A 112,521-nucleotide genomic window follows, 5' to 3' on the forward strand; every position below is an offset into this window, starting at 1 on the left:
AGTCGCACAAGCGTTCGCGCGAGGTGCTGTCGCAGGTGTCCGGCCTGAAGTCCGGCTGGACCATCGCGACGCAGGCGTTCCGGTCGAACGGTGAGCCGGGCTCCGACGAGATGCTGCGCGAGTACGGCTACCCGCGTGACGACTGGTACCTCGAGCAGTCCGCCGGCGACGACTTCCTCGGCGTCCAGGCGTACACGCGCACGTTCATCGGGCCGAAGGGGCCGCTGCCCGTCGAGGACGGCGTCGAGACGACGCTCACCGGTTGGGAGTTCTACCCGCCGGCCGCCGCCGAAGGTGTGCGGAGCGCCTGGGAGCTGTCGGGTGGGGTGCCGATCATGATCACCGAGAACGGCATCGCGACCTCAGACGACACCCGTCGGATCGACTACACGGACGGCGCCCTGCGCGAGCTCCACGCCTGCATCCAGGACGGGATCCAGCTCGAGGGGTACCTCCACTGGAGCGCGCTCGACAACTACGAGTGGGCGAGCGGCTTCCGGCCGACCTTCGGCCTCATCGCCGTCGATCGCGAGACCTTCGTGCGCACGCCGAAGCCGAGCCTCGCGTGGCTCGGGAACGTCGCGAAGGCGAACGGCCTCACGGAGTAACTGAAGCCCCCGGTGTCGTCCCCAACTCAGGAGATGTCCGGTGTGGCGGGCTCGTGTGGGTGGTGACACGCGTCGGAGTCCTGAGATAGGGGTGCCGGGGTCGGGTGTGGTCCGTTCGTCCCCAACTCAGGAGATATCCGGTGTGTCGGGCTCGCGTGGGTGGCGACACGCGACGGAGTCCTGAGAACGGGACGGTGGGTCGAACGGAGAGAGCCCCGGGCAGCGGTTGCTGCCCGGGGCTCTGTGCATGGTGTTCGGCTGGGGTCCGCATGGGCGGAAGACGCCGGCGGCCGGTCAGCGCTCGCTGCGAGGGCCGCGACCGAAGCGACCACGCGGGCCGTGTTCGTGCGCCGTGTGCTCGTCCCGGCCGAAGGCTCGGGCGATGCTCTCGAGGCTGGCGAGCGTCGTCGCGAGGTCCTCGGGTGAGACGGCGTCGGCGACGGTCTGGCGGACCGCGTCGACCTTGGTGCGGAGCGCGTCGTGCGCCTCGCGACCGGTGTCCGTCAGGGTGATGCCGTCGGCGTCGACGATGACCCAGCCGCGTGCGGCGAAGTCCATGACGATGTCCGCGGTCGAGCGACGAGGACCGCGGTGGTGGCCGTGGCCAGGACCGAACGGTGCGCCGCCGGGTCGGTGATCACGACCGAAGCCGCGACCGGACTCGCGCCCGCGCCCGAAGGCCCGATCGTGAGCGGGGTGGCCGTGCTCGTGGTCGCCCGGACGCTCGGCGGATGCGGTGTCCGCCGCCGTCTCGGCGGTGCGCTCGGGGCGACCGAAGCCGCGACCGTGGCCGAACCCGCCGCGGCGGCCGAACCGCTCGGGGCCGCGCGGTCCGCGGCGGTGTGGCGGGAGCGCGGCGTCGATTTCCTCGACGCTCGAGGCGCCGGAGGCGATGAGCTCGAGCGTGCGCCAGCTGCGGCGGCCGAGGCCGTCCTCGGCGAGCACCTCGTGCATCGAGTGCTTGAGCGCGTGATCGACGGTGCGGAGCCAGAAGCCGAGCGGGCGCTCGGCGGACTGGGTGGTGGACTGCTCTGGGTGAGTCGTTGGGGTGTTCATGGGTGGTCTCCTTATTTGCATGCTCTGTTACATGTAAATGTATAATGACATGTATGTCCGATGATCGTCAAGCGCAGCCCAGCGAACCCACAGCAACCGACCCGGTGGAAATGATCGAGCGGGCCCTCGTCCAGATCCGACGGGACCAGTCAGGTCGTCGCTTCGGCGGACGCGGTGGGCGCGGTGGGCCCGGTCATCACCACCACGATGAGCACGGGGGCGGTCATCGGCACGACGCCGACGGCGGCGCTGAGGACGAACGCGGGCGTGGGCGCGGTCCGGGCTTCGGACCCGGCTTCGGTGGGCCTTGGGGTCCTGGCGGTGGCGCCCGTCACCCGCGCGAGCAGGCGATCGCCCAGGCGGCTCGATTCCGGATGCTGGACGCGCTCGCTCGTGACGAGGCGGCCGGTGGCATGGGGATCAGTGCGCTCGCGGAGTTGATCGGCGTCGACCAGCCCCGCGCGAGCCGGCTCGTGGCCGAAGCGACGAAACGCGGCGAGGTCGCTCGCGCGGTCGACCCGAACGACGGTCGACGCAGCGTGGTGCAGCTGAGCGCCGCCGGCCGCGCGGTCCTGCAGGAGGCGCACCGGGGTCGACGCGACGCGGTCACGACCGCGCTCTCGGGGTTCACGCCCGAGGAGGCGGCGCAGTTCGCCGCGTACCTCGAGCGCTTCGTCGCCGCGTGGCCGCGCCCCGACACCGACCGGTAGGTCGCCCGCCTGATCCTCGGCCCCGGGTTCGCAATTCAGGAGCGTCCCGGTGAGTCGAGCCGGATCATCCCCTCGGTGGCGGGACGCGCCGGCGTGCGCCTGAGTTCTGCACAGTCGGACCCGTCCGGTCCATGCCGTTCGCAATTCAGGAGGAGTCAGGCGTGTCGGCCTGGGGATGGCCGTCTGGCGGGAGAACCGCCGGGGCGCTCCTGCGTTGTGAACGGTGAGGCGGCATCGGGACTCGGCCCTCGCTACTCGGGGCGGAGGCGGAGCTCCTGCATCCCGCCGTCGACGGCGATCGAGGTGCCGGTCGTCGAGCCTGATCTCGGGCTCGCCAGGTAGGCGACGGCACCGGCGACCTCGGTCGCGGCGACGAGTCGGCCATGCGGCTGGCGTGCCTCGAGTGCGGCGCGTTCTGCGGCCGGGTCGGCGGCGCTGTCGAGCAGCCGGCCAACCCAGGGGGTGTCGGCCGTGCCCGGGTTGACGCAGTTCACCCGGATGCCCTCGCGCAGGTGGTCGGCGGCCATCGCTCGCGTCAAGGACAGCACGGCTCCCTTCGTCGCCGTGTAGAGCGCGCGCTGGGGGAGTCCCGCCGTCGCGGCGATCGACGCGGTGTTCACGATCGCGGCCGACGGCGACTCGCGCAGGTGTGGGAGGGCCGCGCGCGTCACGCGAGCCATGCCGACCACGTTGATGTCGAAGACGCGGTGCCACTCGTCGTCGTCGTTGGACTCGATGGTGCCCTGCGCGCCGATACCGGCGTTGTTCACGATGATGTCGAGGCGGCCGAACCGTGCGACGACGGCGTCGATCGCCGCGCGGACCGACGCGTCGTCGGCGACGTTCGCCCGCACCGACAGGCGGGTGGCGGAGTCCTCGTCGGGCCACGGGTTCAGGTCGAGGATCGCGACGCTCGCACCATCGGCGGCGAGACGTTCGACGATCGCGGCACCGATCCCCGAAGCGCCGCCGGTGACGATCGCGACGAGTCCGTCGAACTCGCCGGTGTCTTCGGTGCTCATGCGCGGGCTCCGAGTGCCTCGGCTGGCTTCGCCGCCGGCGCGATTCCGGGGACCGGGTCGACGAACCGCTGTCGCTGGCGACCGAGGCCCTCGATCTCGACCTCGCAGACGTCGCCCGGTGCGAGGTAGGGGAAGCGGCCGGAGAGCGCGACGCCCTCGGGTGTGCCGGTCAGGACGAGGTCGCCGGGTTCGAGCTGCAGGTACTGGCTCAGGTGCCAGATGACCGTGGCGACGTCGAAGATGAGGTCGGCCGTGCTCGAGTCCTGACGCGGTTCGCCGTTGACCCAGCTGCGGAGTCGCAGGGCGCCGGCGTCGACCTCGTCCGGCGTCACGAGCCAGGGGCCGGTCGGGTTGAAGCCCGGCGCGCACTTGCCCTTCGACCACTGCCCGCCACTCGCCGCCATCTGGAAGTCGCGCTCCGACACGTCGTTCGCGGTGACGAATCCGGCGATGCGGCCGAGGGCGTCCTCAGGGCTGTCGAGGTAGGAGGTGCGCTCGCCGATGACGACGCCCAGCTCGACCTCCCAGTCGGTCTTCGTGCTGCCGCGCGGGATGCGGACGTCGTCGTTCGGGCCGACGACCGTGTTCGGCGTCTTCAGGAACATGATCGGGATCTCGGGCGGAGCGGATCCGGACTCCGCCGCGTGCGCCGCGTAGTTCATCCCGATGCAGACGACCGCACTCGGCCGGGCGATCGGAGCGCCGATCCGGAGCTCGTCGGCGCCGTCGAGGACGGGGAGCGCACCCGACTCGAGGGCGGCGCGAACCTGATCGACGCCGCCGCCGGCGAGGAACGCTCCGTCGATGTCGGGGGTGATCGATCGGAGGTCGTACGCGGTGTCGCCCGCGAACATGACGGGGGTCTCCCCGTCCGCGGGGCCGAGTCTGGCGAAGCGCATGCTGGTCCTTCCGGTTCCGCCGGTGCCCGCGTGCGGACCCGGCTCCGTAGCCGATAACGTCTGAACTCTACCGCCCGACCCGGCCGTTGCAACAGATGATTTCGTCCAAGCTGGGCGCATTGACAGCCCAGACGTCGGATGTCTAAGCTCGGTGGCATCAGCCCGAAGGAGCATGCCGACGTGAGTACCATCATCGGATTCGAGACGCACGACGTCCGGTTCCCGACCTCGACCACCCTCGACGGCTCGGACGCCATGAACCCCGACCCCGATTACTCGGCCGCCTACCTGCGGCTCGTGACGGACGCGGACGACGGCCACGAGGGCCACGGCTTCGTCTTCACCATCGGACGCGGCAACGACGTCGAGGTCGCAGCCATCCACGCCCTCCGGGAGCACCTCCTCGGTCGCGAGGTCGAGCCCGTGCTCGACGCCCTCGGAGCCTTCTGGCGCGAACTCGTCTACGACTCCCAGCTCCGGTGGCTCGGGCCCGAGAAGGGCGTCATGCACATGGCGATCGGCGCCGTCGTCAACGCCCTCTGGGACCTCAAGGCCAAACGCGCCGGCCTGCCGCTCTGGCGGCTGCTCGCCACGATGACGCCGGAGGAGCTCGTCGAGCTCGTCGACTTCCGCTACCTGAGCGACGTCCTCACCACGGACGACGCCCTCACGATCCTCCGACGCGCCGAACCGGGACGGGAGGCCAGGACCGAGGCCCTCCTCGCAGCCGGGTACCCCGCCTACACGACGACGCCCGGGTGGCTCGGCTACTCCGACGAGAAGCTCGACCGCCTGTGTCGCGAAGCGGTCGCGGACGGATTCGCGCAGGTCAAACTCAAGGTCGGCGGGAATGTGGAGGACGACGTCCGTCGCCTCGCCATCGCCCGGAACGCCGTGGGACCCGACATCCGGATCGCCGTCGACGCCAATCAGCGGTGGGACGTCGCGGAGGCGATCGACTGGATGTCCCGACTCGCCCCCTACGACATCGCCTGGATCGAGGAGCCGACGAGCCCCGACGACATCCTCGGCCACGCGGCGATCGCGCGCGGCGTCGCCCCGATCCCGGTCGCGACCGGTGAGCACATGGCCAACCGCATCATGTTCAAGCAGTTCCTGCAGGCCGACGCCCTCCAGGTGCTCCAGATCGACTCCACGCGGGTCGCCGGCGTGAACGAGAACATCACGATCCTCCTCCTGGCCGCGAAGTTCGGTGTCCCGGTCTGCCCGCACGCCGGTGGCGTCGGGCTGTGCGAAGCGGTGCAGCACCTCTCGATGTTCGACTTCATCGCCGTGTCCGGGAGCGAGGATGGACGCATGATCGAATTCGTCGACCACCTGCACGAGCACTTCGTCGAGCCCGTCGAGATCGTCGCCGGCCGGTACCGCGCGCCGGTCGCCCCCGGCGGCGGTTCGGAGATGCTCGCGACGTCGATCGCCGAGTTCACCTTCCGGGGTGCCGGTGCCTGAGCTGCTCGTCCCGCGGCTCGCGTACGGCGCCGCCAACCTCGGCAACCTCTACCGCGAGCTCGGCGATGAGGAGGCCTGGGCGATCCTCGATGCGGCCTGGGAACACGGCGTCCGCTTCTATGACACGGCTCCGCACTACGGCCTCGGTCTCTCCGAGCGTCGGCTCGGCGCCTTCCTGCGGACGAAGCCCCGCGACGAGTACGTCCTGTCCACCAAGGTCGGCCGCCTCCTCGTGCCGAACCCCGCGGGGGAAGGTGCGCTCGACACGGACAACGACTTCGTCGTCCCGGCGACCGTGCGACGCGAGTGGGACGCGAGCGAGGCCGGCGTGCGTCGCTCGCTCGACGAGTCCCTCGAACGACTCGGACTCGACCACGTCGACGTGCTCTACCTCCACGACCCGGAACGCAACGATCCGGAATCCGGGATATCCGAGGGGATACCGGCGCTCGCCGCCCTCCGCGACGAAGGACTCGTCGGGGCGGTCGGGATCGGGTCGATGGACGTCGCCGCACTCCTCGCCGCGGTGCGCACGGGCCTGACCGATCTCATCATGATCGCCGGTCGGTACACGCTCGCCGAGCAGCCAGCGGGCGAGGAGGTGCTGCCCGCCTGTCTGGAACACGGCGTCGGCGTGGTCGCCGCCTCGGTGTTCAACTCCGGTCTGCTGGCTCGCGCCGTCCCCGACCGTGACGGACGATACGAGTACGGTGCCGTCCCACCTGAGGTCTTCGACCGCGCCGTCGACATCGCCGAGATCTGCCGTCGGTTCGAGGTCGAACTGCCCGCGGCCGCCCTCCAGTTCCCGCTCCGCCACCCCGCCGTGCGGACGGTCGCTGTCGGCGCCTCGCGGCCGGAGCAGATGATCCAGAACGTGGAGCGCTTCGAGGCGCCGATCCCCGAGACCTTCTGGACGGAGCTGCGCACCAGAGGGCTGCTCGGCTGATGCGGACGATCGACGCGCACCTCCATCTGTGGAATCGCGCCGACGGGTACCACTGGCTCGCTTCGGCCGACGAGGCACTTCGCGAGGACTTCACGCCGGAGCGTGCAGCCGCGGAACTGCAGGCTGCCGGCGTCGAAGCGGCGATCCTCGTCCAGGCCGACGACACGGAGCTCGACACGATCTCCATGCTCCACGCATCGGACACCTGCAGCTGGGTGGTCGGCGTCGTCGGCTGGGTACCGATCGACGATGCGAAGCGGGCCGAGGAACTGCTCGACCGTTGGGGAGTGCATCCACGATTCCGCGGCGTTCGTCAGCTGTTGCACGACGATCCCCGGGACGGCCTGCTCCTGGCAGCACCCGCGCGCCGGTTGGCGGCGGTCCTCGCGGACCGGGGGCTTCCGCTCGACCTCCCGAACGCCTTCCCTCGGCTGCTCCGTGACGCCACCGGACTCGCACGGCTGGAGGAGGGGCTGACGATCGTCGTCGACCACCTCGCGAAGCCGCCGCGCGACGATGAGGCCTTCGAACGATGGGCGACCGAGCTGGCCGCGGCGGCGGCGTCACCGAACGTGGTCGCCAAGGTGTCGGGCCTCAATCGAGCCGGTCGGCCGTTCGTGGCGGCCGACGTGCGTCGGGCCTGGGACACCGCACTCGCCTGCTTCGGGCCCGAGCGGTTGATGCTCGGCGGCGACTGGCCGATGACCGTCACGAGCGGCGGGTACGGTGCGGTCTGGCACGAGCTGTCCGGTCTCGTCGACGAGTTGTCGCCGGCGGAACGCGATGCACTGCGTGGCGGGACGGCGACGCGCGTCTACCGGCTCGACCCCCGCGGGCCGGTCGGCGTCGACGGACTGACATGATCGGGCAGACGGATGGACACGGAACCATGACGAGGAGGTCACCATGCTGACAGGGATCGACCCGGTGCTGAGCGGCGAACTGCTGCTGCACCTGGACGCGATGGGACATTCGGACGCGGTGGTGATCGCCGACGCGCACTTCCCGGCCACCCGGCTCGGCGAACGCGTCGTCGTGCTGCCGACGCTGTCGACGCCGGAGGTCCTCCGAGCGGTGCGCACGGTGATCCCGCTCGACGACGAGCCCGTGCTCGACCTCATGACGAGTGCCGACGGTACGGTGCTCGACGTCCAGCGGGAACTCATCGCCGCCGCCGGCACGACCGAGGACGCCGTGCGCTTCGTCGACCGGTTCGCCTACTACGACGAGGCCGCCACGGCGTTCCTCATCATCCGCACGGGCGAGACCAGGAAGTACGGGAACGTCACCCTGCGGAAGGGGCTCGTGCTCCCGGGCGCCTGACTCGACCGCGGGCTGCGGTCGCTCACCAGCAGAGCGCGACGATCGCGGCACCGACGACGGCGTAGATCCCCGACAGGACCTGCCGACCGCGGGTGCGGGGTTCGACGGCTGTCTCGACCGTCGCCCCGTGCTCGTCGACGGTCCGCTTCGGCCTGGGTGCGTGCCAGGGGAGTGTGTTCCAGCGGAGTCCTGCGCCCGCGAGTCCGAAGCCGACGATCGCGACGGCGAGGACCCACGCCCAGGACCAGACGCCGACCGGCGCGGCGAGGGCGCGGACGAGGGCGAGGATCACGATGCTGTCCACCGCGTCGACGACCAGTCGGTAGCGCTCGGTCGCCGCCCAGCGTCCCGTACTCCACGCGTGGACGACCTGGAGGGCGAGCACCCACGCGACGACGAGGGCGACGACGGCGGGGATCAGGATCTCGATCATCGTGCTGCTCCGATCTGCTCGAGGAGGGCGACGCCGGCCGCATCGACCGACTCCTGGGTCGCTGAGACGAGGACCACCGTGGTGCCGGTCGCCGGAACGACGCCGACGAAGGACGCGAAGCCGCCCGTGGCGCCGTTGTGCCACACGAGGTCCTCACCGTCGATCGCCTTCCGGTCGGTGATCCAGGCCCAGCCGATCTCGCGATCGCCGAACGCCGCTTGTGGGTCGAGCGCCTCGATGCCCGGCGCGCTGCCGTCGGCCAGTCGCTCCGCGAAGCGCGCGAGATCCTCCGTGTCCGAGCGGATGCCACCGGCGGGCCCGATCGCCGTGCCGGTCCATGCGGCGGCCGTGCGTCCGCCGGCGGTCTCACCGAGGAGGTCGCGGTCGCCGAGCTCGGCCGCATCGCTCACGGGGCTGGTCGAGTCGAGCCCCATCGGACCGGTGATCCGTTCCTCGAGGAGGTCGGCGTAGCTGGTGCCGGCGGCCGAGCCGAGGGCTGCACCGAGCAGTTCGAAACCGAGGTTGGAGTAGGTGCCCTTCGGGGTGTCGAGGGACGCGGACCGCGCCTGCTCGAGCAGCTGGTCGAGGTCCTCGCCGTAGGGGTTCGCCGTCGTGAGCGCGAACCACGTCGAGGAGAGGATCGTCGAGAGGTCGATCGGCAGCCGGGGCAGGCCGGAGGTGTGGGTGGCGAGCTGCTCGAGGGTGACGTCCGCCGCGGGCGCGTCGCCCAGCTCGAGGAGCTCACCGAGCCTGGTGTCCGGGGTGACCTCGCCGCGCTCGATCGCGTCGGCGAGCAACAGTCCGGTGAAGGCCTTGCTCACCGATCCGATCTCGAACCGGGTGTCCGGCTGGGCGCCGATCGTCGCGGTGCGGGTGCCGTCCGGGGTGACGACGACGGCCAGCAGGGCCTTGCGGTCGGGGCCGACGAGCTCGCGGACGGTGGCCGCGAGTTCGGCGTCGCCGGTGGCCTCGGGGGGAAGCGTCGAGGGCCCTGGCCGGAAGGCGAGTCCGATCGCGAGGGCGACAGCGGTGCTGACGGCGGCGATGACCCAGACCCGTCTGGGTCGGGACGTGCTGCGTGGTGTGGTGGTCATGCGGGGTCCTTCCTGGGGTCGGTGGTCATTCCATGGCGGCGACGGCGACGAGCAGCGGGACGAGTCGCCTGGGTGGGACCGCGACCCGTCCGCGGCCGGCGGGTTGCAGCCAGCCGGCGGCAGTCAGGACGCGGACGTGGTGGTAGACCTGGCCGGTCGTCCCGATGCCGTCGAGTTCACCGAGTTCTGCGAGTGCGGAGGTGCCGTTGGCGACGGCCAGGAGCAGCTGCAGCCGGACGGGGGACCCGATGGCCGCGAGCCGCGACGCCGCCGTCGCGAGTGGACCGGAGGCTGCTGACTCCACGGCGTCGGGGTCGTCGCCGAGCGCGAGGAGGTCGTCGGTCGCCCTGGCGTACTGCCACTGCACGGGTCCGCCGCCGGTGACGACCGATCCGGTGAAGAGGACCGCCCCGTGCTCGAGCGCCGCCGTGCGCTGTTCGAGCCCGCGGAGCGCCCAGAAGGTGTCGTCGGCATCGCCCGTCGCGGCTGCGGACGCGACGTCGTCCGGTCGCTCGGTGGTCGTGTCGTCGTCGGCCGGTCGGGCGAACACGGCGGCTTCGAGACGCGCGAGACGTGTCTCGAGATCGCCGGGATCGATGGTCGTCATGACCCAAGTGTATAAATATCGTAATTACGAAATCAAGCTAGAAGGTCCTCTGACCCGAGCGGTGGCGGCGCGTGTCACACCCGCGAGCTGAGCCGCCCCTGCTTCGCGTGCACCGGGATCAGCAGTCCGAGGCCGATGAGCAGCACGAGCACGATCCCGAGAATCCCCCAGAACTGCGCCCCACCGAGCGTGACGAACAGAGCGAAGGCGGTCGGCGCGAGGAAGGACACGGCGCGGCCGGTCGTGGCGTAGAGGCCGAAGACCTCACCCTCGCGGCCCTCGGGGATGATGCGCGCCAGGAACGAGCGGCTCGCCGACTGGGCAGGGCCGACGAACAGGCACAGCATGAGGCCGAAGATCCAGAAGATCGTCGCGCCGCCCTCGTGGAGGAAGAACACGGCGCTCCCGGCGATGACGAGGCCGATGAGCGACGCGACGATGACGGGTTTCGGGCCCACTTTGTCGTCGAGCAGGCCGATCGTGATCGTCGCGATCCCGGCGACGACGTTGGCGGCGATCGCGAAGATGATCACCTCGCCGGGTGAGAAGCCGAAGGTCCCCGCGGCCAGGACGCCACCGAAGGTGAAGACACCGGCGAGCCCGTCGCGGAACACGGCGCTCGCGAGCAGGAAGTAGAGCGTCTGTCGGCTGTCGCGCCAGAGTTCCGCGATGCTCTTGGCGAGGACGCCGTAGGAGGCGAAGAACCCGACGTGCGGCCGGGCGACGGCCTGTGGCGCGTGGTACTCGGGCACCGCGAACAGCACGGGCAGGGCGAAGATCCCGAACCACGCCGCGGAGACGAGCATCGCGACGCGGACGTCCATGCCGTCGTCGCCGGTGACGCCGAAGAGTCCGACCTCGGGGGAGATGAAGCCGAAGTACACGATGAGCAGCAGCACGATGCCGCCGATGTACCCCATACCCCAGCCGAGACCGGAGACCTTGCCGATGGAGGTGGGCGTCGACACCTGGGCGAGCATCGCGTTGTAGTTGACGCCGGCGAACTCGAACACGATGTTGCCGACCGCGAGGAGGACGAGGCCCAGCCAGAGGAAGTTCGGATCGGGGGCGACGAAGAAGAGGAGCGCGGTGATCGCGACGACGACGTAGGTGTTGAAGCCGAGCCAGAACTTCCGTCGACCGGCGGAGTCCGACCGCTGGCCGACGACCGGCGCGAGGATCGCGATCAGCAGCCCGGCGGCGGCGAGCGCCCACCCGAGCGACGCCGACACCGCGGCCTCCTCGCCGAAGGAGTCGCTCGTCAGATAGACGGTGAACACGAAGGTGGTGACGACGGCGTTGAACGACGCCGAGCCCCAGTCCCACAGGCTCCACGCGAAGATGCGACCCTTACGACCCGCCTGCGCTTTCACAGCGGCGACCTGCGAGGTGTCGAGGTCGACGGTGGCTGCTGCGGCGTCGGGGGTGACGAGCGGTGGTGGCGGGAAGTTGCGGGGCCGGGATCCGAGACGCGGGGCCTCGTCGCCGGGCCCACCTGTCCGGCCGGTGTCGTCGGTGCCACCTGGGGGAGTCGTGCTCATGCACTGAGGCTAGTGCCGCGTGGTGAACGGGCGGTAGCGCGGAGGCCCGGCGTTGCAGTCGACGACACCGAACTCTACATTTGATATTTCAAGGACATCGAGCGCAGCAGCCCCGATGCTCACGACCGACCTGAGGTGGCGGAGACACCGTGCCTGAACGACGAAAGACACTGCAACGATGAGCCTGGAAGCACGCGATCTCTCCTTCGGCTATTCACTGCATCGCCGCGACCCGGTCCACGTGTTGCGGGGGGTGAGTCTTTCTGTAGCCGCCGGTGAGTCGTTGGCGGTCGTCGGGCCCTCGGGATCCGGGAAGTCGACACTCTTGCACTGCCTATCTGGTCTCCGAGCGCCGACACGTGGAAGCGTCGTAGCGTTGGGGACGGAGCTGTCATCCCTGACCGAGTGGGGTCGTTCCCGATTCCGGCGGCGGTCCGTCGGCTTCGTGTTCCAGGACTACAACCTGATCCCCTCCATTAACGTGCGGGACAATCTCGCGTTGCCAGCGCTCTTCGCCGGTCGCGCAGCCGGGCGTCAGGCGGTCGCAGATATCGCCGCAGACATCGGACTGTCGTCGCGCCTCCGTCATCGCCCGGACGAGCTGTCAGGCGGTGAACGGCAGCGCGTCGCGATCGGCCGGGTGTTGCTGTCGCAGGCTGAATTGGTCTTCGCCGACGAACCCACCGGTGCACTTGACACGTCGTCAGGACGGGTCGTGCTCGACCTCCTGTTCGGATCGCTCGGTCCCGAACGCACGATGGTGATGGTTACCCATGACCTCGATGCTGCTGCGCGGGCGGATCGTGTGCTGGTCCTCTGTGACGGTTCTGTCCACGCCGAGCTGACGTCCGCCACCCCGGCAGCGCTCTGGTCCGCCATCGAAACGGCCCGCGCGGACAGTGTCCATACGTCCGTGGGAGCATGACGATGGCCGGTCTCGTTCTCCGCACACTCCTGCAGCAGTGGCGGGTGTGGATCTCCCTGCTCCTGTTCCTGGCACTCGCGAACGCGCTCCTTGTCAGCGTGGGCGCGCTCGTGGAGGTCGCCGATCGGCTGCCCGTCCGGGAACAGCGCATCGTCCGGAATCTGAGCACGCCGATGTCCGGGATGGCCTCGGTCGCCGTCTTCGTCATCACCTCGAGCGCGGTCTCCTTGGCGGTGCAACTCCAGCGTCGACCGTTCGCGACCTGGAAGCTCGCGGGGATGTCGTCAGTGCGGATCGCCGGCGTCCTGGTATCGCAGCTGATCGTGCTCGGGGCCGTGGGTGGAGCGCTCGGGCTGCCGCTGGCCCTATTGGTCGCACCGCGGTTCACCAGCTGGGTCCTGCAGGCCAACGCGGTCACCGCGATCGTCGATGCCCCGGCGAGCACGCTGGTGCTCCTGTCGACCTGGGCGCTGCTCATCGGCATCCTGTTGCTCGCCGGTCTGCAAGGTGTCGGCTCGATCCTCCGGGTACCGGCGGTCGACGCGGTCCTGAGCGCGGAAGTCGTCCGCCGTCGCCCGACCGCGTTCAGGCTCACGCTCAGCCTGGTCATGTCGGCGGCGGTCCTCGCAGTGGCGGCCGGAATGATCGGTTCGGCTAGCGGCGACGTGTCCAGTCGGCTCGGTCTCCTAGTAGGCCTCGCGATGCTCCTGTCGTTGCTCATCATCCCGCTGATCGCGCTGCACGTCTCGCGGATCGCTGCACTGTTCCTCGCGGCGTGGACATGGATCGTCCCACGTCGGTGGTCGACGGCTTGGTACCTCGCGCGTCGTGGCTGCGCCTTCCGCTTGGATCGTGTAGGCGTCTCCCTCGTTCCGCTCTACGTCGCGGTCGCCCTCGCGAATTCGATCTACACCGTGTTCGAGACCGCCGATTCCGCCAGGAGGGCGGCCGGGCTTGTGCCCGCCGGCGAGCACGGCATCAACCACTCCGGCGTCTGGACCATTCTCGGTCCGACGGTTGTCCTGGCGATCGCCGGCACCGCGACGGTCGTGGTGATGGCTGCTCGTGAGCGGGCGCGCGAGCGCGCGCTGCTGGCTGTGGGCGGCGTCAGTCACCGCTCGATCGTCGGAGCCGTCGTCGTCGAAGCCTTCATGTATGCCGTGACCGCGACGTTCCTCGGGCTCCTGACGGCAGCGGCTGTCTCAGCGGTGGAGGCTGAGGCGTTCGGTCGCCTCGAAGCGGGGGCGCGCCCGGTGCTCGCCGTCGCGCCAGGCCTCGCGGTCGGCGCTGGAGGCTTCTGTGTGCTGGCTGCCGCCCTCGCTTTGCCCGCGGCGCTGGAGCATGGTCGGGCGGCGGTGGACAGGCTCGCTCGCTGAAGGTTGGCTGGGACGCGGATCGTTGCCGGGAATAGCTTCGGGCACCCCGCGTTGGACTTGAGCGTAAGACACTCAAGTTTGAATCCAGGAGGTTCACGTGCCCGAAGACTTCACCCAGGGCGGCGCAGCAGCAGACGGCGGATCGTCGTCGTTCGACGACTTCCTCGCCCGATACCTCGAGGGCGAGCGGGCGCGTTCGGCGCGGACCATCGACCTCAGCCGCTTCCTCACCGCACGGACGCAGGAGATCCTGCAGCGCGCCGGCCGGTTCGCGCTCGAGCGCGGCCAGAACGAGCTCGACGCGCTGCACATCCTGCGCGTCATCGTGAGCGAGGAGCCCGCGAAGGACGCCGTCGCGCGCCTCGGCGTCGACCCGAAGGCCATCGCCAAGGCCGCCGAGCAGCGCCTGCCGCAGGCGTCCTCGCCGAGCGTCAAGGACCCGGCCATCACACCGTCGGCCCAGCGCGCGCTGTTCCACGCCTACCAGGTGGCCCGCGCCGCCGGATCGACGTACGTCGACCCCGAGCACCTCTTCTTCGCGCTCGTCATCAACCAGGACTCGCCTGCCGGTGAGGTCCTCGCCCGCGCCGGCGTCACGGCGGAGGCGCTGACCCAGGGCATGCGCCAGACCGTCGGCGACCCCGGTGTCGCCACCGACGACCAGGACGACCGCGATGCAGACGACCTCGACTCGGACACCCCGATGCTCGACCGCTTCGGCACCGACCTCACGGCGCTCGCCGCAGGTGGGTCCCTCGACCCCGTCATCGGACGTTCCGAGGAGATCGAGCAGGCCATCGAGATCCTCTCCCGCCGCACGAAGAACAACCCCGTGCTCGTCGGCGAGGCCGGCGTCGGCAAGACCGCGGTCGTCGAGGGGCTCGCCCAGGCGATCGTCGACGGCGGCGTCCCGGAGCAGCTGCGCGGGAAGCGCGTCATCTCGCTCGACCTGCCGGCCATGGTCGCCGGAACCCGGTACCGCGGTGACTTCGAGGAGCGCCTCACCGGCCTGCTCGACGAGATCGCAGCCAACCGCTCCGAGCTGATCGTCTTCATCGACGAGGTCCACACCGTCGTCGGCGCCGGAGGTTCCGGCGAGGGCGGCATGGACGCCGGCAACATGCTCAAGCCGCGTCTCGCGCGCGGTGAGCTGCACCTCATCGGTGCGACCACGCTCCGTGAGTACCGCGGGATCGAGAAGGACCCGGCACTCGAACGCCGCTTCCAGCCCGTGCGCGTCGGCGAGCCGTCGATCGAGGACGCCGTCCTCATCCTCGACGGTCTCCGTCCGGCGTATGAGGAGCACCACGACGTCCGCTTCACCGACGACGCCCTCCGCGCCGCCGTCGAGTTGTCGGCGCGGTACCTGCCCGACCGTGTCCTGCCCGACAAGGCCATCGACCTCGTCGACCAGGCCGGAGCCCGGCTGCGGTTGCGGCTCGGGAAGGCGGTCGACGTGAGCGCCCTCGTCGAGGAGCTCGCGACACTCGAGGCGTCGAAGAACGCGGCCGTGTCGGCCGAGCACTACGAGGAGGCCTCGCGCATCCGCGATGAGATCACCGCCGTGCAGGCGAAGCTCGACGCGGCCTCCAACGGACCCGGTGCCCGCACCGACCGTGACGCGGTCGTCGACGAGGCCCAGATCGCCGGCGTCGTGTCCCGTGCGACCGGGATCCCGGTCAGCCGGCTCACGGAGGGCGAGCGGGAACGTCTCGCCGGCCTCGAGGACGAGCTGCACGCTCGCGTCGTCGGCCAGCACGACGCCGTGACCGCGGTGTCGAAGGCCGTCCGTCGCAACCGCACGGGCATGGGGGACGCGAACCGACCCGTCGGCAGCTTCCTGTTCCTCGGCCCCACCGGCGTCGGCAAGACGGAGCTCGCGAAGGCGCTCGCCGGATCCCTCTTCGCGGACGAGCACTCGGTGATCCGCTTCGACATGAGCGAGTTCGGCGAACGCCACACGGTGTCGCGACTCGTCGGTGCCCCTCCCGGGTACGTCGGGTTCGACGAGGCGGGCCAGCTCACCGAGCGCGTGCGGCGCAACCCGTACTCGATCGTGCTGTTCGACGAGATCGAGAAGGCGCACCCCGACGTCTTCAACCTGCTCCTGCAGGTGCTCGACGACGGTCGCCTGACCGACGGTCAGGGGCGGACGATCGACTTCCGCAACACGGTCGTCGTCATGACCTCGAACCTCGGTTCCGAGTTCCTCGCATCCCGTTCCGGTGCGATGGGCTTCGTCGCCGGCGGCGCGGACGACCCGACGGGCTTCGGTTCCGAGGAGGCGCTGCGGGCCCGGGTCATGGGCAAGCTGCGCGAGGCGATGCGTCCGGAGTTCCTCAACCGCATCGATGAGATCGTCCTCTTCCGCAAGCTCGACCAGCAGCAGCTGCAGGAGATCGTCGGACTGATGCTCGGCCGCACGACCGAACGGTTGGCCGCGCGCGGTGCATCACTCGAGACGACGCCTGAGGCGCTCGCGCTCCTCGCGGAGCTCGGCTACGAGCCGGAGTACGGCGCGCGCCCCCTGCGTCGCCTGATCCAGCGTGAGGTCGACGACCGCATCGCCGAGCTCGTCGTGGGCGGCGGGGTCGGCGACGGCTCGACCGTGCACGTCGACGCGGTCGGCGGGAAGATCGTCGTCACCGAGCATGCTGCAGTGCTGGTGGACGCCGCGTAGGCATTACCCCTTCGACAGGCTCAGGGACCGGGATTCGTTCCGGACTCTGGGCCTGTCGTCACTCGCGGACCGTTCCCCGTCCTGGTCCCCGAGCTTGTCGAAGGGCACCTGGGTCGCGGTCACCCTGGCCATCCGCTGGGAGTTGAGCCAGGCGGACTCAACTTTCTTGACGTCGAAACCGGGCCTCGGTAGCATTGAGTCATCGGGGCTCAAGTCTCGACGTCACACCAGCATCACCCCATCAACCAGCTCGGTGCCGAGCTCGTCGAGTCGGCCGGACGCCATCCGCATGCCGCCCGAGTCGACGAGTTCCGAACCGGCAGTCAACACAAGGAGAACCAACACATGGCACGTGCAGTAGGCATCGACCTCGGTACCACCAACTCGGTGGTCGCCGTCCTCGAAGGTGGAGAACCCACCGTCATCGCCAACGCCGAGGGCTTCCGCACCACCCCCTCCGTCGTCGCATTCACCAAGGACGGCGAGGTGCTCGTCGGCGAGACCGCGAAGCGCCAGGCCGTCACCAACGTCGACCGCACCATCGCGAGCGTCAAGCGCCACATGGGCACCGACTGGAAGTTCGACGTCGACGGCAAGAAGTACACGCCGCAGGAGCTGTCCGCCCGCATCCTCGCAAAGCTGAAGCGCGACGCCGAGCAGTACCTGGGCGACACCGTGACCGACGCGGTCATCACCGTCCCCGCCTACTTCAACGACGCCGAGCGTCAGGCCACGAAGGAGGCCGGTGAGGTCGCGGGCCTCAACGTGCTCCGCATCATCAACGAGCCGACCGCCGCAGCCCTCGCCTACGGTCTCGACCGCGGCAAGGAGGACGAGCTCATCCTCGTCTTCGACCTCGGTGGCGGTACCTTCGACGTCTCGCTGCTCGAGGTGGGCAAGGACGACGACTTCTCCACCATCCAGGTCCGCTCCACCTCCGGCGACAACCGCCTCGGTGGAGACGACTGGGACCAGCGCGTCGTCGACTACCTGATCAAGCGCTTCAAGGACTCGACCGGTGTCGACGTCTCGGGCGACAAGATCGCGAAGCAGCGCCTCAAGGAAGCCGCCGAGCAGGCGAAGAAGGAGCTCAGCTCCTCAATGTCGACCTCGATCCAGCTCCCGTACCTCTCCCTCACGGAGAACGGCCCGGCCAACCTCGACGAGACGCTCTCCCGCGCCAAGTTCGAGGAGCTCACGCAGGACCTGCTCGAGCGCACCCGCAAGCCGTTCAACGACGTCATCGCCGAGGCCGGCGTGAAGGTCTCCGACATCGCGCACGTCGTGCTCGTCGGTGGATCGACCCGTATGCCCGCCGTCGCCGAGCTCGTCAAGAAGCTCACCGGTGGTCAGGAGCCCAACAAGGGCGTCAACCCTGACGAGGTCGTCGCCGTCGGCGCCGCCCTCCAGGCCGGCGTGCTGAAGGGTGAGCGCAAGGACGTGCTGCTCATCGACGTCACCCCCCTGTCGCTCGGTATCGAGACCAAGGGTGGCATCATGACGAAGCTCATCGAGCGCAACACCGCGATCCCCACGAAGCGGAGCGAGACCTTCACCACGGCCGACGACAACCAGCCGTCCGTCGCGATCCAGGTCTTCCAGGGCGAGCGCGAGTTCACCCGCGACAACAAGAACCTCGGCACCTTCGAGCTGACCGGCATCGCGCCGGCTCCGCGCGGTGTGCCGCAGGTCGAGGTCACCTTCGACATCGACGCCAACGGCATCGTGCACGTGTCCGCCAAGGACAAGGGCACCGGCAAGGAGCAGTCGATGACCATCACCGGTGGCTCGTCCCTCGGCAAGGAGGACATCGAGCGCATGGTCCGCGAGGCCGAGGAGCACGCCGCGGACGACAAGGCCCGCCGCGAGCAGGCCGAGGTCCGCAACAGCGCCGAGCAGCTCGCCTACTCGATCGACAAGCTCATCAAGGAGAACGACGACAAGCTGCCCGAGGACGTCAAGACCGACGTCCAGGCCGATGTCGACGCCCTGAAGAGCGCGCTCGCCGGTGAGGACGAGGACGCGGTGAAGACCGCGTTCGACAAGCTCAACGAGAGCCAGGTCAAGCTCGGCGAGGCGATCTACGCCCAGGCGCAGGCCTCCGAGTCCACCGCAGGAACCGAGGCCCCGGCTGAGGAGACGACCTCTGATGAGGACGTCGTCGACGCCGAGGTCGTCGAGGACGAAGACGACAAGGACAAGAAGTAACCATGACTGACGAGAACCAGAACCAGAACCAGGACGATCCCATCATCCGCGACAAGCGGCGGATCGACCCGGAGACCGGCGAGGTTCGTCAGCCTGGCACCGAGGGGGCTGACGCCGACGCGTCGGCCCCCTCGGGCGCACCTGCCGAATCCGCCGACGCCGACGCACCGGCCGCCGACGACGAGCTGACCGTCGAGGACATCCTCAACGCGGCTCCCGAGGAGCCCGTGCAGGGCGGCGACCTCTCCCCGGCCGAGCAGCTCGCTGCAGAACGCCTCGGCGACCTGCAGCGCGTCACGGCCGAGTACGCGAACTACCGGAAGCGCACCGAAGCCGGCCGCGAGGTGGAGCGCGAGCGCACCACCGGCGAGGTCGCCAAGGTCCTGCTGCCGGTGCTCGACGACCTCGACCGCGCTGACAAGCACGGCGACCTCGAGGGCGACGCCCCCTTCACGCAGATCGCGGCCAAGCTCCGCGGCGCTGCCGAGAAGCTCGGGCTGAAGCCGTTCGGAGCGGTCGGCGAGACCTTCGACCCCAACGTGCACGAGGCCATCTTCCAGCAGCCCACGCCGGGCGCCGAGGGCGAGACCGTCCTCGACGTCGTGGAGACCGGGTACCACCTGGGCTCCACCCTGCTGCGCGCCGCGAAGGTGGTCGTCGCGGTCCCGGCGAGCTAGCCATGGCGAGTCAGGACTGGTTCGACAAGGACTTCTACAAGGTCCTCGGCGTCAAGAAGGACGTGACGCCGGCGGAACTGAAGAAGGTCTACCGGAAGCTCGCCCGGCAGTACCACCCGGACTCCAACCCGGGTGATGCGAAGGCCGAGGCGAAGTTCAAGGAGATCAGCGAGGCCCACTCGGTCCTCGGCGACCCCGAGCAGCGCAAGGAGTACGACGCCGTTCGTGCCATGGGCGGTGGAGCACGCTTCACCGCCCCGGGTGCCGGCGGCGGCCAGGGCGGCTTCGAGGACGTCTTCGGGACGATGTTCGGTGGGGGCGGTGGTGGTGGCGGTCGCCAGAGCTACAGCTACCAGCAGGCGCCTCCCGGGTACGAGGACATCCTCGGCGGCATGTTCGGCCAGGGTGGCTTCGGCCAGACCTCCGGTGGTTTCCGCGGCTACGGCGGACCCACGCCGGGCCGCGACATCACCGCGCACACGACGATCGACTTCATCACGGCCACGCAGGGAGACACCATCTCCCTGCAGACCTCCGAGGGACGCACCATCAAGGTGAAGATCCCGGCGGGTGTGTCGGATGGACAGAAGATCCGCCTGCGCGGCAAGGGGCAGCCGAGTCCGGACGGCGGCGAACCCGGCGATATCGTGGTCACCGTGAGTGTCCGCAAGCATCCCGTGTTCGAACGCGACGGCCTGAACCTCCGCGTCACCGTGCCGGTCACCTTCGTGGAGGCCGCGCTCGGCGCCACGATCGAGGTTCCGACGCTCGGCGGCGACCCCGTCAAGCTGCGCGTCGCCCCCGGCACGCCGAGCGGCCGCGTCCTGCGCGTCAAGGGCCGTGGTGTCGCGACGACGAAGGGCACCGGCGACCTCCTGGCCGTCGTGCAGATCGTCGTCCCGGCCCATCTCGGCGGCGAGGCCAAGGAAGCACTCGAACGGTTCCACGAGCTGGAGCCGAAGGACAACCCCCGCGACGAGCTCATCGCCAGGGCTCGGGGCTAGTAGCCAGCAGCACACGGAAGGGCAGGGAGCATGGACGAGCATTCGCCGGTCTTCGCGATCGCGATGGCTGCCGAGCTCGCCGGCATGCACCCGCAGACCCTTCGGCAGTACGACCGGCTCGGGCTCGTGTCGCCGACGCGGACCGCAGGGAAGTCGCGCAGGTACTCGATGCGCGACATCGCCCAGCTCCGCGAGGTGTCCAGGCTCAGTGCCGAAGGCGTCAGCCTCGAGGGCATCTCCCGCATCCTGACCCTGGAGAACGAGGTCAGCTCGCTCCAGGGTCGGGTGCGGGAGCTCGAGCACGCGCTCGCCAACGCCCTGCTGCGAACCCCGGGCAACCGGGTGTTCGCCGCCGGCATGGAGGGGAGCGTCGTCCCGATGCGGAGCGGTACCCGCACCCGTCGCCGGACCGAGGTCGTCGTCTGGCGGCCGTCGCTCTCCGAGTAGCCGACCACAGCGCACTCGTGGCCGTCATCCCCCGTGGATGACGACCACGGGTGCGCTGTCGTATGTCTGCGCGCCGCGTAGGGTTGGGGCATGAGCGCGCAGCCCGTGGTGACGAAGCCGGACCCGGCGCAGACCGCACCCGCGACGGCCCGGAGGCGGCGCGGCGCCCGGCTGACCGGATTGACCGCCTACCCGCTCATGTACTTCGGCGTCATCGCGGGCGTCCTTCCGCTGCTGACGCTCGTCGTGATCGGCGCCCCGATCCTCGTCGGCGTCCTGCTCGGTGCGGGCGAGGCCGAATGGGTCGACGGCTTCTCGCGCGTGTTCGGCTTCATCCTGCTCTTCCTGACACCTCCGTTCGGCGCCTGGGTATGGGGGTACGTCGCGCTCGGGGTCGTCGCCTTCCTCGGCGGCATCGCCCTCAGCCTGCGGATCCTGCGGCGTCACGGCGTGCGTCGCGCAGGAGCCGTCACGCACTGGGGCATGTGGGCCACCGTCCCGCTGCAGCTCATCTTCGCGGTCATCAGCCTCGTGATCGTGTTCGGTGCGATCGCGTCCGTCCGAGCCGAAGACGCCAGCGGCCTCGAGACCGTCCGCGCCTTCGGCCAGGGCGTCGCCATCGCCACGGTCGTCAACCTCCTCGTCTCCGCCGGGCTCGGCGTCCTCGTCTTCCCGGCAGTCCTCCGAGCAGTGAAGGCGGAGAAGCCGGCTCGGCGCGCGCGCCGTCGGTGACGCCGTTCCTCGTATCGCGTGGCCGGTTACGCTGAGGGGATGCCCGAGTTCTCCTTCGACGCGCTGCGCCGGTTCCCCGATCACGAGGCACCCAACCTCTTCGCCGTCGACGCGACCGACCGGCTCCTGCTCGACGAAGCGGCCGCTGCCCTCGCCGGGCGGGTGCCGACGCCCGGCGAGATCGTCGTGGTCGGCGACGCCTACGGGGCGCTGACCCTCGGCGCCATCGCGCTCCGGGGGGCGACCGACGTCCGGGTCCACCAGGACGCCGCCGTCGCTGAACGCGCCCTCGCGGCCAACGCCGAACGGCTCGGCGTCGACGGCGGCTTCCGCAACCTGCCGCTCGGCGAGGAGCTGTTCACGGGCGCATCACTTGTCCTCCTCCAACTCCCGAAGCACCTCGAAGCCCTGCATGAGATCGCCGCCGCCGTGGCCCGCTGGGGCGCCGTCGACGTCCGTCTCCTGGCCGGTGGCCGGGTGAAGCACCTCACGCCCGCGATGAACGAGGTCCTCGGTCGGAGCTTTGCGACCGTCACCGCGAGCCTCGCCCGGCAGAAGTCCCGAGTGCTCCGTGCGAGCGATCCGGTGACCGCCGCCGTCGAGGGAGCGCGTGACGAGGCCGACACCACGGCCTCGACCGCGCTGCGCACCGAGCACCATGCCGACATCGGCCTGACCATCGCCGCCGCCGGCGCAGCGTTCGCCGGCACGAAGCTCGACATCGGCACCCGCTTCCTGCTGGAGGCGCTGCCGGAGATCGCGCCCGACGCCCGGACGGCCATCGACCTCGGCTGCGGCACCGGCGTCCTCGCGGTGTCGCTCGCCATCGCCCGGCCCGAGCTCGCGGTCATCGCGACCGATCAGTCCGCTGCAGCCGTCGCCTCGACCACCGCGACCATCGCCGCCAACGACGACGCCGACCGCCGGCTGGCCGAGCGCATCACGGTGCTCCGCGACGACGGCCTGTCGATGCAGCCGGACGCGTCAGCCGACCTCATCGTCCTGAACCCGCCCTTCCACAGCGGGACCACCGTCCACACGGGCGTCGCCCACGACCTGTTCGCCGAGGCCGCGCGCGTCCTGCAGCCGGGCGGCACCCTCGCCGTCGTGTGGAACTCGCACCTCGGCTATCGGGCTGCCCTCGAGCGGTTCGTCGGTCCGACGACGCAGTTCGCGCGCAACCAGAAGTTCACGGTGACGGTCTCGCGCCCCCGGGCCGTCGGCGAACCGCGTCCGTAAGTCCTGCTGCTTGGACTGCTCGGCGAGCAGCGGCCGCTCGAGCACCGGCATCGCCGACGGTCCGGGCGGGCGTTGCAGGAGTCGTGACCGTCAGGCGGCGTTCCAGAGGCGCTCGATGCGCTCGCGGAGCGCGGTCTCCTCCGGGGACTCGTCGGCGTACTCGGAAGCGTCGATGGTGATGGTGTCCGCGGCGTCGAACCACCAGGTCCCCCGCTCACCCTCGACCTCGATGCTGGTCCACGTTCCCGGAGCGACGCTCGCCTTGACCAGGCCGATCGCCGCCCCGAGCGTCGTGTCGTCGCCCGCGTGGAATTCGACGTGCAGGCGACCGACACTGCTCTCGACGGACGCCAGCGAGCCCATGGCGGTCAACCGCTCGACCAGGCCGAACAGCGCGGTCGCGTCCCCGCGAGCGCCACGCACGGAGAACGTTCCAGGGGAACCGCTCACGACGGGGCCGTCGATGCCGAGCGACTCGACGACCGACGCCTCGGGCAGGGCGTCGAGGACGTCGAGGGCGGTGCGCCCGGCGCCCGGGCCTGCGACGGTGAGCCTGACGCTGTCACTCGACGCCGCGATCGCGGTCACGCCGGGCACCGCGCCGAGCGCCTGGACGACCGGCAGCATGTCCGCCGACTGGGCACCGTCATCCCAGGTGACGATGCCGCCCTGGACCTCCACTGCGACGTCCGCCGGTACCGCACCCGTCGCCACCGCGGTCGCGGCGGCCACGTCGTCGACGCTCGCGATGCGGAGGTCGATCGTGGCCGGGGTCAGCGTGGCGCCGATGACCTCGAACTGTCCGGCGACGGCCAGGTAGGCGGCACGGGTCGTACCGGGGTCGCCGCTGACCGTCGCGTCGTCGTCGACGCCTGAGGAGATGGAGAACCGCGCGTCCCCGTCCCAGTTGGGGAAGCCGGGGGCCGCATCGTCGGCGTCGTCCTCGTCGGGTCCGGCCGGGTCGACACCGTCGTCGCTGCGGCCGCTGACGACCGCGGCGGCGTAGGCAGGCGTCGCGTCGGCGGTCGCCCTGGCCAGGTCGTAGGCGTCGAGGAAGTCCTCTCCGGGACGCGCCACGAGGGAGAGCGAGGACGCACGCGCACCGTCGGTTCCAGCGGAGGCGAGCTGCAGCTCACCGCCCGGCACGCCCTCGTCCTCGAGTGACGCGAGCAGCTCCAGCTGGGTCGCGTTGTCGGCTCGTCGGTCGAGGACGGACAGGGTGAACCCACGGACGGTGAGGTCGACTCCCTCCCACGTCGCTCCGCCGCTCCGTTTCGCCTGCTCGTTCAGGAACCCGCCGATGCGGTCCACGATCGCGCTCAGCCGATCGTCGGTGACGTCGTCGTCCATGAGCACCGACGCCGATGCCGTGCCGCTCCACGGCAGGGTGTTGCTCCCGTTCGTGTCGACATCGGCCACCTCCGGGACGCCGTCCAGGAGGTGCTCGAAGTCCCGCCCGGCGGCGGAAGCCGCGTTCACGTCGCCACAGCCCGAGAGGCCGAGGACGGCTGCCATGGCGAGCAACGCCGTGGCGGCGGTCCGGAGCGTGCGGTTCTGCGGCATGGATCCACCCTAGGAGCTGCCCGTCGCAGCCCGCGTCGGGGCGGTCCCGACGTCTCAGGTCCGCCGCGGCGTGTGCCCGTATGCTGGCCCGATGTCCGAGCCGCCCACCCCCGCAGACGGAGCGGGTCGCGACGCACGTCGGGTGGACCAGCACGAACTGACCGTGGTCGAGCGCTGGATCGACGACCGGGCCAACCGGCTCTTGCGCGACGCCTCCGACGGCGGCGCACGGGCGAAGGCCGTCGAGTTCCTCGTCTTCGGGGCGAAACAGGCATGGGCGTGCATCTTCGGCGCAGCGATGCTCGCGGTCATCGTCGCCACCCGCCTCTGGTACCCGGACGACGTCTGGCTCGCCCGGAACGATGCGCTCGTCATCGCTGCGATCGTCATCCAGGTGGTCATGATCGTCACCAGGCTCGAGACGGGCCGCGAGCTCTGGGTGATCGTCCTGTTCCACGTCGTCGGGACGGGCATGGAGCTGTTCAAGACCGGGGTGGGGTCGTGGGAGTACGACGGCGGCGGGGTCCTGCACCTCGGCTCCGTGCCCTTGTACACCGGCTTCATGTACGCGGCCGTCGGGTCGTACATGGTCCGCGTGTACCGGCTCTTCGACCTCCGGTTCGACCGCTATCCACGGGTGTGGCTCACGACGATCATCGCGGCCGGCATCTACGTGAACTTCTTCAGCCAGCACTTCATCGTGGATCTGCGATGGGTGCTGCTCGCAGCCGTCCTCGTCGTGTTCGCCCGGACGATGATGCACTTCCGCGTGTTCCGTCGGACGCACCGCATGCCCGTGCTGGTGGCGTTCCTGCTCGTGGCCTGCTTCATCTGGATCGCCGAGAACATCGGGACGATCACGGGCGCCTGGCTGTACCCGAACCAGGAGGACGGCTGGCAACTCGTCCCGCTCACCAAGCTGGTGTCATGGTTCCTCCTCATGATGATCTCGGTGGTGATGGTCACCTGGGTGTACCCGCCCAAGCGGCCCGATCGACTCCCGACCTGAGCCGCCTACTGTCAACAGTTGCTGAAGGCGGTGCGCTCACCGGGTAGGGTTCGGGAGTGAGCGACCCGATCCCGGTGATCGCTCGTCCCCTTCCGGAGAGCAGCCATGGCCCAGCGTCAGCCCCAGGACCCACGCTTCCGTGATCGTGGCGGCGCTCGGCCAGCCTCCACGCAGCCGGGCCAGGCTCGGCCCGCCCCGGCTCGACCTGCCGCCGCTCCACGGCCCGCACCACCGACCGTCGGCATCGCAGTCCCGGCCGCGGCAGCCGCACCGCTGCCGCGGACCAACCACCTCTTCGCAGGTGCGCAGTTCGCGTTCATCGCCTCGATCCTGATGCTCGGGCTGTACATCGGCCTGACCTCGACGTGGACCCTGCTGGAGCCCGACTTCCTCATCGGGCTGTCCCTGACCGCTGCGGCCACGTCCCTGCTCTTCGCCGTGCCGCCGTCAGGCAAGCTCCGTGGCCTGCTCGTGCTCGTTCCGACCATCGACATCCTCGCCGTCGGGTTCTTCCGCGACACCCTGCCGAACCTGCCGACGTCGGGTCTCCTCATCGTGATCCCGGTGCTCTGGCTCGCGGGTGGGTTCGGGGTCTCGGCACTGCCCGTGCCGGTGTTCGGAGCGATCTTCGTCTCCCTGGTGCCGGTCGCGCGCGCCGGAGCGTGGCCGACGACGCCTGGCGGGTGGGGTGCGATCTGCATCCTGCCGGCCCTGGTCCTCATCATGACCGTCACCGTGCACCTGGCCGCGCGCCAGCTCCGCGCCCACGAGGGACGCGCGCGCATCGCGCTCGCCGCGGCGACGGAAGCGGCGGCCGTCGCGACGACGGTCTCGGAATCCGTCGACGCCGCCGTCGCCTTCTTCCGGCCCGACGGCACGGTGGCGCTCCGGAATGAGGCCACGTACGAGCAGGCCCGACTGGCGGGGTTCGACCCCAAGACCCGCGCCGGCGTCCACGTCTACGGACCGGACCGGAAGACCCGGCTGCGGCCCGACGAGCAGGTCATCAACCGGGCGCTGCGCGGAGAGAGCTTCCGCGGCGATCTGTACTGGGTGGGGGAGCCGGGCGACCAGCGCGCCATCATCGGGAACGCGCGACAGGTGCACACCGACGACGGCACGTTCGTCGGCACCATCACCGTCGGTCACGACGTGACCGACCTCGCGAACGCGGTGGCGCTGCGGGAAGCGTTCCTCATCGACGTGTCCCACGAACTCCGCACCCCGTTGACGTCGATCATCGGCTACCTCGACCTCCTCACCGAGGGACATGACCTGCGGCAGCTCGGGCTCGAGCGCGAGGTCTCGACGATCCAGCGCAACGCGGAGCAGTTGTACGCGATCATCGGCGACCTGCTCGCGGCGGGCGACGCCGAGATGCGGGTGCGGATCGCCCTCACCGACGTCGCCGACATCGCCCGGCAGAGCGTGGGAGCGATCCTGCCGCAGGCGTCGGAGGCCGGTGTCGTCGTCCGAGCCGAGGTCCCGCCGCACGTTGAACTGGAGGGCGACGGTGGCCGGCTCCGCCAGGTCCTCGACAACCTGCTGTCGAACGCGGTGAAGTACACCCCGCGAGGTGGGCGGGTCGTCGTGACCGTCGCAGTGGACGGTGAGACCTGCACCGTGAACGTCGCGGACACCGGCATCGGCATCTCACCGGACGACCAGCGGCAGCTCTTCGACCGCTTCTTCCGGGCCAGGGAGGTCCGCGACGACGCGCGGCCCGGCGTCGGCCTCGGGCTGTCGATCGTGAAGTCCATCACCGAGGCGCATCATGGCTGGATCACCGTGTCCAGCCGCCCGGGCCGCGGCTCCACCTTCACCGTGACCCTGCCGCTCCGCCAGCCGCGCGCCGGCGCACCGTCCGCTTCCTGAGTCGGACCCCGGCAGGGAGGCGCTGCGGCACGCATCGTGGGAGGCTTGGAGGATGGCGCAGATCCTCGACCAGCCGATCGTCGACGAGGCGACCCTCACCATGCAGCCGTGGGTCACCATCGTGTGGAACGACCCGGTGAACCTCATGTCCTACGTCTCGCTCGTGTTCCGCAGCTACTTCGGCTACACCCACGAGGAGGCGGAGCGACTCATGCTCGCCGTGCACCACGAGGGCCGTGCGGTCGTCGCGACCGGCAACCGCGAGAAGATGGAGCGCCACGTCGAGGCCATGCACGGGTACGGGCTCTGGGCCTCGCTCGCGAAGGCCGACGCATGAGCGCCTTCGTCCGTCCGCCCGTCGGACCCGTCGTGCTCCGTCTCGACGAGCAGGAGACCTCGATCCTCGAACAGTTGGCGAGCCAGCTCGTCGACATGCTCGAGGACGCGACGCGCGCCGGGCTGGCGACCGCCGTGGAGCTCGACCCCGCCATGGCGCGACTGGTGCCGGAGGGGTACCGCGACGACCCCGAGGCCGCCGCGGAGTTCCGACGCTTCACCGCCGACGACCTCGTCGGCGGCAAGGTGACCGCGGCGCGGACCGTCCTGGCGGCGCTCACCGCCGACGCGTCCGACGCGGCTCAGCCGACGGACGTCCCGGTCGGGCACGAGGACGGTGCAGCCGTGACCCTCGAGGGCGAGACAGCCTGGACCTGGCTGCGGTTCCTCAACGACACCCGGCTCACCATCGCGGCTCGACTCGGCATCGAGGAGGACGACGCGGAGCCGTTCGACCCGTCTCCGACGAGCTCGGACGACGAGCAGGATCCGCAGCTCATGATGGCGATCTACGCCTGGCTCGGGTACCTGCAGGAGTCGATCGTCGCCGTCCTCGACGAAGCCTGAGTCGCGGCGCCGAACACCTGCGACCCGGGTGCCACGGGTAGCCTTGGTGACCATGCACATCCTCGTCTTCAGCGACCAGCACCCCGAGTCGTCCGGCGGGGCCCAGGTCTCGATCCGGCTGCAGCGGCGCTTCCTGGAGGCCGCGGGGCACACCGTCACGGTGTGCTCGCCGCGGATGCACCAGGAGCACGACGACGACCCGCACTATCTCGACACTCCCTCGATCCCCATCACGCTCGACCGCGAGTACTCGATGACCGTGCCAGGCCGGCTCACCGACCGCTGGCTCGACGCACGCCTGGCCGAGCTACCCCCGGTCGACGTCGTCCACGTGCAGGCCGACTTCTGGCAGGCGCTCACGGCCTACCGCTACGCCGAACGGCACGGGATCCCGGCCCTCCACACCATGCACAACCGCATGGACGTCGGCATCGAGCAGACCATGCCGGCGCCGGGCCTCGTCGTCGGAGCCCTGTCGTGGTGGCAGCGCCGGGTCCTCCGGCCGCGGCTCTCGACCCTGCCGACCGGCGTCTGGTCCTACCTGCAGGAGTTCGCCAAGCGTGCGGCCGTCGTCATCGCGCCGTCGCACCACTTCGCGCGCGTGCTCCGCGAGCAGGGGGTGACCGCCCACGCCGAGGTCCTGTCGACGGGCGTCGACGACGCGGTGCTCGACGAGATCCTCGACGAACGCGCGACCACGCTCCACGTGCCGCACCGACTTCCGTCGTTCGTGTGGATCGGCCGCTTCAGCCAGGAGAAGCGGCTCATGGAGTTCCTCGAGGCGGTCCGGCTCGCGGACGTCGACGCGGTGTTCCGCCTGTACGGGGCCGGACTCCTGCTCGCGAAGGCCCAGGCGTTCGTCGCACAACACGACCTCGCCGACCACGTCGTCTTCGCCGGTCGTGTCTCGTACCCCGACTCGCTGCGCGCCATCGCCGACGCCGACGCCCTCGTGCAGACGTCGATCGGGTTCGAGACGCAGGGCATGACCGTGTTCGAGGCGGCCGCACTCGGCACGCCGTCGATCATCAGCGACCCGAACATCGCGGCGGAGCTCCCGGCCGACTCGATGTGGCAGCCGACGGACGGTGGGGTCGAGGCGCTCGCCGAAGCGATCCGCCGCGCCGTCGCCGACATCGAGGCGGGTACCGCACCGGTCGTCGCACCGGGCCTCGCCCGCACCCTGCGCCAGTCGACGCAGACCACCCGCCTCATCAGCCTGTACGAGGCAGCCCTGGCGCCGGAGGCCGCGCGCTAGCATCGGCTCATGCGCAGGACATCGAAGCAGCACCCCGGACCGGATGGCGGCGAACGCGTCCTGATCCTGTCGGCCGGGGTCGGGTCCGGACACAACAGCGCCGCCGCCGCCGTGGAACAGGCGTGTGCCGGGCGTCCCGACGTCACCGAGGTCGAGGTGCTGGACGTCCTGCAGGCGAGCACCTCCCTGTACCGCGACGTCCTCGGCAAGGGGTACTTCGTGCTCGTCGAGGAGACGCCCTGGCTCGTGGAGTGGGGCTACGACCTCAGCGACGCACCGTTTCGTCGTCGCGGCCCGCTCGACCCCTGGACGCGGGCGAACGCGATGCCGGTGGTCAGCGCGATCAAACGCTTCAGACCCACGGCGATCATCTGCACCCACTTCCTCCCGGCCCAGTTGCTGGCCTCCCTCATCCTCCGCGGCGCCGTCGACGCCAGGACCGCGATCGTCACCACGGACTACGACTTCCAGGGGCTGTGGTTGACGAGCGCCTTCCACGCGCTCTTCCTCGCCCGGGAGGAGGGGCGGGTCCAGCTGACGGCCCTCGGTCTCCCGCCCGACCGCGTCGTGGCTTCGGGGATCCCCATCGCCGCCCAGCCGAGCACCCCGGCCGAGCGCGACCCGGCAGCACCGCCCATGTTGCTCATCTCGGCCGGTGCGTCCGGCGGTGACTACGCGCTCGCGGTCGTCCGACAGACGCTGCACCTGCGGTCGCCGTTCACCGCGACGATCGTGTGCGGGCGGAACGAGGCACTGCGGCGGAGCGTCGAGGACCTCATCGCGCCCGGCGACGACCGCTACACCGTGCTCGGCTTCACCGACGAGATGCCGCGGCTCCTGCGCCGAGCCGACCTGTTCATCGGCAAGCCCGGAGGACTGTCGGCGTCGGAGTGCATGGCCGCCGGTCTGCCGATGGTCCTCGTGAACCCCATCCCCGGGCAGGAGGTCCGCAACGGCGACTACCTCATGGAGCAGGGTGCCGCCGTCCGGTGCAACACCGCGACGACGATCGGGTGGAAGATCGACGGGATCCTCGGCGAGCCGGGTCGTCTGGCGCGGATGCAGGCCGCGGCCCGACGGGTCGGTCGCCCCGACGCGGCCCGCGACGTCGTCGACCGGCTGCTCGACGGTCCGGCACGACCGTTCGTCGTGACCCGGGCGGCGCAGAAGACGATCTTCGACGCGAGCGCCCGGCGGGTGGTCGCGAGCGAGCTCGAGGGCGAGTCGGCCCTCGTGCGTCTCGTCGACCCGGCGGCGTCCAGCACGGTCGCGCTGCTCCGGGCCGGTGAGCTGGACGACCTGCAGCAGCGCTACACCGGGCCGGACGGCACCCTCGTGCTGCGACGCGACGACGCGGTGCTCTCCGTCCGGCGTGACTCGCAGCGCCTGCTCCGCGCCGTCCTCGGACGGGATGAGGAGCTCGCCGTGCGGGTCGAGGGTCTCGCCGACCTCGAGTCGGCCGGCCCGAGCTGATCGGGTCGGGTCAGCCGGCTGTGCCCGGCAGTCGGGCGGGGTCGTCGTCGAGGTCGCTGTCACCGTTCCGCAGCGGGGTCGCGTCCGCCCAGGTCGACGGGCTGTGCTGGGCGGCCTGCAGTGCCCAGTCGCCGGTGCGGGGTGACCAGCGGCGGGTGACCGGGTCGCGTTCGAGCGTCGGTGTCGGATCGAGGACGACCCGGACGACGCGTTCCTCGCCCGCCTGCAGGGTCACCTTCCGGAACCCGAGGAGCTGGGCGACCGGTCGCTCGAGTGCGGTGTCGGCGGCGTAGAGCTGGACGACGGTCGACCCCTCGCGGTGACCGGTGTTCGTCACAAAGACCTCGGCGGTCCCACCGGTGTCGTCGAACCGGTGCCCGAGCAGGCGGTGGTCGATCGTCGTGTACCCGAGGCCGAAGCCGAACGGGAAAGCCGGCGTGTGACCCTCCTCGTCCAACCGCCGCTGTCCCCAGCGGTCGTCGTACACGACGGCCTTCGCCTCGCGGTCGAAGGGCGGCAGGTGTGCGGGATCGGTCGGGATCACGAACGGCAGTCGCCCGCCGGGCTCGACCACACCGGTCAGGACGTCGGCGAGCGCTCGACCACCCTCCATCCCGCCGTACCAGGCGAGGACGAGCGCCGGGACCCGGTCGCGCCAGGCCTCGGTCAGGATCGCGCTCCCGCCGATGAGCACGACGACCGTTCGCGGGTTGGCTGCGGCGACGGCCAGGATGAGGCGTTCGTCCGACGGCCGGAGCCGGAGCGAAGTGCGATCGCCGCCGCGCACGAACCGCGACGCGAGGTGCGCGACGCCCGTGATGGCGCTACGGAGTCGACCCGAGTCCAGGGCCGCCCCGAGGACGCCGACGTCGACGCCGCCGGTGACGACCGACTCGCCCTCGTCGTGCTGATCGAAGCCGACGACGACGATGGCCGTGTCGGCTGCCACCGCCGCAGCGACCGCGGCCCGCACGTTCCCGGCCGGGGTGGTCGTGATCTGCGTGTCGGGGAGTGCCTCACGGAGCCCTTGCAGCGGCGAGACGGTGGTCGGCGGACGGACGCGCGACGAGCCGTGGTCGCCGAGGTTCGCCCGGTCCGCGAGACGGCCGACCACCGCGATCCGACGGGTCGTCGCCGACAGGGGGAGGAGCGGTACGCCGTCGTCGACCGGGCGGTTGGCGAGGAGCACGATCGACTCCTCGGCGACGTGTCGGGCGAGCGCGCGGTGGGCCGAGCCGGCGACGACGTCCGCCGAGGGTTGCGGTTCGGTGCGGGTCGCGGCGTGCAGGAGGGTCGTCCGCAGGATGCGCCGGGCCGAGCGCAGGACGGTGGCGTGGTGGAGGGTGCCGGCCCGCAGGGCGGCGGGCAACTCGTGTGCCCGTCGCAGGCGGAGCGGCATCTCCACGTCCATCCCGGCTTCCAGGCTGCCGACCGCGTCATGGGTCCCGAAGACCCAGTCGCTCGTCACGAAGCCCGTGAAGCCCCACTCCTCCCGCAGCACCTCGGTGAGCAGCGGACGGTTGACGTCCATGTACTCGCCCCGCACCCGGTTGTACGCGCTCATGACCGAGTCCGCGCCGGCGTCGATCACGGCCTTGAAGTGCGGCAGGTAGACCTCGTGCAGTGCGTGGTCGTCCACCGAGACGTCGACCTCGAACCGCTCGTCTTCCATGGAGTTGAGCGCGAAATGTTTCACGCACGCCATCGTGTGGACGCGGACGCCGCGGGTCATGGCCGACCCCATCCGGCCCGTCAGCACCGGATCCTCGCCGTAGCACTCCTGTGCGCGCCCCCACGCGGGATGGCGGAGCAGGTTGACGCAGACGGACGCCGAGTAGTTCGCCCCGCGGATCCGCGTCTCCGCACCGATCGCCTCACCCACCTGCTCCTCGAGCACCGGGTCCCAGGTGGCCGCCCGCGCCATCGTCACGGGGAATGCGGTGGACTCGCCGATGACGACACCGCGGGCGCCGTCACTGAACCGGACCCCCGGGATCCCGAGCCGGGGGACGGCTCCGGCCACGAACGGACGCCGGTGGAGCAGCACGGGGATCAGCGGGAGGAGTCGGCGCGGGGAGTCGCCGTCGAGCAGACCGAGGAGCTCCGCGTCGGTCAGCCGCTCGATCAGTCGTTCGGCGCCTGCGTCGGCGTCGAGACGTCCGGCTCGGATCTCCCGCACGACCTCGTCGTAGGCGTCGCCCTCGGGTGGTCCGCCAGCGCGGCGCTGCTTCGGCGGACGCGCGTTCCGGCGCCCGGTGACGATTCCCATGCTCTGCATTCTGCACCCTCGACCGACGTGCTGAGCCCCGACGCCCGACCGCGCGATCCGCCGTGCGGTGGAGGACACCTCGGCGGACGCCTGCGAGGATGGGACGATGTCGGGACACGAGGGGGAGTCGGTTGCCGCGATGCAGCCGCTGATCGAGGCGGACGGCGTCGGCGCGGTGATCGACGGGGAGACCCTGCTGGCGCCCACGGACATCCGGGTCGAGCGGGGGATGGCGCTCGCCGTCCGGGGGCGGAACGGATCGGGCAAGACGACCCTGCTGCGGATCCTCAGCGGACGGCTGCGTCCGTCGAGCGGGACGGCGAAGATCGGCGGCCGGACCATCGACGACCGCGACCGCACGGTGCGTCGCTCCGTCTCCGCCCTCATCGGCACCCCGGCCTACGCGCCGGACCTGACGCTGCGCGAACACCTGCGCTACATCTCGACGACCTGGGGTGTGACCGGCCAGGCGGCGGACGACGCCGCCGACGAGCTGCTCGCGGCCCTGCGCATCGACACGCTCGCGCGCCGCTTCGCCACCGAGCTGTCCTCGGGTCAGTCGCAGTTGTTCGCCCTGGCGACGGCGCTCGTCCGGCCCTTCGACGTCCTCGTGCTCGACGAACCGGAGCAGCGCCTCGACGCCGAGCGGCGTGGCCTCGTCGCCGACCGCATCCTGCTCGCGAAGGAGCGAGGGGCGGCGATCGTCTTCGCGAGCCACGACGCAGGGCTCGTCGAACGGGTCGCCGACGAGGCGATCACGGTCGAAGCCCCGTGAGCACCGGCTCCGGGCGCATCACGCGCGACGACCGTCGTATCCTCCGCGCCGGCCGGGCGGTGCTCGCCGCGCGCGACGGGCGTCCGCGGGTCGCCGACGTCGCGTTCGTCGTCTACGCCGCGCTGCTCGTCGCACTCATCGTGGGCGCTCCGCTCGTGCGGTTCGCGGTCCTCGGACTGATCGAGCCGGATGCCGCGGGCGTCGTGGCGGCCGTCCGGCCCGGGGCGATCGCGCTGCTCTCGGCGATCGCGACCATCGTCGTCGTGCTCGGCGGTCGGACCAGAGGGCCGGTCGTGCCGAGGCCTGCGGCGGTGCAGTTCCTTGCCGATTCGCCACTGCCGCGTCGGCTCACGCTGCGTCGTCCCTTCGTCGCTTCCACGCTCGCACTCGCGGGACTCTCGGTCGTCGTGGCCGGGGTGGTCGGCTTGTCGCGACTCCTGGTGCCGGGGGAGCGAGCCGCCGTCTCGATCGGCGTGCCCGCCGACACGGCCTCGGTGATCGGCATGACCGGACCGACCGTGCCCGCCGCCGTGGTGGCCTTCGTGATCGGTGCCGTGGGCTTCTCCCTGCTCCTCGCGGTGGCGTGGCTGCTCGGTCAGCACGGTTCGCGACGGACGGTCGCCGCTGTCGTCATCGTCGCCGGTGCAGGCGGGGTGCTGGGTCTCCTCGTCCCGGGCATGCTGCTCCTTTCGCCGTGGGGATGGCTGGGGCTCCTCTGGTCGCCGGTGGCCGGTGGCATCGAGGCCATGGTGCTCGGCGGTGCACTCGCGACGGGGGACTGGGCGCGGCTCTTCACCTGGGGTGGTGGAGGTGGCTGGTTCGCGTCGGTGGGGGTGCCGGTGTCGTGGTGGCCGGCTGTCGCGCTCGTCGTGCTCGGTGCTGTCTCCCTCCTGCTCGTCCCGAGGGCGCTGGACGGACTGCGGAGCGGACCCCTCCTCGACCAGGCGCTGCGCTGGCAGCGGGTCGGGATGATGCTGCAGAGCGGTGACGCCTCGGGTGCCGTCGGCGGGCTGCGAGCCTCCCCGACGAGCGGTCGCCGTGTCCCGCTGCGGATGACCGGGCCGTTCTGGCTCGTCGTCCTCCGGCGGTCGATCGTGGGAGCTCGGCGGACACCCGGGCGCGTCGCCATCGGTTCCCTCGTCCTGGCGGCGTCCGGTGCTGCGGTCGGTCTCTCCTTCGGGCTCCCGGACGGTGTGCGGTGGATGCTCGCCGTCCCCGCGGCGTTCCTCGCCTACCTCGCGGTGGGTGTCTGGTGCGACGCGGTGCGACACGGGGTCGAGAGCGCGGGGACGCCCACGCTCTACGGTCGGAGCCCCCGCTCGCTCGTGCTCGCCGGAGCCGTCGCCCCGCTGCTGGCCGCGGTCGTGATCGGAGGGATCGGTGCCCTGCTCGGGGTGCTCGCCTCCGCGGCACCGGGCGGGATGACCCTCCTCCAGCCGCTCGGGTGGTGGCTGCTGCTCGCGGTGTGGATCGTCGTGCTCCGGACGTTCGACGCCGCGAAGGGACCACTGCCGATCCTGCTGCTCATGCCCGTCCCGACACCGTTCGGCGACGCATCCTCGCTGAACGTCCTGCTCTGGCAGTCGGACGCCATCCTGCTGGCGCTCCTCGTCGGTGGTGGGTTGACCGCGCTGGCGCCGGTGGCGCCGGGTGCGGCCGTCGTCCTGCTCGTCGGGGTGCTCGTGATCGTCGCGGCGTTGGGGTTCGCGCGGTTGCGGAAGCTGTCCCGGCCGGCCTGAGCGTCGGGGCGCTCAGCGTGAGAGCCGGAGAACAGCGCGAGAGCCGGACGGAAGACGCGATTCCGTCCGGCTCTCGCGCGGATCTCCTGCTGTGGTGCTGGTGGGCTGGACCCTACTTCGCGACCTTGGCGGCGGCCTCGGCGAGCTTCGGGACGAGCTGCTCGAGGACGACGGGGATGCTCAGCACGGACGCCGCGCTGTAGGCCTGCGTGAGCTCGTCGGCGGGGTCGAGGACGATCGCGCGACCGTCCTGCACCACGCGGAGGCTCGCGAGCAGCGGGTCGGCGGTGGTGTCCGCTGCGCTGAACCCGATCGGGAGGAGGACGGCGACGTCGGCGTCGAACGCGGACACCTGCTCAGCGGAGACCGCCGCGTAGAAACCGGAGGCCTCGAGGTCGAGGACGGCCGGGTTCTGCTGGAAGCCGAGGTCGGCGAGGATGTCGAAGCGACCGTCGCCCTCGAGGTAAGCGCCGTAGGCGTCGCCGAACTTCGTCGCGGCGACGGTGGTGAGCCCGGCGAACTCCTGGTGGAGGTCGGCGGCCTCGTTGATCGACTGCTTCGTGGCGGAGACGAGTGCGTCGCCCTCCTGGGTCTTGCCGAGCGCGGCGGCGACCTGCTCGAGCTGGACGTCCCACGGGGTCGCGAACGCGGCGGTCCCCTTGGGTGCGAAGACGGTCGGGGCGATCTCCGAGAGCCGCTCGTACTGCTTCTCGTCGCCGGCGGACCGGGTGTTGAGGATGAGGTCGGGTTCGAGCGCCTGGATCTGCTCGTAGTTGACCGTGTCGCCGCTGTCCTCGATGATCTCGGGGGTGACATCGCCGAACAGGTCGGTGGCCCATGGGCCGACGGCCTTGTTGTCGGCGCCGAAGGACTGCCAGTCGTAGACACCGACGGGCACGACGCCGAGGGAGAGCGCCATCTCCGCGTCGGACCAGCCGAGGGCGACGACGGTGAGGTCGCCGGCGGGCTCCGGGACGGTCACCTCGCCGAACATCGTGTCGACGGTGCCGAGCGTGCCGGTGGAGGCGTCGTCGGTGGAGGACCCGGCGGTGCAGCCGGCGAGGGCGAGGCCTGCGACCGCGAGGGCGGCGACGGCGGTGAGGGTGCGGGTCATGCGGCGCATGTTCTGCTTTCCGTTGAAGACGTGGGGTATGAGGTAAGCCTAAGCTTCCCAAGTCACGTCCCGGTAACGCTTGTGCTTCGGCCAGCGCGGTGCGCTGACGTGAGCGCGGGTCTCTGACGTGAGCGCACCCCTCCGGAGGCCCGCGCTCACGTCCCCTGAGGTGCGCTCGCTTCAGCGCATCGCGCTGGCACACGGACCACTTGCGCGGCATATGTCGGTGTAGGCATATCTGCTCTGTGGATAACCCCGGGCGGGAGTCTGGGCGCGCTTAGCGTCGAGGGATGCCACGGACCTCGCGCTTTCGCTCTGTCTCTACGATCGTCTTCACGGCGGGACTGCTCGCCCTCACCGCGTGCACGGGACCTGAACCCGCGCCGCCTCCGAAGCGCTCGCCGCCGGTCTTCGAGAACGAGGAACAGGCGCTGGCGGCCGTGACCGATACGTATCAGCGTTTCCAGGAGCTCTCGTTCCAGATCCTTGCCGAAGGCGGAGCGAACCCGGAACGGATCTCGACGCTGGCATCAGACGACGTCGCTCAGGTGGAGATCGACGGGTATCGCCGATCGGCAGAGCTGGGGTACGCCGTCACCGGTACGCCGTCGATCCAATCGGTCGTCCTCGACCTCTGGCTGCCCCACCCGGACTCCCTCCAGATCGTCGCTCGTGCAGACGTCTGTGTCGATATCTCGAGTGTCCAGGTACTCGATAGCGCCGGGGCGTCTGTTGTTTCAGCCGATCGTGCGACCCAGTCGCTCTGGTCAGTCGACATCGCGTACCGAGAAGCAGATCGATCGCTCTTCGTGAATTCCAAGGAGAAGGAGAAGGACCAATGCGACTGAACGAATCTCACCGTCCGACGGTGCCTACCGCCTGGGCGCTGGTCCTTGGTCTCATCCTCGCACTCGGCCCTGGGACTGCGGCGGTAGCTGCGCAGTGCTCGGACTTGGATCACTCCATCGGCGCTTGCATCGGTAACGGTTCGGTCGACATCGGTGGCAGCGTCGAACGCCCGGGCACTGGCGGTGGTTCCGGCGGCGGAACGGGCGGAGGCGACGACGAAGGAGGCGGCTCAGCCGAGCTGCCACCCGGCGTGACCGACGGGCCCAACGGAGAGCGGACGGTCTGCAGCCTCATGCGGCCAGACGAGTGTTACACCTTCACCCCCGGCGACCTCGGCACCGACCTCGAAGCAGCACCGGCGGCCCCCGTCACGATCCGCGACGTCGCCAGCTTCGCCCCCGCCGCACCCACCGTCACCACCGAACCCGCCGCCTGGGGTGTCCGCGGGCTCCACACCAACGTCATCGCCGGCGCCTCCGGCCACACCCGCACCGGCACGCTCCTCGGCCAGGTCGCAGAGGTGAACTTCATCCCCGTCGGATTCACCTTCGACTACGGCGACGGCGAGAGTGCGACCGTCCGGACCGGTGGATCCAGCTGGGCCGCCCTCGGACTGGCCGAGTTCTCCAAGACCCCGACCAGCCACCGCTACACGACGGTCGGGACGAAGACCATCACCGTCGAGGTCGAGTACGCCGCCGAGTACCGCATCGGCGACAGCGGGTGGCTTCCCGTCGTCGGAACCCTGTCGATCCCGACCGAAGAACCCCACACGGTCCAGATCGTGCGGAACTCGACCGTCGGCGTCGACAAACCCTGCCGCCCCGGCAAACCAGCCATCGGCTGCTGACATCGCGACGCATCCACCTCGTGAGCGCGCCCCACCGGCGTGAGCGCACCCCTCCGTAGGCCCGCGCTCACGTCAGCGGGGCGCGCCCACGCCTGCAAACCCGTGCTCACGCCAGCGCACCGCGCTGACGCCGGCCAGAAACACGGGTCAGTGCGCGCCCATCAGCGGGATGACGAGCGGCGTGTGCGACTCGGGGTCGTCGATGATCCGGCAGCGGAGCCCGAAGACCTCCTCGACGAGCTCGGCCGTCACGATGTCCGCCGGCGCACCCTGCGCGACCACGTGACCGTCGCGCATCGCGATCAGGTGCGTCGCGTACCGCGCCGCCTGGTTGAGGTCGTGCAGGACCGCGACGAGGGTGCGGCCACCCTCCTGGTTGAGCCGGGTGAAGAGGTCGAGCAGCTCCACCTGATGCGTGATGTCGAGGAAGGTCGTCGGCTCGTCGAGCAGCAGCAACGGCGTCTCCTGAGCGAGGGCCATCGCCACCCACACCCGTTGGCGCTGGCCGCCGGACAGTTCGTCGACGAGGCGACCGGACAGCTCCGTGACGTTCGTCGCCTCCATCGCCGCGAGCACCGCCGCCTCATCGGCCGCCGACCAGCGTCGGAGGATCGACTGGTGCGGGTATCGGCCACGCGACACGAGGTCGATCACCGAGATGCCGTCGGGCGCGATCGACGTCTGCGGCAGCAGCCCGATGCGCTTCGCGACCTCCTTCGACGGGTAGCGCGTGATCTCCTGACCGTCGAGCACGACCTGTCCCTGCGTCGGCTTCAGCAGCCGGGCGAGGGCACGCAGGAGCGTCGACTTGCCGCAGGCGTTCGGGCCGACGATGACCGTGAACGAGTCGTCGGGGATCGCGATGTCCAGCTCGTGGATGATCGTCCGCTGGTCGTAGCCGACGCGGAGGCCGGTTCCGGCGAGTCTCGTGGTGGGGGTGTCGGTCTTCATGTCAGCGCTTTCCCGCCTGCGTGATGAGCAGGGCGATGAGGTAGATGCCGCCGAGGGTCACGGTCACCGCACCGACCGGCAGGGCGGCCGGGGCGATGATCCGCTGGGCCACGACGTCGCTCACGAGGAGCAACGCCGCACCCATGGCGGCCGAGGGGACGAGGGTGATGCCGGCGGACCTCGTCAGCCGCCGGGCGAGTTGGGGTGCGGCGAGGGCGACGAAGACGATCGGGCCGGCGACCGCGGTGACGGTCGCGGTGAGGGCGACGCCGATCACGAGCAGCAGCAGCCGCGTGCGTTCGACCGGGATGCCGAGGGCGCTCGCGATGTCGTCGCCGAACTCCAGCATGCCGAGTCGGCGGGACATGAGCGCGAGGAGGGGGACGAGGACCGCGACCGCGATCGTCACGGGCACGACGTCCTGCCACCCGAGGTCGGCGAGCGAACCCATGCCCCAGCTGGCAGCGGCTATGGCGGCATTGAGGTCCGCCCGCAGCTGCAGGTAGTCGTTGAACGCGTTGAGGACGGCGCTGACCGCGATGCCGATCACGATGAGCCGGAACCCCTGGACGCCCCGGGACCACGCGAGGAGGTAGACGACGAGGGCCGTCGCGAGCCCGCCGATCAACGCCCCGGAGACCATCGCCGCATAGTTCCCGCCGACGACGAGGGTGACGATGAGCGCGCCGGTGAACGCGCCGGAGTTGAACCCGATGATGTCGGGGCTGCCGAGTGGGTTCCGGGTGATCGATTGGAAGATCGCGCCGGAGAGCCCGAGAGCGATCCCGCCGACGACGGCGATCACGACCCGCGGCAGGCGCCACTCCAACACGATGCGGACGACGCTCTCCGAACCCGTGCCGGTGAACGCGGCGAGCAGTTTGTCGAGCGGGATGCGGTACTCGCCCTGGGTGAGCGCGAAGGCGCCGACCCCCACGACGACGGCGACGAGGGCGCCGACGACGATCAGCTCACGCCGGTGGACCACCCAGCTGACCCGACCGATCCGCACGGTGCGCCGGCCCGGCTCGGCGACCGCGGTCACAGCCCCTGCGCCTTCGAACGGCGGATGAGCACGATGAGGAGCGGGGCACCCACGAACGCCGTGACGATCCCGACCGGCATCTCGCCGGGGACGGCGACCCGCCCGACGAGGTCGGACAGCAGGAAGATGATCGGCGCGAACACCATCGTGAACGGCAGTACCCAGCGCTGGTCCGGTCCGACGACGGCCCGGGCGAGGTAGGGCGACATGAGTCCGAGGAAGGCGATCGGTCCGGCCGCCGCGGTGGCCGAGCCGCACAACAGGGTGATCGCGACGACCGAGAGCACCCGCGTCCGGAGCACCTTCGTGCCGAGTGAGGTCGCGAGGTCGTCTCCGAGGGCGACGGCGTTGAGTGACCGGGAGACGACGAGGGCGAGGACGACCCCGACGATGAGGAACGGCAGCACCCCGAGGAACACGTCCATCTGGCGGTTCTGCAGCGAGCCGGCCTGCCAGAAGCGGATCTTGTCGAAGATGTCGGGGTTGCGGATCGTGATGGCGAAGGTCACCCCCTGGAGCGCTGCGGAGAGCGCGACACCGGCGAGGACGAGACGCACCGGGGTCGCCCCGGCGCGGCCCCGGGAGCCGATCACGTACACGATGACGGAGGCCAGGCCCGCGCCGGCGAAGGACCACCACACGTAGGAGCTCAGGTCGGCGGTGCCGGCGATGGCGACGGCGAGCACGACCGCGATGTACGCCCCGGCGTTGACGCCGAGGATGCCGGGGTCGGCGAGCGGGTTCCGCGTGACGGCCTGCATCATCGCTCCGGCGAGGCCGAGCGCCGCACCGACGCCGATGGCCAGGAGCATGCGCGGCACCCGGAACCCGGTGACGAGGATCGCGTTGGTGTCGTCGCCGCCCTGTGACAGTGCCCGCCAGACCTCGGCGGCACTGATCGTCCCCGAGCCGATGAAGAGGCTGCCCGCGGCGATGGCGGCGAGCACGACGAGCGCGGCGACGAGCAGGAGCCAGCGCGACGCGGTCGATCGGGCGATACCGGTCGACGCCTCTCGTGCGCGGGCGGCCGCGGTCGGGAGCCGCAGGCTGTCGAGGTCGGCGCTCACCGGCTCATCGGTTGTCTTCGGCCTTGCCGTGTCGCCAGTAGCCCATGAACGCGACCGACTTGCGGTCGACGCCGCACCCGGAGACGAGGTGTCGGCGGAGCGTCTTGATGGCCGACGCCTCTCCGGCGAGCCACGCGTAGAGCGGTGCGCTCTCGAGGACGGGGCCTCCGGTCGCGTTGACCGGCGCTTCCCAGAGCAGCTCGGTGTCGACGTCGACGTCCTCGAGTGCCGGCTGCGTGGCGATCGTGGCGGTGTCGACGCTCGGCGCGAGGCGGCTCGCGATGCGCTCGACCTCGGGGATGAGCAGGGTGCCCACGGGCTGGTCGCCGCGGGGGAGGACGACGACCTCGACCCCGTCGGGCTTCGTGGACAGCGCGGCGATGTCGTCCTCGTGCGGCAGCTCGACGACCGCGATCCCGCGCGCGGTGCTCGGCAGGCGCTCGAGGATCCCGGCGATCCCGGGCAGGGCCGTCTCGTCGCCGGCGAGGAGCACCTGGTCGACGGTGGCCGGCGCGTGCCAGTCGATGCCGCCGGCCGGGACGGCCGACCGGGCGTTCGGGACGTTGACGACGAGCTCGTCGCCGACCTTCGCGTCCATCGCCCAGGTGGACGCGGGGCCGACGCGGCCGTGCAGCGCGATGTCGACGTCGAACTCGGCGAGCTCGGGCCGGACCTCGCGGATCGTGTACGTGCGCATCGGGTGGCGTTTGTCGTTGGGCAGCAGTCGCCAGGCCTGGTACCAGTCGTCGTGCATCGGCAGCTCGTCGAAACCGGTCTCGGGCAGCGGGAAGAGCAGCTTGATGCGCTGGTCGTGACGGTTGTCCGCGATGTGCTGGACCTCGGGGCCCGTGAACGTGAACCGCCGATAGCTCGGGCTCACCTGCTCGATGCGCCGGACGACGGCTGCGAGGAGGATGAAGATCGAGTCGGGGGTCTGTTCACTGAGGCGAGGCATCGATAGGTAAGCCTACCCTTCGATGTGCTGGAGATCACCTGCCGATCGCATCTTGTCGGCAGAGAGTGGCGGTGGTAAACTTGAGTCACATCAACTCAAGTTTTGAACAGGAGACCGTACCCATGCCAGCAGGCCAGACGCCTCAGCAAGAGGATCAGCGCAGCGCGCTCGAGCAGTACGGCGTCAACCTGACCGAGATCGCCGCCTCCGGCAAGCTCGATCCGGTCATCGGCCGCGACGCCGAGATCCGCCGCGTGAGCCAGGTGCTCACGCGGCGCACCAAGAACAACCCCGTCCTCATCGGCGAGCCCGGCGTCGGCAAGACCGCCGTCGTCGAAGGCCTCGCCCAGCGCATCGTCGCGGGCGACGTCGCCGAGAGCCTCAAGGGCAAGCAGCTCATCTCCCTCGACCTCTCCGCGCTCGTGGCGGGTGCCATGTACCGCGGGCAGTTCGAGGAGCGCCTCAAGGCGGTGCTCAAGGAGATCGACGAGTCCGACGGACAGATCATCACCTTCATCGACGAGCTCCACGTCCTCATGGGCGCCGGTGGCGGCGAGGGGTCCGTCGCCGCGGCCAACATGCTGAAGCCCATGCTCGCCCGCGGTGAGCTCCGGCTCATCGGCGCGACCACGCTCGACGAGTACCGCGAGTTCATCGAGAAGGACGCCGCCATGGAGCGTCGCTTCCAGCAGGTGTTCGTGGGTGAGCCGAGCGTCGAGGACACGGTCGCCATCCTCCGTGGCCTCAAGGAGCGGTACGAGGCGCACCACAAGGTGGCCATCGCCGACAACGCGCTCGTCGCCGCAGCAGCCCTGTCCAACCGCTACATCACGTCGCGGCAGCTGCCCGACAAGGCGATCGACCTCATCGACGAGGCTGCCAGCCGACTGCGCATGGAGATCGACTCGGCACCCGTCGAGATCGACGAACTGCGACGCAGCGTCGACCGCCTGAAGCTCGAGGAGCTCGCCCTGAAGAAGGAGAAGGACGACGCCTCCAAGGAGCGCCTCGCCCGCCTCCGGGAGGACCTCGCGACCCGCCAGGCCGCGCTCGGCGAGCTGCAGGCGCGCTGGGAGCGCGAGCGTGCGAGCCTCAACCGGGTCGGCGACCTCAAGAAGCAGCTCGACGCCGCCCGGAGCAAGGCCGAACGCGCCCAGCGCGAGGGCAAGCTCGAACAGGCGTCCAAGCTCCTCTACGCCGACATCCCGCAGCTCGAACGCGAACTCGCGCTCGCGGAGTCGGCCGAGCAGGACACCGACGGCGAGCCCCGGATGGTCAACGACCAGGTGACCGCCGAGGACATCGCCGCTGTCATCGCCGCGTGGACCGGCATCCCCGTCGGTCGCCTGTTGCAGGGCGAGACGGAGAAACTGCTGCACCTCGAGCAGGAGCTGTCCCGCCGACTCATCGGGCAGCACCGTGCGGTCGCCGCCGTGTCCGACGCCGTCCGGCGCACCCGGGCCGGCATCTCCGACCCCGACCGCCCGACCGGTTCGTTCATGTTCCTCGGCCCCACCGGCGTCGGCAAGACCGAGCTGGCGAAGGCGCTCGCCGAGTTCCTCTTCGACGATGAGAAGGCCATGGTCCGCATCGACATGTCCGAGTACGGCGAGAAGCACTCGGTCTCCCGGCTCGTCGGTGCACCTCCGGGGTACGTCGGCTACGAGCAGGGCGGGCAGCTCACCGAGGCCGTTCGTCGACGCCCGTACTCCGTCGTACTGCTCGACGAGGTCGAGAAGGCGCACCCCGAGGTGTTCGACATCCTCCTGCAGGTGCTCGACGACGGTCGGCTGACCGACGGCCAGGGGCGCACCGTCGACTTCCGGAACGTCATCCTCGTGCTGACCTCCAACCTCGGCTCGCAGTACCTGATGGATGCCTCGCTCTCCCTCGAGCAGAAGGAGGAGGCGGTGCAGCAGCTCGTGCGCCAGGCGTTCAAGCCGGAGTTCATCAACCGTCTCGACGACATCGTCGTGTTCCAGCCGCTCAGCGAGGCGGAGCTCGGCCAGATCGTCGAGCTGTACATCGACCGTCTGCAGCGTCGACTGGGTGAGCGTCGGCTCCACCTCGCCGTCACGCCCGACGCCCGCGCGTGGCTCGCGGAGCGCGGATACGACCCCATGTACGGCGCGCGTCCGCTGCGTCGACTCATGCAGCGGGAGATCGACGACCGCCTCGCGCGGGCGATCCTCGACGGGTCGATCCGCGACGGCGACACCGTCCACGTCGGGCTCGCGAGCGACGGCGACGGCCTCACGGTCGAGCGCGCGGTGGTTCCGGCCTAGCCGGCTGCGTGCGGCCAGCGCGGTGCGCTGACCCGAGCGCGACCCACCGATGTGAGCGCGCCCCTCCGGAGGGGCGCGCTCACGCGTATGCCCCGCGCTCGCGCGACAGCACCGCGCTGACAGTGGCCCCCGAGTGGGGGAGGAAACCCCTGGTGCGCGACGGATGCCGCGCACTAGCGTGATCCTCGCGGTGGGCCCGGTCGGCGCGCCCTGAGAGGACCCGATGTCACACGCAGCCCCGAGCACGACGCCTGAGACCAGCGACGCCACAGTGCCCCTCTGGCGTCACGCACACGCCCCTGCCTGGTTCTTCTTCGGCGGCCTGGCGCTCTGGCTGTTCCTACTACTGGTGCCGCACGTCCTCCTCGGCAACCCGGCGGTGATCCCCGCGTGGATCCTGCTCGGCTCGGGGCTGGCCGCGTCCACCCTGCTGCTCATCATGGCCCGACGTCTCCAGTCGGGCGACGGCGTCACGACGGCGACGCTCCTCTGGGCGGTCCTGGTCGGAGGCTTCATCGCCATCACGCTCGGCAGCACCTTCGACTCCCTCATCGGCGTCGCCGCGACCGATGCCGGTGAGAACCCGCACGACATCGGGCTGTTCTTCGCCGGGGTCGCCGAGGAGCTGGCGAAGATCATCGCCGTCGTGATCGTGGCGTGGCGGCTGCCGGTGAAGACCGCCCGGGGCGGGCTCTTCGTCGGCGGCGCTGTCGGGATCGGCTTCGCCGTCCTCGAGAACCTCTGGTACATCGGGAAAGGGTGGGCGGACGGGGTCGAAGCCTCCCAGAAGCTCACCGCCGGTTCGCCACCACTCGAGACGATCCTCTCGCACCCGGCGTTCCAAGCGGCCGGGGCCGCGTTCGCCCGGACGATCTTCGACCCGGTCGGACACCCGCTGTGGACGGCGCTGTTCGCTGCGGCGCTGTTCGCGGCCACGCGCAACGGCCGGTTCCGGATCACCGTGGGCGTGCTCCTGACCTACCTGCTCGTCGCGGTCATGCACGGCCTCTGGGACGGCAACACCGTGCTCTGGGGTCTGCTGTTCCCGAGCATGCCGGTGCTCAAGGCGCTCGTGGTGCCGGCCATGGTCGTGCTCGTCGTCGCGTTCGCACTCATCTGGCGGGCGCGGGTCCGTCGCATCAACCGCGACGCCTGCGTCGTGTCGCTCCACGTCCCGCGTCGCGAGCGGAAGCAGGCCTGACCAACGGACGCGCGAGGCCTGCTGTGATCCGGGCGTGCCGGGGAGTAGCGTGAAGCGCACCCGATCCGCGACGCCGAGGAGACACCCATGCTGGGACGCAAGACCTTCGAACAGCGAGAGGTCGACCAGGCGAAGACGATGATCGCCGCGCTCGTCGCCGGACGGGAGACGCTGGCCGAGGCCGGAGCGGACCCCGCAGCGCTGGCCGTGGTCGACCCCGAGTTCTTCACCGGCCTCACCCTGGTGCTCGATCGGCCGTTCGTCCACCGGGTGCGCTCGGTGCTCGGGAAGGGTCCCGGGGCGCTCAACGAGCTCGAACTCATCGTCGCGTCGATCCTCGACCACGACCGGGTGTTCACGGTGGGGACCGTGTTGCAGTACGCCGAGGGGACGTCGTTCACCGGCCTCGTCCCGGGCGAGACGATCCGGCTGAGCGCCGAGCAGTTCGAGCGCCTCGCCGTCGGCGTCTTCGCCGAGTTGGAGGAGTTGTTCGTCGAAGCGGTGTGAGGTGCGGCGTCGGCCGCGAGCCTGCGTCATGCGCTCCACGGACGGTGCCACGATCAGCTCGTGAGCTCATCGACGTCCGGAACGATCATGGTGCGGCACGGCGCGAAGCTCCGGTTGACCGTCTCCGCCCTCGTCGGTGTCGCCGTGGGCGTGATCGTCGGCCTGAACTGGTTCTGGGCCGGAGCGATCCTCGCCGGTTGGGGGACCACGTGTGTGGTCTTCGTCGGTTCCCTCTGGATCCGCATCTGGCGGATGGGCCCGGAGCGGACGCGCGAACACGCGACCTCGGAGGAGCCCGGGCGGACGACGAGTGAGGTGCTCATCGTGCTCGCGAGTGTCGGGAGCCTCGTGGCCCTGAGTGTCGTCATCCTGCAGGCGAGGGCGTCCTCCGGGGTCGAGCAGGGCGTGCTCGCCGGGTTCGCGGTCGTGAGCGTGGCGCTCTCCTGGGCGCTCATCCACACGATCTACACCTTGCGGTACGCGCGCATGTACTTCGCGGCGCCGGAGGGCGGTATCGACTTCAACCAGGAGGAGGCGCCGCAGTACAGCGACTTCGCCTACCTCTCGTTCGACCTCGGCATGACCTACCAGGTCTCCGACACGACGCTGCGGTCCAGCGAGCTGCGTCGCACCGTGCTCAAGCACACCCTGCTGTCCTACCTCTTCGGCTCCGTGATCCTCGCGACCGTCATCAACCTCGTCGCGGGGCTGTAGCGGCGCGACGGATACGCCTGTCGACACGCGGTTCCTGAGCCTGTCGAAGGGCAGGGACCGGGGATGGTGCTCAGGGACCGGTTACGACGACAATGAGCCCCGCGAACGACGACTGCGCAGCCCGGCGGACCGGACTGCGCAGCGTGGTGGTGCAGGAACCGAGCGGACTACTCCTGGACGATCACGAGGTCGGCGAGGGGACGACGCTCACGCGGAGCGGTCTCGCGGTCGCGGAGCATGCCCTCGGGCAGGAGCTCGGGTTCGCCGAGCTCGCCGAGCGCGGTGACGGTGAACGGCACGAGGCCGTCCGGCAGCGAGAACGCCTCGCGGATGCCGTCGGCGGAGAAGCCGGCCATCTGGTGCGCGAAGAGACCGTCGCTGTGGGCCTGGATGCTCAGGTGCGCCATCGCCTGGCCGAGGTCGTAGATGGCCCAGGGGCGCTCGTTGCCCTCGTCGTCGAGCGTCTCGGCGACGGCGACGATGAGCGCGCCGGCCTGAGCGGCCCAACCGCGGTTGAAGGCCACCAGCTGCTCAGCGATCGTGTCGAACGTGGCGGTGCCCTTGGTGCCGACGATGAACCGCCAGGGCTGCACGTTGTTGGCGCTCGGCGACCAACGCGCGGCTTCCAGGGCCGAAGCCATCTTCGCTGCGGCGACGGGCTCGCTCACGAAGGCGCGGGGGCTCCAGCGGTCGGCGAGGACGTCGAGGATGGGGGCGTCGGTCTGGGCGGTACGGGTGACGATGGACATGCGGTCTCCAAGCGAAACAAGGGAAGTGGACAGAGGTTGCGTCGCCGTTGACGATGGATGCAACTGCATCGATCGGGGCGCTATTCCCGGGCTTGAAGGGTCCGTGCAGCAGTGACGATCTCGGCGATCCGGTGCGGGGCCGCTTCGTCCTGCAGCGACGTCGTGTCGCCGAGGGGCCGCTGGTCGACGATGTCGCCGAGCAGACGCCGCATGATCTTCCCCGAGCGGGTCTTCGGGAGGTCCGGGACCACGAAGACGTCGCGGGGCTTCGCGATCGGGCCGATCTCGTTCGCCACGTGGGAGCGCAGTGCCTCGCGGAGTGCCGCGGAGCGCTCCAACCAGTACGCCTCGCCGTCGGCCTCCGGACCGTGGGATCGCGAGGACGGGATGACGAACGCGGCGATCGCGCTCCCCGTGATCGGGTCGTGCACGCCGACCACGCCGGCTTCGCCCACGTGGGGATGCGACACGAGGGCCGACTCGATCTCGATGGTCGACAGGCGGTGGCCCGAGACGTTGATGACGTCGTCGACGCGCCCGAGGACCCAGATGTCGCCGTCTTCGTCCCACTTGGCGCCGTCGCCGGAGAAGAAGTAGCCCTGCTTCCAGTACTTCGCCCAGTACGAGTCGCGGTAGCGCTCCGGGTTGCCCCAGACCGTGCGCGCGAGCGACGGCCCGAAGCGGCTGACGACCAGATACCCGCCGGATCCGTACGGCACCGTCTCGCCGTCCTCGTCGACGACCAGCGCCTCCAGGCCGGGGAGTGCGCGACTGCCGGAACCCGGCTTGATCGTGGTCGCACCGGGGAGCGGCGCGATGACGGCCGACCCCGTCTCCGACTGCCACCAGGTGTCGACGACCGGGGTCTCGCCGCGCCCGATGCGCTCGCGGAACCACATCCAGGCCTCGGGGTTGATCGCCTCGCCGACGGTACCGAGGAGCCGGAGGGTCGAGAGGTCGTACTCGGCGGGCGGCCCCTCGGGGAACCACGTCATGAGGGTCCGGATGAGCGTGGGCGCCGTGTAGTACGTCGTCACGCCGTAACGCTCGATGATCTCGAAGTGCCGTGCCTGGTGCGGGGTGTTCGGCGTGCCCTCATAGATCACCTGGGTGAGCCCGTTCGAGAGCGGACCGTAGATCTCATAGGTGTGCGCGGTGACCCAGGCGAGGTCGGCGGTGCACCAGTGGACGTCGTCGTCCTTGGCGTCGAAGATCGCCCAGTGGGTCCAGGACGCCTGCGTGAGGTATCCACCTGACGTGTGGACGAGTCCCTTGGGCTTCCCGGTGGTGCCGCTCGTGTAGATGATGAAGAGCGGGTTCTCCGCGTCGAACGCCTCGGCCTCGTGGGTGTCGGCGGCGACACCCATGGTGTCGTGCCACCAGACGTCGCGACCGGGGGTCCACGGCACGTTCGGCGTCTCGTCGCCCGTGCGTGCGACGACGAGCACGTGCTCGACGGACGGCACGCCGTCGACCGCGGCGTCGGCGTTCTGCTTGACCGGCACGGCCGTACCCCGGCGGTACTGGCCGTCGGTGGTGATGAGCAGCTTGGCCTCGGTGTCCTCCACGCGGAAGCGCAGCGCCTCAGCCGAGAACCCACCGAACACGAGGGAGTGGATGGCGCCGATGCGGGCGACGGCGAGGGTGGCGATGACCGTCTCGGGGATGACCGGCAGGTAGATGACGACGCGGTCTCCCTGGCCGATGCCGAGTGCTGTCAGCGCGTTGGCCGCCTTCGCGACCTCGCGCTGCAACTCGGCGTAGGTGATGGAGCGGCGGTCGCCCGGCTCTCCCTCGAAGTGGAGGGCCACTTTGTCGCCTCGTCCGGCGTCGACGTGCCGGTCGACGCAGTTGACCGCCACGTTGAGCGTTCCCCCGGCGAACCAGGTGGCGGCGGGGACGGTGAGTTCGGGCTCGGGGTCCGACGGGTCGGACCCCTCGACCGGCCGGGCCGGGTCCCAGGTGTGAGCCGTCTCCCACGGGGTGACCCAGTCGAGGCGTCGGGCCTGCTCCTCCCAGAACGCCACGGGGTCGGCGGCCGCGCGAGCCCATTCCTCCGGGCCGACGTTCGCCGTCTGGGCGAGGTCGGCCGGTGGGGCGTAGCTGCGGGTCTCGGCGAGGAGGTTCGCGATGGTGGCGGCGGGCGCTGCGGACGTCGATCCATCAGTGGGAGGCATGCTGCAACGCTACGCGGGAGGCCGGGGCCGGTGCCATCCGCGGGTCATGCGGCGTCATGGTCCGGAGGTTCCGAGGGGCTGTGGAGGAGCGTCGGGAGTAGCCTCGAAGGGCCGTCGCGATGCGCGGCGGACGTCGATCAGGAGCGCGCACGGCGCGTCTCGAGAAGGGAACGACATGGCGACCGTCATCCAGTACCAGGAGCTCGGCCCGGCCGACGTCCTCGAGCTCGTCGAGGTGCCGACGCCTCAGGCGGGCCACGGCGAACTCGTCGTCGAGGTGCGCGCCGCGGGCGTGAACCCGATCGACTGGAAGCTCCGCAGCGGTGTCCGCGGCGGCGAGCTGCACGGCACCCGACGCGTCGGGAGCGACGGCGCCGGCGTCGTCGTCGAGGTCGGCGACGGGGTCGAGGGCTGGTCGATCGGCGACGAGGTCGTCGTCGTCAACGCCTCCGGGACGTACGCGACCCATGTCGTCGTCACGCCCGACCAGATCATCCGCAAACCGGCGGCCATCTCCTTCGAGGAGGCGGCGGCGATCGGCATCCCCGTGAGCACGGCCTACCAGGCGCTCCGGTCGCTCGGCGTGACCGAGGGGACGACCCTCCTGATCCACGGCGGATCGGGCTCGGTGGGGCACGCGGCAGTGCAGTTCGCCGTGGCGTGGGGAGCGACCGTCGTCGCCACCGCGAGCGAGGGGAACCATGCGCGCCTGCGGGAGCTCGGGGCGATCCCCGTCACCTACGGTCCCGGGCTCGTCGAGCGCGTCCGCGAGGCCGCCCCGCAGGGCGTCGACCGGGTGCTTGACGCCGTCGGCACCGACGAGGCGCTCCAGGCCTCGTTCGAGCTGGTCGAGGACCGGCAGCACATCGGCACGATCGTCGTCGGTGCGAAGGCGGCCGACCTCGGGATCCAGGCGTGGTCCGGCGGCAACCCGCTCCCGCTCACGGCGCAGGAGCAGGCCTGGCGGGCGGAGGCGATCCCGGCGGTCGCGTCCCTCGTCGAGCAGGGTCGCTTCAGCTTCGAGCTCGGCACCGTCCGGCCTCTCGCCGAGGCCGCCGATGCGCACCGCGAGAGCGAGTCGGGTCACCCGAGCGGGAAGCTCATCCTCGTCCCCTGAGCGCCCTTCGACAGGCTCGGGGACCGGAGCGGCGCGCGCCCGGGTGTGATTCCTCGCTGCTCAGGGACCGGAGCGGCGTCCGCCCTGGCGCGACTCCGTTCTACTCCGGGCCTTCGCCGAAGCTGTCGCCGACCGGGGCGCGGTCCGCGAGGTCGTCGGCGTCGTCCAGGTCCTCGACGGAGTCCTCGGTGTCGTCGGCTCCGTCGAGGCCGGCGTCGCCGACCACGTCGTCGCCACCGACGCCGTCACCGGCGTTGCTCAGGCCGCCGTCGCCGGGGGCCGCGTCGTCTCCCGAACGGTCGAACGCGTCGCCGTCAGGGACGACCCCGCCGACGGAGCTGTCGGTCGAGTCCTCGCCGGGCACGTGCGCCTGGGCGCCGGGTCCACCGTGCGCGAGGGCGTCGCGCTGGGCATCTGCTGCTGCTGCATCCATGGGATCGGTCATGCAGGCAGCGTAGGCCGGTGCGCGCGCCGCCCGCGGGGGCTTGGCCACCGCCCGTCCGAGGCCTATCCTCTGCGCTGTTCGCCCAGCTCCGGCGCCGTGCCGTCGTCCTGCAGCTCGGAGCCGTCGTCGGCGTCGTCGATGTCGTCCGTCAGTTCCTCGTCGCCCGGGCCGACCCGCGTGTCGTCGAACGGATCGAACGCGTGATCGTCCGTCGGCCGGTCGATGGGGACCTCGTCGCCCGTGTCGTCGAGGTCCGATCCGTCGTGGCCGTCCGGTCGGGCGTCCTGGGCGTCGGTGACGAGCGGTCCGTCGGTGCCATCCGGGACGGTGGCGCCGCCGTCGTCGATCGGCTCACCGAGCAGTGGAGCGCCCGCACCCTGGCTGATCGGCTCCTGCCGGGCGGTGGTCTGGTCGTCTGGTCCTGAAGTGGTGTCGGTCATGCCCGTCAGCGTAGGTCGGCGTATGAGCCGGTGCTCAGGGCTGGTGTCGCCTGCGCGACGGATCTATCCTGTCGGCGCGGGAGCCTCGGGCCCTCCCGCCGGAGCCGAGCGGTGAGGGGGACGCGCATGACCTGGACCTGGTTCGACGCCACCGACGCCCTGCTCGCCCGGGAGGTTCTGCAACGCGGTGTCGCAGCCGTCTTCCTCGTCGCGTTCGTGTCGACGGTGAACCAGTTCCCGGCGCTGCTCGGTGAACGCGGGCTGCTCCCCGTCCCGGCGTTCCTCCGTCGAGTCCGTTTCCGGCAGTCGCCGAGCCTCTTCCACTGGCGCTACTCCGATCGGCTGCTGCTGATCGTCGCCTGGGGAGGCACCCTGGTCGCAGCCACCCTCGTCGTCGGCCTGCCGCAGCTCGGGCCGCCCTGGGTGCCGATGGTCGCCTTCCTCCTGCTGTGGGCGGGGTACCTCTCGATCGTCAACGTCGGCCAGACGTTCACCGCCTTCGGCTGGGAGACGCTGCTGCTGGAGGCGGGGTTCATCGTCGCCTTCCTCGGGTCCCGCGAGGTGCCGCCGCCCGTCCCGGTGCTGCTGTTCCTCTGCTGGCTCGTCTTCCGTCTCGAGTTCGGTGCCGGGATGATCAAGATCCGCGGCGGGCGCGAGTGGCGCGACCTGACCGCGATGGAGTTCCACCACGAGACGCAGCCCATGCCCGGCCCGTTCAGCTGGCATGCGCACCGGCTGCCCCGGTGGGCGCACCGCGTGGAGGTCGTCGGCAACCACGTGGTGCAGCTCGGGGTGCCGTGGTTCCTGTTCGCGCCACAACCGGTCGCCTCGATCGCTGCCGGTCTCATCATCCTGAGTCAGCTCTGGCTCATCGTGACGGGCAACTTCGCGTGGCTCAACTGGATCACGGTGGTCCTCGCATTCGCCGCGGTCTCCGACACCAGCCTCCGAGCCGCGCTGCCGTGGCTGCCGTCGTCGGGCGGTGCTGCGACGGACGGCTCAGGCTCGTCGCCGCTCTGGTGGACGCTGCTCGTCCTCGCCGTGACCGCGGGCCTCGTCCTCCTGAGCATCCGCCCGCTGGCCAACCTGTTCTCCCGTCGCCAGCTGATGAACGCCAGCTTCAACCGCTATCACCTGGTCAACGCCTACGGCGCGTTCGGCACGGTGACGAAGGTGCGCCGCGAGCTGATCGTCGAGGGGACCGACGCCGCCGACCCGGGCGACCAGACCGGCTGGCGCGAGTACGGGTTCCGTGGGAAACCCGGTGACCCGTTGCGTCGGCCGCCGCAGTTCGCGCCGTACCATCTGCGACTCGACTGGCTGCTCTGGTTCCTGGCCCTCGGTGTCCGCGACACGGCGTGGTTCGAGCGGTACCTCGAACGACTCCTGCAGGGTGACCGGGCGGCCCTCGCGCTGCTGCGCGAGAACCCGTTCCCCGACGGCCCACCGCGGTGGATCCGCGTGACCGTCTGGCGCTACCGGTTCACAACGGGCCGCGAACGCCGCGAGACGGGCGCGTGGTGGGTGCGGACGCGACTCGGCGTGCTGGTCGAACCGATGAGCCTCGGGGAGTGACGGCGCCCCTCGACAGGCTCGGGGAACGGAGTGGCTCGGGAGACGGGCGGCTCGAGCAGGCGGGCCTCTTAGCGGCCGGTGTGCTCCACGATGATCGCCTTGATGCGGTCGACGTCGGCCGGCACGATCTCGAAGCGCTGTTCGAGCCCCTCGATGCCCTCGAACGCCTCCGGTCGCTCCGGTTCCTCGCCGAGCGCCTCGCGGACGATCTCGGCGAACTTCGCCGGCAGCGCGGTCTCGAGGACGAGCATCGGGACGCCCTCGCGCAGGTGGCGGCGGGCGACCGTGACGCCGTCGGCGGTGTGCGGGTCGATCGTGACGCCGTAGCGCTCGTGCACGTCGCGGATGGTGGCGACGCGGTCGGCGTGCGTGCTGCGACCGGAGACGAAGCCGAACTCGCTGATCCGCTCGAACTCGGGCGTCCCGGAGAGGTCGAACCCGCCCTCCTCGTCGAGGGACCGGAACAGCTCACCGAGGCGGGTCGCGTCCTGACCGACGAGGTCGTAGAGGAAGCGCTCGAAGTTCGACGCCTTCGAGATGTCCATGCTCGGGCTGGAGGTGTGGTGCGTCTCGGCCGCCGAGCGCGGGCGGTACACGCCCGTGCGGAAGAACTCGTCGAGGACGTCGTTCTCGTTCGTCGCGACGACGAGCTGGTCGATCGGGAGCCCCATGGAGCGGGCGATGTGCCCGGCGCAGACGTTGCCGAAGTTGCCGGACGGCACCGAGAACGACACCTTCTGGCCCGGACCGTCGGTCGCGAGCAGCCAGCCGTGCACGTAGTACACGACCTGCGCGACGACGCGGGCCCAGTTGATCGAGTTGACCGTACCGACGGCGTGGAGTGCCTTGAACGGAGCGTCCTTCGAGACGGCCTTCACGATGTCCTGGCAGTCGTCGAAGTTCCCCTCGACGGCGAGGTTCACGATGTTGTCGTCCTGGAGGCTGAACATCTGCGCGCGCTGGAAGCTACTCATGCGGCCGTGCGGGCTCAGCATGATGACCCGGATGCCGGTCTTGCCGCGCATGGCGTGCTCGGCCGCGCTCCCGGTGTCGCCGGACGTCGCGCCGAGGATGTTGAGCTCGTCGCCACTCTTCGCGAGCGTGTACTCGAAGAGGTTGCCGAGCAACTGCATCGCCATGTCCTTGAAGGCGAGCGTCGGGCCGTTCGAGAGGCCGAGGAGCTGCAGCTCCGTGTCGCCCTCGTGACCCAGGGTGCGGAGTGGGGTGATGAGGGACGCGTCGTCGCCTGCGCGGCCGTTCGAGTAGACCTCGGCGGTGTAGGTGCGACGGGTGATGTCCTGGAGGTCGGCTGCGGGGATGTCGTCGGCGAACTTCGACAGCACGGCGAACGCGAGGTCGGCATAGGACAGCTCGCGCCACGACTCGAGCTCCTCAGCGGTCAGCTGCGGGTACTCCGCCGGGAGGTACAGGCCGCCGTCCGGGGCGAGCCCGCCGAGGAGGATGTCCGAGAAGTGCTGGGGCAGATCGTGGCCCCGCGTCGACTGATAGTGCATGACCGTCTCTCTCATCCGGTTGGAAGCCCGATCTCCAACCTTGCCATATCGGGGGTCGACGCGCAGAGGCCTGCCGTCATCGTGACCGGCCGCTACGCGCGGGCGAGTTCCTCGCGGATCGCGGCGACGAACGCGTCGATGTCGTCCTCCGTGGTGTCGAACGAGCACATCCAGCGGACCTCGCCCTTCGCGGCGTCCCAGTCGTAGAAGCGGAAGCGTTCGCGCAAGCGGTCGGGGACGCCCGCTGGCAGGGTCGCGAACACCGCGTTGGCCTGGGTCGGCTGGCTGAAGCCGAGTCCCGGTGCCTCGCCGGCGGCGATGAGGGCCTCGAGGGAGGTGCGGAGGCGCGCGGCCATCGCATTGGCGTGGGTCGCGGAGCGGAGCCAGAGCCCGTCGCCACCGTCGGCCGCCGGCTCGAGCAGGGCGATGAGCTGCGCCGCACCGAAGCGCATCTTCGACGCCAGCTGCATGTTGAGCTTCCGCAGGTAGACGAGGCCCTCCGACGCCGACGGTTCGAGCACGACGATGGCCTCGCCGAACATGAGTCCGTTCTTCGTCCCACCGAAGGACAGCACGTCGACGCCGGCATCGGCGGTGAACGCGCGCAGTGGGACGCCGAGGGCTGCTGCGGCGTTGGCGATGCGGGCGCCGTCGAGGTGCAGCTTCATGCCGTGACCGTGCGCGTGGTCGGCGATCGCGCGGATCTCCTCGGGCGTGTACAGGGTGCCGAGCTCGGTGGTCTGCGTGATCGAGACGACGAGCGGCTGTGCACGGTGCTCGTCGCCCCAGCCCCACGCTTCGCGGTCGATGAGGTCGGGCGTGAGCTTGCCGTCGGGGGCGTCGACCGTCAGGAGCTTGATGCCGCCGACCCGCTCCGGCGCGCCGCCCTCGTCGGAGTTGATGTGCGCGGTCGACGCCGAGATGACGGCACCCCAGCGCGGGAGCATGGACTGCAGACCGACGACGTTCGCGCCGGTGCCGTTGAAGACGGGGAACACGGCGACGTCGCGGCCGAAGTGATCGGCGAAGACCTCGTGCAGCCGACGGGTGTAGTCGTCCTCGCCGTAGGCGATCTGGTGGCCGCCGTTGGCCGCCGCGAGGGCGTCGAGGATCTCGGGGTGGACGCCGGAGTAGTTGTCGGAGGCGAAGCCACGGATGCTGGTGTCATGCAGAGAGTCGGTCACTGATCCATCCTCGCGCATGCCACACGCAGCTTCCGTGCATCGCGGGCCGACTTCCTGCGTGCTCGGGTCGCCGTCGGGCATGTTCACAATTCAGGAGCGCCCGGGCGTGGCGCCCCCGCACCGTGCATGTCGGCGGGGACGCGCCGAGGCGCTCCTGAATTGTGAACCGGGAAACGGGGTCAGTCGGCGGCGTGACGGGGGCCGTCGGAGGAGGTGACGACCTCCTCGGGCACGGCGTCGATCGCGGCGTCGACGTCGGCGTGCGCACCGGGCTCCGGTTCCGCGTCCGGGGTCTCCTGCGCGAGCGCGTGCTCGTAGGCGAGCGCGTGCACGGCGATCGAGGAGGCGACTGCGGCCTGCTGCTCGTCCTCGGCGGAGGGCTGAGCCGGTTGTTCGGCCGCCAGCGCGGCGGCCTGCTCGGGCGTCAGCCGGGCGTCCTGGTCCTCTTCGTCCTCGTCCACGAGGTCGAGCACGATGGGCTCGTCGCCGTAGATGTCGCCCGCCGGATCGCCCGCGAGCGGGGCCGGCGCGGGGAGGCGCTGCTCGGCGTCGAGGAACTGTTTGGCCTCGAAGGCACCCGGGTTGAAGACCTCGTCGATCCCGCCGAGCCCGCTCATGCCTTGAGCGCTTCCGAGAGTTTGACCCGGCCACCCATTTTCAGCAGCGAGTTCTCGTAGATCCGCGAGCCGACGAGGATGACGAGTGCCGCGGTGATCGCGAGGATCAGCAGGGACAGGATCGGCTCCCACCACTGCGCCGAGCCGACGAAGAGACGGACGGGCATGCCCACGGCTGCCGAGAACGGCACGTAGGACATGATCGTCATCACCAACGGGTTGTCGTTGAAGAAGATGACGGCGAAGTACGGGATCATGATCAGCATCGTAATCGGGGTCGTCGTCGAACCGATGTCCTCTTGACGCGAGACCAGCGATCCGGCAGCGGCGAACAGCGCGGCCAGCAGGATGAAGCCGAGCACGAAGAACACCACGAACCAGACGACCGGGGTCCCGAGTCCGGCGAGCAGCTCCGTCTGGCCCGTCACCGTCAGCCCGATCACCGACAGCGCCGCGATCGCCAGGATCTGCCCGAACGCCAGGATGCTGTTGCCGAGCACCTTGCCCGCGAGGAGCGCCTTCACGGGGATGGCGGACATGAGGATCTCGACGACGCGGGTCTGCTTCTCCTCGACGACGCTCTGCGCGATCGACGCCCCGAAGGTGGTGGCGGAGACGAAGAACACGAGACCGAACCCGAGCGACACGATGTAGAGCAGGAAGCCCGCGGAGGCGTCGGCGTCGGGATCGAGGATGGTGACCTGCGGCTGCGCGCTCAGTTGCATGATGAGCGTGTTGGAGGCCTCGGAGTCGAAGATGACCTGGACGCCGGTGGGGTTGTCGTCGGTGGCCGGTGCGATCGCCGCTTCGACGTCACCCGACTTCACCAGGGCTTCAGCGGCGGCGACGTCGGCCGCCTCGGTCACGTCGAAGGTCTTGCCGTCGACGAGTCCCGCACCCGCGTTCCCGACGACCGCGACCTTCGTGGTCTCCGAGGCGGTGTTCTTCGCGAGGAACCCACCGACGACGATGCCGGCGAGGATCACGAGGAGCAGGATGCCCGTCGAGATGAGGAACGTCTTGCTCCGCAGACGCATCTTGACTTCGCGCTCGGCGACGAGACCGATGCTCTGCACGAGGCTTGGGGAGGCCGGGCCGGAGCGACGACGACCGGCGGGCTGGATCGGGGACTCGGTTGCCGTGGTCACTGGATGACCTCCTTGAAGATCTGGGCGAGGGTGGGGCGGAGGGGGGCGAAGCTCGTGACGTCACCGTGGGTCAGTGCCTCACGGAGCACGGCCTGCGCCGCCTGGGCGTCGTCGGCGTCGAAGAGGGCGTAGCCACCGTCGAAGTCGACGACGGAGATCCCCGCACGCTCGCGCAGCCAGCCGGTGTCGGCCGCGGTGAGCAGCTCGTAGCGGTTGCCGGCGTGGGCTTCGCGGAGGGAATCGCGCGAGCCGGAGGCGCGGATCCTGCCACCGGCGATGATCACGAGGTCGTCGCAGAGGCGTTCCACGATGTCGAGCTGGTGACTGGAGAACAGGACGGGCGAGCCGCCTGCGGCGAACTCGCTGAGCACGCCGACGACCACGTCGACGGCCATGGGGTCGAGGCCCGAGAACGGCTCGTCGAGGACGAGGACGTCGGGGTCGTGCACGAGCGCCGCGGCGATCTGCGCCCGCTGCTGGTTGCCGAGCGACAGGCTCTCGAGGGCGTCGTTCCGGCGCTCGCCGAGGCCGAGACGCTCGAGCAGTTCGCCGGCGTTGCGCTTGGCGGCGTGGGTCGTGAACCCGTGGAGGCGGGCCAGGTAGACGAGCTGTTCCTCGACCCGCATCTTCGGGTAGAGGCCGCGCTCCTCCGGCATGTAGCCGAACCGGCGGCGGTCCTCCGGGGTGAGCGGGGTGCCGTCGAGGGTGACGGTTCCGGCGTTCGCGGCGAGGACACCGAGCAGGATGCGCATCGTCGTCGTCTTGCCGGCACCGTTCCCGCCGACGAACCCCGTCATGCGACCGGGGGCGACCTGGAAGCTGACGTCGTCGAGCACCTTCCGCTCGCCGTACGACTTGTCGATGTGGCTGAGTTCGAGCATCGGCCGCCTCCTGTGATCTGCGTGCTGGACCGAGTGTCCTGCGTCGGGTTCTCCCGGTATGGCGATCACGCTACGCGGCGCGGTGTGCCACCGGCATCCGCCGTAGGACGGGTTGACGCGACGACGCCCGGTCTCCTTCTCCGTCGAGTGGGGGATACCGGGCGTCGTGGACCAGCCGAGCGCTGGATCAGGCGGGGCGGGACTCCGGGGAGACCGTCTTCGAGGGGTCGGTCTCGGCGACGGAGCCGATGGCCTCGTCGATGCGGGCGATGACCGCGTCGTCGAGCTTCACACCGGCCGCGGCGGCGTTCGCGGTGACCTGCTCAGGACGCGAGGCGCCGACGATCGCACCGGCGATGTTGTCGTTGTGCAGCACCCAGGCGAGCGCCAGCTGCGCCATGGTGAGGTCGAGCTCGTCGGCGATGGGCTTCAGCTTCTGGACGGCCGTCAGCACCTCGTCGTCGAGGAAGCGCTTGATGGTGTCGGCGCCGCCCTTCTCGTCGGTGGCCCGGCTGCCCTGCGGGAGCTCTGCGCCCGGCAGGTACTTGCCGCTGAGGACGCCCTGCGCCACCGGCGACCAGACGATCTGTGAGATGCCGAGTTCGCGCGAGGTCGGGACGACCTCCTCTTCGATGACCCGCCACAGCATCGAATACTGCGGCTGGTTCGAGATGAGCTGGAAGCCCAGCTCCTTGGACAGGGCGTGGCCGGCGCGCAGCTGCTCGGCGTTCCACTCGCTCACGCCGATGTAGAGCGCCTTGCCCGCCCGGACGACGTCGGCGAAGGCCTGCATCGTCTCCTCGAGGGGCGTCTCGCTGTCGTAGCGGTGGGCCTGGTACAGGTCGACGTAGTCGGTGCCGAGACGCGTGAGTGAACCGTCGATCGACTCCATGATGTGCTTGCGCGACAGCCCGACGTCGTTGTGCCCCTTCGGGCCGGTGGGCCAGTAGACCTTCGTGAAGATCTCCAGGCTCGCGCGTCGTTCGTCCTTGAGGGCGTCGCCGAGCACCTGCTCAGCCGCCGTGTTCGCGTAGGCGTCGGCCGTGTCGAAGGTGGTGATGCCGGCGTCGAGGGCGGCGCGAACGCTCGCCGTGGCGACGTCGTTCTCCACCTGCGAGGCGTGGGTCAGCCAGTTGCCGAAGATGATCTCTGAGATCTTGAGTCCGCTGTTGCCGAGGTATCGAAATTCCATGGTCGTCACGCTACTCCTCGCATCCGACCGACCGACGGGGTTGCGCGGAGACGGAGCGAACCCTCAGCTGCGCGGCGACGCCAGCCCGTGCTCGTAGGTGTAGATGACCGCCTGGATGCGATCACGGAGGGCGAGCTTCTGCAGCACCTTCGAGACGTGCGACTTCACGGTCGCCTCGCCGACGAAGAGCGTGGTCGCGATCTCCTGGTTGGACAGGCCCTGGGCGACCAGCTGCAGGACCTCGCGCTCGCGCTCCGTCAGCTGCTCATAGTCGGCGCCGGTCGCCGGCCCGGCCGGGACGGCGGGGTCCTGCGCGGCGTCCTCGACGACGGGGCTCTGACGGGTGAACCCCTCGATGACCCGGCGCGTGACCGCCGGGGAGAGGAGCGCCTCCCCGCCCGCGATCACCGAGACCGCCGCGACGAGTTCCTCCGGCGAGGAGTTCTTCAGGAGGAACCCGCTCGCGCCGGCACGGAGCGCCTCGGCCAGGTAGTCGTCGCGGTCGAAGGTGGTGAGGATGAGGACGGCGGCGTTGGTGTCCGGATCCGCGACGATCCGACGGGTGGCCTCGAGGCCGTCCATGCCCGGCATCTGGACGTCCATGCAGATCACGTCCGGCGCGAGCGTCGTCGCGAGCGCGACGGCCTCGGCACCGTCCGACGCCTCACCGACGATCTCGATCCCGGGCTGTGAGCCCAGGATGATGCGGAAGCCCGCACGCAGCAGCTCCTGGTCGTCGACGAGGAGGATGCGGGTGGGGTGCTCGGTCATGCCTGGTCCTTCGTGGTGGTGGTCTGGGGTCGTCCTGCGGCGGCGGAGGCGAGGCGGGCGTCGGCGATGGACGCGGCGACGGGCTCCATCGCCTGGTCGCCCGGCCGGCCGAGCGGGATGGCGGCCCGCACGAGGAAGCCGCCGCGGGCGCGTGCCCCGACCTCGAGGACGCCACCGGACGACGCCACGCGCTCCCGCATCCCGATGAGCCCGAGCCCGCCGCGTCGGGCCACCGTCGGGACGGTCCCCGTGTTCGTGACCTCGAGTTCGACCGCGTCGTCCAGATAGCGGAGCCTGAGTTCGGCCGTCGCCGTGGTACCGCCGTACTTGCGGGCGTTCGTGAGCGCCTCCTGCGCGATCCGGTACAGGTTGAACGAGACGACGGCCGGGATCGCGACCGGTGTCCCCACGAGTTCGAACCTCGTCGGCAGCCCGTTCGCCGTCGACTCGTCGGCGAGCCGACCCAGCTGGCCGACGCCGACGGTCGACGGGCTGCTCTCCTCGTCGGTCGGTTCGCCGTGCGCGCGGAGGGTGCCGAGCATCTTGCGCAGCTCGTCGATCGCGCTCCGAGCGCCGAGCTCGACGTTCGTGAGTGCATCCCGCGCGGCGGCCGGGTCCGCATCGAGCACGGTGCGCGCGGCGCCGGCCTGGACCCCCATGACCGAGACGTGGTGGGCGACGACGTCGTGCAGCTCGCGCGCGATCCTCACCCGCTCGAGGGCGACCGCCTGCCGGGCGGACCGGGCGCGCTCCGCCTCGAGCTCGGCCGTGCGCTGCTCGAGCGCCGCCCGCTCACGGGAGGACTGGTACACGCGCTCGCCGAAGAAGTACGCGGCTCCGAAGTAGAGGATGTTCGTCAGGATCTGGATGAGGAGGAACGCGACGAGGGGCGAGAACACCCCCACCCGGGAGAGGCTGGGCAAGGCGTCGGGGTCGGTCGCCTGGATGAACATGGAGACGAGCAGCCAGACGAACATCGCGACGATGATGAGCACGCGGACGAGCGCAGCTCGGCGTCGGTTCGGGACCCACGCCCCGACCGTGTAGATCGCGAGGAACAGGGCGATGTTCGTGAAGAGGACCTCGGGTACGAGCACCGTGCCGCCCACGATGAACATGACGGCGACGATGACGGACACCGAGCACGGGAAGCGGCGACGGAACGCGAGCGGCGCGGTGATGCCGATCGCCCAGAGGACGGACGCCCACATCGGTGCGGGCTCGGGGTAGAACCCGGCGATCGTGTACAGCGTCAGGCTGAGGAGGGTGCCGACGCCGAGCGCGATGGCGAGGATGATGTCGGATCGCTGTTCCGACGGCGTCGCGGCCGGACGCCGCCACTCGGCGTCGTAGGGGTCGACCGGGCGGTCCTCCTGCTGGTCGACGGCGGGCTCGCTCATGCCGTCCACGCTAGCGCGACGCCCCGCCGGGGACATCCGTCGAGCGACGGAGCGCGGCGGTCCGGCACTCGGACAAGAGCCCGGAGCGGCACTCAGGAGCGTGCTGCTCCGGGCTCCTCCGCGGCACGGTCGGGTCAGGCCGCGGATCGCCCCGTGATCCCTGCGGTCGACGTGATGACGTCCGCCATCTTCTTGCCCAGCGCCTCGTAGAACATCGACAGGGGGAACTCGTCGTCGAGGACCGCGTCGGTGAGTCCGCGCGGCGGTCCGCTCAGGATCTCGTCGGACAGCCCACGCGCCCACTGCGACGCGGGGTGCGGCGTCAGCGTCGTCCGGACGAGCTCGTACGCGGCGAGCCAGTGCGCGGTCTTCGGACGGTCGATCGATCGCCAGTACAACTCGTCGATGCTCTCGCCGAGCCGCACGACCACGTCGGGGACCTCGTCCCAGTCGATCGTGAGCCTGGTGTCGGTCCAGTGCAGCACGCCGTGCTGGTGCATCCACGCGAACAGCAGCTGGCCGCCGACGCCGTCGTAGTTCCGGACGCGCGAGCCGGTGATGGCGAACCGGAAGATGCGGTCGAAGATGATCGCGTACTGGACGAGCTTCGCGTGCTCGAGGATCGCCCCGTCCGCTGCGTCGAGCGTCTCGGACTCCGCGCGGGTCGTCAGCGTGCGCTCCAGCCTGACCGACTCGCGGAACGCCGTGAGGTCGCAGCGCAGCTCCTCGAGGGAGTACAGGAAGAACGGCATCCGCTGCTTGATCATGAACGGGTCGAACGGGAGGTCACCGCGCATGTGCGTGCGGTCGTGGATGAGGTCCCACATCACGAAGGTCTCCTCGGCCAGCTGCTGGTCGTCCAGGAGGGACGCGGCGTCGGCCGGGAGCTCGAGCTTGGTGATCTCGGCAGCGGCTCGGACGACCCGACGGTACCGGGCAGCCTCGCGGTCCTGGAAGATCGCGCCCCAGGTGAACGCCGGGATCGCGCGCATCGCGACCGTCTCGGGGAAGAGGACCGCTGAGTTCGTGTCGTACCCCGGCGTGAAGTCGAGGAAACGGATCGGCACGAAGAGCGCGTTCGTGTAGTCGCCGGCCTCGAGCGCGGCGATGAACTCGGGCCAGATGACCTCGACGAGCACGGCCTCGATGTGGCGGTCGGTCGAACCGTTCTGCGTGACCATCGGGAACACGACGAGGTGTCCCAGGCCGTCCACGCGATGCCGCTCGGGGTGGAAGGCGACGAGCGAGTCGAGGAAGTCCGGGACGCCGAAGCCGTCGCGCTCCCAGCGGTCGAAGTCGGCGACGAGCGCGTCGAGGTACTCGGCGTCGTGCGGGAAGTTCGGAGCGAGGGTGCGGACGCTCGCGACGATCGTGGCGACGTGCCCTGCCGCCGACTCGTGGTCGTTTGACTCGGGGATCGAGCCGTCCTTCACCTGGACGGCCTGCAGCGCGGTCGCGGCGGCCTTGAGGTCCGTCCAGGCCGGGTGCCCGACGAGTGCGGCGGCGTCTTCGACGACCTCCGGCTCTCCGACGATGCTCTTCGTGTGGGTGGTGGCGACGTTCGACATGGTGAACCTCCTTCCGCGTGCGCAGGCGTCACCCGGGGTGGTTGACGATTCCTTCGAGCGTAGGGGCGGAGGGTGTGCGGATTTCTTGCGTCAGGAGCGACTTCGCTGCAACATTCGGCCGTTCGCGCTGGGGAACTGCACGGCCGGCGGCGGCAGGCCCCTACCCCCAGCGGCGCTTGATCCAGCGGTCGAGGACACCGACGAGCGCATCGGTGATCGCGCCGAGCAGGGCGAGCACGATGATGACGAAGAAGATGCGGTCGACCCGGCCGTTGTTCTGCGAGTCCACCAGGCGGAATCCGAGTCCCATGGACGAGGCGATGAGCTCCGCCGCCACGAGGAACAGCCACGACTGCGCCAGCGCGAGCCGGAGGCCGGAGACGACCGAGGGCGTCACGGCGGGCAGCTGCACCGTCCGGAACAACGCGACACCGTTCAGCCCGAACGCGCGGCCGGCCTCGACCAGGTGCTTGTCCACGTGGCGGAGCGCGGCTGAGACCGTCGTGTACACCGGGAAGAACGCGCCGATCGCGATGAGCGTGATCTTCGACTCCTCACCGATCTTCAGCCAGAGGATGAGCAGCGGGACCCACGCGAGCGACGGGACGGCACGGATCGCCGCGAAGGTCGTCGACAGCAGGATGTCGCCGAGGCGCGAGAGCCCCACGACCGCGCCGAGGACGAGGCCGAGGACAGCGCCGATGAGGAAGCCGATGAGGACCCGCTGCACCGAGATGGCGACGTCCTGCTGCAGCCAGCCGCGCTGCGCGAGATCCACGCCGGCCGCCCAGACCTCGGCGGGTGCCGGGAGTTGCGAGGCCGGCACGAGGCCGAACGCGGTGACGAGCTGCCAGGCCCCGAGGATGACGACGGGGACGAGGAAGCCGCCGAGGACCACGACGATCCTGCGGGACCCGAGAACGGCGCGCGCGTCGCGGCCGGACTGGGTCGCCTGGGCACCCGCGGCTGCGGTGGTGCCGAGACCGGCGAACTCGGTCATGGGTTCCTCTCGGGACGGTTCAGGGGCGGACTACTTCGCGCCGATGACGGACGGGTCCGCGTCGTCCACGAAGCTCGGGTTGAAGAGGTCGGCCAGGGCGTCGTCGACCTTGTCCTGCGACGACACGTCGCCGGACTCCACGAAGATCGGGCCGATGATCGACAGGACCTGCTCCTGCGCCTTGCCCGGGGCCGGGTCGACGTCGAGGTTCGAGCGCTCCGTGATCACCTTCGTCGCCACGGCGAGGTCGAGGCCCGCGGCGTCCGCGAGGATCTGCGCCGTCTCGTCGGGGTTCGACGCAGCCCATTCACGAGCGTGCTCATAGGCGTTCACGACGGTCTGCGCGACGTCCGGACGCTCGTCGATGAAGGACTCGGTCGCGGCCAGGATGCCGTAGCTGTTGAAGTCGACGTTGCGGTAGATGAGCTTCGCGCCCGCCTCCTCGGCGCCGGCCATGATCGGGTCGAGACCGGCCCACGCGTCGACGGAACCGTTCTGCAGGGCAGCCCAGCCGTCGGCGTGCTGGAGGTTCTCGATCGTGACGTCCGAGGCGGACAGGCCGGCCTCCTCCAGTGCCTGCAGGAGGAAGAAGTAGGGGTCGGTGCCCTTCGTCGCGGCGACCTTCTTGCCCTTGAGCTCGGCGACGTCCGTGATCGTCGAGCCCTGGCCGACGACGATCGCCGACCACTCGGGCTGCGAGAAGACGTCGATCGCCTGGATGGCCGATCCGTTCGCCCGGTTCAGGAGTGCGGCGGATCCGGCGGTGGACCCGACGTCGATCGCGTCGGCCCGCAGTGCCTCGTTCGCCTTGTTGGAGCCGGCCGACTGGACCCAGTTGACGGTGATGTCCTGGTCGTCGAGTGCGTCCTCGAGCCAGCCCTGGTCCTTGATGATGAGCGAGAGCGGGTTGTAGGTCGCGAAGTCGATGTCGAGCGTGCCGCCCTCGGTGGTGCCGGCGGTGCTGTCACCGCCGGCCGCAGGAGCGTTCTCGCCCGCGACGCAGCCGCTGAGGAGGAGCGCTGCGGCGGCGGTCGCGGCGACGATGGCCGCGCGCCCGGCGCGGGAGGTGGTGAAGCGGCGTCGTGAGGTCATGCGTTGGTCCTTGCTGTGGATCGGTGCGGGATGACGGCGGAGGTGGTGGGTGGCTCAGTACGGGAAGTGCGGGATGGACGGCAGTCGTTGGTCGCCGCGGGCGAGACCGTGGCGGTCGATGCCGAGTCCGTCGAGGAGGCGGCCGCGCAGCTCGGCGAGCTCTGCCGACCCGCGGTCGCGCGGGCGGTTGCCGGGGACGGTCACGGTCTGGGCGATGGTCGAACCGGGGTGTCCGTCCTCACGACCCAGGAGGATGACCCGGTCGGCGAGCTGGAGGGCCTCGTCGACGTCGTGCGTCACGAGCAGGATCGTGGTGGGCGCGGCGAGGTGGATGGCGAGCAGCAGATCCTGCATCTTCAGCCGGGTGAGGGCGTCGAGGGCACCGAACGGTTCGTCGAGGAGCAGGACGCCCGGCCGGCGGGCGAGGGCCCTGGCGAGCGAGGCGCGTTGCGCCATGCCGCCGGAGACCTCCCGTGGGCGGTGCTCGGCGAAGTCCGCGAGCCCGACGAGTTCGAGCAGCTCGGCGACGCGGGCACGTCCTTCGGTTGCGGGTGTCCGTTTGGGCAGACCGAGTGCGACGTTCGCCGCGATGGTGCGCCAGGGGAGGAGTCGAGGCTCCTGGAAGCCGAAGGCCGTGCGCGGGTCGATGCCGGCGACGGGTGTGCCGTCGATGAGCACGGAGCCAGCAGTCGGGTGGTCGAGACCGGCCGCGATGCGCAGCAGGGTGGACTTGCCGCAGCCGCTCGTGCCGAGGATCGCCACGACCTCGCCGGCCTCGGCGGTGATCGTGACGTCGCGCAGCACGGGCCGCGGGGCGTCGGCGCGTTTGCCGGCACCGCTCGCGAAGGTGCGGCCGACCCCGGTGAACGCGACCGTGGAGGCACGATCCGCCGAACCGACGGGAACGGCGTCGCGGGTGACCGGCGAGCTCGCGGCGAGCGGGCTTGGGGCAGCGTTCGTCATGGGTCTCGGGCTCCAGGGGTGGGGTGCCCGCCATGCTACGCGAGGGCGACGGACCCCTCTCGGTCGCCGAAACAGAGCGTCACATTGGCGTCCGCCGGTGACATCCGGAGGGTTCCGGTGTTATGCGTCCGCTACCAGCTGCCGACCTGCGCGACGGCGACGTCGAGGATGGCGACGGCCTCCTCCCGGTTGACCCGGGCGAGCAGTAGCGCGCTGACCGACAACGACGTGAGCTGCCGAGCGGCCGCGGCGAGTTCGTCCGCGTCCGCCTCGGGACGGGCGAGGGCGAGGGCGTCCGAGACCGCGGTGGTGAGCTCGGCCCGGTAGCCGTCGACGACCTCGCGCAGTGCATCGTCGTGGGCCGCGAGGCCGGCCGCGCTGTTGAGGAGGAGGCAACCGCGGCGGGGCGAGTCGTCGGGCAGGGTCGCGATGACCGTCTGCACGCCGGAGAAGTAGGTGGTGAGCCCGGCTCTGCCGTCCGTCGCCAGCGCGAGGACCGCGAGGCGCGGTCGGATGACGGTGTCGAGGTAGTCCTGCACGGCGGCGTCGAACAGCCCGCGCTTGCTGTCGAAGGCGTGGTAGAGGCTCGACCGCCGCAGGCCGGTGGCCGCTTCGAGGTCGGCGAGCGAGGTCGCCTCGTACCCGCGGTCCCAGAAGACGTCGCGCGCCGCCTGGACGACGGCGACGGTGTCGAACTCCTGCGTGCGTCCCATGGGCGCCTCCTCCTCGCTCGGCATCCGTGACGGGGTTGTGGACCGAGCGTTCTACTATTATAGTAGACCCATCGGTACAGAATGTCGCTCCGTCCGGACGACTCGACGCCGATCTCCCGGAAGGCCCGTCCCATGCTCGTCGTCAGTCTCGTCCTCGTCGGCATCGCCGCCCTCCTGCACGTCTACATCTTCGTGCTCGAGTCGCTGCGCTGGACCGAGCCGGCCACCCGCAAGACCTTCGGCACCTCCGAGCTCGAGGCCGAGACCACCCGCGGGATGGCGTACAACCAGGGGTTCTACAACCTGTTCCTCGCGATCGGCACGATCGTCGGCATCGTCTTCCTCATCACCGGCTCGACCGGTATCGGCGCGGCCCTCGTCTTCGCCTCGGCCGGCTCCATGCTCCTCGCCTCGCTCGTCCTCATCACCTCGGACCGCACGAAGGCCCGCGCCGCGATCGTCCAGGGGACCACCCCGTTGCTCGGACTCATCGCGCTCGTCATCGCACTGGCCGTCTGACACCTCCGCGACGCCCCAGGCGTCACCCCGTCCGCAACCCGACGACGCGCTGCGCCCGCCCACCGAATCATCGCACCAAGGAAAGGCACCACATGAACACCCCCGCGCTCAGCACCCAGATCCAGCTCGTCTCGCGACCGGTGGGCTGGCCGACCGAGTCCGACTTCCGGACCGTCTCCGTCGAACTCCCGGAGCTCGCGCCCGGCCAGCTCCGGGTCCAGAACCTCTTCCTCTCCGTCGACCCCTACATGCGCGGTCGCATGAACGACGCCCGCTCCTATGTCGCGCCGTACCAGCTCGGTGAGACGATGACCGGCGGCGCCATCGGCCGGGTCGTCGAGTCGGCCGCCGAGGGCTTCTCCGTCGGCGACGTCGTCCTGCACCAGTTCGGCTGGCGCGACCTCGTCCAGGAGGACGCCAGCGGGTTCCGCGTCGTGCCTGAGCTCCCCGGCGTCCCGCTGTCCGCCTACCTCGGCGTCCTCGGCATGACGGCCCTCACCGCGTACGTCGGTCTGCTCGAGGTCGCCAAGTTCCGGGAGGGCGACACGGTGTTCGTCTCCGGTGCTGCAGGTGCCGTCGGCACGATGGTCGGCCAGATCGCCCGTCTCAAGGGCGCGAAGCGCGTCATCGGTTCGGCCGGATCGGCTGAGAAGGTCGCCCTGCTGACGGAGAAGTACGGCTACGACGCCGCGTTCAACTACAAGGACGGCCCCGTCACCGAGCAGCTCGCGGCCGCGGCACCCGACGGCATCGACGTGTACTTCGACAACGTCGGCGGCGAGCACCTCGAAGCGGCGATCGACGCCTTCAACGACGGCGGACGCGCAGCGCTCTGCGGCGTCATCTCGCAGATCAACGACACCGAGCGTGCCGAGGGCCCGCGCAACCTGTCGAACATCGTGACCCGCGGGCTGACCCTCACGGGCTTCACCGTCGGCAACTACACGCAGCACTTCCCGGCGTTCTCCGGTGAGATGGGCGCCTGGTTGCAGAACGGCGACGTCGTCTTCGACGAGACCGTCTACGAGGGCCTCGACCACACGCTCGACGCGTTCCTCGCGCTCATGCGCGGCGCCAACACCGGGAAGATGGTCGTCAAGCTCTGACGCGATCCCTCGACCTCGCCTGACACCGGCGATCGACGGCCCGTCCACCCGCTCCGGGTGGACGGGCCGTTCGTCGTCGTCAGACCGCTGCGAGGACCCCGCCGGCCGCATCGATGCGGGCCATCGCGAGGCGTTCGGCGGCGACGAGCGTCGTGACGCCCTCCGCTGCGGCGTCCCGGTAGATCGACTGCACGGTCCGCCCGATCGCCGACACCCGCTGCTCGATGGCAGCGGCATCGGCGCCCGGTTCGGACGCCATGGCGAGGTAGATCACGCCGCCCGCGTTCGCGACGAAGTCCGGCGCCCACAGGATGCCGCGCTCCTCGAGGGCCACCGCGTCGGCGCGGGAGGCGAGCTGGTTGTTCGCCGCCCCGACCACGGCGCGACACCGCAGCTGCCCGATCACCCGGGCGTTCAGGGCGCCGCCGACGCCGCACGGCACGAAGAGGTCCGTCTCGACGAGGTGCTCGTCGCCCGGTTCGATCCAGCTGGCGCCGATCTCCTCGGCGAGGGCGCGCTTCCGTGGGTCGACGTCGGTGACGATGAGGCGAGCACCCTCGGCCGCGAGCCGTCGGGCCAGACGGCCGCCGACCTGGCCGAGCCCGGAGATCGTCGCCCGGTGGCCCGCGACGAGCGGGGTGCCGAAGACCGTCTCGAGCGTCGCGGTGATGGCCGCGTGCACACCGGCCGCCGTCGCCTCGCTCGGTTCGCCGACGCCACCGCGGTCGGCCGGCAGCCCGCTGACGTGGTCGGTCCGCTCGGCGACGACGGCCATGTCCTCGGCGGTCGTGCCCACGTCCTCCGCGGTGCGATAGGCGCCGCCGAGTGCTTCGACCGCGTCGCCGAGGTCGAGCATCGCGTCGCGGCGCTCCGCGGGGTCGAGGGTCGTGCCGACGGGCAGGTGGATGACGGACTTGCCGCCGCCGTGCGCGAGACCGGCGGCCGCGTTCTTCATCGTCATCCCCGCGGCCAGGCGGAGGGAGTCGTCGACGGCCTCGAGCCAGGACCCGTACCGCCAGAGCCGCGCGCCGCCGAGGGCCGGCCCCATGGCGGTGGAGTGCAGGGCGACGCTGATGGTCAGCCCGGAGCGCGGTCCGCGGCTGATGGAGAGGCGTTCGTGGGGGAGGGTGGTGCTGTGCATCGCGTCGCTGGACGCGACCGGGTCGAATGACGTCATCGTCGGATCTCCTCGTGGGTGATTGGTGCGGGCTCCTGGTGGGAGCGGATCGCAGGGCGATGGTGGTGCCCGGCTCTCCTCCCCAGATTCTCCACGCCGACCGCCCGCTCCACAACCGTCGGCTCGACCGGGCCGCCGGACGGGCTGCACCTAGGCTGGACGGCATGGGCGGAGTGCTGACGGGGTTCGCGATCATCGGCACCGTGATCCTCGTCGGCTACCTCGCCGGGCGTCTCGAGGTCGGGGGCCCGACGACCGGGCACGTGCTCAACCGGGTGGCGTTCTTCGTCACCAACCCGGCGCTGCTGTTCACGGTGCTCGCCACGGCCGACCTGCACGAGGTGTTCAGCAGTTTCATCTGGGTCGCCCTCGCGAGTGCCCTGTCGGCCGCCGCGCTCTTCGTGCTGCTGAACGCCGTGTGGCTCCGCAAGGACCTCTCGGTCGCGACGATCGGCGCGCTCGGCTCGGGCTACGTCAACGCCAACAACATCGGCATCCCGGTGGCGGTCTACGTCCTCGGCGAGGCCGGCTACGTCGCCCCGGTCATCCTGCTGCAGCTCCTCGTCTTCGCCCCGATCGCGCTCACCATCCTCGACGTCAGACAACGCGGCTCCGTCTCCTTCCTCGGCATCGTGACGCAGCCCTTCCGCAACCCGATGATCGTCGCGTCGATCGTCGGCGTCGTACTCAACCTCTTCGGCGTCCGGCTCCCCGAGCCCGCCATGGCCCCGTTCGAGCTCCTCGGCGGCGCGGCCGTACCGCTCATCCTCATGGCGTTCGGTATGTCGCTGCACGGCATGCGGCCGTTGCAGGCCGGCAGCGGACGTCGGGAGATCTTCGTGGCGACGGCGATCAAATCGGTCGTGATGCCCGGATTCGCCTACCTCATCGCGCACTTCGGGTTCGGGCTGAGCGGCACGCCGTTGTTCGCCTCCGTCGTCCTCGCCGCCCTCCCGGCGGCCCAGAACGTCTACAACTTCGCCAGCCGGTACGAGCAGGGCGTCACGCTCGCCCGCGACACGGTCCTGCTGACGACGATCCTCTCCGTGCCGGTCCTCGTCGTCGTCGCCGCCCTGCTCGCCTGACCCCCGGGAACCGGTCCGTCCGAAGCGCCGCTGTCCTCCGAAGCATGGACAGCGATGGCCGGAAATGCCGAACGTTCGCGACTACTCTTGGGCGGGCACGACTGAGATATACCACCGTCCAGTCCGGCGGAGCGCCGTCGGACCCGACCCGATGGGACGACATGACCGAAGGCACGACCCCACGACACGAACGTTCCGGAGACTGGGCCGAATCCCGCGAGACCGTCGGCGACGAGATGCTCGCCGTGCAGGACTTCTCCGGCGAGGAGGAGGGGTACCACAAGACCCTCAAGCCGCGGCAGATCCAGATGATCGCGATCGGCGGTGCGATCGGCACGGGGCTCTTCCTCGGTGCGGGTGGCCGCCTGAACAGCTCCGGCCCGGCGCTCATCCTCGTGTACGCGCTCTGCGGGTTCTTCGCCTTCCTCATCCTGCGCGCCCTCGGTGAACTCGTCCTCCACCGCCCGTCCTCGGGCTCGTTCATCTCCTACGCCCGGGAGTTCTACGGCGAGAAGATGGCGTTCGGCGCGGGGTGGTTGTACTTCCTCAACTGGGCGATGACCTCGATCGTCGACGTCACCGCGGCCGCGCTCTACATCAAGACCTTCGGCAAGCTGTTCGGCTGGAAGGAGCTCGAGGACTTCCCGCAGTGGGTCTTCGCGCTCGCCGCTCTGGTGGTGGTACTGGCGCTCAACCTCGTCTCCGTCAAGCTGTTCGGAGAGATGGAGTTCTGGTTCGCGCTCATCAAGGTGTCGGCGCTGGTGATCTTCCTCATCGTCGGCGTCTGCTTCATCGTCTTCGGCGGACGCACCGACATCGGCGCCGTCGGATTCTCGGTCATCGGCGACAACGGCGGGCTGTTCCCGGTCGGCGCCTTCGCCCCGATGATCGCGATCTCCGGTGTGGTCTTCGCCTACGCGGCCATCGAGCTCGTGGGCACGGCGGCCGGGGAGACCGCCGAGCCGAAGAAGATCATGCCGAAGGCCGTCAACACGGTCATCTTCCGCATCGCGATCTTCTACGTCGGCTCGGTGCTGCTCCTCTCGCTCCTGCTGCCCTACACGGCCTACCAGGCCGGTGAGAGCCCGTTCGTCACCTTCTTCTCGCACATCGGGTCGGAGCAGGCCGGGGCGATCTCGGCGTCCGTCATGAACTTCGTGGTCCTGACCGCGGCGCTGTCGAGCCTCAACGCGGGCCTCTACTCGACCGGTCGCATCCTCCGCTCGATGGCCGTCAACGGTTCGGCCCCCGCGTTCACGGGCAAGATGAGCAAGAACGGCGTCCCGTTCGGCGGGATCCTGCTCACCGCAGCGCTCACCCTGCTCGGCGTCCTGCTGAACGCGCTCTACCCGTCGAAGGCGTTCGAGATCGTGCTCGAGATCTCGGCCATCGGCATCATCGGCGGCTGGGCGACGATCATCCTCTGCCAGATCCAGCTGCAGCGCTGGGCGAAGCAGGGCAAGGTCGAGCGGCCGTCGTTCCGCTTGTTCGGGGCACCGTTCACGTCGTATCTGACCCTCGCGTTCCTCCTGTTCGTCCTCGTGACCATGGGCTTCTCGGAGACCGGGCGCTGGGTCCTCGCCTCCCTCATCGTCCTCATCCCGATGCTCATCGTCGGATGGTTCGCAGCCAAGCCGCGGATCATGGCCGCGGCGGCCGCACGCGAGGGGCACACGGGCACCTGGCCGGTGGTGGCCGAGCGCCCCGCCATCGATGCGAACAAGCGGAAGCGCGGGGGCGCGCCGCGGTCCTAGCGGGAGTGCGGGTACCGGCGGATCGGCGGTTCACGGGGAATCGCTAAGCGATAGTGATCACTTCGGGTCGGTTTCGAGCATTCCCTTGCACCTCGGGAGTCGGTTCAGCAGGATGTGGGCAACCTCTTCCGTGCACCACCGGACCCCGCTGGAGTTCCCGTGAACCGTCGTCTCCGTCTCGTCGCCGTGCTCGCCGCGTGCGGCATCGTCGTTGCCACACCGCTGAGCGCTGCGGCGCAAGCACCCGACCCGACCTCGGCCGACACGGTCGCCTACGAGCCGAGCGACGCGATCATCGCGAATCCCGAGCGCGGCTTCGACCACACGAACAACACGCACTACTACCCCGAGGGGACCGAGGGCGGGCCGGGCTACACGCCGCTCGACGTCGCCACCCTGGCGGCCTACCGCGAGGAGGGCATCACCGAACTCGTCCGCGTCTTCTACCTGGAACGGTTCGTGGCCGAGCCGACCCTCGACCCGGCCTGGCTCGCGCTCGTCCAGGCCGACTTCGACGCGGCTCGCACCGCCGGCATCTCGATCATCCCCCGCTTCGCGTACCTCGCCGGTGGCGACTTCCCGTACACGCCGCCGTACGGCGACGCACCGCTCGACATCGTGCTCACCCACATCGAGCAGCTCGCGCCGATCTTCCAGGACAACGCCGACGTCATCTCCGTCGTCCAGGCCGGCTTCGTCGGCCTCTGGGGTGAGGGCTACTACACGGACCACTTCGCCGCGGACCCGGCGAACCCCGGTGTCCTCACGGACGAGGACTGGGCGAAGCGTCGCGCGGTCGTCGAGGCGCTCCTCGAGGCGGTGCCCGACGACCGCTCCATCCAGGTGCGGACCATGAACATGAAGCAGAACATCCTCGGGGTGCCGTCCGGGACCGCTGGGGCCATCACCGAGGCGCAGGCGTTCGACGGCAGCGCCATCTCGCGCATCGGTCACCACAACGACTGCTTCCTCGCGGCACCCGACGACTGGGGCACGTACCTGTCGGACCCGATCTCGCTCGATCAGGACTACCTCGCGCAGGAGAGCGAGTGGGTGCCGGTCGGTGGTGAGACCTGCAACGTGAACCCGCCGCGGTCGGAGTGGGCCACCGCCTCGGCTGAGATGGAGCGGTACAACTTCAGCTACCTCAACTGGGACTACCTGCAGGACGTCCTGCAGTCCTGGGGCCAGGAGAACCTCGACACCACCGCGAAGCGACTCGGCTACCGCTTCGTGATGACGGAGAGCTCGGTCGCGGACGGCACGCTCTCGCTCACGGTCCGGAACGACGGTTGGGCGGCACCGTACAACAGCCGGCCCGCCTACCTCGTGCTGTCGAACGCCGAGCGCACAGTGCGCGTCCCGTTCGGTTCGGACGCCCGCACCTGGGGTGCGGGGGAGACCGTCACACTCCAGGCGTCACTCGCCGACGTCCCGGCCGGTCGCTACGACACGGCGCTGTCGCTGCCGGCCACGCACGAGTCGGTCGCGGCCAACCCGCTCTACGCCGTCCAGACGGCGAACGTCGGCACCTGGGACGCGGCGACCGGCGTGAACAGCCTGCAGCGTCAGGTGACCGTCGGCGCCGACGGGGTCGTCATGGCCGAACCGGTGGCCGGTGCTGCGGCCAGGCTGCCCGACACTGGGGTCTCCTCGCTCGCTCCCGCGTGGCTGGGTGGCAGCGTGATCGCCCTCGGTGCCCTCGCGCTGGTCCTCTCCCGCCGCCGGGTCTCCTCGCCCGCGTCCTGATCGGGGGATGGGCACAACTCCTGCTTGATTCGGGGCGACTACCGTCTCCGGCCTGGAACAGGGCAGCAGAGGCGTGACCTGCAGGAGTTGTGAACGTGCGGCAGACGGTCGGGTGAGGCGGGGTCGGTGGGCGCCCCGTCCGGTGCCGAGGCTGTCTGCCGTGTTCACAACTCCTGCTGAGTGCTCGTTCTCGGCGCCTGGGACCCCCGTCGAGCGCCGGTGTGCTCTGACAGCAGGAGTTGTGGACAGTGCGGGCGGGTGTCAGCCGAAGATCATGGGGGAGTCGTCCTCTTCTTCCTCGGAGAGGGTGAAGTCGAGGTCGACGACGACGGGAACGTGGTCGCTCGGACTGTCGCCCTTGCGCTCGTTGCGGTGGATCGACGCCTCGACGACGTGGTCCGCGAACGCCTGTGAGCCGTAGATGAAGTCGATCCGGAGGCCCTCGTTGCGGGGGAACCGGAGCTGCTTGTAGTCCCAGAAGGTGTAGCCGTCGGGGACGAACGGTCGGACGGTGTCCTGGAGTCCCGCGTCGACGAAGGCCGCGAGGGCGGCGCGCTCCGGTGCGGAGATGTGGGTCGAGCCCGGGCCGAAGCTCGGGTCGCCGACGTCGGAGTCGAGCGGCGCGACGTTCCAGTCGCCCATGAGTGCGAGCGGCAGCTCGGGGTTCTCGGCGAGCCAGGAGCGGGTGTCGGCTTCGAGTGCGGCGAGCCAGCGGAGCTTGTAGTCGTAGTGCGGGTCGCCGACGGCGCGTCCGTTCGGGACGTACAGGCTCCAGAGGCGGACGCCGTCGACCGTCGCGCCGATGGCTCGCGCTTCGAGCGGCAGGCCGTCGGCGTCGAAGCCGGGACCGTCGAGCGCGAGGCTCGCCGGTGGCTTGCCGAAGCCGGGCATGTCGGGGAAGCCGATCTGCACGTCCTCCATCGGGAGGCGGCTGGCGATGCCGACGCCGTTCCACTGGCTGAGCCCGTGGAGCTCCACCTGGTAGCCGGCCTTCGTGAAGGCCTCCATCGGGAACTGCTCGGGCTTGCACTTGAGCTCCTGCATGGCGAGGACGTCGACGTCCTCTCGGACGAGCCAGTCGACCACGCGGCCGACGCGGGTACGGATCGAGTTGACGTTCCAGGTGGCGATGCGCATGCCCCAACGCTATCGGTTTCCTTTCTCAGGAGACCTCCGGCGTGTCGCCCCGGGGGAGGGTCGCCACGCCGGAGAGGTCCTGAGAAAGGACCGGTTCGGTGGAGCCGACGGGTGGGGGATTGAGCGGAGGTTCCCAGGGATGGCGAGCGGGTGTCGCGTAGCGTCGACGGTATGACGACGTCCACCGCCGCCACGTTCAGCCTGTCCGCAGCCTCGACCGGAGGGGACAGTGCCCTCGGAGGGGTCGCCGACTGGGCGGTCGACCTCATGGAGACGTTGGGTGGTCCGGGAGCCGGGCTCGCCATCGCCCTCGAGAACCTCTTCCCGCCGTTGCCGAGCGAGATCATCCTGCCGCTCGCCGGATTCGCCGCCAGTCAGGGCAAGCTCGGTCTCGTCGAGGTCCTCATCTGGACGACGGCCGGTTCCGTGATCGGCGCGCTGGCCCTCTACGCGATCGGCGCCGTCCTCGGACGTGACCGCATGCGCCGCCTCGCTGAGCGGGTCCCGCTCGTCCACGTCGAGGACGTCGACCGCGTCGAGGCCTGGTTCCAGAAGCACGGCACGAAGGCGGTGTTCTTCGGGCGGATGCTCCCGATCTTCCGGAGCCTCATCTCGGTCCCCGCCGGCGTCGAACGCATGCCGGTCCTGCGGTTCACCCTGCTCACCTTCGCGGGCAGCGCCATCTGGAACACCATCTTCGTGCTCGCCGGGTTCTTCCTGGGTGAGCAGTGGCACATCGTCGAGGAGTACGCGGGCATCCTGCAGAAGGTGGTCATCGCAGGTGTCGTGATCGCCGTCGGCGTCGCGGTCTGGCGCGGCGTGCAGCGGTACCGCCGGGAGCGCAGCGGCGCCGGTCGGGCCGAGGGCTGACCGTCCCCGCGGGACCGTTCTCAGGACTCTTGCGGTGTGTCCGTCGTCGCCGCCTCCGGCGCACCGACGGACTCCTGAGAACGGTCCCGCTCACACCCAGCGGGGCGTGGTGAGTTCCTCGGGCTCCGGCGCGGTGTGCGAAGCGGCGACCGACTGCGCCTCCACGCGGATCGCGTCGAGGACGGTCCGCACCGCCAGCCGTTCGGCGCGGTCGGGACGCGACAGCGCGACGATCCGACGCGTCGCGTCGAGCCCCGCGAGCGGACGGAGGACGATGCCGCGCTCCGGACCGCTGGCCGTGTAGCGCGGGAGGAGGCCGATACCGAGGCCCGCCGCGACCATCGCCTCGGCGATGCGGTTGTCGCTCACCCGCTGCACCACTCGGAGCTCGCCGCCCGATTCGGCCTCGATGCTGCGGAGCAGGCGGTCGAGCGGATAGCCCACCGGCACGCCGATCCAGGACTCGTCCGCGAGGTCCGCCGGGGTCAGGACGGTCTGGCCACTGAGGCGATGCCCGACCGGCAGCACGACGTCGAGCGGCTCGGAGAGCAGCTGCGTGATGCGGAGACCGCGACGGACCCAGTTGCGCTCGCCGCTGATCGCCTGCGCGATGACGATGTCGAAGTCGGCCGCCAGGTCGGGGAAGTCCTCGAGGTCGGGGTCTCGGTCGCTCACGACGACCCGCAGGCCGGGTACCGCTTCGAGCGTGCGGAGCACGGCGGGTACGACCATCTGCCCGAAGGTGGGGAAGGTCGCGACCGTGACGGTGCCGATCGGACGGTTGCGGTACTCGTCCCACACGCTCGTCGCCCGCTCGATCGCGACGGCGACGTCCGTGGCGCTGGCCGCGAGTGCCCGGCCGGCGTCGGTGAGGACGAGGCCGCGACCACGTCGTTCGGTGAGCGGCAGGCCGGCCTCGCGCTCGAGGACCTTGAGCTGCTGGGAGACCGCGGACGGGGTGCGATGCGTGGCTTCGGCGACGGCGTGCACCGTGCCGCGCTCGGCGAGTTCGCGAAGCAGGTCGAGTCGGCGCACATCCATGTAGCGATGCTACCGAGTAGCCTCAGTATTGTTCGCTTGTCCTTCACGGCTGACAGGCGTCTCATAGAACCATGACCATCTATCTCGGCATCATCGCCCTCCTCGCTGCGAGTGCAGCCGTTGGATCGGTCGTCGTCGTCAAGCGCGACGGCTACCGCGCCATCCCGGCCCGCACCTACCCGAAGTCCTTCTAGGACCTCGCACCCGCCGGCCCGGCCGGCGCATCCGACCTCCTCGCGACTCGTCGCCGGGAGGTCGTTCCATGTCCGCGCCGCGACAGGCGCTCAGGCGAGGAAGCCGCGGAGGAGCGCCTCGGAGCCGGCGACGTGCTCGGCCATCGCCTGCGCCGCCTCCTCGGGGTGACCGCGCAGGATCGCCTTGACGATGCGCTCGTGCTGCTCGTCGGAGTGCGCGATGTTCACGGCCAGCAGCGGGATGCCGTTGAGGAGTTCGTTGACCCGCATGCGTGACTCGGCGACGAGTGGCAGGAGGCTGGGGGCGCCCACGAGCTCCGCGATGAGCAGGTGGAGGCGGGAGTCGTGGCGGCGGTAGTCGGCGGGCGCCGCGTCCCGGCAGTCTCCGAGCGCCTGCCACAGGCGTTCACGGTCTGCTCCGGAGAGCTTGCACTGCGCCGCCTCGCGGGCTGCACCGACCTCGAGGATGCTGCGGAGCGTGAGCGTGTCCTCGATCTCCGCCGCCGAGATCGTGACCCGGCCGACCTCGGGGGAGTCGGCCGCGTTGATCGCCTCGTCGTCGGGCAGCTCGTCCATGACGAACGTCCCGCCGTAGCGCCCGCGCCGCGAGGTCAGGTAACCGGCCTCGGTGAGTGCGGCGATCGCATCCCGCACGGTGTCTCGGCTGACCCCTTGCATCGTCGCGAGTTCCCGCTCGGCAGGTAGACGGCCGCCCGGCTCGATGAGCCCGAGGCGGATGGACTGCAGGAGCCGCTGGACGGTCTCCTCGAAGGCGTTCCCGGCGCGGCCCGGACGCAGGAGGAGCTCGGCGCTGAGCACCTCGGTCGCCTCGTCGCCCTTCCGCGTCTCGCTCATCGGATCAGTCTATTTCCCCGGGGTCGCGTCCCCCGTCCGGGCATGTCGTCAGCTCATTCCGGGGTCACGTAGGCGGAGGAGATGCCACCGTCGACGAGGAACGTCGACCCGGTGATGAAGGAGGAGTCGTCGCTCGCGAGGAAGGCGACGGAGGCGGCCAACTCCTCGGGCTCCGCGAACCGACCGAGGGGGATGTGCACGAGTCGCCGTTGCGCGCGCACCGGATCCTTCGCGAAGAGCTCCTGCAGCAGCGCGGTGTTGACGGGACCTGGGCAGAGGGCGTTGACGCGGATGCCCTGCCGCGCGAACTGCACGCCGAGCTCGCGGCTCATCGCGAGCACTCCGCCCTTGGACGCCGTGTACGAGATCTGCGAGGTGGCCGAACCGAGGACGGCGACGAACGACGCCGTGTTGATGATCGAGCCCTTCCCCTGCCGCACCATGTGGCGGATGGCGGCGCGCGAGCACAGGTAGACCGACTTGAGGTTCACGTCCTGCACCCGCTCCCAGGCGGGGAGCTCGGTCGTCTCGATCGAGTCGTCGTCGGGTGGGGAGATGCCGGCGTTGTTGAAGGCGATGTCGAGCGAGCCGTAGGTCTCGGCCGCGGTGTCGAACAGGTGGTCGACCTGCGCCTGGTCGGTCACGTCGACCTGGACGAAGAGCCCACCGACGAGCTCGGCCGCCGCCTGGCCGGTCGTCGGGTCGAGATCGCCGATGACGACGGTCGCGCCCTCAGCAGCGAAGCGCTTCGCGGTGGCGAGGCCGATGCCGCTCGCGCCGCCGGTGATCACGGCGACCTTCCCGGCGAGCCGCTGGGTGAGGTCGATGGGGGTGATGGTCATGTGGTGCTCTTTCTCTCTGCCCCGCCCTTCGACAAGCTCAGGGACCGGGGTGGTGCGGGTCGTTCAGTCGACGGCGAGGAAGACGTTCTTCGTCTCGGTGAAGGCGAGCGGGGCGTCGGGACCGAGCTCACGCCCGAGACCCGACTGCTTGAACCCGCCGAAGGGGGTGGAGTAGCGGACGGAGGAGTGGGAGTTGACCGACAGGTTGCCCGACTCCACCGCTCGAGCTGCCCGCATCGCGCGGCCGATGTCGCGGGTCCAGATCGAGCCGGAGAGGCCGTACTCCGTGTCGTTCGCGAGCGTCAGGGCGTCGGCCTCGTCCTCGAAGGGCAGGACGGCGACGACGGGACCGAAGATCTCCTCCCGGACGGTGCGGTCGTCGCGGCCGGGCGTCAGCACGGTCGGCGCGAACCAGTACCCCGGGCCGTCCGGGGCGCTCCCGGTGAAGGCGACCGGCGCGCCCTCGGGCACGTACGAGCGCACGGCGGCCAGGTGCGGAGCGGAGACGAGCGGCCCCATCTCGGTGGCCTCGTCGTTCGGATCGCCGACGATCACACCCTGCACGGCCGGCTCCAGCAGCTCCATGAACCGCTCGTAGACGCTCCGTTGGACGAGGATCCGGCTCCGGGCGCAGCAGTCCTGGCCCGCGTTCTCGAAGACGCCGTAGGGGGCGGCGGCGGCCGCGCGTTCGAGGTCGGCGTCCGCGAACACGATGTTGGCGCTCTTGCCGCCGAGTTCGAGGGTGACCCGCTTCACCTGCTCGGCCGCGCCGGCCATGATGCGCTTGCCGACGGCGGTCGACCCGGTGAAGACGACCTTCCGGACGGTCTCGTTCGTGACGAAGCGCTCGCCGACGACCGACCCGCGGCCCGGCAACACCTGGAACAGGCCCTCGGGCAGGCCGGACTCGAGGGCGAGTTCCCCGAGGCGGATGCTCGTCAGCGGCGTCCACTCCGCGGGCTTCAGGACCACGGCGTTCCCCGCCGCGAGCGCCGGCGCGAACCCCCAGGCGGCGATCGTCATCGGGAAGTTCCACGGGGTGATGATGCCGACGACGCCGAGCGGTTCGTGGAAGGTGAGGTCGATGCCCCCGGCGACGGGGATCTGCTGACCGAAGAGCCGTTCGGGTGACGCCGAGTAGTACTCGAGCACGTCGCGGACGTGACCGGCCTCCCACCGCGCCTGGGTGATGGGGTGGCCCGAATTGACGACCTCGAGGCTCGCGAGGTGCTCGCGGTCGGCGTCGACCGATGCGGCGAAACGGCGGAGCGCCTGGGCGCGGTCGGCGGGGCTGACGGCTGCCCAGGATCGCTGGGCGACGGCGGCGCGGGCGATGGCGGCGTCCGTCTCGGCGAGGTCGAGGTGCTCGACGGTCGTGACGACGTGTTCGTTCGCCGGATTGAGGATCGTGTAGCTCACGGTGCGGTGCTCCTGCTCTCGGTGCCGGGTGTGGTGCTGGTGCTGGTGCTGAGTCCTGCGGTGGTCCCGGCGTCGCGGTGTCGACGCGCGGCGTCCACGAGCCCGGCGAAGAGACGCCGGTCGGCCGTCTCCTCCTCGGGGTGCCACTGCACGGCGAGACCGAAGGGGACCGTCGGAAGCTCGACCGCCTCGATGACGCCCTCCTCGGTGCGAGCGGTGACGACGAGCCCGTCGGCGACGCGGTCGATCGACTGGTGGTGGTAGACGTGCACGTCGAGCTCGTCGTCGTCCTGCCGGAGCAGCGCGGCCAGTCGCGAGTCGGCGTCGATCGCCACGGTCTTCGGCCCGAAGACGCCCTCGCCGGGCTGGAAGGAGTCGTCGCCGACGAGGTCGGGGAGGTGCTGGACCAGCGTCCCGCCGAGCGCGACGTTCAGCAGTTGCGCGCCACGACAGATGCCGAGGAACGGCAGCTCGGCGTCGATCGCCGCCGTGAGCAGCGCCTCCTCCCAGGCGTCCCGGTCGGTCCGTGGCCGACCCGTGCGCGGGTGGGCGACCTGCCCGTACAGGCCGGGGTCGACGTCGGCGCCACCCGAGACGATGAGGCCGTCGAGCCGCGCCAGCACGGATGCGGCCACGGCACGGGTGACCGGCTGGGGTGGGAGGAGGACCGCGATCCCGCCCGCATCCGTCACGGCGTCGAGGTACACCTTCGGGAGGAAGGACGCCGGGACGTCCCACACCCCGGTCTGGGCCTGTTCGAGGTAGGTCGTGATGCCGATGAGCGGGGCGCTCGAGACGGGCGGGTCGGTCGCTGGGACGTTCGGGTCAGAGGCGTTCAAAGCCGCGCACCCGCTCCCAGTCCGTCACCGCGGCGTCGAAGGCGGCGAGTTCCACCTTCGCGAAGTTCAGGTAGTGGTCGACTACCTCGTCGCCGAACGCCTCGCGGGCGATCGTCGACTGCGAGAAGAGCTCGGCCGCCTCCCGGAGCGACGTCGGGACGCGGGGCGCACCGCCCGTGTAGGCGTTGCCGCTGGTCGGATCCTCGAGCTCCAGTTCGTTCTCGATGCCGTGCAGTCCGGCTGCGATGAGCGCGGCGACGGCGAGGTACTGGTTGACGTCGCCGCCCGGCACCCGGTTCTCGACGCGCATGCCGAGCCCCCGGCCGACGACCCGGAGTGAACAGGTGCGGTTGTCGTGCCCCCAGGCGACGGCCGTCGGGGCGAAGCTGCCGTCGACGTAGCGCTTGTAGGAGTTGATGTTCGGGGCGAAGAACATCGTCAGCTCGCGCATCGCGGCGAGCTGCCCGGCCAGGAAGTGCCGGAAGAGCTTCGACATGCCGTCGGGCGCGTCGGGGTCCGCGAACACGGCCGAACCGTCCTCGCCGCGGAGGCTGATGTGGATGTGGCAGCTGTTGCCCTCGCGTTCGTCGAACTTCGCCATGAACGTGAGGCTCTTGCCGTGGGCGTCGGCGATCTCCTTCGCCCCGTTCTTGTAGATCGAGTGGTTGTCGCAGGTGACGAGGGCGTGGTCGTAGCGGAACGCGATCTCCTGCTGCCCGAGGTTGCACTCGCCCTTGACGCCCTCGCAGTACATGCCGGCGCCGTCCATGGCGTTGCGGATGTCGCGCAGCAACGGCTCCATGCGGGTCGAGGCGAGGATCGCATAGTCGATGTTGTAGTCGGTGGCGGGGGTCAGCTTCGTGTAGTCCTTCGCCCAGGCCTCCCGGAAGGTGTCGTCGAAGACGAGGAACTCGAGCTCCGTGCCGACGAACGGGACGAGGCCGCGTTCGGCGAGCCGCTCGAGCTGGGCGATGAGGATCTGGCGGGGCGAAGCGACCACCGGGGCGTCGTCGAGCCACTGGAGGTCGGCGGTGACGAGGGCCGTGCCCGGCAGCCAGGGCACGCGGCGGAGGGTCGAGAAGTCGGGGATCATCGCCATGTCGCCGTAGCCGCGCTCCCAACTCGACATCGCGTAGCCGTCGACGGTGTTCATCTCGACGTCGACCGCGAGCAGGTAGTTGCAGCACTCCGCTCCGTGCTCGGCGACGTCCTCGACGAAGAGGCGGGCCGAGACGCGCTTGCCGACGAGTCGGCCCTGCATGTCGGTGAACGCGAGGATCACGGTGTCGATCTCGCGCGCGGCGACGGCCGTCGTGAGCTCCTCGAGCGTCAGGTTTCCTGAGCGTGGGTGCATGGCAGCTCCTCGTTGATCCGGGGGACCCGTCGTCGGCGTTCTGCCTCGATGGAGAACTGAAAGGTCGCGAACTCGACCATTACATCACAGCACCTCCACCGGATCGAAGCAATTGTGAGACGGGTTTCCTCACAAAGGTATGTACACGCGACCATTGCAGGTCCTAGAGTCGGGCCAACCGAATCTGAGGACGTTGTGCGAGCCCGACGAGCGCGCAACCCGAGCGACAGGACGCATCGATGGCTGACGACACGCGCAAGATCTCCGGGGTGACCTACACCGCGGCCGGCGAGGGGTACTTCGAGAAACGCAGCTTGAAGCGGTCCGCCGGGGTGTGGGGCCTCTGGGGCCTCGCCGTCGCGGCGGTCATCTCCGGCGACTTCTCCGGCTGGAACTTCGGCATCGACTTCGCCGGGTTCGGCGGCATGCTCATCGCCTTCGTCATCCTCGTCGCGATGTACTACGGCATGATCTTCTCGATCGGGGAGATGGCCGCGGCGATGCCGCACACCGGTGGGGCCTACTCCTTCGCGAGAGCGGCGATGGGACCGCTCGGCGGGTTCGTGACCGGCCTCGCGGAGACCATCGAGTACGTCGCGACCACGGCCGTGATCGTGTACTTCTCGGCCTCCTACGCCGACGCCATCACGAGCGAGCTGCTCGGGTTCTCCATGCCGTCGCCCGTGTGGTGGGCGATCCTGTACGTCGCGTTCATCGCGCTCAACTCCGCCGGCGCCAGCATCTCCTTCCGCTTCGCCATCGTCGTCTCGATCATCTCCATCGGCATCCTGCTCGTCTTCTCCGCGATGGCGATCTTCTCCGGCCAGTTCGCCTGGGCCAACCTGTTCGACATCGCCCCCGACGCGGGCCAGACGGAGTTCCTGCCGCACGGTGTCCTCCCGATCCTGTTCGCCCTGCCCTTCGCGATGTGGTTCTTCCTCGGCATCGAGGAGCTGCCCCTCGCGGCGGAGGAGTCCCACAACCCGGTGCGCGACATCCCGAAGGCCGGGTTCTGGGCTCGTGGCACGCTCATCGTGACCGGCCTCCTCGTCCTGTTCCTCAACACCGGTGTGATCGGCGCCGAGGCGACGGGGACAGCGGGCGAGCCCCTGCTCGACGGCTTCCGGGCCATCGTCGGTGACGGTGCGGCGGCGGTCCTCGCCCTCTTCGCCCTCATCGGGCTCCTCGCCTCGCTGCAAGGCATCATGTTCGCCTACGGTCGCAACATGTACTCGCTGTCCCGAGCCGGGTACTACCCGCGGTTCCTGTCGCTCACCGGCAAGCGGCAAACGCCGTGGGTGGCGCTCGTGGCCGGGGCGATCATCGGGTTCATCGCGTTGCTCATCGTCGACGCGGCCGGCGGATCGGGCGGCGTCGCCGGGGCGATCGTGCTGAACATCGCGGTCTGGGGTGCGGTGCTCGCGTACCTCATGCAGATGATCGCGTTCCTGTTGCTGCGGAAGAAGTTCCCGAACGCCAAGCGGCCCTACCGCAGCCCCTGGGGTGTGCCGGGGGCGGTCATCGCGGCCGTCATCGCCGCGCTCATCTTCGTCGGCTTCCTGCTCAACCCGACGTTCTTGCCGGCGATCATCGCGATCGTCGTCGTGTACGTCGTCATGCTGGTCGCCTTCGCCGTCTGGGGTCGCCACCGGCTCGTCATGTCGCCGGAGGAGGAGTACGCGGTCTCGGGCGGCCTGCACGGCGACCCGGAGACGGACGGCTACGGCGGCGCGACCGAGGCGGAGCTGCTCGCAGCCGATCGTCCCGAGGATCCGGGCTCCGGCACCGCGCGTTGACCCCCGGACGCAGCCGCCCCGATGCAGGACGTGGCGGTGTGGCGTCCCCGAGCCCCGGCGAGTCGTGCCCGACACGCCGGGGCTCTCCTGCGTCGGGGATGCGGAACGCCCCCATCCGGGCGACTGCGGCGAGGGGGGTCACAGCTTGTAGACTCGTCGACGTGACGGACGCACGAGCTCAGCTCATTGACCACATCTCGGCGGAAGCCGTGTTCCACGGTGACTTCACCCTGACGAGCGGCAAGAAAGCCACGTACTACGTCGACCTCCGCAAGGTGAGCCTCGACCACCGCGTCGCGCCCCTCATCGGGCAGGTCATGATCGACCTCATCGCCGAGGTCCCCGACGTCTTCGCGGTCGGTGGCCTCACCATGGGTGCCGACCCGGTGGCCGCCGCGATCCTGCACCAGGGTGCCGCGCGCGGACTCACCTACGACGCGTTCGTCGTCCGCAAGGAGCCGAAGGACCACGGCCGCGGCAAGCAGGTCGAGGGCCCCGACCTCCAGGGCAAGCGCGTGATCGTGCTGGAGGACACCTCGACCACCGGTGGGTCACCGCTCAAGGCGGCCGAAGCGCTCGAGAAGGTCGGAGCCGAGGTGGTCGCCGTCGCCGTCGTCGTCGACCGCGCGACCGGCGCCCGCGAGATCATCGAGGCCGCGGGCTACCAGTACCTGGCCGCGATCGGCCTGGAAGACCTGGGACTCGTCTGATGTCCGGCGACGGAACCGGACGCGGCGGGGCCGGGCTGCCGGACGAACCCGCGGACGGAACCGACTGGCTGCTCTCGCAGCTCGACTCCGACGACACGGAGGCGATCGAGACGCAGCCCGACACCGACGCGGTCGACGAGCAGCCGTCGGCAGCCGTCGCTCCGGTGCCCGTCGGCGACGACGACCGGACGCGTGTCCTCCCGGTCGTCGGCGACGCCGCTGCCCAGCCCGCTGCTTCGCCGGTGACCGCGCCGGTCCCGGCCGAGCCCCAGTGGTCCGCGCCCTCCGCGCCCTCCGCGCCGGATGCGCCCGCGACCCCGACGGCCGCTGAGCCGACGCCGGCTCCGGTCGAGCCGCTGCCCGCTCCCGTCGAGCAGACGCCTGTTGCCGCCGAGCAGACGCCCGTTGCCGCCGAGCAGGCCCCCGCCGCCCCGGCCGCCGCTCCCGGTGAGTTCGCGAGCGAGGCCGAACTCCTCGCCTGGTGGCAGAGCCAGGTACCGAACCCGGCCGACGACCCGACACCGGTCCCCGCACCGCAGACGCCGGATGCACCCAGCGCGGAGCCCGCCGCAACCGCCACGCCTGCAGCCCCGGCCGACCCGCTGCCCGAGGAAGCTCCTGCCCGGTCGGAGGGTCTGCGGCACCCGAACGCCCTCGAGCTCCCGGTCGTTCCACCGACCCCCGCCCCGGCATCGCCGGTGCCGCCCGCCCGCAACGAGCTGACGGTCGACACCGACTCCGTCCTCCAGCACGCGCCCGCCGGTACCTTCCGGCCCGCGCCAACGAACCCGGTCGTCCTGCCACCGGTCGACGACGAACCCTGGAGCCTCGGCGGCAGTGACGACGCCGAGGATGACGCCGCGCCAGCAGCCCCGGAAGACGTCTCGACGGCCGTCCTGCCCACGGCCCGAGCACTCGCAGCCGACGACCCGGCAGCCTGGGCCGCGGTCGAAGCGGAAGAGACCGCCGCGACGACCGCCGGCGGCACGCCCGCCACACCGCTGCCGCCCACCGCCCCGCCGGTGACGCCGACGCCGCCCGCCGCGGACCACGATGTGCCGTCAGGCTCCGCGACGACGCCCGACACCGAGCTGGACGACGACGATCTCCCGGAGGGCTCTTGGAGTCTCTCCGAGACGTTCGGCGACGACGTCCTCGGTGGCGAGACCGTCGAGGTCCGTGACACGACGATCGATGCTTCGGCGCCCGCCGACTCAGGACTCGACGAAGCCCCGGACGACGAAGCAGCTACCGGCGACGTCTGGACCGCCGAGCCGGCGACCGCCGAGGCCTCCGCGCCGCGCACGGATCCGCTGGCCTGGTTGACGGAACCGTTCGGTGCGACGTTCGGCGCCGCGCCGGCGGCACCGGAGGAGCAGCCGTCCGAGGAACCGCACGCTGAGCCGGTCGACGAGGCGCCCCAGCAGCTCGACACCGCGGACGAGTCCCTCGCCGTCGCCGCCACCGATGAGGCGACGTCCCCGTCCGCGAGCGAGCCGGTCGAGCCGACCACCGAGTCGGAACCCGAGCCCGCATCCGACGGCATCGTCGCCTCCGAACCGATCACTCCCGCGGCACCGTTCCGCTGGGACACGGTCGCAGCGGCGTCGCCCGCGAGCGCAGCGGAGCCGACCTCACCAGCCGACGTCCCGTGGCCCGAGACGGTCCCCGACGTCGATGCCGAGCCGCTCGATGAGACGCGGCCGTTCGACAGCCTCGGCGGTCCGGGCTTCTCGGCCCTGGCGGGTGCCGCAGCCGCAGCAGCAGCGGTTCCTCCGGCGCCGACACCCGACGCCGACACGGACGCCGAGCCCGGCCGTGACGATGCGTCGGTCGACGACGACGCGACGGACACCGCCGACGTCCCCCAGGCCTTCGGCCCGCCGACCCCGAAGGCCGAGCGTTCCATCACGGAGCTCATCTCCCTCGACGGCGTGCAACCCGAGCCCACGGTCAGCCCCTTCGGCACCGCGCCATTCGTGTGGGACCTCGCGCCGAACGACGCCCTCGACCCGCTCGTACACGCGGCTCCCACGACCCAGCCCATCCCGGTCCCGCCGGTGGAGTGGGAGGGCGCCGAGTCGTCAGCCGTGAGTGCGGAGTCCCCCTCGGAGCTCGCGCTCGAGGGCGAGGTGCCCGATGCCGCGTTCATCGCCGGCGACGTCCAGCCCTTCGCTCCGGGCCTCGCCGCCGTCACGCTCGGTCGCCCGCTCGTCGACGGACCCGGTGACGAGTTCGCCAGCTGGACCGACGACGCGACCGAGACCGACAGCTCCGCGCCGGACGCCGCACCGATCGTCCCCGCCGCGAACGACACGGTCGACCTCTTCCCGACGCTGTCGCTCGGCGGGTTCGACGCAGCCGTCGCGGCCGGTGGCCTCGCCGCCGCAGGGGCCGCAACCGCTGCGGGCGCCGCTTCCGGGCTCGGCTCGGGCGACGACACCGACGACACGGAGACCTCGGCCGACCTCGACGCCGACTCCGCTCCCGAGACGGCACCGACCCCCGTCACCGATACTCCTGCTCCAGAGACCCCGGTGTTCGCCGTCGACCCGGAAGAGCTCGACGACGAGTTCGACGAGGAGATCGTCGAGTTCGACGCCGTCCCACTCGCTGCAGCGGGCGTCACACCGCTTCCGTCGTTCGTGCCGGACGGCGCAGTCGCCGACAGTGCGACCGATCCCACCACGGATGCCGCCGCATCGGATGCCCCACTCGCCGACGAGGGCTCGATCGGCCCTGAGCCGGTCGGCGAGCCCGAGCCGGTCAGCGAGGAGCTGCGGCTCGAGTCGCTGTTCGACCTCGGACCCGACACGGATGCGGTCCAGATCGCCTCGGCCGACGGCGCCGCGACTGACGGCGGGCCGGCTGCCATACCGCCCGCCGACACCGAGCAGGTCGACGACACTGCCTCGGTCGCCCCGTCTGAGCCGTCCGATCAGCCGGACGCCACCGCCACGGCCGAGGCGACCTCGGCACGGTCGCTTGCCGACGCCTTCGCCGCCGAGGGTGGGTGGTCGCTCCAGGCCGACGCGATCGCCGACCCTGATCTCCCGCTCGCCCCCATCCCGGGCCTCGTCGCCGCCGACGGTACCGATGTCGACGGCACGGACGCCGACGACGACACCGGCGGGTCACGACGAACCGGGGCCCACGCTGCCGGAGACGACGACGACGCTGCGGACACCTCCCCGGTGGCCGAGCCCGATGTCGCCTCGAACACCGCGCCCACACCCGTGATCCCCGCCTCGGTCTCCGTCTTCGGCGCACACGCCGCAGCCGTCCCCTCGCAGGGGCCGGTCGCGAACGTGCCGCAGACGGCCCCGGCCGCGCTCCCCGGCGAGACGGTCGCGTTCCCGGAACTCGACGGCGCGAGCGCGCTCACGACCCCGGCCGCGGCTGCGGGTATCGTCGGCGCCACCTTGCCGCCTCAGGCCACGCAGTCCGCTCCCGACCGCGATCTCCCCGAATACCGCGGAGAGCACGCGGATCAGGGCATCCCGAAGGCGCTGCTCTGGGCGGTCGTCGGCCTGGGTGCAGCGGTCCTGCTCCTGCTCGCGTTCTACTTCGGAACGCTCGTCGGTGCCGCGAACGCGGCCGGTGCGGCTGCAGACGCCACGATGCCGAGCGTGTCCGCAGCAGTGTCGACGGCCGGAGCCCCGGACGCCGTCTGACGACGGACCTGACGACGTCGCGGGTCAGACGACGTCGCGGGTCAGGCGACGTCGCGGGTCAGGCGACGTCGATGACGGTCACGCCCGTCGAGCGGTCGCCGGACGCCAGGGCGGCGAGTGCTGCCGGTGCCTCGTCGAGGCCGATGCGGTGTTCGATGAGGTCCTGCGGGCGCAGCGCGCCGCTCACGACGAGGTCGAGCAGCTCCGAGTAGTCGGACGCCGGCATGCCGTGGCTGCCGTGGAGCGACAGCTCCTGCGAGATGATGCGCGGCAGTGGGAGGGTCGGTTCGCTCGAGAACAGCCCGATCTGCACCTGACGGCCCATCGGTGCCAGCGCGAGGAGGCTGAGGCGCATCGTGGACTCGCGCCCGAGGGCTTCGACCGACACCTGCACGCCCGCCGGCGCGGCTTCGGCGATGCGAGCGAGGACGGCGGCCTCGTCGAGCCCGCTCGAGTCGATCGTGTGCGTGACGCCGATCGACGCCGCACGCGCAAGGGCAGAGGCGTCGATGTCGACGGCGATGACCTCGGCACCGAGCGCGACGCCGATCATGGCCGCGCTCAGCCCCACGCCGCCGCAGCCGACGACGAGCAGGCGCTCCCCGCTGCGGAGCTCGGCGCGATGGACGAGCCCGCGGAAGGCCGTCGCGAAGCGGCACCCGAGGAGGGCGGCGGCGCCGGCGTCGAGGGACTCGGGCACCGGGATGAGGTTCACGTCGGCGTCGTGCAGGGCGACGAGCTCCGCGTAGGACCCCCAGTGGGTGAAGCCCGGCTGGGTCTGGTTCGGGCAGACCTGCCCGTTCCCGGCGAGGCACTGGGCGCAGCGTCCGCACGCGCACACGAAGGGCACCGTGACGCGGTCGCCCACGCGGAACCGCTCGACGGCGGGGCCGACGGCGTGGATGCGCCCGACGAGTTCGTGGCCGGGCACGTGGGGGAGGGCGATGCCGTCGTCGTGCCCGAGCCAGCCGTGCGCATCACTCCGGCAGAGCCCCGTGGTCTCCACCCGCACCACGACGCCGGCGTCGGACGGCACCGGATCCGGGACGTCGCGGACCTCGGGCTCGGCGGTGAACTGGTCGTAGACGACGGCGCGCATGGGAGTCCTCGGTGCGTGGCGGGGCGGAGTGGATCGGTGGGGCTGGTGGTGGCGGGAGGGCCTAGATCTCGACCTCGACGGGCTCCGTCTTCACGAGGTCGATGACGCCGCTCAGGATCTCGTTCGGACGGAACGGGTAGCGGTTGATCTCGGCCTCGTCGCTGATGCCCGTGAGCACGAGGATCGTGTGGAGACCGGCCTCGATGCCCGCGACGATGTCGGTGTCCATGCGGTCGCCGATCATGCCGGTGTTCTCCGAGTGGGCGCCGATCTTGTTGAGCGCCGATCGGAACATCATCGGGTTCGGCTTGCCGACGACGTACGGCTCCATGCCGGTGGCCTTCGTGATGAGGGCCGCGATGGCGCCGGTCGCCGGAAGCGGGCCGTCCTTGCTCGGTCCGGTCGCGTCCGGGTTCGTGACGATGAAGCGCGCGCCGCCGGCGATCAGGCGGATCGCCTTGGTGATGGCCTCGAACGAGTAGTTGCGGGTCTCGCCGACGACCACGTAGTCGGGGTTCGTCTCCGTCATGGTGAAGCCGGCCTCGTGGATGGCCGTGGTGATCCCGGCCTCCCCGATGACGAACGCCGAACCGCCCGGCTCCTGCTCGGCCAGGAAGGCGGCCGTCGCCAGCGCGGAGGTCCAGATGAACTCCTCGGGCACGTCGAGCCCGGAGGCGCGCAGTCGGGCGCTCAGGTCGCGGGGGGTGAAGATCGAGTTGTTGGTGAGCACCAGGAAGGGCGTCCGCTGATCCTGCCACTGCTGCAGGAGCGCTGCGGCACCAGGGAGGGCGTGGTTCTCATGGACGAGCACGCCGTCCATGTCGGTGAGCCAGCATTCGACCTCGTCGCGTCGTGACATGCGTTCCTCCAGGTGCTCCGTGCGGGCTGCGCGAGCGCTGCGCCGCGGGGGTGGCGCGGCGTCGGGCCCGGACCTCCAGTGTGGCACGGCGCGGGTAGGGTTGGCTGGTGCCAGAGACCCCGCTCCACCCGGTCGACCCGGTCGTCGGCCCTGATCAGGCCGAGAGCCCGATGGCCGGCGTCGGTCCATGGCAGGGGGAGTGGCCGGAGGACCCCTGGTACGACCCCGAGCTGCTCCGCGACGGCGACACCCGGAACGTCGTCGACCGCTACCGGTACTGGTCGATGGAGGCCATCGTCGCGGACATCGACGACCACCGCCACCCGTTCCACGTCGCCATCGAGAACTGGCAGCACGACATGAACATCGGGTCGATCGTGCGCACCGCCAACGCGTTCGCCGCCGACACCGTCCACATCGTCGGACGCCGTCGCTGGAACAAACGCGGAGCCATGGTGACCGACCGCTACCAGCACGTCGAGCACCACGTCGACGTCGCGGCGCTCGTCGCCTGGGCGTCGGCGGCCGAGCTGCCGGTCATCGCGATCGACAACGTGCCGGGATCGGTCCCGATCGAGACGTTCAGGCTTCCCGAGCGGTGCCTCCTCCTCTTCGGACAGGAGGGGCCGGGGCTCTCGCCGGAGGCGCTCGCCGCGGCCGATGCGGTGCTCGAGATCACCCAGTTCGGGTCGACGAGATCGATCAACGCGTCCGCAGCAGCGGCCGTCGCGATGCACGCCTGGGTCATGCAGCACGTCTCCTTCGACGCATCCTGATCGGGTTGGCCCCCGTCCGCGGGTGGTTTCCAACGGCAGCGCTGCGCCTACCTCAGGAACACCTCAAGATTCCCTCAATTGGCACCCTGGTCCCCCAAAGTGCCGACACCGCCCGGCATACTGTCTAGCGGAGCAACACTCCACCGCTGAACCCGAATCCCTCCGGCACCCGAAGCCACCGAGGGCCACCGCACGGACCCGAATCCGTGCGGTGCGAATCGGCGGTCACCCGAAGGATGAATCGAAGATGACGCACCGTTCTGCCCTGGGAGCCTCGCCCGAACGAGGAACCCGCCCGTCCAAGGTCCGTGGCATCGCCGCGCTCGCCGTCCCCGCAGCCCTCGCGGTCGCCCTCATCGTCGGCGTCGCCGCGCCGGCTCAGGCCGACGCCCGGGTCGACGAGGCGTCGAGCTCGATCAGTGCGACACAGACCGGCTCGGGCGAGCTCATCGCTCCGGCCGGTGCGTTGTTCGCGTCGCTCCTCATCTGGGGAGCCGGAGCCGCGTTCGCGACTCGTCGTCGGATGCTCGCCGAACAGCGCGAGGAGGCGTCGCTGCTCTCCAGCTGATCAGCGCGCTGCACCCGCAGCTGGTCGCCGTGGCCCGAACCACGACGCTCAGCCGCTCCAGACGGAACACGTCCGTTCCGTCGCACCGGTGGCCGCCGGGAGTCCCCCCACTCCCGGCGGCCTCCGGTGTTTCCGGGGTACGACGGCAGGGTCTCCGCCACGGACGACGGCCGGTCCGTCCGGTGGCTCGACGACGTTCCAGAGAATCTGCCGCGTTCCGCGTCATGAACGAGCGTTCGCGCGATCACTCAAGGGAGTGCAACGCTGTCGGGCGGACCCGAACCCGGATCGACGCGGCGCTCAGACGCCGACGTCGAACGATGCCCGACCCGAATGGGCGTCGCACGCAGCAGGCGTACCGCACGCGCCGGAGCGTCGTCCCACCCGAGGACGACGCTCCTGCGCGGGCGCCTGCGCGCTCGACCGGTGCCTAGCCGATGAGGCTCGGCCGGAGGTCGCGGAGCGTCCTGGCGTGCGTCATCCGCGTCACGCCGATCGCCGAGAGGCTCAGCGCGATCGCCAGCCAGGCGAGCAGGACCCCGGCGTCCTGCAGGGCGGCGTCCATCCGTCCGCCGTACATCAACTGGCGCATGCCGTCGACCGCGTAGGACATCGGGAGCACATGATGCAGGGCTGCGAGCGGCGCCGGGAGTGTCTGCCAGGGGAACGTCCCGCCGGCGGTGACGAGCTGGGCGACCATGAGCACGAGGCCGAGGAACTGCCCGACACTGCCGAACCACACGTTGAGCGTCAGGATGATCGCCGCGAAGGTGAGGGACGCCAGCGCCATCATCCCGTAGGTCGCGAGCGGGTTGTGGACCTCGAAGTGCAGGGCGCCGGCGAGGATGCCGAACAGCGCGACCATCTGGATCGTCCCGAGGAGGCCCGGCGTGAGCCAACCGGCGACGGTCACCTTGATGGGGCTGTGGAGCGCCGTGATCGCGCGCCGAGACACCGGCTTGACGATGAGGAAGAGCGCGTAGATGCCGATCCAGGCGGCGAGGCTGACGAAGAACGGCGCGAGTCCGGCTCCGTAGGTGCCCGCGCTCGTCACGGAGGAGTTGGTCAGCTTGACCGGATCGGCGATCGTCTTGGCCTGGAGTTCGCGGGAGTCCGCCGTGGTCGCGGGGATGGCGTCCGCGCCCGACTGCAGACCGTCGCGGAGGGTGACGATGCCGTCACGGAGGGTGCCGAGCCCCGTCTGCAGGCTCGTGAGGCCGGTCTGCAGCGATGCGGCACCATCGGCGGCCTGCTGTGTCCCCGAGGCGAGCGCGGGCATCGCGTCACTCAGCTTCCGGGCACCTCCCGCGACCTGCTGGGCGCCGCTGTTCAACTGGTCGACCTGCGACACGACGGTCTGGACGCGCTCGTTCGCCGTCGTGGCGTCAGCGGCCACCGGGTCGAGCAGTGCCAGCACCTGGGCGATCTGCTCGGGGGTGAAGCCGTTCTCCGCGAGGGTCTGCGAGATCTGCGCGCGGGCCGTGGGGATCGAGTCGACGAGCCGCTGGGCGGCTGCTCCGACCTCGTCGCCCTTGCCGGCGAGGGTCGAGGTCCCGGACGCCACCTGCTCGGCACCCGAGGCCAGCTGGTCGGTCTGGGCGGGCAGGCTGGCCGTCCCCGAGGCGATCTGCGCGGTGCCGGACGCGAGGGTCGCCGCGCCGGCCTGGGCCGTCCCGGCACCGTCGAAGGCCTGCTGGGCGCCGTCGGCCAACTGCGTCGCGCCCGAGGTGGCGTCGACGAGCTTCGTCTTGATCGTGTCGAGCGCGATGAGGAACCGGCCCGCGGCCTGGCGGTTCACCGTCTGCACGATGGTCGCCTTGATCTGCTTGACGGCCTGCTCGCCGATCGTCGTCGCGAGGTAGCTGTTGGCGTCGTTGGTCGTGAGCTGGACCGTCGCCTGCTGCGGGGCGTCGCCCGATGCGGAGGTGAGTGAGGTCGAGAAGTCGGCGGGGATCGTGACGCTGAAGTCGAAGGTCCCGTCGTTCACGCCCCGGGCGGCGTCGGCCGCGCTGACCTCGTGCCAGGCGAACGATCCGTCCTCGATGAGCTGGTCGGCGATGTCGTCGCCGTAGTTCTCCGTCTCGCCGGTCGCGTCGCCGGTGGTGTCGTCCGTCGCCGGCGCACCGGTGTCCTCGACGACGAGCGCCACGGGCACCTGGTCGAGCTTGGCGTACGGGTCCTGGTTCGCCCAGAGGTACAGGCCGCCGTAGAGCAACGGGACGCACATGAGGGCGACGAGGGCGAGCCGCGACATGGGCGTGGCCCACAGGCGGGACAGTTCAGCGCGGATCATCGCGAAGATCTTCACAGGAGGTCCTTCTGGGGACGGGTGGTGCGGGATGAGGGGAGGGCTGGACGGTCGTGGTGCACGGTGTGCGTCACGACCAGTCCTGCTGGAAGAGGGGGACGAGTTCGTCCGTGGCGTTCTCGGACACCGGGGCGTCGGCGGTGGCGTTGATGGCCGTCGCCGAGGCGTCACCGGCGATCACGAGGACGCCGTACCCGCGGGCGGCGAGTTTGCGGGCGAGGTTCCACCACTCGAGCGGGTCGCCGCCGTGGCGGTCGGGGGAGACGAGGATGAGCGCGGTGACGTCCTCCCGGAGGACGGCGAGCTCGGTGAGGAGCCGCACGCGGTCGGTCGGCGCGACGGTCGAGATCGGCTGCTTCGCGAGGTGCGCGAGGTCGAGCGACTCGAGGAACCGCGCGACGGCGAAGGGGTGGCTCGCCCGGCCGGCGAACATGAGCTCCTCGGCGACGACGCCGGAGACCGCGACGCCGCTGGCCGGTTCGGAGACGTCGGGGGCGTCGATGAGCGCGATCACGCGTCGCATCGTCTTGCGGTCGGTCGCTCCGTCGACGAGGACGGTCCCGGTGTCGGGCTTCATGCGGCCGGAGGCGATGAGGCCGAGGACGGTCGGCCGTTGCTCGGTCTCGGCGCGGGCGAAGGTCGCCTCGCCCGTCCGGAAGGAGAGGGAGGTCGGCTCGAGGACGATGCCGCCCTTGCCCTTGGAGACGCCGTCGAGTTCAACGCGCATGGGAGGACTCCTCGTTCGTACCGGTGCCGGTGGTGTGGCGGTGGGTGTCTGCGTGTCCGGTGTCGGCGCGGTCGGCGACCGCCGTGGCGTCCTGCCACGACAGACCGACCGCCCCGAGGGTGGCGAGCATGACGAGGCGGCGGCCGGCGCTCGTCGAGAGGCCGGACCGGGTCGCCTCTTCGAGCACCCCGACGGCCGTGCTCTCGACGAGTCGGGCGAGCACGCCGGCGTCGATGTCGGGGCGGATGGAACCGTCCGCGACACCGGCCTCGACGGTGCGGAGGAGGAGGGTCCGAACGGGTTCGAGGGCGGCCGCCGTGACGGCGCGGAGCGGCCCGCGGACGGCGAGCGGCGCCATGATGCGGACGTGGTCCACCTGGGCCCAGAGGACGTCGCCGATGAGCGCGATGGTGGTGAGCGGGTCGTCACCCTGGACGGCCGTGATCGACGAGGCGACGCGCTCGGCCCCCGCCACGACGACGGCGTTCACGAGCTCGTCACGCGTGGCGAAGTGTCCGTACACCGAACGGCGGGTGAGGCCGGCGGCCGCCGCGATGGTCTCGAGGCTGGCGTCGGGGTCGCTGCGGAGCGCCAGGCGGGCGGCTTCGAGCAGCGCGACGCGGTTCTCGGCGGCGTCGCGACGAGGGGCTCGCGATCCGCTCGCAGGCGCTTGGGTGGTGGTCATGACAGCGATCGTACTATCTTGCACAGCGGTGTGCAATATCGATGTCGGCGGATGCGGCGAGCTCTCAGCGAGAGCTGCCAGCTTCCTCCCACGCCAGGGCATGGGAACGGAGCTATGGTTGAACGATGACCGGTGAGAATCTGATGGCAACCCCTCCGACACTGCTGCCGGACGACAGCGCCACCGATGCCGAGTTCCATGCGGCCGTCGGTTCGATCGAGGCGCTGGCGGACCTCCTCGCGGCCCACCCCCGCTCCTCGCTCGGCTGGGCACTCCTCGCCGACGCGGTCCACGACCCCCAGTCGCCGATCCCCGGCTACGCGGCCGCTCGGGTCGGGTACCACCGCGGCCTGGACTCGCTCCGTGCCGCCGGCTGGCGCGGTCAGGGCCCGATCCCGTGGTCGCACGCGCCGAACCGCGGGGTGCTGCGCTCGCTCTACGCGCTCCGCCGCTCCGCGAAGGCGATCGGCGAGACCGAAGAGGTCGAGCGTCTCGACACCTTCCTGCGTGAGGCCGACCCCACCGCGTCCGAGGAGATCGAGTACCTCGTCGCGGCGGCGGCCCCGCCGACCTCCGCGATCGTCATCCTCGGTTCCGACTAGCCCTTCCCCGGCTCCTGAGCCTGTCGAAGGACAGGCCGCGTCCCCGGTCCCTGAGCTCCATCCCCGGTCCCTGAGCCCATCCCCGGTCCCTGAGCCTGTCGAAGGGTCGGACCGACGCCCTACAGGCCGAGCGACTCCAGGTAGGCCGCGGTGTCCTGCCAGCCGTGCACGGCCACCGACGGCACCCCGAGCGCGAGGACCGGGTAGTCGTTGCCGCCCTCGTCGAGACGGTCGCCGACGAAGACCATCTCCTCCAGGGGGATGCCGGTGTGCTCGGCGAGCCGTGTCATGCCGAACGCCTTGTCGACGCCCGCCATGGTGATGTCGACGGAGGTCGAGCCGCCGGAGCGGACCTCGAGGTCGGGAAGCAGCGCCTGCACGGCGGCGCGCAGCGACTCCTTCTTCGCGCCGTCGGGGTCCCAGGCGGTCTTCTCGGCGACCGGCGCGGCCTGCCCGAGGGCGGAGAAGGTGATCTGCGAGCCGCGGTCCTCGAGGATCGGGCCCCAGGTCTCGTCGGCCCAGAGACCGAGTCGCTTGGCCTCGGTCTCGAGCGCGCCCATGGCGCGGGCCTTCTGATCGTCGGTGAGGTCGTGCTTGTAGACGGTGACCCACGCGGTGCCGTCGAAGCGGTCGTACCGGGTGCCGCAGGTGGGCATGAGGTGCAGTCGGCCGAGGGCCTCGGGCGACGCCGCTCCGAGCCGGTCGAGCACCTGGTTCTGGAACTGCACGATCTGGCCGCCCGAGATGATGCACACCGAGGTGCGTTCGAGGAGCGCGACGAACAGTTCGGCCATGCGAGGGTCGAGCGCGGACTTCGACGGGGCGAGGGTGTCGTCGAGGTCGAAGGCGACGAGGCGCGGCAGGGAGGTCATGGGTTCCGTTCGGTCGGTCGAGAGGACGGTCGTCGAGGGCGATCGGCAGGCAGGACGGCCGCCCGAGGCCTGAACATCCCCTCATGGTATCGAGCGCAGCCTGGGACTCGGTGCCCGTGACCCTCCTCCGGTACGATGGAGGGGTGCGTGCACGAGACGCCCGCCCGCAGAGGGTGGGCGTCCGGCCTGTCAGGGCGAGGTTCCCCAGCGGATCCGCCGGGCACACGAGAATCCGGAAGGGGCGGCATCCAGATGCCAGCAATCGTGATCGTCGGCGCCCAGTGGGGCGACGAAGGCAAGGGGAAGGCCACCGACCTGCTCGGTGACCGCATCGACTACGTCGTGAAGTTCAACGGCGGCAACAACGCGGGGCACACGGTCGTCATCGGTGACGAGAAGTACGCGCTCCACCTCTTGCCGTCCGGCATCCTGACGAGCGGCGTCGTCCCCGTCATCTCCAACGGTGTCGTCATCGACATCGAGGTGCTGTTCCACGAGCTCGAGGCACTTCAGGCCCGCGGCATCGACGTCTCGCGCCTCCTCGTGAGCGCCAACGCGCACGTCATCACCCAGTACCACCGCACCATCGACAAGGTGACGGAGCGCTTCCTCGGCAAGCGCCAGATCGGCACCACCGGCCGTGGCATCGGCCCGGCCTACGCCGACAAGATCAACCGCGTCGGTATCCGCATCCAGGACCTCTTCGACGAGAACATCCTGCGCCAGAAGGTCGAGGGCGCCCTCGACCAGAAGAACCACCTGCTGGTCAAGGTCTTCAACCGCCGCGCCATCACGGTCGACGAGATCGTGGCCGACCTCCTCGCCTACGCCGAGCGACTCCGCCCGATGGTGGCCGACACCGCGCTCGTGCTGAACGAGGCGCTCGACGATGGCAAGATCGTCCTCTTCGAGGGTGGCCAGGCCACGATGCTCGACGTCGACCACGGCACCTACCCCTTCGTCACCTCCTCCAACGCGACCTCGGGTGGTGCGGCCACCGGCTCCGGTGTCGCCCCGAACCGTCTCGACCGCGTCATCGGCATCGTCAAGGCCTACACGACCCGCGTCGGCGCCGGCCCGTTCCCGACCGAGCTGTTCGACGAGTCCGGCGACTACCTCCGCTCGAAGGGCTTCGAGTTCGGCACGACGACCGGCCGCCCGCGTCGCGTCGGCTGGTACGACGCCCCGATCGCCCGGTACGCGGCGCGCATCAACGGTGTCACCGACTTCGTCCTGACGAAGCTCGACATCCTCGACGACCTCGCCACCATCCCGGTGTGCGTCGCCTACGAGGTCGACGGCGTCCGGGTCGACGAGGTGCCGGTCTCGCAGACCGACTTCCACCACGCCGTCCCGATCTACGAAGAGTTCCCCGGCTGGCAGGAGGACATCACCGGTGTCCGCCGCTTCGAGGACCTGCCGAAGAACGCTCAGGACTACGTGCTGGCGCTCGAGGCGATGAGCGGTTCGCGCATCTCCGCGATCGGCGTGGGTCCCGGCCGCGACGCGATCGTCGTGCGTCACGACCTCGTCGACTGACCCGAGCAGCGAACGACGAGGGTCGAACGCGCCATGGTGGACGAATCCAGTCAGCCGTCCCTGCCCGGGCTGCCACCGGTCGAGGAGCTCACGAGCGGTGAGGTCAGGCCTCGCCCGGCGGTGCGTGCCCAGCGCGACGCCGGGGCGCTCGACCCACGGGTCCGGCGCGCTCTGGCGACCCTCGACGACGATCCCGACCTCTCGTTGGTCACCCTCGCGAACGCGCTCGGCATCACCCGCGCGACGCTCATCCGGATCGTGCGTGAGGCGATCGGCATGACCCCGAAGGAGTACGCGGCCGGCGTCCGCGCCCGCCGCATCTCCTGAGCGGGCGCCGGTGCGAGACGGCGCAGGTGGGAGACTGTGGGGGTGAGCGACGACAACCCCTACCTCCTGCTCGGTTCCTACACCTCGGAGGCCGACGGCACCGGTGCCGGCATCAGCCTGCTGCGCCAGGACGAGGCGGGCACCCTCCGCCTCGTGCAGTCGTCGGAGGCGCAGTCGCCGTCCTTCCTCACCCTGCACCCGACGCTGCCGATCGTCTACGCGGCGAGCGAGTCGACCGGGGCCGTCGAAGCGTTCAAACGCTCGGGTGAGTTCGGGCTCGCGCCGTTCGGCAAGCCCATCGAAGCCGGCGACTCGGTGTGCCACGTCGCGACGGTCCCCGGTGCCGACGTCCTCATCGCGAGTTGCTACGGCGATGGTCGGGTCGTCACGGTGCCGCTCGCGGAGAACGCGGCGTTCGCAGGCGACCCGCGTCTCGGCGAGGCGTCGGTCGACCCGTGGGCGTCGCCCACCGCGCTCGCTGCGGAGTCCGCGGACGCCGGCGAGGACGCGCTCACGCTCCTCGCGCTGGAGGCCGCTGTCGGCGAGGCGCTGCCGTCCCGACCGTCGCGCGCGCACGCCTCGGCGCTCCTCCCGGACGGCCGCATCGCGACCACCGACCTCGGCCACGACACGGTCCGCATCTGGCAGCTCCGTGGGTCGCGGTTGGTGCTCGACCACACCGTCGTGTTCCCGCGCGGCACGGGTCCGCGACACCTCGTCGTCCACCCGAGCGGCCACCTCCACGTCATCACCGAGTACTCGGTCGAGGTCTTCACGCTCGGTGTCGACGGCACCGACGGGCACTGGCACATCCTCGCGGCGACCGTCGCCACCTCGGAGGGCGTGTCCGAGGGGGACACGGGTGCTGAGATCAGTCTCGCCGCCTCGCGCGAGCAGCTGCACGTCGGCGTCCGCGGGAGCGACCGCATCGCCACGTTGCGGGTCACCGGCGACGGTTCGCGGGTCGAGGCCGTGGCCGACGTCGAGTGTGGCGGGACGATGCCGCGCCACCACCGGGAGTCGGGTCGCTTCCTGCACGTCGCGAACCAGCTGTCGAACTCCATCGCGAGCTTCCGGCTCGACGAGCGCACGGGGGTCCCGACGACGCTCCTCGGGACGCTCGACGCCGGTTCGCCCACCTGCCTCATCCTCGCCTGACCAAGAGACCGGTCCTCGCGCGACGCCCGTCACCGGATACGGTGGAACGGTGACCGCACGACGCCCTGAGCCCCGCCCCATCGACGGCCGGACCATCCGCCTCGAACCGCTGGACCGCGCGCACTATCCGGAGCTGTTCACGGCGATCGCGCACCCGGAGGTCTTCGCCGGCGGCTACGGCGGCGGGCCGGCGGGATTGCCGACGACGCAGGCCGAATTCGACGCCTTCGCCGACGGCTACTTCACGACCGGCGTGCGCAACACCTACGTCATCCGGCTCGTCGGCGGTGAGCACGACGGACTCCTCGTTGGCACGTCCACGCTCGGTGACTTCGACGAGCCGGGGGAGGCCGCCCACCTCGGCTGGACGGCGTACGACCCGCGCGTCTGGGGCACCGCCGTCAACGCCGAGACGAAGCTGCTGCTCCTCGGGCTCGCCTTCGACGCGGGCTTCGGCCGGGTGAAGATCCAGGCCGACGAGCGCAATGAACGCTCACGGACCGCGATCCTGCGCCTCGGGGCCACGTTCGAGGGGCTCATCCGCCGCGACAAGCAGCGGGCCGACGGCACGTGGCGGACCACCGCGCTGTTCTCCGTACTCGCCGAGGAGTGGCCGGAGGTCCGGTCCGGTCTCGAGGAGCGCCTCGCCAGGAGCCCCGGCCCCGTCGCCCTCCGCGGCTGACGCGGCGCCGGAGCCCCCCGCCCGGTCCCTCAGCCCCCCCCGCCCGGTCCCTGAGCCCCGCGCCCGGTGCCTGAGCTTGTCGAAGGGCGGTCCGCCCGGCGTTACCCCTGCCCCTCGACAAGCTCGGAGACCGGCGACGGCCACTGTTCACCTGCGCGACACCGGCAGGCCCCGATCGCGCTACGTCGCGACCCTAGCTTGTCCTCCAGACGACGGACGCGGTATCCGACGGCCCGACAGCACGGGCGGCCGCCGACGTCACTGGAGGAACCGTGAACACCAGGCGTATGACCGCCCTCGCCATCGTCGCACTCGCAGCGACCGCGCTCACCGCATGCTCCGCCGGAGCGGACACCGGAGCCGGCTCCGACGTCGACGCCAAGCAGGCGACCTCCGCCGAGGACTTCGGCGGGATGGACGCACTCGTCGAGGCCGCGAAGGCCGAGGGCCAGCTGAACGTCATCGCCCTCCCCGACACCTGGGCGAACTACGGGAAGATCATCTCCGCGTTCGAGGACAAGTACGACATCACCGTCAACTCGGCCGACCCCGACGTCTCGAGCGCCGAGGAGATCACGGCAGCGAAGAACCAGCAGGGTCAGGACACCGCTCCCGACGTCTTCGACCTCGGCTCCGCCGTCGCCCTCGACAACCTCGACCAGTTCGCGCCGTACCAGGTCGCCAACTGGGACGACATCCCGGAGGGCTCGAAGGAGAAGACCGGCCTGTGGGTCTACGACTACACCGGCCTCGTCTCCATCGGCTACGACGCGGACGCCGTCCCGGCGCCGAAGTCGCTCGACGACCTCCTCGGCTCCGAGTTCGCGGGCAAGGTCGCGCTGAACGGCGACCCGACCCAGGCCGGCGCAGCCGCAGCCGGCGTCTACCTCGCCGCGCTGCAGTCCGGTGGTTCGGCCGACGACATCCAGCCCGGCGTCGACTTCTTCCAGAAGCTCAACCAGGCGGGCAACTTCCTGCCCCTCGACCCGACCCCCGCGACCATCGCCTCGGGTGAGACCCCCGTCGTGATCGACTGGAGCTACAACAACCTCGCCGCGGCGACCGAGAACGAGGGCCAGCGCAACTGGAAGACCACCGTCCTCCCGGGTTCGGCCGTCGGCAGCTACTACAACCAGGCCATCAACGTGGACGCCCCGCACCCCGCGGCCGCGCGACTCTGGCAGGAGTTCATCTTCAGCCCCGAGGCGCAGAACCTGTACCTCGCCGCCGGCGCGTACCCGTCGACCCTCGCCGCGATGGTCGAGGCCGACACCGTCGACCAGAAGGCCCTCGACGCCGTGGGCGAGATGCCCGCCGACCTCGTGCAGTTCACCCCCGAGCAGACCGAGCAGGCCACCTCGCTGCTCGCCGAGAAGTGGGCGGCAGCGATCTCCTGATGAGTGCCTCCGCCACCCGGCGGAGTGAGGCGGGGTCGGCACACGCCGGCCCCGCCGTCTCGCTCCCGCCGACCGACGCATCGGACGCCTCGGCCGCCCCCGCCGAGGCGCGCCCCCGCCGCCGTCCGCGCTGGGCGCTCCTCGGCCTGACGCCGTTCGCCCTGTACACCCTGCTCTTCCTCGCGGTCCCGACGTTCCTCGCCCTCGCCACCGGCTTCTTCGACGGCGACGGCGCGTTCACGCTCGACAACCTCACGGCGCTCGCCGAGCCGGCGGTCCTCGGGGCGTTCGCCAGCTCCTTCTGGGTCTCCGCCGTCACCGCGGTCGCCGGAGCCGTTATCGGAGCCCTCGTCTGCTACGCGCTCCTCGCGGTCCGACCCGACGGGCTCATCCGCACCTTCGTCGATGCGGCCTCGAGTGTCCTCGCCCAGTTCGGCGGCGTCATGCTCGCCTTCGCCTTCATCGCGACCATCGGCATCCAGGGGCTCGTGACCGTGTTCCTCAAGGACCGCCTCGGGGTCGACCTCTTCGCCGACGGCGTCTGGCTCTACCAGGTCCCGGGCCTCCTCCTGCCGTACCTGTACTTCCAGGTGCCGCTCATGGTCATCACCTTCATGCCCGCGATGGAGGGCTTGAAGCGCACCTGGTCCGAGGCGAACGCGACCCTCGGCGGCACGCGCTTCACCTATTGGACCCGCATCGCGATGCCGATCCTCGCCCCCTCCTTCCTCGGGTCGCTCCTGCTGCTGTTCGCGAACGCGTTCTCGAGCTATGCGACCGCCGCCGCGCTCATCAGCCAGGGGGCGCAGATCGTGCCCCTCCAGATCCGCGGTGCGCTCATCAGCGAGACCGTCCTCGGCCGCGAGAACCTCGCCGGTTCGCTCGCGATCGGCATGATCGTCGTGATGGTCGTCATGATGACGGCCTACTCCGCCCTGCAGGCGCGGACGGAACGGTGGCAGCGATGAGCGCCGTCCGCGACTCGGCCACGCCGTCGAAGCTCACGAGCCGGATCATCCTCGTCGTCGTCGCGGTGGTGTTCGCCGTCCCGATCCTGTCGATGGTCGAGTTCACCCTGCGCGCCGGGATCGACGGCGGCCACGACCTCGGGCACTGGGCCGCGATCCTCGACCCGGAGAACTCACGGAAGTACCGGGTGCTCTTCCAGGGCATCGGCAACTCCGTCGTGCTCGCCGCGGTGACGGTCCTGATCGTCGTGGTGCTCCTGCTGCCGACGATGATCCTCGTCAAGCTCCGCTTCCCGAAGCTGCAGCGCGTCCTCGAGTTCGTCTGCATCATCCCGATCACCGTCCCGGCCATCGTGCTCGTCGTCGGACTCGCACCGGTCTACTCCGTCGTGGCCAGGCTCCTCGGCAGTGCGCCGTGGACGCTCGCGTTCGCCTACGGGATCACGGTGCTGCCGTACGCCTACCGGGCGATCGCCGCGAACCTGCAGTCGGTCGACGTCGGCACCCTCGCCGAGGCCGCGCGCACGCTCGGCGCCGGCTGGGGGACCGTCCTCGTCCGCGTCCTGCTGCCCAACCTGCGTCGTGGCGTGCTGACGGCGTCGGTCATCTCGGTCGCCGTCGTCCTCGGTGAGTACACGATCGCCTCGCTCCTCGGACGCAACACGCTGCAGACCTCGCTCGTGCAGGTGTCGAAGAGCGACCCCTTCGTCGCGGTGGCCTTCGCTCTGCTGGCGCTCGCCTTCGCATTCGTCCTGCTGTTCATCATCGGCCGCGTCGGATCGATCCGACGCATCAGGGAGACACCATGACCACCATCGACCAGTCGGCACCCGCAGCGACGCCCGGAGACGGACGCCCGGCCGGCGCAGCGGTGCGGTTCGATCGCGTCGTGAAGGACTACGGCTCGGGTGCCCGCGCCCTCGACGGCGTGAGCCTCGACCTCGCGCCCGGCGAGTTCGTCGCGCTGCTGGGGCCGTCGGGGTGCGGGAAGACGACCGCGCTCCGCAGCCTGGCGGGACTCGAGGACATCACCTCGGGAAGCGTGCTCATCGACGGCGTCGACGTCGTGTCCGTGCCCACCAACCGGCGCGACCTCGGCATGGTGTTCCAGTCGTACTCGCTCTTCCCACACCTCACGGTGCTCGAGAACGTCGAGTTCGGCCTGCGCATGCGGAAGGTGCCCGCGGCCGAGCGACGGACGCGTGCCGCCGAGAGCCTCGACCTCGTCGGCCTCGGCCACCTCGCCGCCCGCTACGCCCACCAGCTCTCGGGCGGGCAGCAGCAGCGCGTCGCCCTCGCCCGGGCGTTGGTCACGCGGCCTCGGGTCCTCCTCCTCGACGAGCCGCTCAGCGCCCTCGACGCCAAGGTGCGCGTCCAGCTGCGCGACGAGATCCGTCGGATCCAGTCGGAGCTGCAGATCACGACCCTCTTCGTCACGCACGACCAGGAGGAGGCGCTCGCCGTCGCCGACCGGGTCGCCGTCATGCGCGCCGGTGTCATCGAGCAGATCGGGACGCCGGAGGAGCTCTACTTGCGGCCGTCGTCGCCGTTCGTCGCGGAGTTCATCGGCCTGAGCAACCGGATCGCTGGTGTGCTCGTGCCCGGTGGCGTCGAGGTGCTCGGGCAGGTGCTGCCGGTGATCGGCGAGCAGCGGGGGGACGGGGCCGTCGTCGCGCTCGTCCGGCCTGAGGACGTCGTGTTCACCGACGCGACGGCGCCCGCGGTCGGGTCCGCTGCGGTCGTGCTCACGTCCAGCTTCCTCGGCCCGGTGCGTCGCACGACCGTCGAGCTGCCGGACGGCACGCTGGTCGCGGTGCAGCACGGTGCGACGGAACGACTGGAGGCAGGGGAGTCCGTCCGCATCCGCTTCGCCGGTCGTCCCGTCCCGGTGCAGGCGGCCTGAGCACCGGTTCCCGAGGCCACCACCGGTCCCCTGAGCCCACCACCGCTCCCTGAGCCCACCACCGGTCCCTGAGCCCACCACCGGTCCCTGAGCCCACCACCGGTCCCTGAGCTTGTCGAAGGGCTACGCCTTCGCGTTCTGCCGCGGCACGACGACCTGCTTGATGATCAGCAGGATCGACGCCGTCACCGGGATGGAGACGAGGGCGCCGAGCAGCCCGATGAGCGAACCGCCGACCATCGCGCCGATGACGACGAGGGCGCCGGGTACCGCGACCGCCTTGTTCATGACCCGCGGGGTCAGCACGTACGACTCGATCTGCATGTAGACCAGGTAGTAGACGATGACGATGAGTGCCGTCGTCGGTGAGTCGAACAGCCCGACGGTCGCGACGACGACGGTCGCGATGATCGAGCCGACGAGCGGGATGAGCGTCACGAAGAAGATGACGACGGCGAGGATCCCGGCGTACGGCACCCCGACGATGAGCATCATGATGAGCCCGAGGACGGCGTTGATCCCGGCCAGCACCACCATGCCGCTCACGTATCCGCCGATCGAGGCGGTGATCTGGTCGGTGATCGACACGACGCGCGGCCGGGAGCGACGGGGCACCAATGAGTAGAAGGCGTTCTTCATCGCCTGCATGGACGCGAGGAAGTAGAGCGCGAGGACGAGGGCGATGAAGCCGCCGAAGAAGCCGTTCGCGATGCCGACGCCGAGGTTGAGGGCGCCGCCGGCCAGGACGACCCACGTCTTCGGGTCGGCGGCCACCCCGTAGAGCCAGTCGAGCGCGCCCTGGAGGTCGACGCCCGGACCGAGGTAGTCGCTCAGGGACCGGAACCACTCCTGGTCCTGGATGCCGGTCAGGAAGGTCGGGGCGTTGCTCACGAGCTCGACGGCCTGCCGGGTGACGACGGGGATGACGAGGGCCAGGAGGAGCGCGAGCAGGACGGCGAAGACGGCGAAGACGATCGCGATCGCGAACGGGCGCTTGATGCCGCGTGCCTCGAGCCGCACGACGACCGGGTCGAGGCCGAGCGCGATGAAGAGGCCGACCGCGATGGAGACGAGGATGGTCGACAGCGAGCCGAGGGTGAGGACGAGCAGGATGGCCGCGAGGGCACCGAGCGCTCCGACGAAGCCGATCGCGAAGGGGCGCTGGAGGGTCGTCCTGACGGTGGTCGTCACCTCGGCCGGGCGATGGGCGCGGAACCGGACCCGCTGCTGACGTGCCGCCGGGCGCAGCGGCTGGTGGCGATGGGGTGCACTCGTCATGCCGCAAGCGTATTGCCCACCGCCCGTTTGCCCGACAGCTGTCGTGGTACCGGAGGATGAGACCGGGCCCCGGAGGATCACCCGGCTGCGGGATGTGCCGGGTGCTCGGGTTCAGGACGATGGGAACATGTCATCGATCACCCGCTCGCACGCCGTCCACACCCGGGTCACCGCACCGCTGCGGGTGGTCCCACTGACGGAGCCGATGCCGAGTCGGCGCGACGAGGCCGCGGAGCAGGGAGTGGTCGCCGAGCGCGTCAGTGCTACGGCGCACGTCGCCGCGGGCGCTGCCGGGGTCGACCTCACCGCCTCGGTCGAGCCGGCGCAGGCGCCCGCGGCCCCAGCCGACGGGACCGACGCCGGAACAGGCCTCCGGTTCCTCGGCGCGGGCTGGGCAGCCGACGCGGCGGTCTTCGCCCAGTACCGCCGCCGCGGCAACTGACCGCGAGGTCCACGCCGGGTCCACCTCGCGGATGACCCGCATGGCTGAGCTTGCATCGCCCGGCCGACGCGAAGGGCGACACCCGCCGCCGACGATGGGAGCATGAACACTTCGATCCTCTCCGCTCGCGGACTCACGAAACAGTACGGGCCGACCGTCGCCCTCGCCGGCGTCGACCTCGACATCCTCCCCGGTGAGTCGGTCGCCATCATGGGTGCCTCCGGCTCCGGCAAGACCACGCTCATGCATGCGCTCGCCGGGATCGTCACCCCCGACACCGGCTCGATCGCCTTCAACACTCCGACGGGCGTCGTCCGCGTCGATCAGCTCGACGAACGGCACCGCTCGCAGCTGCGGCGCGAGTCCTTCGGCTTCGTCTTCCAGCAGGGCCTGCTCATCCCCGAGCTGACCGCCGTCGAGAACGTCGCCATCGCGCTGATGCTCGGCGGGACACCGCGCATCGCCGCTGAGACGAGCGCGGCGGCGTGGCTCGCCGCCCTCGGACTGGCCGGCATGGAGACCCGTCGGATCGGCGAACTGAGCGGTGGTCAGGCGCAGCGCGTCGCGATCGCCCGCGCCCAGGTGACCGGTGCCCCGATCGTCTTCGCCGACGAGCCGACCGGCGCGCTCGACTCCCTGACCTCGGCCGACGTCATGGGAGCCCTGCTCCACGCGACGACCGGGCAGGGACGCACGCTCGTCCTCGTGACGCACGACGAGACGGTCGCCGCGCGGTGCTCGCGGACCATCCGCCTGGCCGACGGTCGGATCGTCGGGCAGCCGGGCGGGGTCGGCGCGCCGACCCCGCCGCAGCAGTTCGCGACCGGGCAGGCACCCGTGCCGCCGCAGGTGCAGCAGCCGACCCCGCCGCAGCAGTTCGCGACCGGGCAGGCACCCGTGCCGCCGCAGGTGCAGCAGCCGTACCCGCCGCAGCAGCTCCAGTACCAGCAGCAGCCCGCCGGGCAGCCGTTCCCGCAGCAGCCGTACCCCCAGCCCGCCGCGCAGCCGCACCCGCCGCAGGCCTACCCGGGTCAGGCGACCGGCGTCGTCCCGAACGGAGCCCGACCGTGACCGCCGCAGTCGGGGTCGCACCGACCCGGATCCCGGTCCCCGCAGGCAGCGGTCGCAGTCCCGTCGTCCGTCTCACCTGGATGCTCGCCCGCCCGGGCGCGCAGAGCCCTGCGACGATCGTGCTCCCGGCGGTCGCGTTCGCCGTGACCACGGCACTCGTGCTCACCGTGCTCGGTGGCGCGATGATGTTCTGGCGGTGGACCGGTGAGACGGCCTTCATCTACCAGGTGCTCAGCGTGCTGGCGCTGGCCCTGCTGCTCGTCCCGCTCGGCTCGCTCGGTGGGGCGGCCGCGCGGCTCTCCGCCCGGCGCCGCGACGACCGACTCGCCACCCTCCGACTCCTCGGCGCGACACCCGGCACGGTCACGGCGATGACCGTCCTCGAGTCGGCCGGGGTCGCCCTCCTCGGTGCGTTCGCCGGGATCCTGCTGTACCTCGGCATGCTGCCGCTCGTCGGGCTCATCCCGTTCGGCGGTTCCCCGATCGGGGTCGAGGGCGTCTGGGTCGGTGTCCCGATCATCGCCGCGGTGGTCCTCGGTGTCGTGCTGCTCGCAGCAGCGAGTGCCGCCATCGGTCTCCGCGCGGTGAACGTGAGCCCGCTCGGCGTCCGCACGAAGCAGCAGGCGCCGACCGTGCACTGGCTGCGCATCGTCGTCGGGGTCGTCGTCGTGATCGTCGCCTACGGCATGCTCTCCGTCGTGACGGGGTTGCAGGAGGTCGCCGTCATGATCGCCGTCCTGGGGGTGGGGTTCGCCGCCGGCGTCGGGGTGCTCGGGTTGATCGGCCCCTGGGTCGTCGGGGTGATCGGCCGTGGGTCGGCCAAGCGTGCCAAGACACCGGAGCGGCTCCTCGCTGCCCGCACGATCCTGGAGTCGCCGAAGGCGGCGTGGCGTCAGGTCAGTGGCGTCGCGATGACGAGCTTCGTCGCCGTCGTCGCCGGGACCGGGGTGGCGCTCATGGACGCCGCCGGCGGTTCCGACCTCGACCGCGAGAGCGCCATCCTCATCGACGACATCCGCACCGGCGTGATCATCACGCTCGTCGCGTCGTTCCTCATGGTCGCGTGCTCCGTCGGGGTGAACCAGGCGTCGGCGGTCCTCGACCGGCGAGACCTGTACGTCAGCCTCGACCGCCTGGGGGTGCCGCGGGACGTCATGGAACGGGCTCGTGGTCGCGCGGTCATGCTGCCCCTGCGGGTGGTCGCGCTGGGCTCGGCCGGACTGGGCGTCCTGCTCGTCCTGCCGATGGCCGGCATCAGCGTCATCCTCGCCCCGCTGTCGGTCCTCGTCATCGTCGGGTGCTTCGCCGGTGGCATCGGGCTCGTGTGGGCGGCCCTTCGCGCGACCCGTCCAGTCGTCTCCGGGGTGCTCCGAGCGCCCGAGCGCGTCTGACCGCCCGGCCCGCACGACGAGAGCGCCCGTTCCGTCCCCTGCATGACGCGGGGAGGACGGAACGGGCGCTCTCGGGGAGGTCGGGTCAGCCCGTGACGACCGCGATCTCGTTCGGGACGCCGGGCAGTTCACCCGTCGTGATGTCGCCCGACGCGAGATCCACAGCGTGGATCGACTTCGTCGCCGGGTCGGTCACGTAGGCGACACCGTCCTGGACGACGAGCGCCGGGTGGGCGTCCTGCCACTCGGCCGGCGGCTCCCAGGCGTCGATGACCTCGATGGTGTCGGTGACGGCACCCGTCTGCTCGTCGAGGATGTGCAGCGAACCGTCGTTGCCGAGCACGATGACCTCGTCGCTCGGCCCTCGGGCGACGTCGCGCCAGGTGTAGCCGACGCCCTCCGGCAGGTCGACGATCTTCGTCGTCTTCGCGACCGTGTCGGTGAACGCGAGCTGGCGGAGGTCGTAGCCCTCGGCGTCGGGGTCGCTGTTGTAGTCACCGACCGCGATGGAGGACGTCTCGCTGACGTACTGGTTGCCCGTGCGCCCGTAGGCGTCCGGCGCCTGGATCTTCGTGAAGACGCCACTGTCGTAGACGAGCACGCCGTCGCTGCAGCCGAACACGACGACCTCGTCCTTGACGGTGCCTTCACCGTGCACCGACGGGCACTGCTCGTTGCGGGCGATCTCGGTGCGCGAGTCGTCGAGCACCCGGACACCGGTCCGGGCGTCCGGGGTGCCGATCGTGGACAGCACGGTGCCGTCCTCGAGCTCGATGGCGACACCGTGGTGCGCGGCCTCCGACGGGATGGTCTCGGTCTCGGGCAGCTCGTCGGTGGCTTCGAGGAGGTCAGCGCTGTCGAAGATCGTCGTGTCGCCGGAGCCGTCGGCGAACAGGATGGTCTTGTCGGCGTGACGGACGACGTGGCCTGCGGTGTCGGCGGGGAAGACGAGGTCGGTCAGGACCGGGTCGGCCTGCTTCGAGGTGCCGTCCTCGTCCGTCCACGTCCCGGTGTCGAGGACCTGGAAGCCCTTCGTCGTGGTGACGAGCACGTGCCGCCCGTCGCCGGCGGCGTTCACCCGGTTGAACCCGTCGAGGGGGAGGTCGCCGACCACCTCGAGGGATGCGGCGTCGAGGACGAGGAGGCCGCCGTCGTAGGTCAGGGTGATCCGACTCCGCGGGTCGGCGGAGGTCGACGCACTCGGGTCGGGCGCGGAGCCGCTCGCGGTCGAGCATCCGGTGAGGAGGAGGGCCGCGGCGGTGCCGACGGCGAGGAACGGGACCCGGCCGCGCTTCAGGCGCGATGCCAGGGGACTGCGGTGGTGCTGCTGCATGGTTTCCTATCGGTTCGTGGACGCCCGCTCAGGGCGAGAGTCCGGTGGCGATGCGCTCGGTGTTCGCGCGCATCATGGTGAGGTAAGTGGGAGCGTCGCCCGACTCGCCGGTCAACGACTCGGTGAACAACGGGACGACGGCGACGTCGACGTCCGCCTCGTCGGCGAGCACCTGCACGAGCCGGTCCGGTTGCGAGGAGTCGGCGAAGATCGTCCGGACGCCGGCCTCCGCGATCGCGGTCGACAGTTCGTCGAGGTCCGAGGCGCTGGGGGCCGCGAGCGTGGTGCCGCTCGGGATCACGGCGCCGATGACCTGGAAGTCGTAGCGGGCGGCGAGATACCCGAACACGTGATGGTTGGTGACGAGCTTCCGCTGCTCAGCCGGGATGGCGGCGAACGCCTCGGCCATCTCGGCGTCGAGCGCCTCGAGCTCGGCCGTGTACGTGGCGGCGTTCGCCTGCAGCTCGGCC

The 112,521-nt window shown here is 70.6% G+C and carries 103 protein-coding genes and 1 pseudogene (2 of these 104 running past the window's edge); 55 read left to right on the forward strand and 49 right to left on the reverse strand.

Annotated elements, in window-relative coordinates:
• Positions 1-608, forward strand: partial view of a glycoside hydrolase family 1 protein gene (locus tag ACLIME_RS17775; RefSeq protein WP_064297142.1) — the 3' portion only. 571 nt of this gene lie to the left of the window's left edge; the window shows 608 of its 1,179 coding nt (coding positions 572-1,179); its start codon lies off the left edge, out of view; it ends in the stop codon at positions 606-608.
• A gap of 294 nt (positions 609-902) precedes the next feature.
• Here the strand turns inward: ACLIME_RS17775 and ACLIME_RS17780 are convergent, their stop codons facing one another.
• Together ACLIME_RS17780 and ACLIME_RS17785 are read right to left on the reverse strand one after the other, a co-directional pair.
• Positions 903-1,664 carry a hypothetical protein gene (locus tag ACLIME_RS17780; protein ID WP_411557781.1) on the reverse strand — a complete coding sequence of 254 codons (762 nt, stop codon included), beginning with the start codon at positions 1,662-1,664 and terminating at the stop codon, positions 903-905.
• Between the two features lie 149 nt (positions 1,665-1,813).
• The gene (locus ACLIME_RS17785; RefSeq protein ID WP_411557782.1) at positions 1,814-1,999 is read right to left on the reverse strand and encodes a hypothetical protein; all 186 of its coding nucleotides are present in this window, start codon (positions 1,997-1,999) and stop codon (positions 1,814-1,816) included.
• 39 nt (positions 2,000-2,038) lie between these two features.
• On the opposite strand from ACLIME_RS17785, the gene ACLIME_RS17790 reads away from it, so the two are divergent.
• Entirely contained in the window at positions 2,039-2,374 is a 336-nt protein-coding gene (locus ACLIME_RS17790) for a MarR family winged helix-turn-helix transcriptional regulator (RefSeq protein WP_411557783.1), read from the forward strand.
• A 251-nt stretch (positions 2,375-2,625) separates the two neighbouring features.
• Here the strand turns inward: ACLIME_RS17790 and ACLIME_RS17795 are convergent, their stop codons facing one another.
• Together ACLIME_RS17795 and ACLIME_RS17800 are read right to left on the reverse strand one after the other, a co-directional pair.
• Entirely contained in the window at positions 2,626-3,396 is a 771-nt protein-coding gene (locus ACLIME_RS17795; protein WP_411557784.1) for an SDR family NAD(P)-dependent oxidoreductase, read from the reverse strand.
• Positions 3,393-4,295 carry a fumarylacetoacetate hydrolase family protein gene (locus tag ACLIME_RS17800; RefSeq protein ID WP_411557785.1) on the reverse strand — a complete coding sequence of 301 codons (903 nt, stop codon included), beginning with the start codon at positions 4,293-4,295 and terminating at the stop codon, positions 3,393-3,395. Before ACLIME_RS17800 ends, ACLIME_RS17795 begins: the two co-directional genes overlap by 4 nt.
• Positions 4,296-4,475: 180 nt before the next feature.
• Here ACLIME_RS17800 and ACLIME_RS17805 point away from each other — a divergent pair, with 180 nt between their 5' ends.
• Genes ACLIME_RS17805 through ACLIME_RS17820 form a run of 4 tightly spaced genes read left to right on the forward strand, consistent with a single transcriptional unit; the run spans position 4,476 to position 8,034 of the window.
• Positions 4,476-5,765 (forward strand): L-fuconate dehydratase, encoded by a 1,290-nt coding sequence (locus ACLIME_RS17805; protein WP_411557786.1) that lies wholly within the window; start codon positions 4,476-4,478, stop codon positions 5,763-5,765.
• Positions 5,752-6,711, forward strand: a complete 960-nt coding sequence (locus ACLIME_RS17810) for an aldo/keto reductase (protein ID WP_411557787.1) — start codon at positions 5,752-5,754, stop codon at positions 6,709-6,711. Before ACLIME_RS17805 ends, ACLIME_RS17810 begins: the two co-directional genes overlap by 14 nt.
• Positions 6,711-7,574: an amidohydrolase family protein gene (locus ACLIME_RS17815; protein ID WP_411557788.1), complete on the forward strand. Its 864-nt coding sequence runs from the start codon at positions 6,711-6,713 to the stop codon at positions 7,572-7,574. The genes ACLIME_RS17810 and ACLIME_RS17815 overlap by 1 nt, the downstream gene beginning before the upstream one ends.
• A 43-nt stretch (positions 7,575-7,617) precedes the next feature.
• Entirely contained in the window at positions 7,618-8,034 is a 417-nt protein-coding gene (locus ACLIME_RS17820) for an RbsD/FucU family protein (RefSeq protein ID WP_138946265.1), read from the forward strand.
• A 22-nt stretch (positions 8,035-8,056) separates the two neighbouring features.
• Here ACLIME_RS17820 and ACLIME_RS17825 read toward each other — a convergent pair whose 3' ends face one another.
• The 4 genes from ACLIME_RS17825 to ACLIME_RS17840 all read right to left on the reverse strand — a co-directional run bounded on the left by ACLIME_RS17825 (position 8,057) and on the right by ACLIME_RS17840 (position 11,709).
• Positions 8,057-8,467, reverse strand: a complete 411-nt coding sequence (locus ACLIME_RS17825; RefSeq protein WP_411557789.1) for a hypothetical protein — start codon at positions 8,465-8,467, stop codon at positions 8,057-8,059.
• Positions 8,464-9,561 carry a serine hydrolase domain-containing protein gene (locus ACLIME_RS17830; RefSeq protein ID WP_411557790.1) on the reverse strand — a complete coding sequence of 366 codons (1,098 nt, stop codon included), beginning with the start codon at positions 9,559-9,561 and terminating at the stop codon, positions 8,464-8,466. Before ACLIME_RS17830 ends, ACLIME_RS17825 begins: the two co-directional genes overlap by 4 nt.
• A gap of 25 nt (positions 9,562-9,586) precedes the next feature.
• Positions 9,587-10,168, reverse strand: a complete 582-nt coding sequence (locus ACLIME_RS17835) for an ArsR family transcriptional regulator (RefSeq protein WP_411557791.1) — start codon at positions 10,166-10,168, stop codon at positions 9,587-9,589.
• A gap of 74 nt (positions 10,169-10,242) precedes the next feature.
• Entirely contained in the window at positions 10,243-11,709 is a 1,467-nt protein-coding gene (locus tag ACLIME_RS17840) for an MFS transporter (protein WP_411557792.1), read from the reverse strand.
• Between the two features lie 178 nt (positions 11,710-11,887).
• Here ACLIME_RS17840 and ACLIME_RS17845 point away from each other — a divergent pair, with 178 nt between their 5' ends.
• The 9 genes from ACLIME_RS17845 (at position 11,888) to ACLIME_RS17885 (ending at position 22,997) form a co-directional block, all read left to right on the forward strand.
• Positions 11,888-12,634 (forward strand): ABC transporter ATP-binding protein, encoded by a 747-nt coding sequence (locus ACLIME_RS17845; protein ID WP_411557793.1) that lies wholly within the window; start codon positions 11,888-11,890, stop codon positions 12,632-12,634.
• Positions 12,635-12,636: 2 nt separating this feature from the next.
• Positions 12,637-14,010, forward strand: a complete 1,374-nt coding sequence (locus ACLIME_RS17850; protein WP_411557794.1) for an FtsX-like permease family protein — start codon at positions 12,637-12,639, stop codon at positions 14,008-14,010.
• Between the two features lie 97 nt (positions 14,011-14,107).
• Positions 14,108-16,690, forward strand: a complete 2,583-nt coding sequence (locus ACLIME_RS17855) for an ATP-dependent Clp protease ATP-binding subunit (RefSeq protein WP_411557795.1) — start codon at positions 14,108-14,110, stop codon at positions 16,688-16,690.
• A gap of 345 nt (positions 16,691-17,035) precedes the next feature.
• On the forward strand, positions 17,036-18,898 hold the full coding sequence (gene dnaK, locus ACLIME_RS17860) for a molecular chaperone DnaK (RefSeq protein ID WP_411557796.1): 1,863 nt from the start codon (positions 17,036-17,038) through the stop codon (positions 18,896-18,898).
• A 2-nt stretch (positions 18,899-18,900) separates the two neighbouring features.
• Positions 18,901-19,575 (forward strand): nucleotide exchange factor GrpE, encoded by a 675-nt coding sequence (locus tag ACLIME_RS17865; protein WP_079704947.1) that lies wholly within the window; start codon positions 18,901-18,903, stop codon positions 19,573-19,575.
• A 2-nt stretch (positions 19,576-19,577) separates the two neighbouring features.
• Complete coding sequence (locus ACLIME_RS17870) at positions 19,578-20,579, forward strand: DnaJ C-terminal domain-containing protein (RefSeq protein WP_079704948.1); 1,002 nt, start codon at positions 19,578-19,580, stop codon at positions 20,577-20,579.
• A 30-nt stretch (positions 20,580-20,609) separates the two neighbouring features.
• Positions 20,610-21,026 (forward strand): heat shock protein transcriptional repressor HspR, encoded by a 417-nt coding sequence (locus ACLIME_RS17875; protein WP_064297156.1) that lies wholly within the window; start codon positions 20,610-20,612, stop codon positions 21,024-21,026.
• Between the two features lie 90 nt (positions 21,027-21,116).
• Positions 21,117-21,758, forward strand: a complete 642-nt coding sequence (locus ACLIME_RS17880) for a hypothetical protein (protein WP_079704954.1) — start codon at positions 21,117-21,119, stop codon at positions 21,756-21,758.
• Positions 21,759-21,797: 39 nt separating this feature from the next.
• The gene (locus ACLIME_RS17885; RefSeq protein ID WP_411557797.1) at positions 21,798-22,997 is read left to right on the forward strand and encodes a class I SAM-dependent methyltransferase; all 1,200 of its coding nucleotides are present in this window, start codon (positions 21,798-21,800) and stop codon (positions 22,995-22,997) included.
• A gap of 90 nt (positions 22,998-23,087) precedes the next feature.
• Here the strand turns inward: ACLIME_RS17885 and ACLIME_RS17890 are convergent, their stop codons facing one another.
• The gene (locus ACLIME_RS17890) at positions 23,088-24,560 is read right to left on the reverse strand and encodes a hypothetical protein (RefSeq protein WP_411557798.1); all 1,473 of its coding nucleotides are present in this window, start codon (positions 24,558-24,560) and stop codon (positions 23,088-23,090) included.
• A 91-nt stretch (positions 24,561-24,651) separates the two neighbouring features.
• Here ACLIME_RS17890 and ACLIME_RS17895 point away from each other — a divergent pair, with 91 nt between their 5' ends.
• The 6 genes from ACLIME_RS17895 (at position 24,652) to ACLIME_RS17920 (ending at position 31,078) form a co-directional block, all read left to right on the forward strand.
• Complete coding sequence (locus tag ACLIME_RS17895; protein WP_411557799.1) at positions 24,652-25,569, forward strand: DUF817 domain-containing protein; 918 nt, start codon at positions 24,652-24,654, stop codon at positions 25,567-25,569.
• A 105-nt stretch (positions 25,570-25,674) separates the two neighbouring features.
• The gene (locus tag ACLIME_RS17900; RefSeq protein ID WP_411557800.1) at positions 25,675-27,444 is read left to right on the forward strand and encodes a sensor histidine kinase; all 1,770 of its coding nucleotides are present in this window, start codon (positions 25,675-25,677) and stop codon (positions 27,442-27,444) included.
• 52 nt (positions 27,445-27,496) lie between these two features.
• Complete coding sequence (gene clpS, locus ACLIME_RS17905; RefSeq protein ID WP_411557801.1) at positions 27,497-27,781, forward strand: ATP-dependent Clp protease adapter ClpS; 285 nt, start codon at positions 27,497-27,499, stop codon at positions 27,779-27,781.
• A complete protein-coding gene (locus ACLIME_RS17910; protein ID WP_079704959.1) occupies positions 27,778-28,347 on the forward strand; it encodes a DUF2017 family protein in 570 nt (189 codons plus the stop codon). The genes clpS and ACLIME_RS17910 overlap by 4 nt, the downstream gene beginning before the upstream one ends.
• 52 nt (positions 28,348-28,399) lie before the next feature.
• Positions 28,400-29,605 (forward strand): glycosyltransferase, encoded by a 1,206-nt coding sequence (locus ACLIME_RS17915; RefSeq protein ID WP_137242401.1) that lies wholly within the window; start codon positions 28,400-28,402, stop codon positions 29,603-29,605.
• Between the two features lie 9 nt (positions 29,606-29,614).
• Complete coding sequence (locus tag ACLIME_RS17920) at positions 29,615-31,078, forward strand: MGDG synthase family glycosyltransferase (RefSeq protein WP_079704961.1); 1,464 nt, start codon at positions 29,615-29,617, stop codon at positions 31,076-31,078.
• A gap of 10 nt (positions 31,079-31,088) precedes the next feature.
• Here ACLIME_RS17920 and ACLIME_RS17925 read toward each other — a convergent pair whose 3' ends face one another.
• Entirely contained in the window at positions 31,089-33,347 is a 2,259-nt protein-coding gene (locus ACLIME_RS17925; protein WP_411557802.1) for a beta-glucosidase family protein, read from the reverse strand.
• Positions 33,348-33,453: 106 nt separating this feature from the next.
• Between ACLIME_RS17925 and ACLIME_RS17930 the strand changes: the two genes are divergently transcribed.
• Together ACLIME_RS17930 and ACLIME_RS17935 are read left to right on the forward strand one after the other, a co-directional pair.
• Positions 33,454-34,122: an ATP-binding cassette domain-containing protein gene (locus ACLIME_RS17930; protein WP_411557803.1), complete on the forward strand. Its 669-nt coding sequence runs from the start codon at positions 33,454-33,456 to the stop codon at positions 34,120-34,122.
• Complete coding sequence (locus ACLIME_RS17935; RefSeq protein WP_411557804.1) at positions 34,119-35,861, forward strand: hypothetical protein; 1,743 nt, start codon at positions 34,119-34,121, stop codon at positions 35,859-35,861. The genes ACLIME_RS17930 and ACLIME_RS17935 overlap by 4 nt, the downstream gene beginning before the upstream one ends.
• Positions 35,862-35,973: 112 nt before the next feature.
• Here ACLIME_RS17935 and ACLIME_RS17940 read toward each other — a convergent pair whose 3' ends face one another.
• Positions 35,974-36,975 (reverse strand): ABC transporter substrate-binding protein, encoded by a 1,002-nt coding sequence (locus tag ACLIME_RS17940; RefSeq protein WP_411557805.1) that lies wholly within the window; start codon positions 36,973-36,975, stop codon positions 35,974-35,976.
• A 290-nt stretch (positions 36,976-37,265) separates the two neighbouring features.
• Between ACLIME_RS17940 and ACLIME_RS17945 the strand changes: the two genes are divergently transcribed.
• Positions 37,266-37,823, forward strand: coding sequence for a hypothetical protein (locus tag ACLIME_RS17945; RefSeq protein ID WP_411557806.1), 558 nt, complete (start codon positions 37,266-37,268; stop codon positions 37,821-37,823).
• A 104-nt stretch (positions 37,824-37,927) separates the two neighbouring features.
• Positions 37,928-38,674, forward strand: a complete 747-nt coding sequence (locus ACLIME_RS17950; protein WP_411557807.1) for a hypothetical protein — start codon at positions 37,928-37,930, stop codon at positions 38,672-38,674.
• Between the two features lie 147 nt (positions 38,675-38,821).
• Here the strand turns inward: ACLIME_RS17950 and ACLIME_RS17955 are convergent, their stop codons facing one another.
• Genes ACLIME_RS17955 through ACLIME_RS17970 form a run of 4 tightly spaced genes read right to left on the reverse strand, consistent with a single transcriptional unit; the run spans position 38,822 to position 42,692 of the window.
• Positions 38,822-39,625 (reverse strand): ABC transporter ATP-binding protein, encoded by an 804-nt coding sequence (locus tag ACLIME_RS17955; protein WP_138946288.1) that lies wholly within the window; start codon positions 39,623-39,625, stop codon positions 38,822-38,824.
• Between the two features lies 1 nt (position 39,626).
• Positions 39,627-40,670 carry a FecCD family ABC transporter permease gene (locus ACLIME_RS17960; RefSeq protein WP_411557808.1) on the reverse strand — a complete coding sequence of 348 codons (1,044 nt, stop codon included), beginning with the start codon at positions 40,668-40,670 and terminating at the stop codon, positions 39,627-39,629.
• On the reverse strand, positions 40,667-41,737 hold the full coding sequence (locus ACLIME_RS17965) for an iron chelate uptake ABC transporter family permease subunit (RefSeq protein ID WP_411557809.1): 1,071 nt from the start codon (positions 41,735-41,737) through the stop codon (positions 40,667-40,669). The genes ACLIME_RS17960 and ACLIME_RS17965 overlap by 4 nt, the downstream gene beginning before the upstream one ends.
• A 4-nt stretch (positions 41,738-41,741) precedes the next feature.
• Positions 41,742-42,692, reverse strand: coding sequence for a siderophore-interacting protein (locus ACLIME_RS17970; protein ID WP_411557810.1), 951 nt, complete (start codon positions 42,690-42,692; stop codon positions 41,742-41,744).
• Between the two features lie 122 nt (positions 42,693-42,814).
• Between ACLIME_RS17970 and ACLIME_RS17975 the strand changes: the two genes are divergently transcribed.
• The 4 genes from ACLIME_RS17975 (at position 42,815) to ACLIME_RS17990 (ending at position 47,399) form a co-directional block, all read left to right on the forward strand.
• A complete protein-coding gene (locus ACLIME_RS17975; RefSeq protein ID WP_121291528.1) occupies positions 42,815-44,977 on the forward strand; it encodes an ATP-dependent Clp protease ATP-binding subunit in 2,163 nt (720 codons plus the stop codon).
• A gap of 223 nt (positions 44,978-45,200) precedes the next feature.
• A complete protein-coding gene (locus ACLIME_RS17980; RefSeq protein WP_411557811.1) occupies positions 45,201-46,178 on the forward strand; it encodes a PrsW family glutamic-type intramembrane protease in 978 nt (325 codons plus the stop codon).
• An 87-nt stretch (positions 46,179-46,265) separates the two neighbouring features.
• Positions 46,266-46,685: a hypothetical protein gene (locus tag ACLIME_RS17985; protein WP_411557812.1), complete on the forward strand. Its 420-nt coding sequence runs from the start codon at positions 46,266-46,268 to the stop codon at positions 46,683-46,685.
• Between the two features lie 60 nt (positions 46,686-46,745).
• Positions 46,746-47,399: a DUF1345 domain-containing protein gene (locus ACLIME_RS17990; RefSeq protein WP_229940487.1), complete on the forward strand. Its 654-nt coding sequence runs from the start codon at positions 46,746-46,748 to the stop codon at positions 47,397-47,399.
• A 167-nt stretch (positions 47,400-47,566) separates the two neighbouring features.
• Here ACLIME_RS17990 and ACLIME_RS17995 read toward each other — a convergent pair whose 3' ends face one another.
• Both ACLIME_RS17995 and acs read right to left on the reverse strand, forming a co-directional pair.
• The gene (locus tag ACLIME_RS17995; protein ID WP_079704973.1) at positions 47,567-48,148 is read right to left on the reverse strand and encodes a nitroreductase family protein; all 582 of its coding nucleotides are present in this window, start codon (positions 48,146-48,148) and stop codon (positions 47,567-47,569) included.
• Between the two features lie 80 nt (positions 48,149-48,228).
• Positions 48,229-50,325: an acetate--CoA ligase gene (gene acs, locus ACLIME_RS18000; protein WP_411557813.1), complete on the reverse strand. Its 2,097-nt coding sequence runs from the start codon at positions 50,323-50,325 to the stop codon at positions 48,229-48,231.
• Positions 50,326-50,500: 175 nt separating this feature from the next.
• Between acs and ACLIME_RS18005 the strand changes: the two genes are divergently transcribed.
• Complete coding sequence (locus ACLIME_RS18005) at positions 50,501-51,442, forward strand: NADP-dependent oxidoreductase (protein ID WP_411557814.1); 942 nt, start codon at positions 50,501-50,503, stop codon at positions 51,440-51,442.
• A 100-nt stretch (positions 51,443-51,542) separates the two neighbouring features.
• Here the strand turns inward: ACLIME_RS18005 and ACLIME_RS18010 are convergent, their stop codons facing one another.
• Both ACLIME_RS18010 and ACLIME_RS18015 read right to left on the reverse strand, forming a co-directional pair.
• A complete protein-coding gene (locus tag ACLIME_RS18010; protein WP_124768596.1) occupies positions 51,543-51,887 on the reverse strand; it encodes a hypothetical protein in 345 nt (114 codons plus the stop codon).
• Positions 51,888-51,949: 62 nt separating this feature from the next.
• Positions 51,950-52,327 (reverse strand): hypothetical protein, encoded by a 378-nt coding sequence (locus ACLIME_RS18015; RefSeq protein WP_411557815.1) that lies wholly within the window; start codon positions 52,325-52,327, stop codon positions 51,950-51,952.
• Between the two features lie 126 nt (positions 52,328-52,453).
• Between ACLIME_RS18015 and ACLIME_RS18020 the strand changes: the two genes are divergently transcribed.
• Positions 52,454-53,902 (forward strand): lipase maturation factor family protein, encoded by a 1,449-nt coding sequence (locus tag ACLIME_RS18020; protein WP_411557816.1) that lies wholly within the window; start codon positions 52,454-52,456, stop codon positions 53,900-53,902.
• Between the two features lie 68 nt (positions 53,903-53,970).
• Here the strand turns inward: ACLIME_RS18020 and thrC are convergent, their stop codons facing one another.
• From thrC to ACLIME_RS18085, 13 genes are all read right to left on the reverse strand, one after another.
• Entirely contained in the window at positions 53,971-55,416 is a 1,446-nt protein-coding gene (gene thrC, locus ACLIME_RS18025) for a threonine synthase (RefSeq protein WP_411557817.1), read from the reverse strand.
• 92 nt (positions 55,417-55,508) lie between these two features.
• Complete coding sequence (locus ACLIME_RS18030; RefSeq protein WP_175116455.1) at positions 55,509-56,618, reverse strand: threonine aldolase family protein; 1,110 nt, start codon at positions 56,616-56,618, stop codon at positions 55,509-55,511.
• Between the two features lie 161 nt (positions 56,619-56,779).
• On the reverse strand, positions 56,780-57,217 hold the full coding sequence (locus ACLIME_RS18035; RefSeq protein ID WP_137242384.1) for a hypothetical protein: 438 nt from the start codon (positions 57,215-57,217) through the stop codon (positions 56,780-56,782).
• Positions 57,214-58,365 carry an ABC transporter permease gene (locus tag ACLIME_RS18040; RefSeq protein ID WP_411557818.1) on the reverse strand — a complete coding sequence of 384 codons (1,152 nt, stop codon included), beginning with the start codon at positions 58,363-58,365 and terminating at the stop codon, positions 57,214-57,216. The genes ACLIME_RS18035 and ACLIME_RS18040 overlap by 4 nt, the downstream gene beginning before the upstream one ends.
• Entirely contained in the window at positions 58,362-59,246 is an 885-nt protein-coding gene (locus ACLIME_RS18045; RefSeq protein ID WP_411557819.1) for an ABC transporter ATP-binding protein, read from the reverse strand. The genes ACLIME_RS18040 and ACLIME_RS18045 overlap by 4 nt, the downstream gene beginning before the upstream one ends.
• A 187-nt stretch (positions 59,247-59,433) precedes the next feature.
• Entirely contained in the window at positions 59,434-60,438 is a 1,005-nt protein-coding gene (locus tag ACLIME_RS18050; protein WP_411557820.1) for an aldo/keto reductase family protein, read from the reverse strand.
• A gap of 63 nt (positions 60,439-60,501) precedes the next feature.
• Complete coding sequence (locus ACLIME_RS18055) at positions 60,502-61,209, reverse strand: response regulator (protein ID WP_411557821.1); 708 nt, start codon at positions 61,207-61,209, stop codon at positions 60,502-60,504.
• Complete coding sequence (locus ACLIME_RS18060) at positions 61,206-62,609, reverse strand: sensor histidine kinase (protein WP_411557822.1); 1,404 nt, start codon at positions 62,607-62,609, stop codon at positions 61,206-61,208. Before ACLIME_RS18060 ends, ACLIME_RS18055 begins: the two co-directional genes overlap by 4 nt.
• A gap of 134 nt (positions 62,610-62,743) precedes the next feature.
• Positions 62,744-64,177, reverse strand: a complete 1,434-nt coding sequence (locus tag ACLIME_RS18065) for a DUF6421 family protein (RefSeq protein ID WP_411557823.1) — start codon at positions 64,175-64,177, stop codon at positions 62,744-62,746.
• 160 nt (positions 64,178-64,337) lie between these two features.
• Positions 64,338-65,177 carry an ABC transporter permease gene (locus tag ACLIME_RS18070; protein WP_159877573.1) on the reverse strand — a complete coding sequence of 280 codons (840 nt, stop codon included), beginning with the start codon at positions 65,175-65,177 and terminating at the stop codon, positions 64,338-64,340.
• Between the two features lie 30 nt (positions 65,178-65,207).
• Positions 65,208-66,269 (reverse strand): aliphatic sulfonate ABC transporter substrate-binding protein, encoded by a 1,062-nt coding sequence (locus ACLIME_RS18075; protein ID WP_192018824.1) that lies wholly within the window; start codon positions 66,267-66,269, stop codon positions 65,208-65,210.
• Positions 66,270-66,323: 54 nt separating this feature from the next.
• The gene (locus ACLIME_RS18080; protein WP_411557824.1) at positions 66,324-67,232 is read right to left on the reverse strand and encodes an ABC transporter ATP-binding protein; all 909 of its coding nucleotides are present in this window, start codon (positions 67,230-67,232) and stop codon (positions 66,324-66,326) included.
• A 131-nt stretch (positions 67,233-67,363) separates the two neighbouring features.
• Positions 67,364-67,945, reverse strand: a complete 582-nt coding sequence (locus ACLIME_RS18085; protein WP_411557825.1) for a TetR/AcrR family transcriptional regulator — start codon at positions 67,943-67,945, stop codon at positions 67,364-67,366.
• 81 nt (positions 67,946-68,026) lie between these two features.
• Here ACLIME_RS18085 and ACLIME_RS18090 point away from each other — a divergent pair, with 81 nt between their 5' ends.
• Entirely contained in the window at positions 68,027-68,464 is a 438-nt protein-coding gene (locus ACLIME_RS18090; protein ID WP_371413677.1) for a DUF1304 domain-containing protein, read from the forward strand.
• Between the two features lie 92 nt (positions 68,465-68,556).
• Entirely contained in the window at positions 68,557-69,570 is a 1,014-nt protein-coding gene (locus tag ACLIME_RS18095; protein ID WP_085511912.1) for an NADP-dependent oxidoreductase, read from the forward strand.
• 79 nt (positions 69,571-69,649) lie between these two features.
• On the opposite strand, the gene ACLIME_RS18100 is transcribed toward ACLIME_RS18095, so the two are convergent.
• Positions 69,650-70,747 carry a Glu/Leu/Phe/Val dehydrogenase dimerization domain-containing protein gene (locus ACLIME_RS18100; protein WP_411557826.1) on the reverse strand — a complete coding sequence of 366 codons (1,098 nt, stop codon included), beginning with the start codon at positions 70,745-70,747 and terminating at the stop codon, positions 69,650-69,652.
• A 164-nt stretch (positions 70,748-70,911) separates the two neighbouring features.
• Between ACLIME_RS18100 and ACLIME_RS18105 the strand changes: the two genes are divergently transcribed.
• The 3 genes from ACLIME_RS18105 to ACLIME_RS18115 all read left to right on the forward strand — a co-directional run bounded on the left by ACLIME_RS18105 (position 70,912) and on the right by ACLIME_RS18115 (position 75,335).
• On the forward strand, positions 70,912-71,832 hold the full coding sequence (locus tag ACLIME_RS18105) for an AEC family transporter (RefSeq protein ID WP_411557827.1): 921 nt from the start codon (positions 70,912-70,914) through the stop codon (positions 71,830-71,832).
• A 161-nt stretch (positions 71,833-71,993) separates the two neighbouring features.
• On the forward strand, positions 71,994-73,586 hold the full coding sequence (locus tag ACLIME_RS18110; RefSeq protein WP_411557828.1) for an amino acid permease: 1,593 nt from the start codon (positions 71,994-71,996) through the stop codon (positions 73,584-73,586).
• 159 nt (positions 73,587-73,745) lie between these two features.
• Positions 73,746-75,335, forward strand: coding sequence for a DUF4832 domain-containing protein (locus ACLIME_RS18115; RefSeq protein WP_411557829.1), 1,590 nt, complete (start codon positions 73,746-73,748; stop codon positions 75,333-75,335).
• 261 nt (positions 75,336-75,596) lie between these two features.
• On the opposite strand, the gene ACLIME_RS18120 is transcribed toward ACLIME_RS18115, so the two are convergent.
• Complete coding sequence (locus tag ACLIME_RS18120; RefSeq protein WP_411557830.1) at positions 75,597-76,472, reverse strand: exodeoxyribonuclease III; 876 nt, start codon at positions 76,470-76,472, stop codon at positions 75,597-75,599.
• 171 nt (positions 76,473-76,643) lie between these two features.
• Between ACLIME_RS18120 and ACLIME_RS18125 the strand changes: the two genes are divergently transcribed.
• A complete protein-coding gene (locus ACLIME_RS18125) occupies positions 76,644-77,342 on the forward strand; it encodes a DedA family protein (RefSeq protein WP_411557831.1) in 699 nt (232 codons plus the stop codon).
• Between the two features lie 90 nt (positions 77,343-77,432).
• On the opposite strand, the gene ACLIME_RS18130 is transcribed toward ACLIME_RS18125, so the two are convergent.
• Positions 77,433-78,383, reverse strand: a complete 951-nt coding sequence (locus tag ACLIME_RS18130; RefSeq protein WP_079704995.1) for a LysR family transcriptional regulator — start codon at positions 78,381-78,383, stop codon at positions 77,433-77,435.
• A 71-nt stretch (positions 78,384-78,454) separates the two neighbouring features.
• Here ACLIME_RS18130 and ACLIME_RS18135 point away from each other — a divergent pair, with 71 nt between their 5' ends.
• On the forward strand, positions 78,455-78,577 hold the full coding sequence (locus tag ACLIME_RS18135) for a hypothetical protein (protein ID WP_255376692.1): 123 nt from the start codon (positions 78,455-78,457) through the stop codon (positions 78,575-78,577).
• Positions 78,578-78,667: 90 nt separating this feature from the next.
• Here the strand turns inward: ACLIME_RS18135 and ACLIME_RS18140 are convergent, their stop codons facing one another.
• The 5 genes from ACLIME_RS18140 to ACLIME_RS18160 form a co-directional block, all read right to left on the reverse strand.
• A complete protein-coding gene (locus ACLIME_RS18140; protein ID WP_124768611.1) occupies positions 78,668-79,432 on the reverse strand; it encodes a FadR/GntR family transcriptional regulator in 765 nt (254 codons plus the stop codon).
• Positions 79,433-79,485: 53 nt separating this feature from the next.
• A complete protein-coding gene (locus tag ACLIME_RS18145) occupies positions 79,486-80,274 on the reverse strand; it encodes a 3-oxoacyl-ACP reductase (protein ID WP_411557832.1) in 789 nt (262 codons plus the stop codon).
• 63 nt (positions 80,275-80,337) lie between these two features.
• Positions 80,338-81,693 carry an aldehyde dehydrogenase family protein gene (locus ACLIME_RS18150; protein ID WP_411557833.1) on the reverse strand — a complete coding sequence of 452 codons (1,356 nt, stop codon included), beginning with the start codon at positions 81,691-81,693 and terminating at the stop codon, positions 80,338-80,340.
• Complete coding sequence (locus ACLIME_RS18155) at positions 81,690-82,532, reverse strand: gamma-glutamyl-gamma-aminobutyrate hydrolase family protein (RefSeq protein WP_411557834.1); 843 nt, start codon at positions 82,530-82,532, stop codon at positions 81,690-81,692. Before ACLIME_RS18155 ends, ACLIME_RS18150 begins: the two co-directional genes overlap by 4 nt.
• Positions 82,519-83,886: a glutamine synthetase family protein gene (locus ACLIME_RS18160; RefSeq protein WP_079704999.1), complete on the reverse strand. Its 1,368-nt coding sequence runs from the start codon at positions 83,884-83,886 to the stop codon at positions 82,519-82,521. Before ACLIME_RS18160 ends, ACLIME_RS18155 begins: the two co-directional genes overlap by 14 nt.
• A gap of 239 nt (positions 83,887-84,125) precedes the next feature.
• On the opposite strand from ACLIME_RS18160, the gene ACLIME_RS18165 reads away from it, so the two are divergent.
• From ACLIME_RS18165 to ACLIME_RS18175, 3 genes are all read left to right on the forward strand, one after another.
• Complete coding sequence (locus tag ACLIME_RS18165; protein WP_079705000.1) at positions 84,126-85,682, forward strand: amino acid permease; 1,557 nt, start codon at positions 84,126-84,128, stop codon at positions 85,680-85,682.
• A gap of 161 nt (positions 85,683-85,843) precedes the next feature.
• On the forward strand, positions 85,844-86,392 hold the full coding sequence (pyrE, locus tag ACLIME_RS18170) for an orotate phosphoribosyltransferase (RefSeq protein ID WP_411557835.1): 549 nt from the start codon (positions 85,844-85,846) through the stop codon (positions 86,390-86,392).
• On the forward strand, positions 86,392-90,066 hold the full coding sequence (locus tag ACLIME_RS18175; protein WP_411557836.1) for a hypothetical protein: 3,675 nt from the start codon (positions 86,392-86,394) through the stop codon (positions 90,064-90,066). The genes pyrE and ACLIME_RS18175 overlap by 1 nt, the downstream gene beginning before the upstream one ends.
• Positions 90,067-90,124: 58 nt before the next feature.
• Here the strand turns inward: ACLIME_RS18175 and ACLIME_RS18180 are convergent, their stop codons facing one another.
• Together ACLIME_RS18180 and ACLIME_RS18185 are read right to left on the reverse strand one after the other, a co-directional pair.
• Complete coding sequence (locus tag ACLIME_RS18180) at positions 90,125-91,165, reverse strand: alcohol dehydrogenase catalytic domain-containing protein (RefSeq protein WP_411557837.1); 1,041 nt, start codon at positions 91,163-91,165, stop codon at positions 90,125-90,127.
• Positions 91,166-91,226: 61 nt separating this feature from the next.
• On the reverse strand, positions 91,227-92,024 hold the full coding sequence (locus tag ACLIME_RS18185) for an HAD-IIA family hydrolase (RefSeq protein ID WP_079705004.1): 798 nt from the start codon (positions 92,022-92,024) through the stop codon (positions 91,227-91,229).
• A 170-nt stretch (positions 92,025-92,194) separates the two neighbouring features.
• Here ACLIME_RS18185 and ACLIME_RS18190 point away from each other — a divergent pair, with 170 nt between their 5' ends.
• The gene (locus ACLIME_RS18190) at positions 92,195-92,800 is read left to right on the forward strand and encodes a TrmH family RNA methyltransferase (protein ID WP_411558808.1); all 606 of its coding nucleotides are present in this window, start codon (positions 92,195-92,197) and stop codon (positions 92,798-92,800) included.
• Positions 92,801-93,047: 247 nt separating this feature from the next.
• A complete protein-coding gene (locus tag ACLIME_RS18195; RefSeq protein ID WP_079705005.1) occupies positions 93,048-93,368 on the forward strand; it encodes a hypothetical protein in 321 nt (106 codons plus the stop codon).
• Between the two features lie 430 nt (positions 93,369-93,798).
• On the opposite strand, the gene ACLIME_RS18200 is transcribed toward ACLIME_RS18195, so the two are convergent.
• The 3 genes from ACLIME_RS18200 to ACLIME_RS18210 form a co-directional block, all read right to left on the reverse strand.
• Positions 93,799-95,676 carry a YhgE/Pip family protein gene (locus tag ACLIME_RS18200; protein ID WP_079705006.1) on the reverse strand — a complete coding sequence of 626 codons (1,878 nt, stop codon included), beginning with the start codon at positions 95,674-95,676 and terminating at the stop codon, positions 93,799-93,801.
• Between the two features lie 70 nt (positions 95,677-95,746).
• Positions 95,747-96,403: a hypothetical protein gene (locus ACLIME_RS18205; RefSeq protein ID WP_274499342.1), complete on the reverse strand. Its 657-nt coding sequence runs from the start codon at positions 96,401-96,403 to the stop codon at positions 95,747-95,749.
• Positions 96,393-97,088 (reverse strand): TetR/AcrR family transcriptional regulator, encoded by a 696-nt coding sequence (locus tag ACLIME_RS18210; RefSeq protein ID WP_079705007.1) that lies wholly within the window; start codon positions 97,086-97,088, stop codon positions 96,393-96,395. Before ACLIME_RS18210 ends, ACLIME_RS18205 begins: the two co-directional genes overlap by 11 nt.
• A gap of 125 nt (positions 97,089-97,213) precedes the next feature.
• On the opposite strand from ACLIME_RS18210, the gene ACLIME_RS18215 reads away from it, so the two are divergent.
• The gene (locus ACLIME_RS18215) at positions 97,214-97,690 is read left to right on the forward strand and encodes a DUF3151 domain-containing protein (RefSeq protein WP_064295552.1); all 477 of its coding nucleotides are present in this window, start codon (positions 97,214-97,216) and stop codon (positions 97,688-97,690) included.
• A 119-nt stretch (positions 97,691-97,809) separates the two neighbouring features.
• Here the strand turns inward: ACLIME_RS18215 and ACLIME_RS18220 are convergent, their stop codons facing one another.
• Positions 97,810-98,562: an HAD-IIB family hydrolase gene (locus tag ACLIME_RS18220; RefSeq protein ID WP_064295553.1), complete on the reverse strand. Its 753-nt coding sequence runs from the start codon at positions 98,560-98,562 to the stop codon at positions 97,810-97,812.
• Positions 98,563-98,814: 252 nt separating this feature from the next.
• On the opposite strand from ACLIME_RS18220, the gene ACLIME_RS18225 reads away from it, so the two are divergent.
• From ACLIME_RS18225 to ACLIME_RS18260, 8 genes are all read left to right on the forward strand, one after another.
• Positions 98,815-100,101, forward strand: a complete 1,287-nt coding sequence (locus ACLIME_RS18225) for an adenylosuccinate synthase (protein WP_064295554.1) — start codon at positions 98,815-98,817, stop codon at positions 100,099-100,101.
• 33 nt (positions 100,102-100,134) lie between these two features.
• Positions 100,135-100,428, forward strand: coding sequence for a winged helix-turn-helix transcriptional regulator (locus ACLIME_RS18230; RefSeq protein ID WP_079705009.1), 294 nt, complete (start codon positions 100,135-100,137; stop codon positions 100,426-100,428).
• A gap of 42 nt (positions 100,429-100,470) precedes the next feature.
• Positions 100,471-101,586 (forward strand): lactonase family protein, encoded by a 1,116-nt coding sequence (locus ACLIME_RS18235; RefSeq protein ID WP_274499344.1) that lies wholly within the window; start codon positions 100,471-100,473, stop codon positions 101,584-101,586.
• Positions 101,587-101,635: 49 nt separating this feature from the next.
• Positions 101,636-102,268, forward strand: a complete 633-nt coding sequence (locus tag ACLIME_RS18240; RefSeq protein ID WP_079705011.1) for a GNAT family N-acetyltransferase — start codon at positions 101,636-101,638, stop codon at positions 102,266-102,268.
• Between the two features lie 287 nt (positions 102,269-102,555).
• On the forward strand, positions 102,556-103,665 hold the full coding sequence (locus tag ACLIME_RS18245; protein ID WP_079705012.1) for an ABC transporter substrate-binding protein: 1,110 nt from the start codon (positions 102,556-102,558) through the stop codon (positions 103,663-103,665).
• Positions 103,665-104,633, forward strand: coding sequence for an ABC transporter permease (locus ACLIME_RS18250; RefSeq protein ID WP_411557838.1), 969 nt, complete (start codon positions 103,665-103,667; stop codon positions 104,631-104,633). Before ACLIME_RS18245 ends, ACLIME_RS18250 begins: the two co-directional genes overlap by 1 nt.
• Positions 104,630-105,442, forward strand: a complete 813-nt coding sequence (locus ACLIME_RS18255; RefSeq protein ID WP_085512186.1) for an ABC transporter permease — start codon at positions 104,630-104,632, stop codon at positions 105,440-105,442. Before ACLIME_RS18250 ends, ACLIME_RS18255 begins: the two co-directional genes overlap by 4 nt.
• Positions 105,439-106,536: an ABC transporter ATP-binding protein gene (locus ACLIME_RS18260; RefSeq protein WP_411557839.1), complete on the forward strand. Its 1,098-nt coding sequence runs from the start codon at positions 105,439-105,441 to the stop codon at positions 106,534-106,536. Before ACLIME_RS18255 ends, ACLIME_RS18260 begins: the two co-directional genes overlap by 4 nt.
• A gap of 123 nt (positions 106,537-106,659) precedes the next feature.
• On the opposite strand, the gene ACLIME_RS18265 is transcribed toward ACLIME_RS18260, so the two are convergent.
• Positions 106,660-107,814, reverse strand: coding sequence for an AI-2E family transporter (locus tag ACLIME_RS18265; protein WP_124768621.1), 1,155 nt, complete (start codon positions 107,812-107,814; stop codon positions 106,660-106,662).
• A 127-nt stretch (positions 107,815-107,941) separates the two neighbouring features.
• Between ACLIME_RS18265 and ACLIME_RS18270 the strand changes: the two genes are divergently transcribed.
• From ACLIME_RS18270 to ACLIME_RS18280, 3 genes and pseudogenes are all read left to right on the forward strand, one after another.
• Positions 107,942-108,256 carry a hypothetical protein gene (locus ACLIME_RS18270; protein WP_411557840.1) on the forward strand — a complete coding sequence of 105 codons (315 nt, stop codon included), beginning with the start codon at positions 107,942-107,944 and terminating at the stop codon, positions 108,254-108,256.
• 102 nt (positions 108,257-108,358) lie between these two features.
• Positions 108,359-109,036 (forward strand): annotated as a pseudogene (locus tag ACLIME_RS18275) (ABC transporter ATP-binding protein); the annotation flags it as partial.
• A gap of 287 nt (positions 109,037-109,323) precedes the next feature.
• Positions 109,324-110,718: an FtsX-like permease family protein gene (locus tag ACLIME_RS18280; protein ID WP_411557841.1), complete on the forward strand. Its 1,395-nt coding sequence runs from the start codon at positions 109,324-109,326 to the stop codon at positions 110,716-110,718.
• Positions 110,719-110,803: 85 nt separating this feature from the next.
• On the opposite strand, the gene aztD is transcribed toward ACLIME_RS18280, so the two are convergent.
• The gene (aztD, locus tag ACLIME_RS18285; protein WP_411557842.1) at positions 110,804-112,051 is read right to left on the reverse strand and encodes a zinc metallochaperone AztD; all 1,248 of its coding nucleotides are present in this window, start codon (positions 112,049-112,051) and stop codon (positions 110,804-110,806) included.
• Between the two features lie 28 nt (positions 112,052-112,079).
• Positions 112,080-112,521, reverse strand: partial view of a zinc ABC transporter substrate-binding protein AztC gene (aztC, locus tag ACLIME_RS18290; protein ID WP_411557843.1) — the 3' end only. It continues 491 nt past the right edge of the window; the window shows 442 of its 933 coding nt (coding positions 492-933); the start codon falls outside the window, past its right edge — the gene reads right to left on this strand; the stop codon is at positions 112,080-112,082.

Source organism: Plantibacter sp. MPB07 (genome assembly GCF_046619465.1).
GTDB lineage: Bacteria > Actinomycetota > Actinomycetes > Actinomycetales > Microbacteriaceae > Plantibacter > Plantibacter auratus.

Coding starts and splice junctions, on each gene's coding strand:
- ACLIME_RS17780 (WP_411557781.1), bottom strand. CDS start 1,664: ATGAACACCCCAACGACTCACCCAGAGCAGTCCACCACCCAGTCCGCC.
- ACLIME_RS17790 (WP_411557783.1), top strand. CDS start 2,039: ATGCTGGACGCGCTCGCTCGTGACGAGGCGGCCGGTGGCATGGGGATC.
- ACLIME_RS17795 (WP_411557784.1), bottom strand. CDS start 3,396: ATGAGCACCGAAGACACCGGCGAGTTCGACGGACTCGTCGCGATCGTC.
- ACLIME_RS17800 (WP_411557785.1), bottom strand. CDS start 4,295: ATGCGCTTCGCCAGACTCGGCCCCGCGGACGGGGAGACCCCCGTCATG.
- ACLIME_RS17815 (WP_411557788.1), top strand. CDS start 6,711: ATGCGGACGATCGACGCGCACCTCCATCTGTGGAATCGCGCCGACGGG.
- ACLIME_RS17820 (WP_138946265.1), top strand. CDS start 7,618: ATGCTGACAGGGATCGACCCGGTGCTGAGCGGCGAACTGCTGCTGCAC.
- ACLIME_RS17825 (WP_411557789.1), bottom strand. CDS start 8,467: ATGATCGAGATCCTGATCCCCGCCGTCGTCGCCCTCGTCGTCGCGTGG.
- ACLIME_RS17830 (WP_411557790.1), bottom strand. CDS start 9,561: ATGACCACCACACCACGCAGCACGTCCCGACCCAGACGGGTCTGGGTC.
- ACLIME_RS17835 (WP_411557791.1), bottom strand. CDS start 10,168: ATGACGACCATCGATCCCGGCGATCTCGAGACACGTCTCGCGCGTCTC.
- ACLIME_RS17840 (WP_411557792.1), bottom strand. CDS start 11,709: ATGAGCACGACTCCCCCAGGTGGCACCGACGACACCGGCCGGACAGGT.
- ACLIME_RS17845 (WP_411557793.1), top strand. CDS start 11,888: ATGAGCCTGGAAGCACGCGATCTCTCCTTCGGCTATTCACTGCATCGC.
- ACLIME_RS17850 (WP_411557794.1), top strand. CDS start 12,637: ATGGCCGGTCTCGTTCTCCGCACACTCCTGCAGCAGTGGCGGGTGTGG.
- dnaK (WP_411557796.1), top strand. CDS start 17,036: ATGGCACGTGCAGTAGGCATCGACCTCGGTACCACCAACTCGGTGGTC.
- ACLIME_RS17865 (WP_079704947.1), top strand. CDS start 18,901: ATGACTGACGAGAACCAGAACCAGAACCAGGACGATCCCATCATCCGC.
- ACLIME_RS17870 (WP_079704948.1), top strand. CDS start 19,578: ATGGCGAGTCAGGACTGGTTCGACAAGGACTTCTACAAGGTCCTCGGC.
- ACLIME_RS17875 (WP_064297156.1), top strand. CDS start 20,610: ATGGACGAGCATTCGCCGGTCTTCGCGATCGCGATGGCTGCCGAGCTC.
- ACLIME_RS17880 (WP_079704954.1), top strand. CDS start 21,117: ATGAGCGCGCAGCCCGTGGTGACGAAGCCGGACCCGGCGCAGACCGCA.
- ACLIME_RS17885 (WP_411557797.1), top strand. CDS start 21,798: ATGCCCGAGTTCTCCTTCGACGCGCTGCGCCGGTTCCCCGATCACGAG.
- ACLIME_RS17890 (WP_411557798.1), bottom strand. CDS start 24,560: ATGCCGCAGAACCGCACGCTCCGGACCGCCGCCACGGCGTTGCTCGCC.
- ACLIME_RS17895 (WP_411557799.1), top strand. CDS start 24,652: ATGTCCGAGCCGCCCACCCCCGCAGACGGAGCGGGTCGCGACGCACGT.
- ACLIME_RS17900 (WP_411557800.1), top strand. CDS start 25,675: ATGGCCCAGCGTCAGCCCCAGGACCCACGCTTCCGTGATCGTGGCGGC.
- clpS (WP_411557801.1), top strand. CDS start 27,497: ATGGCGCAGATCCTCGACCAGCCGATCGTCGACGAGGCGACCCTCACC.
- ACLIME_RS17910 (WP_079704959.1), top strand. CDS start 27,778: ATGAGCGCCTTCGTCCGTCCGCCCGTCGGACCCGTCGTGCTCCGTCTC.
- ACLIME_RS17915 (WP_137242401.1), top strand. CDS start 28,400: ATGCACATCCTCGTCTTCAGCGACCAGCACCCCGAGTCGTCCGGCGGG.
- ACLIME_RS17920 (WP_079704961.1), top strand. CDS start 29,615: ATGCGCAGGACATCGAAGCAGCACCCCGGACCGGATGGCGGCGAACGC.
- ACLIME_RS17925 (WP_411557802.1), bottom strand. CDS start 33,347: ATGGGAATCGTCACCGGGCGCCGGAACGCGCGTCCGCCGAAGCAGCGC.
- ACLIME_RS17930 (WP_411557803.1), top strand. CDS start 33,454: ATGTCGGGACACGAGGGGGAGTCGGTTGCCGCGATGCAGCCGCTGATC.
- ACLIME_RS17940 (WP_411557805.1), bottom strand. CDS start 36,975: ATGACCCGCACCCTCACCGCCGTCGCCGCCCTCGCGGTCGCAGGCCTC.
- ACLIME_RS17945 (WP_411557806.1), top strand. CDS start 37,266: ATGCCACGGACCTCGCGCTTTCGCTCTGTCTCTACGATCGTCTTCACG.
- ACLIME_RS17955 (WP_138946288.1), bottom strand. CDS start 39,625: ATGAAGACCGACACCCCCACCACGAGACTCGCCGGAACCGGCCTCCGC.
- ACLIME_RS17970 (WP_411557810.1), bottom strand. CDS start 42,692: ATGCCTCGCCTCAGTGAACAGACCCCCGACTCGATCTTCATCCTCCTC.
- ACLIME_RS17975 (WP_121291528.1), top strand. CDS start 42,815: ATGCCAGCAGGCCAGACGCCTCAGCAAGAGGATCAGCGCAGCGCGCTC.
- ACLIME_RS17980 (WP_411557811.1), top strand. CDS start 45,201: ATGTCACACGCAGCCCCGAGCACGACGCCTGAGACCAGCGACGCCACA.
- ACLIME_RS17985 (WP_411557812.1), top strand. CDS start 46,266: ATGCTGGGACGCAAGACCTTCGAACAGCGAGAGGTCGACCAGGCGAAG.
- ACLIME_RS17995 (WP_079704973.1), bottom strand. CDS start 48,148: ATGTCCATCGTCACCCGTACCGCCCAGACCGACGCCCCCATCCTCGAC.
- acs (WP_411557813.1), bottom strand. CDS start 50,325: ATGCCTCCCACTGATGGATCGACGTCCGCAGCGCCCGCCGCCACCATC.
- ACLIME_RS18005 (WP_411557814.1), top strand. CDS start 50,501: ATGGCGACCGTCATCCAGTACCAGGAGCTCGGCCCGGCCGACGTCCTC.
- ACLIME_RS18010 (WP_124768596.1), bottom strand. CDS start 51,887: ATGACCGATCCCATGGATGCAGCAGCAGCAGATGCCCAGCGCGACGCC.
- ACLIME_RS18015 (WP_411557815.1), bottom strand. CDS start 52,327: ATGACCGACACCACTTCAGGACCAGACGACCAGACCACCGCCCGGCAG.
- ACLIME_RS18020 (WP_411557816.1), top strand. CDS start 52,454: ATGACCTGGACCTGGTTCGACGCCACCGACGCCCTGCTCGCCCGGGAG.
- thrC (WP_411557817.1), bottom strand. CDS start 55,416: ATGCACTATCAGTCGACGCGGGGCCACGATCTGCCCCAGCACTTCTCG.
- ACLIME_RS18030 (WP_175116455.1), bottom strand. CDS start 56,618: ATGCGCGAGGATGGATCAGTGACCGACTCTCTGCATGACACCAGCATC.
- ACLIME_RS18035 (WP_137242384.1), bottom strand. CDS start 57,217: ATGAGCGGGCTCGGCGGGATCGACGAGGTCTTCAACCCGGGTGCCTTC.
- ACLIME_RS18045 (WP_411557819.1), bottom strand. CDS start 59,246: ATGCTCGAACTCAGCCACATCGACAAGTCGTACGGCGAGCGGAAGGTG.
- ACLIME_RS18050 (WP_411557820.1), bottom strand. CDS start 60,438: ATGGAATTTCGATACCTCGGCAACAGCGGACTCAAGATCTCAGAGATC.
- ACLIME_RS18055 (WP_411557821.1), bottom strand. CDS start 61,209: ATGACCGAGCACCCCACCCGCATCCTCCTCGTCGACGACCAGGAGCTG.
- ACLIME_RS18060 (WP_411557822.1), bottom strand. CDS start 62,609: ATGAGCGAGCCCGCCGTCGACCAGCAGGAGGACCGCCCGGTCGACCCC.
- ACLIME_RS18065 (WP_411557823.1), bottom strand. CDS start 64,177: ATGTCGAACGTCGCCACCACCCACACGAAGAGCATCGTCGGAGAGCCG.
- ACLIME_RS18070 (WP_159877573.1), bottom strand. CDS start 65,177: ATGACCGAGTTCGCCGGTCTCGGCACCACCGCAGCCGCGGGTGCCCAG.
- ACLIME_RS18075 (WP_192018824.1), bottom strand. CDS start 66,269: ATGACCTCACGACGCCGCTTCACCACCTCCCGCGCCGGGCGCGCGGCC.
- ACLIME_RS18080 (WP_411557824.1), bottom strand. CDS start 67,232: ATGACGAACGCTGCCCCAAGCCCGCTCGCCGCGAGCTCGCCGGTCACC.
- ACLIME_RS18085 (WP_411557825.1), bottom strand. CDS start 67,945: ATGGGACGCACGCAGGAGTTCGACACCGTCGCCGTCGTCCAGGCGGCG.
- ACLIME_RS18090 (WP_371413677.1), top strand. CDS start 68,027: ATGTCGCTCCGTCCGGACGACTCGACGCCGATCTCCCGGAAGGCCCGT.
- ACLIME_RS18095 (WP_085511912.1), top strand. CDS start 68,557: ATGAACACCCCCGCGCTCAGCACCCAGATCCAGCTCGTCTCGCGACCG.
- ACLIME_RS18100 (WP_411557826.1), bottom strand. CDS start 70,747: ATGACGTCATTCGACCCGGTCGCGTCCAGCGACGCGATGCACAGCACC.
- ACLIME_RS18105 (WP_411557827.1), top strand. CDS start 70,912: ATGGGCGGAGTGCTGACGGGGTTCGCGATCATCGGCACCGTGATCCTC.
- ACLIME_RS18110 (WP_411557828.1), top strand. CDS start 71,994: ATGACCGAAGGCACGACCCCACGACACGAACGTTCCGGAGACTGGGCC.
- ACLIME_RS18120 (WP_411557830.1), bottom strand. CDS start 76,472: ATGCGCATCGCCACCTGGAACGTCAACTCGATCCGTACCCGCGTCGGC.
- ACLIME_RS18125 (WP_411557831.1), top strand. CDS start 76,644: ATGACGACGTCCACCGCCGCCACGTTCAGCCTGTCCGCAGCCTCGACC.
- ACLIME_RS18130 (WP_079704995.1), bottom strand. CDS start 78,383: ATGGATGTGCGCCGACTCGACCTGCTTCGCGAACTCGCCGAGCGCGGC.
- ACLIME_RS18135 (WP_255376692.1), top strand. CDS start 78,455: ATGACCATCTATCTCGGCATCATCGCCCTCCTCGCTGCGAGTGCAGCC.
- ACLIME_RS18140 (WP_124768611.1), bottom strand. CDS start 79,432: ATGAGCGAGACGCGGAAGGGCGACGAGGCGACCGAGGTGCTCAGCGCC.
- ACLIME_RS18145 (WP_411557832.1), bottom strand. CDS start 80,274: ATGACCATCACCCCCATCGACCTCACCCAGCGGCTCGCCGGGAAGGTC.
- ACLIME_RS18160 (WP_079704999.1), bottom strand. CDS start 83,886: ATGCACCCACGCTCAGGAAACCTGACGCTCGAGGAGCTCACGACGGCC.
- ACLIME_RS18165 (WP_079705000.1), top strand. CDS start 84,126: ATGGCTGACGACACGCGCAAGATCTCCGGGGTGACCTACACCGCGGCC.
- ACLIME_RS18175 (WP_411557836.1), top strand. CDS start 86,392: ATGTCCGGCGACGGAACCGGACGCGGCGGGGCCGGGCTGCCGGACGAA.
- ACLIME_RS18180 (WP_411557837.1), bottom strand. CDS start 91,165: ATGCGCGCCGTCGTCTACGACCAGTTCACCGCCGAGCCCGAGGTCCGC.
- ACLIME_RS18185 (WP_079705004.1), bottom strand. CDS start 92,024: ATGTCACGACGCGACGAGGTCGAATGCTGGCTCACCGACATGGACGGC.
- ACLIME_RS18190 (WP_411558808.1), top strand. CDS start 92,195: ATGGCCGGCGTCGGTCCATGGCAGGGGGAGTGGCCGGAGGACCCCTGG.
- ACLIME_RS18195 (WP_079705005.1), top strand. CDS start 93,048: ATGACGCACCGTTCTGCCCTGGGAGCCTCGCCCGAACGAGGAACCCGC.
- ACLIME_RS18205 (WP_274499342.1), bottom strand. CDS start 96,403: ATGCGCGTTGAACTCGACGGCGTCTCCAAGGGCAAGGGCGGCATCGTC.
- ACLIME_RS18210 (WP_079705007.1), bottom strand. CDS start 97,088: ATGACCACCACCCAAGCGCCTGCGAGCGGATCGCGAGCCCCTCGTCGC.
- ACLIME_RS18215 (WP_064295552.1), top strand. CDS start 97,214: ATGACCGGTGAGAATCTGATGGCAACCCCTCCGACACTGCTGCCGGAC.
- ACLIME_RS18220 (WP_064295553.1), bottom strand. CDS start 98,562: ATGACCTCCCTGCCGCGCCTCGTCGCCTTCGACCTCGACGACACCCTC.
- ACLIME_RS18225 (WP_064295554.1), top strand. CDS start 98,815: ATGCCAGCAATCGTGATCGTCGGCGCCCAGTGGGGCGACGAAGGCAAG.
- ACLIME_RS18230 (WP_079705009.1), top strand. CDS start 100,135: ATGGTGGACGAATCCAGTCAGCCGTCCCTGCCCGGGCTGCCACCGGTC.
- ACLIME_RS18245 (WP_079705012.1), top strand. CDS start 102,556: ATGACCGCCCTCGCCATCGTCGCACTCGCAGCGACCGCGCTCACCGCA.
- ACLIME_RS18250 (WP_411557838.1), top strand. CDS start 103,665: ATGAGTGCCTCCGCCACCCGGCGGAGTGAGGCGGGGTCGGCACACGCC.
- ACLIME_RS18255 (WP_085512186.1), top strand. CDS start 104,630: ATGAGCGCCGTCCGCGACTCGGCCACGCCGTCGAAGCTCACGAGCCGG.
- ACLIME_RS18260 (WP_411557839.1), top strand. CDS start 105,439: ATGACCACCATCGACCAGTCGGCACCCGCAGCGACGCCCGGAGACGGA.
- ACLIME_RS18265 (WP_124768621.1), bottom strand. CDS start 107,814: ATGACGAGTGCACCCCATCGCCACCAGCCGCTGCGCCCGGCGGCACGT.
- ACLIME_RS18270 (WP_411557840.1), top strand. CDS start 107,942: ATGTCATCGATCACCCGCTCGCACGCCGTCCACACCCGGGTCACCGCA.
- aztD (WP_411557842.1), bottom strand. CDS start 112,051: ATGCAGCAGCACCACCGCAGTCCCCTGGCATCGCGCCTGAAGCGCGGC.